Annotated in this window: 87 protein-coding genes, 1 tRNA gene and 5 pseudogenes (2 of these 93 only partly in view); 55 read left to right on the top strand and 38 right to left on the bottom strand. The window is 68.7% G+C overall.

From position 1 onward, the window contains the following. The 5 genes from W7U_RS10330 to lysX all read right to left on the bottom strand — a co-directional run. Positions 1-955: the 5' end (the start) of an Rv1355c family protein gene (locus W7U_RS10330; protein WP_008257641.1), read on the bottom strand. It extends 1,178 nt beyond the left edge of the window; the window shows 955 of its 2,133 coding nt (coding positions 1-955); the start codon lies at positions 953-955; its stop codon lies off the left edge, out of view. Between the two features lie 60 nt (positions 956-1,015). Beyond that, positions 1,016-1,681: a helix-turn-helix domain-containing protein gene (locus W7U_RS10325; RefSeq protein ID WP_036429259.1), complete on the bottom strand. Its 666-nt coding sequence runs from the start codon at positions 1,679-1,681 to the stop codon at positions 1,016-1,018. 135 nt (positions 1,682-1,816) lie between these two features. After that, a complete protein-coding gene (locus W7U_RS10320; protein ID WP_170320571.1) occupies positions 1,817-2,236 on the bottom strand; it encodes a DUF6653 family protein in 420 nt (139 codons plus the stop codon). Positions 2,237-2,240: 4 nt separating this feature from the next. Further along, the gene (locus W7U_RS10315; RefSeq protein WP_176476829.1) at positions 2,241-3,719 is read right to left on the bottom strand and encodes an alpha/beta hydrolase-fold protein; all 1,479 of its coding nucleotides are present in this window, start codon (positions 3,717-3,719) and stop codon (positions 2,241-2,243) included. A gap of 77 nt (positions 3,720-3,796) precedes the next feature. Beyond that, positions 3,797-7,105 carry a bifunctional lysylphosphatidylglycerol synthetase/lysine--tRNA ligase LysX gene (gene lysX / locus W7U_RS10310; RefSeq protein WP_081614493.1) on the bottom strand — a complete coding sequence of 1,103 codons (3,309 nt, stop codon included), beginning with the start codon at positions 7,103-7,105 and terminating at the stop codon, positions 3,797-3,799. A gap of 505 nt (positions 7,106-7,610) precedes the next feature. On the opposite strand from lysX, the gene infC reads away from it, so the two are divergent. From infC to W7U_RS10290, 4 genes are all read left to right on the top strand, one after another. After that, a complete protein-coding gene (gene infC, locus W7U_RS10305; RefSeq protein WP_072501342.1) occupies positions 7,611-8,216 on the top strand; it encodes a translation initiation factor IF-3 in 606 nt (201 codons plus the stop codon). A gap of 50 nt (positions 8,217-8,266) precedes the next feature. Next, complete coding sequence (rpmI, locus tag W7U_RS10300; RefSeq protein WP_008257635.1) at positions 8,267-8,461, top strand: 50S ribosomal protein L35; 195 nt, start codon at positions 8,267-8,269, stop codon at positions 8,459-8,461. An 88-nt stretch (positions 8,462-8,549) separates the two neighbouring features. After that, positions 8,550-8,945 (top strand): 50S ribosomal protein L20, encoded by a 396-nt coding sequence (gene rplT / locus W7U_RS10295; protein WP_008257634.1) that lies wholly within the window; start codon positions 8,550-8,552, stop codon positions 8,943-8,945. A gap of 30 nt (positions 8,946-8,975) precedes the next feature. Next, positions 8,976-9,767 (top strand): RNA methyltransferase, encoded by a 792-nt coding sequence (locus W7U_RS10290; protein ID WP_085976850.1) that lies wholly within the window; start codon positions 8,976-8,978, stop codon positions 9,765-9,767. Here the strand turns inward: W7U_RS10290 and W7U_RS10285 are convergent. Further along, on the bottom strand, positions 9,754-10,821 hold the full coding sequence (locus tag W7U_RS10285) for an oxygenase MpaB family protein (RefSeq protein WP_008257632.1): 1,068 nt from the start codon (positions 10,819-10,821) through the stop codon (positions 9,754-9,756). The two genes, W7U_RS10290 and W7U_RS10285, sit on opposite strands and share 14 nt — an antisense overlap. Positions 10,822-11,022: 201 nt before the next feature. On the opposite strand from W7U_RS10285, the gene W7U_RS10280 reads away from it, so the two are divergent. The 18 genes from W7U_RS10280 (at position 11,023) to W7U_RS10195 (ending at position 44,652) form a co-directional block, all read left to right on the top strand. Further along, positions 11,023-11,943, top strand: a complete 921-nt coding sequence (locus W7U_RS10280) for an adenylate/guanylate cyclase domain-containing protein (protein ID WP_008257631.1) — start codon at positions 11,023-11,025, stop codon at positions 11,941-11,943. Between the two features lie 9 nt (positions 11,944-11,952). Continuing rightward, positions 11,953-12,771, top strand: a complete 819-nt coding sequence (locus tag W7U_RS10275; protein WP_008257630.1) for a rhomboid-like protein — start codon at positions 11,953-11,955, stop codon at positions 12,769-12,771. A gap of 139 nt (positions 12,772-12,910) precedes the next feature. Continuing rightward, positions 12,911-13,954, top strand: a complete 1,044-nt coding sequence (pheS, locus tag W7U_RS10270; RefSeq protein WP_008257629.1) for a phenylalanine--tRNA ligase subunit alpha — start codon at positions 12,911-12,913, stop codon at positions 13,952-13,954. Then, entirely contained in the window at positions 13,954-16,440 is a 2,487-nt protein-coding gene (gene pheT, locus W7U_RS10265) for a phenylalanine--tRNA ligase subunit beta (protein ID WP_008257628.1), read from the top strand. The genes pheS and pheT overlap by 1 nt, the downstream gene beginning before the upstream one ends. A 46-nt stretch (positions 16,441-16,486) precedes the next feature. After that, positions 16,487-17,530: an N-acetyl-gamma-glutamyl-phosphate reductase gene (gene argC / locus W7U_RS10260; RefSeq protein ID WP_008257627.1), complete on the top strand. Its 1,044-nt coding sequence runs from the start codon at positions 16,487-16,489 to the stop codon at positions 17,528-17,530. Beyond that, complete coding sequence (argJ, locus tag W7U_RS10255) at positions 17,527-18,738, top strand: bifunctional glutamate N-acetyltransferase/amino-acid acetyltransferase ArgJ (protein WP_008257626.1); 1,212 nt, start codon at positions 17,527-17,529, stop codon at positions 18,736-18,738. Before argC ends, argJ begins: the two co-directional genes overlap by 4 nt. Then, positions 18,735-19,619: an acetylglutamate kinase gene (gene argB, locus W7U_RS10250; RefSeq protein WP_008257625.1), complete on the top strand. Its 885-nt coding sequence runs from the start codon at positions 18,735-18,737 to the stop codon at positions 19,617-19,619. The genes argJ and argB overlap by 4 nt, the downstream gene beginning before the upstream one ends. Continuing rightward, entirely contained in the window at positions 19,616-20,809 is a 1,194-nt protein-coding gene (locus W7U_RS10245; protein ID WP_008257624.1) for an acetylornithine transaminase, read from the top strand. The genes argB and W7U_RS10245 overlap by 4 nt, the downstream gene beginning before the upstream one ends. Next, positions 20,802-21,728, top strand: a complete 927-nt coding sequence (gene argF / locus W7U_RS10240) for an ornithine carbamoyltransferase (RefSeq protein WP_008257623.1) — start codon at positions 20,802-20,804, stop codon at positions 21,726-21,728. The genes W7U_RS10245 and argF overlap by 8 nt, the downstream gene beginning before the upstream one ends. 50 nt (positions 21,729-21,778) lie before the next feature. Continuing rightward, entirely contained in the window at positions 21,779-22,273 is a 495-nt protein-coding gene (locus tag W7U_RS10235) for an arginine repressor (protein WP_008257622.1), read from the top strand. 27 nt (positions 22,274-22,300) lie between these two features. Continuing rightward, on the top strand, positions 22,301-23,518 hold the full coding sequence (locus tag W7U_RS10230) for an argininosuccinate synthase (RefSeq protein WP_008257621.1): 1,218 nt from the start codon (positions 22,301-22,303) through the stop codon (positions 23,516-23,518). Beyond that, entirely contained in the window at positions 23,515-24,945 is a 1,431-nt protein-coding gene (gene argH, locus W7U_RS10225; protein ID WP_008257619.1) for an argininosuccinate lyase, read from the top strand. Before W7U_RS10230 ends, argH begins: the two co-directional genes overlap by 4 nt. A gap of 111 nt (positions 24,946-25,056) precedes the next feature. Next, positions 25,057-26,118: a 3-oxoacyl-[acyl-carrier-protein] synthase III C-terminal domain-containing protein gene (locus W7U_RS10220; RefSeq protein ID WP_008257616.1), complete on the top strand. Its 1,062-nt coding sequence runs from the start codon at positions 25,057-25,059 to the stop codon at positions 26,116-26,118. A gap of 129 nt (positions 26,119-26,247) precedes the next feature. Then, on the top strand, positions 26,248-32,637 hold the full coding sequence (locus W7U_RS10215; protein WP_008257613.1) for a type I polyketide synthase: 6,390 nt from the start codon (positions 26,248-26,250) through the stop codon (positions 32,635-32,637). Next, positions 32,618-39,013 (top strand): type I polyketide synthase, encoded by a 6,396-nt coding sequence (locus W7U_RS10210; protein WP_008257611.1) that lies wholly within the window; start codon positions 32,618-32,620, stop codon positions 39,011-39,013. Before W7U_RS10215 ends, W7U_RS10210 begins: the two co-directional genes overlap by 20 nt. 2 nt (positions 39,014-39,015) lie before the next feature. Further along, entirely contained in the window at positions 39,016-42,117 is a 3,102-nt protein-coding gene (locus W7U_RS10205) for a type I polyketide synthase (protein WP_008257609.1), read from the top strand. A gap of 160 nt (positions 42,118-42,277) precedes the next feature. Then, a complete protein-coding gene (locus W7U_RS10200; protein WP_008257608.1) occupies positions 42,278-43,339 on the top strand; it encodes a 3-oxoacyl-[acyl-carrier-protein] synthase III C-terminal domain-containing protein in 1,062 nt (353 codons plus the stop codon). A gap of 56 nt (positions 43,340-43,395) precedes the next feature. Next, entirely contained in the window at positions 43,396-44,652 is a 1,257-nt protein-coding gene (locus W7U_RS10195; protein WP_008257607.1) for an HNH endonuclease signature motif containing protein, read from the top strand. Between the two features lie 122 nt (positions 44,653-44,774). On the opposite strand, the pseudogene W7U_RS10190 reads toward W7U_RS10195, so the two are convergent. From W7U_RS10190 to W7U_RS10155, 8 genes and pseudogenes are all read right to left on the bottom strand, one after another. Further along, positions 44,775-46,588, bottom strand: a pseudogene (locus W7U_RS10190) (ABC-F family ATP-binding cassette domain-containing protein). Between the two features lie 23 nt (positions 46,589-46,611). Next, a complete protein-coding gene (locus W7U_RS10185) occupies positions 46,612-47,298 on the bottom strand; it encodes a PAS and ANTAR domain-containing protein (protein WP_008257606.1) in 687 nt (228 codons plus the stop codon). 91 nt (positions 47,299-47,389) lie between these two features. Continuing rightward, positions 47,390-48,508 (bottom strand): enolase C-terminal domain-like protein, encoded by a 1,119-nt coding sequence (locus W7U_RS10180; RefSeq protein WP_051070688.1) that lies wholly within the window; start codon positions 48,506-48,508, stop codon positions 47,390-47,392. Beyond that, positions 48,505-49,521: an SDR family oxidoreductase gene (locus W7U_RS10175; protein WP_036428958.1), complete on the bottom strand. Its 1,017-nt coding sequence runs from the start codon at positions 49,519-49,521 to the stop codon at positions 48,505-48,507. The genes W7U_RS10180 and W7U_RS10175 overlap by 4 nt, the downstream gene beginning before the upstream one ends. A 33-nt stretch (positions 49,522-49,554) precedes the next feature. Continuing rightward, positions 49,555-51,345 (bottom strand): glycoside hydrolase family 15 protein, encoded by a 1,791-nt coding sequence (locus W7U_RS10170; RefSeq protein ID WP_008257603.1) that lies wholly within the window; start codon positions 51,343-51,345, stop codon positions 49,555-49,557. Further along, positions 51,338-53,035 (bottom strand): GMC family oxidoreductase, encoded by a 1,698-nt coding sequence (locus tag W7U_RS10165; RefSeq protein ID WP_008257601.1) that lies wholly within the window; start codon positions 53,033-53,035, stop codon positions 51,338-51,340. The genes W7U_RS10170 and W7U_RS10165 overlap by 8 nt, the downstream gene beginning before the upstream one ends. After that, on the bottom strand, positions 53,035-53,778 hold the full coding sequence (locus tag W7U_RS10160) for a gluconate 2-dehydrogenase subunit 3 family protein (RefSeq protein WP_008257600.1): 744 nt from the start codon (positions 53,776-53,778) through the stop codon (positions 53,035-53,037). Before W7U_RS10160 ends, W7U_RS10165 begins: the two co-directional genes overlap by 1 nt. Before the next feature lie 17 nt (positions 53,779-53,795). After that, positions 53,796-54,302 carry a hypothetical protein gene (locus W7U_RS10155; RefSeq protein ID WP_008257599.1) on the bottom strand — a complete coding sequence of 169 codons (507 nt, stop codon included), beginning with the start codon at positions 54,300-54,302 and terminating at the stop codon, positions 53,796-53,798. A gap of 467 nt (positions 54,303-54,769) precedes the next feature. Between W7U_RS10155 and W7U_RS10150 the strand changes: the two genes are divergently transcribed. Then, positions 54,770-57,817, top strand: coding sequence for an acyl-CoA synthetase (locus W7U_RS10150; RefSeq protein WP_085976446.1), 3,048 nt, complete (start codon positions 54,770-54,772; stop codon positions 57,815-57,817). After that, positions 57,814-58,029, top strand: coding sequence for a Trm112 family protein (locus W7U_RS10145; protein ID WP_008257597.1), 216 nt, complete (start codon positions 57,814-57,816; stop codon positions 58,027-58,029). The genes W7U_RS10150 and W7U_RS10145 overlap by 4 nt, the downstream gene beginning before the upstream one ends. Here the strand turns inward: W7U_RS10145 and W7U_RS10140 are convergent. The 4 genes from W7U_RS10140 to W7U_RS10125 all read right to left on the bottom strand — a co-directional run bounded on the left by W7U_RS10140 (position 57,995) and on the right by W7U_RS10125 (position 61,490). Beyond that, entirely contained in the window at positions 57,995-58,618 is a 624-nt protein-coding gene (locus W7U_RS10140; protein ID WP_008257596.1) for a TetR family transcriptional regulator, read from the bottom strand. The genes W7U_RS10145 and W7U_RS10140 overlap by 35 nt on opposite strands. Next, on the bottom strand, positions 58,618-59,436 hold the full coding sequence (locus tag W7U_RS10135) for an ABC transporter permease (protein WP_081614492.1): 819 nt from the start codon (positions 59,434-59,436) through the stop codon (positions 58,618-58,620). Before W7U_RS10135 ends, W7U_RS10140 begins: the two co-directional genes overlap by 1 nt. Continuing rightward, the gene (locus W7U_RS10130) at positions 59,370-60,134 is read right to left on the bottom strand and encodes an ABC transporter ATP-binding protein (RefSeq protein WP_008257594.1); all 765 of its coding nucleotides are present in this window, start codon (positions 60,132-60,134) and stop codon (positions 59,370-59,372) included. Before W7U_RS10130 ends, W7U_RS10135 begins: the two co-directional genes overlap by 67 nt. Positions 60,135-60,209: 75 nt before the next feature. Then, complete coding sequence (locus W7U_RS10125; protein WP_008257593.1) at positions 60,210-61,490, bottom strand: ammonium transporter; 1,281 nt, start codon at positions 61,488-61,490, stop codon at positions 60,210-60,212. Between the two features lie 96 nt (positions 61,491-61,586). Here W7U_RS10125 and W7U_RS10120 point away from each other — a divergent pair, with 96 nt between their 5' ends. The 14 genes from W7U_RS10120 to xerD all read left to right on the top strand — a co-directional run bounded on the left by W7U_RS10120 (position 61,587) and on the right by xerD (position 75,443). After that, positions 61,587-62,231 carry a DNA-3-methyladenine glycosylase gene (locus W7U_RS10120; protein ID WP_008257592.1) on the top strand — a complete coding sequence of 215 codons (645 nt, stop codon included), beginning with the start codon at positions 61,587-61,589 and terminating at the stop codon, positions 62,229-62,231. Between the two features lie 93 nt (positions 62,232-62,324). Beyond that, complete coding sequence (gene tyrS / locus W7U_RS10115) at positions 62,325-63,596, top strand: tyrosine--tRNA ligase (RefSeq protein WP_008257591.1); 1,272 nt, start codon at positions 62,325-62,327, stop codon at positions 63,594-63,596. Positions 63,597-63,695: 99 nt separating this feature from the next. Continuing rightward, positions 63,696-64,058, top strand: a complete 363-nt coding sequence (locus W7U_RS10110) for a DUF732 domain-containing protein (protein ID WP_008257590.1) — start codon at positions 63,696-63,698, stop codon at positions 64,056-64,058. 28 nt (positions 64,059-64,086) lie between these two features. Beyond that, the gene (locus W7U_RS10105) at positions 64,087-64,887 is read left to right on the top strand and encodes a tetratricopeptide repeat protein (protein ID WP_008257589.1); all 801 of its coding nucleotides are present in this window, start codon (positions 64,087-64,089) and stop codon (positions 64,885-64,887) included. Positions 64,888-64,905: 18 nt separating this feature from the next. Then, positions 64,906-65,913: an HAD-IIA family hydrolase gene (locus W7U_RS10100; RefSeq protein ID WP_008257587.1), complete on the top strand. Its 1,008-nt coding sequence runs from the start codon at positions 64,906-64,908 to the stop codon at positions 65,911-65,913. A gap of 12 nt (positions 65,914-65,925) precedes the next feature. Next, the gene (locus W7U_RS10095) at positions 65,926-66,111 is read left to right on the top strand and encodes a hypothetical protein (protein ID WP_008257585.1); all 186 of its coding nucleotides are present in this window, start codon (positions 65,926-65,928) and stop codon (positions 66,109-66,111) included. Positions 66,112-66,119: 8 nt separating this feature from the next. Beyond that, entirely contained in the window at positions 66,120-66,929 is an 810-nt protein-coding gene (locus tag W7U_RS10090; protein WP_008257578.1) for a TlyA family RNA methyltransferase, read from the top strand. Next, on the top strand, positions 66,926-67,852 hold the full coding sequence (locus W7U_RS10085) for an NAD kinase (protein WP_008257576.1): 927 nt from the start codon (positions 66,926-66,928) through the stop codon (positions 67,850-67,852). The genes W7U_RS10090 and W7U_RS10085 overlap by 4 nt, the downstream gene beginning before the upstream one ends. 25 nt (positions 67,853-67,877) lie before the next feature. After that, positions 67,878-69,644, top strand: coding sequence for a DNA repair protein RecN (gene recN / locus W7U_RS10080; RefSeq protein WP_008257570.1), 1,767 nt, complete (start codon positions 67,878-67,880; stop codon positions 69,642-69,644). Between the two features lie 231 nt (positions 69,645-69,875). After that, the gene (steA, locus tag W7U_RS10075; protein WP_008257567.1) at positions 69,876-71,057 is read left to right on the top strand and encodes a putative cytokinetic ring protein SteA; all 1,182 of its coding nucleotides are present in this window, start codon (positions 69,876-69,878) and stop codon (positions 71,055-71,057) included. Beyond that, positions 71,058-72,002 carry a copper transporter gene (locus W7U_RS10070; RefSeq protein ID WP_008257565.1) on the top strand — a complete coding sequence of 315 codons (945 nt, stop codon included), beginning with the start codon at positions 71,058-71,060 and terminating at the stop codon, positions 72,000-72,002. Between the two features lie 135 nt (positions 72,003-72,137). Then, entirely contained in the window at positions 72,138-73,889 is a 1,752-nt protein-coding gene (locus W7U_RS10065) for a CTP synthase (RefSeq protein ID WP_008257563.1), read from the top strand. Next, positions 73,882-74,505 (top strand): NUDIX hydrolase, encoded by a 624-nt coding sequence (locus W7U_RS10060; RefSeq protein ID WP_008257560.1) that lies wholly within the window; start codon positions 73,882-73,884, stop codon positions 74,503-74,505. The genes W7U_RS10065 and W7U_RS10060 overlap by 8 nt, the downstream gene beginning before the upstream one ends. Beyond that, entirely contained in the window at positions 74,502-75,443 is a 942-nt protein-coding gene (gene xerD, locus W7U_RS10055) for a site-specific tyrosine recombinase XerD (protein ID WP_008257558.1), read from the top strand. The genes W7U_RS10060 and xerD overlap by 4 nt, the downstream gene beginning before the upstream one ends. A gap of 101 nt (positions 75,444-75,544) precedes the next feature. Here the strand turns inward: xerD and W7U_RS10050 are convergent, their stop codons facing one another. Further along, the gene (locus tag W7U_RS10050; RefSeq protein ID WP_036428952.1) at positions 75,545-76,294 is read right to left on the bottom strand and encodes an O-methyltransferase; all 750 of its coding nucleotides are present in this window, start codon (positions 76,292-76,294) and stop codon (positions 75,545-75,547) included. 234 nt (positions 76,295-76,528) lie between these two features. Here W7U_RS10050 and W7U_RS10045 point away from each other — a divergent pair, with 234 nt between their 5' ends. The 7 genes from W7U_RS10045 (at position 76,529) to W7U_RS10015 (ending at position 82,045) form a co-directional block, all read left to right on the top strand. Then, a complete protein-coding gene (locus W7U_RS10045; protein ID WP_008257550.1) occupies positions 76,529-77,392 on the top strand; it encodes a ParA family protein in 864 nt (287 codons plus the stop codon). Beyond that, entirely contained in the window at positions 77,389-78,207 is an 819-nt protein-coding gene (locus W7U_RS10040; protein WP_008257548.1) for a segregation/condensation protein A, read from the top strand. The genes W7U_RS10045 and W7U_RS10040 overlap by 4 nt, the downstream gene beginning before the upstream one ends. Further along, positions 78,204-78,980 (top strand): SMC-Scp complex subunit ScpB, encoded by a 777-nt coding sequence (gene scpB / locus W7U_RS10035; protein WP_225336783.1) that lies wholly within the window; start codon positions 78,204-78,206, stop codon positions 78,978-78,980. Before W7U_RS10040 ends, scpB begins: the two co-directional genes overlap by 4 nt. Next, positions 78,980-79,723 carry a pseudouridine synthase gene (locus W7U_RS10030; protein ID WP_008257544.1) on the top strand — a complete coding sequence of 248 codons (744 nt, stop codon included), beginning with the start codon at positions 78,980-78,982 and terminating at the stop codon, positions 79,721-79,723. Before scpB ends, W7U_RS10030 begins: the two co-directional genes overlap by 1 nt. Then, positions 79,720-80,391: a (d)CMP kinase gene (gene cmk / locus W7U_RS10025; protein WP_170320570.1), complete on the top strand. Its 672-nt coding sequence runs from the start codon at positions 79,720-79,722 to the stop codon at positions 80,389-80,391. The genes W7U_RS10030 and cmk overlap by 4 nt, the downstream gene beginning before the upstream one ends. After that, on the top strand, positions 80,388-81,788 hold the full coding sequence (gene der, locus W7U_RS10020) for a ribosome biogenesis GTPase Der (protein ID WP_008257539.1): 1,401 nt from the start codon (positions 80,388-80,390) through the stop codon (positions 81,786-81,788). The genes cmk and der overlap by 4 nt, the downstream gene beginning before the upstream one ends. Before the next feature lie 183 nt (positions 81,789-81,971). Further along, positions 81,972-82,045: transfer RNA gene (locus W7U_RS10015), tRNA-Pro, on the top strand. A 40-nt stretch (positions 82,046-82,085) separates the two neighbouring features. Here W7U_RS10015 and W7U_RS10010 read toward each other — a convergent pair. The 3 genes from W7U_RS10010 to W7U_RS10005 form a co-directional block, all read right to left on the bottom strand. Next, the gene (locus tag W7U_RS10010) at positions 82,086-83,291 is read right to left on the bottom strand and encodes a site-specific integrase (protein WP_033720053.1); all 1,206 of its coding nucleotides are present in this window, start codon (positions 83,289-83,291) and stop codon (positions 82,086-82,088) included. Then, complete coding sequence (locus W7U_RS25530; RefSeq protein ID WP_008257535.1) at positions 83,291-83,500, bottom strand: helix-turn-helix domain-containing protein; 210 nt, start codon at positions 83,498-83,500, stop codon at positions 83,291-83,293. The genes W7U_RS10010 and W7U_RS25530 overlap by 1 nt, the downstream gene beginning before the upstream one ends. A 204-nt stretch (positions 83,501-83,704) precedes the next feature. Then, entirely contained in the window at positions 83,705-84,139 is a 435-nt protein-coding gene (locus W7U_RS10005) for a hypothetical protein (RefSeq protein WP_008257533.1), read from the bottom strand. A 1,364-nt stretch (positions 84,140-85,503) separates the two neighbouring features. Between W7U_RS10005 and W7U_RS25520 the strand changes: the two genes are divergently transcribed. After that, positions 85,504-85,797 carry a hypothetical protein gene (locus tag W7U_RS25520; RefSeq protein ID WP_129560197.1) on the top strand — a complete coding sequence of 98 codons (294 nt, stop codon included), beginning with the start codon at positions 85,504-85,506 and terminating at the stop codon, positions 85,795-85,797. 562 nt (positions 85,798-86,359) lie between these two features. Then, positions 86,360-86,638 carry a helix-turn-helix transcriptional regulator gene (locus W7U_RS09995; RefSeq protein ID WP_036428947.1) on the top strand — a complete coding sequence of 93 codons (279 nt, stop codon included), beginning with the start codon at positions 86,360-86,362 and terminating at the stop codon, positions 86,636-86,638. 468 nt (positions 86,639-87,106) lie between these two features. Here W7U_RS09995 and W7U_RS09990 read toward each other — a convergent pair whose 3' ends face one another. The 3 genes and pseudogenes from W7U_RS09990 to W7U_RS09975 all read right to left on the bottom strand — a co-directional run. Further along, complete coding sequence (locus W7U_RS09990; RefSeq protein ID WP_008257524.1) at positions 87,107-88,273, bottom strand: ATP-binding protein; 1,167 nt, start codon at positions 88,271-88,273, stop codon at positions 87,107-87,109. Positions 88,274-88,539: 266 nt separating this feature from the next. Continuing rightward, a complete protein-coding gene (locus W7U_RS09985; protein WP_008257522.1) occupies positions 88,540-88,737 on the bottom strand; it encodes a hypothetical protein in 198 nt (65 codons plus the stop codon). Between the two features lie 185 nt (positions 88,738-88,922). Continuing rightward, positions 88,923-89,959: pseudogene (locus tag W7U_RS09975) on the bottom strand (IS3 family transposase); the annotation flags it as partial. A gap of 81 nt (positions 89,960-90,040) precedes the next feature. Here W7U_RS09975 and W7U_RS09970 point away from each other — a divergent pair. From W7U_RS09970 to W7U_RS09960, 3 genes and pseudogenes are all read left to right on the top strand, one after another. Next, positions 90,041-91,157, top strand: a pseudogene (locus tag W7U_RS09970) (tyrosine-type recombinase/integrase). Next, positions 91,154-93,406 (top strand): tyrosine-type recombinase/integrase, encoded by a 2,253-nt coding sequence (locus tag W7U_RS09965; protein WP_136244900.1) that lies wholly within the window; start codon positions 91,154-91,156, stop codon positions 93,404-93,406. Before W7U_RS09970 ends, W7U_RS09965 begins: the two are co-directional and overlap by 4 nt. Further along, positions 93,396-93,851 carry a DUF6262 family protein gene (locus W7U_RS09960; protein ID WP_008257513.1) on the top strand — a complete coding sequence of 152 codons (456 nt, stop codon included), beginning with the start codon at positions 93,396-93,398 and terminating at the stop codon, positions 93,849-93,851. The genes W7U_RS09965 and W7U_RS09960 overlap by 11 nt, the downstream gene beginning before the upstream one ends. Here W7U_RS09960 and W7U_RS09955 read toward each other — a convergent pair. Both W7U_RS09955 and W7U_RS09950 read right to left on the bottom strand, forming a co-directional pair. Next, positions 93,817-94,104: a transposase gene (locus W7U_RS09955; protein ID WP_008257511.1), complete on the bottom strand. Its 288-nt coding sequence runs from the start codon at positions 94,102-94,104 to the stop codon at positions 93,817-93,819. The genes W7U_RS09960 and W7U_RS09955 overlap by 35 nt on opposite strands. A gap of 761 nt (positions 94,105-94,865) precedes the next feature. Beyond that, positions 94,866-95,165 carry a hypothetical protein gene (locus W7U_RS09950; RefSeq protein ID WP_008257510.1) on the bottom strand — a complete coding sequence of 100 codons (300 nt, stop codon included), beginning with the start codon at positions 95,163-95,165 and terminating at the stop codon, positions 94,866-94,868. A gap of 124 nt (positions 95,166-95,289) precedes the next feature. On the opposite strand from W7U_RS09950, the gene W7U_RS09945 reads away from it, so the two are divergent. Further along, positions 95,290-96,651 (top strand): DDE-type integrase/transposase/recombinase, encoded by a 1,362-nt coding sequence (locus tag W7U_RS09945; protein WP_008257509.1) that lies wholly within the window; start codon positions 95,290-95,292, stop codon positions 96,649-96,651. Continuing rightward, positions 96,648-97,498: pseudogene (istB, locus tag W7U_RS09940) on the top strand (IS21-like element helper ATPase IstB). Before W7U_RS09945 ends, istB begins: the two are co-directional and overlap by 4 nt. Positions 97,499-97,993: 495 nt before the next feature. On the opposite strand, the pseudogene W7U_RS25515 reads toward istB, so the two are convergent. The 7 genes and pseudogenes from W7U_RS25515 to W7U_RS09910 all read right to left on the bottom strand — a co-directional run bounded on the left by W7U_RS25515 (position 97,994) and on the right by W7U_RS09910 (position 105,994). Further along, positions 97,994-98,255 (bottom strand): annotated as a pseudogene (locus tag W7U_RS25515) (type II toxin-antitoxin system RelE/ParE family toxin). Positions 98,256-99,100: 845 nt separating this feature from the next. Next, on the bottom strand, positions 99,101-100,351 hold the full coding sequence (locus W7U_RS09935; protein WP_008257507.1) for an MFS transporter: 1,251 nt from the start codon (positions 100,349-100,351) through the stop codon (positions 99,101-99,103). A gap of 48 nt (positions 100,352-100,399) precedes the next feature. Then, positions 100,400-101,794, bottom strand: coding sequence for an MATE family efflux transporter (locus W7U_RS09930; protein ID WP_014942261.1), 1,395 nt, complete (start codon positions 101,792-101,794; stop codon positions 100,400-100,402). Between the two features lie 11 nt (positions 101,795-101,805). Continuing rightward, positions 101,806-103,179: an alanine racemase gene (locus tag W7U_RS09925; RefSeq protein WP_014942260.1), complete on the bottom strand. Its 1,374-nt coding sequence runs from the start codon at positions 103,177-103,179 to the stop codon at positions 101,806-101,808. Continuing rightward, complete coding sequence (locus W7U_RS09920) at positions 103,170-104,192, bottom strand: ornithine cyclodeaminase (RefSeq protein WP_014942259.1); 1,023 nt, start codon at positions 104,190-104,192, stop codon at positions 103,170-103,172. Before W7U_RS09920 ends, W7U_RS09925 begins: the two co-directional genes overlap by 10 nt. 81 nt (positions 104,193-104,273) lie before the next feature. Next, positions 104,274-105,491, bottom strand: a complete 1,218-nt coding sequence (locus W7U_RS09915) for a PLP-dependent cysteine synthase family protein (protein WP_225325411.1) — start codon at positions 105,489-105,491, stop codon at positions 104,274-104,276. A 116-nt stretch (positions 105,492-105,607) separates the two neighbouring features. Then, complete coding sequence (locus tag W7U_RS09910; protein WP_008257502.1) at positions 105,608-105,994, bottom strand: hypothetical protein; 387 nt, start codon at positions 105,992-105,994, stop codon at positions 105,608-105,610. Between the two features lie 559 nt (positions 105,995-106,553). Between W7U_RS09910 and W7U_RS09905 the strand changes: the two genes are divergently transcribed. Continuing rightward, positions 106,554-106,844, top strand: a complete 291-nt coding sequence (locus W7U_RS09905; protein WP_008257501.1) for a metal-sensitive transcriptional regulator — start codon at positions 106,554-106,556, stop codon at positions 106,842-106,844. 169 nt (positions 106,845-107,013) lie between these two features. Here W7U_RS09905 and W7U_RS09900 read toward each other — a convergent pair whose 3' ends face one another. Continuing rightward, positions 107,014-108,387 (bottom strand): PPE domain-containing protein, encoded by a 1,374-nt coding sequence (locus W7U_RS09900; protein WP_033717542.1) that lies wholly within the window; start codon positions 108,385-108,387, stop codon positions 107,014-107,016. A 632-nt stretch (positions 108,388-109,019) separates the two neighbouring features. On the opposite strand from W7U_RS09900, the gene W7U_RS09895 reads away from it, so the two are divergent. Then, positions 109,020-109,616 (top strand): DUF305 domain-containing protein, encoded by a 597-nt coding sequence (locus tag W7U_RS09895; protein WP_033717556.1) that lies wholly within the window; start codon positions 109,020-109,022, stop codon positions 109,614-109,616. Between the two features lie 20 nt (positions 109,617-109,636). Here W7U_RS09895 and W7U_RS09890 read toward each other — a convergent pair whose 3' ends face one another. Next, positions 109,637-111,892, bottom strand: coding sequence for a heavy metal translocating P-type ATPase (locus W7U_RS09890; RefSeq protein ID WP_008257498.1), 2,256 nt, complete (start codon positions 111,890-111,892; stop codon positions 109,637-109,639). Between the two features lie 80 nt (positions 111,893-111,972). Then, positions 111,973-112,179, bottom strand: a complete 207-nt coding sequence (locus tag W7U_RS09885; protein ID WP_033717539.1) for a heavy metal-associated domain-containing protein — start codon at positions 112,177-112,179, stop codon at positions 111,973-111,975. A gap of 322 nt (positions 112,180-112,501) precedes the next feature. Between W7U_RS09885 and W7U_RS09875 the strand changes: the two genes are divergently transcribed. Beyond that, a protein-coding gene (locus W7U_RS09875; protein WP_085976834.1) for an IS3 family transposase occupies positions 112,502-113,619 on the top strand; the annotation gives its coding sequence in 2 pieces (ribosomal slippage) (positions 112,502-112,769 and positions 112,769-113,619; 1,119 coding nt in all). A 94-nt stretch (positions 113,620-113,713) separates the two neighbouring features. Here W7U_RS09875 and nbtC read toward each other — a convergent pair. Further along, positions 113,714-115,343, bottom strand: the 3' portion of a protein-coding gene (gene nbtC, locus W7U_RS09870; RefSeq protein ID WP_014942255.1) for a nocobactin polyketide synthase NbtC. The gene runs 1,472 nt beyond the window's last position; the window shows 1,630 of its 3,102 coding nt (coding positions 1,473-3,102); its start codon lies beyond the right edge, outside the window — the gene reads right to left on this strand; the stop codon is at positions 113,714-113,716.

The following is a 115,343-nucleotide window of genomic DNA, read 5'->3' as shown; positions in this document are numbered from 1 at the left end:
CGATTCTGCGGACGGCCTCGGCCAGGGCCGAGGCGCCCACAATGACATCGGATGCCTGCTGCGGCCACGTCGACAGCGACCGGTCGATCTCGATGAGCGATGCGGCGGTGCGCGGCGAGATGTGCTCGGCTTCGTCGTATCGCAGCATGTGCGGGAGCTTGTCCCGGGTACTCATGCCTGCCACCAGCTCGACGTCGAGCCCGTCCAGCAATCCGTGCATGATCGGGCGTTCGGGGTGTTGATCGAAGCGTTCAACATCGACCCGCCCGCGGTCGCTGGTCGCCATCAACACGGGGATACGCCTGTCACGGGCCGCCAGCCGCAAGGCGACCTTCATGTCGAGCGAATCGCATTCTTCGACGGCGATGTCCAGTCCATCCAAGAACGCATCGATGGTGTCTGCGGTGATTCCGGTGTCGAGCACATCCACCGCCAGGTAGGGATCGAGCTCGGCGATCCTGCGCGCCGCCACCTGAGCTTTGTTCAACCCGAGGTCGAACACAGTGGCCGGCACCCGATTCAGATTCGATAGTTCCAAATGATCGAAATCCGCCAGCCGAAGGCGGCCACACAATCCCTGGACCGCCAGGGTGTGCGCGATGACATGCCCGACGCTCAGGCCGGCGACGCCAATGGTCAGCGAGCTGAGCCTGGCCTGTTCCGCAATGGTGATGTTGTTCCTGTTGCGATCAAGTCGTAACGCCCGAAACCCCCGCGGCCCCAACACCGCAACGACGGCGCGCCGCCACGGGTAGTACGCCCACCGGGTTCCCTCGCCGAGGAGGGTTGAATCCGGTGGCGGGTGGAGGCCGCGCAGATTGGCCAGCTGCGCGTCGAGCCGGTCGACGACCTCGACGGTGGGATCGGTTTGAAGTCGGTCCAGTACCAGACGATCGCCGGGCTCTTCGGGGTCGAGAATTTGTGCGCTGTGCGCGGTTACCGTGCGCTCGTCCATGGTGTTTCGTGTATAGCACCTGACCGGCGTGCCGGCCGTCTTAACGCTGCGTTTGGCCGCTCACCGGGCGATGACGTCCTTGTCCTGCAGCTCGGTTTCCTCGACGAATTGCCCGCGCCGTATCAGGCTCGTGACCGCGGCATCCCACCGACGCAGCTGTGGCGCGCTGAAGAACGACTCACCCAGGTAAAGCTCGATGTAGGGATGCAGAATGATGGCGCCGATGCGCAAGATGAGCGGGTTGAGCACCCCCCAATCGGGATCGAGGTCGGGCCGGAGCTTGCCCTGTTGCCCGAACTGATCACCCTGCCCCGCGCTGATACCCACCAGACCGGTGAAGATGACCGAACCCAAGGCGCCACCCTCGGCGAGCGCACGCCCGAGGTAGGACATCACATCGGGACGCGCGACCATCAGCGTGGTCAGCCGCCGCCCTGCCTCGTTGAGATTGTCGGACGGCGGTTCGGGCAGCGTAGCGGGCTCCAAGGCCTCACTCACCGTTTGCAGGACGTATTGATCGACGGCGGCGCTCAGCGCGGCCTTGGTGCGAAAGTGGTGCTGTACCAGCCCAATCGAAACGTCCGCGGTCTCGGCGACCGCGCGCAACGTCGTGGCGGCGATGCCGCGAACGGCAAAGCAGCTCAGCGCGGCGTCGCGAATCCGCTCTTTGGGCGAAGGGTCTGCTGGAGGGGGCGGGTCGTACGGAAACAGCCGGGTGGGTCCCACGGCCGGACAATACACCCGCATCGCGTCACGATACGGAGGTATCGGATAACCATACCTGCGTATCGTCACCGCGCTTACGTGGCCGCGGGCGTCCTCGGCGACGAACGGTGTTCTCGCCCACAAGGTCCCGGGAGGCTACCGCGCCTGCCGCTCGAGATACCGGACCATCTGCTGCCAGTACACCAGAGTCAGCGCCATCTGCACGGCGACCGCGATCAGCGCCGGCCGCAGCCGGTGGCGGCGGGCGGCGAGCACCGCGCCCAACGCGGCGGCCGACGTCGCCGCGCTGACCAACGCCGCCGCATCACGGGGGCGGCGGCTGATCCAGCGCTCCTCGCCCAGCATCGCCCGCGTCGACCATGCGCGGTGATGGGCGGGCGTGCCGAAAACGAACGGGTTCGCGGCCAGCCACAGCGCGATCCACGCCGCGTGGCTCCACCGCCGCGTCCACGCCGGCACCAGGATCAACGGCGTGCTCGCCCACCGGCTCCACGCGCTCCACGGATGGCAGTGCCGCGCGAAGACCGCACGCCGAACGCGCGCAACGGATACCACCGAGCTACCGCATCGCGGTCTTGGAACGTTCGGCCGGAACGACGACCGGGGCGCCGGCGGCCGGGGCGGAGGGCAACGGCGTCCGCGAAATGCCCGGGGTGCCCAGCGCGCCGGCCAGCCAGGGCAGCGCGGCGGCGAACACGCGGTCCGCGAACGGCCAATCGTGCCGGCCGGGCTGCGGAACGACGGCGCAGTCGATTCCGTTCGCGCGGCCGAGCGCGCACAGCGAATAGGCGGCCGCGGTCTGATTGGCGGGGTTGGCGGCCGCCTCGCGTCCGGCCAGACGGATGGCGCCGCTGTCGGTCAGTGTGATGTCCCGGCGCGCCGTCGGCGGACCGTCCGACGAAATCGCGAACCAGCCGGCGACGTCGTGGTACGGCCCATGCCGGGTGATCACCGTGGACGGATCGAAAGCCGCCCAGGCATCGGCGTTTCCGCCGAACAGCCGGGCGATGGTCTGAGCCTTGTTGCCGGCATTGGGGAAGAAGTCGCCGGCGACGTCGACGAACGCGCTGAACATATCGGGATGCATGACGGTCAAGTCCACGGCGCAGGTCCCGCCCATGGACCAGCCCGCCACACCCCAGTTGGACCGGAGCGGGCTGACACCGAACGCCGAAACCATATAGGGCACGACGTCTTTGGTGAGGTGGTCGGCGGCGTTGCCCCGCACCCCGTTGACGCATTCGGTGTCGTTGTTGAAGGCGCCGCCGGAGTCCACGAACACGAACACCGGCGCCTTGCCGCCGTGCGCGGCCGCGAAGTCATCGATCGTCTTGACCGCGTTGCCCGCACGGGTCCAGTCCGCCGGCGTGTTGAACTGCCCGCCGATCATCATCACGGTCGGCAACGGTGGCGGCGGGGACGTGGCGAACCATTCGGGCGGCAGGTACACGAGCTCGCCACGGTGTTTGAAGTGCGACCCGTCCGAGGGGATCGCGACGGGCACCACGGTGCCGTGCGGTGGCCGGATTCGGCTGGCGGCCATCGCGGTAACGGTCGCCTGATCGGTCTGATCGGGCAGCGGGCCGGACGTCAGCTGGCTCCACGCGGACTGGACGGTGGGGAAGTAGCCCACCCACAGGTTGAGCACCAGCGCCGCGCTCAGCAAGCACAGCGGCACGGCCAGCACCCCCGCGCCGCGCCGCCAGCGGCGCGCGCTGCCCCAGCCCAGCACCAGCACCGCCGCCGCCACGCCCGTCAGCGCGATCCACACCCACAGCGCCGTCGGCGCCGGCTCCTCGGAGAGCCCATGGTCGACGACGTACCAGTGGGTCACGTAGGCGGCGGCTCCGCCGCTCAGCGCCGCCACCGGCATCCGCACCGTGCGCCAGCGACGCGACCGCCACCCGACCGCCAACGTCAGCACGACGGCGGCCAGCACCTGGATCGTCGTCGGCACCCAGCCATGCATCAGCGAGGTGTGACTAAGAGCCAGGAACTGCGCGGGCGCACCGTTCGTCGAGGCTGTCACGTGAGTCATTGTGATCTATTGTTTACCGGCCTGGAACATATTTACCTAATGTTCGCCCACTATGGACGCAGTGTTGCTGACCTCGATTAATGGGGTTTGGCCAGCGGGAACGGCAGCGTCTCCCGGATGCTGCGCCCCGTTATGAGCATGACGAGGCGATCGACGCCCATCCCGAGCCCGCCGGTGGGCGGCATCGCGTATTCCATCGCCTGCAGGAAGTCTTCGTCGAGCTCCATCGCCTCGGGATCCCCACCCGCGGCCAACAGCGACTGCTCCTGCAGGCGGCGACGCTGTTCCACCGGATCGGTGAGCTCGCTGTAGGCGGTGGCCAGCTCGACACCCCACGCCACCAGGTCCCACCGTTCGGCGACGCCGGGCTCGCTGCGATGCGGGCGGGTCAGTGGCGACACCGACGTCGGGAAGTCGATATAGAACGTCGGCTCCTCGGTCCGGTCCTCGACCAGATGCTCGTACAGCTCCAGCACCACCGCGCCGGCGTCCCAGTGCGCCCGATACGGAATGTGCGCGGCGTCCGACAGCTTGCGCAGCGCGGGCAGCGGCGTGGCGGGGTCGATGTGCTCGCCGAGCGCTTCGGAGACGGCGTCGTACACGGTCTTGACCGCCCACACGCCGGAGATGTCGACCGGCTCGAGGCCGCCACCGGTGCCCTGGTCGCGTGGGCGCATGACGGCCTGCTCGCCGTGGGCGGCATCGGCGGCGTTCTGGATCAGCTCGCGGCACCCGTCGATCCAGACCTTGTAGTCGGCGTGCGCCTGGTACGCCTCCAGCAGGGTGAACTCCGGGTTGTGGCTGAAGTCCACGCCCTCGTTGCGGAAGGCCCGGCCCAGCTCGAAGACCCGCTCGACGCCGCCGACGCATAACCGCTTGAGGTAGAGCTCCGGCGCGATCCGCAGGAACAGGTCCATGTCGTAGGTGTTGATGTGCGTGACGAACGGCCGGGCGGTGGCTCCGCCGTGGATCTGTTGCAGGATCGGGGTCTCGACTTCGATGAACCCCCTGTCGAACAGCGTCTGCCGGACCGAGCGCAACACCTCGCTGCGTGCCGTGATCAATTCGCGAGACTCGGGATTGACCGCCAGGTCGACGTAGCGGGTCCGCACCCGGGCCTCCGGATCGGTCAGCCCCTTCCACTTGTTGGGCAACGGCCGCAAGCACTTACCGATCATCCGCCAGTCGCCGACGATCAGCGAGCGGGTTCCCTTCTTGGAAAAGCCCATGTGGCCGGAGACCTCGACCAAGTCGCCGAGATCGATTGCCGCCGTGAAGTCGGCCGTTCGCCCGCGCTGCAACTGCGAATTGTCCAGCAGCACTTGCATTTCCCCCGACCAGTCACGCAGGTGGGCGAACAGCACCCCGCCGTAGTCGCGTATTCGCAGTATCCGGCCGGAGACGGTGATCGTCTCCCGGTCGTCCGTGTCGAGCGCCGCGGCGACGGTGTGACTGGGCGGATGGCCCACCGGATACGCGTCGATGCCCTTGCGCCGCAACACCTTCAACTTGGCCAGGCGCACCCGAACCTGCTCGGGCAGCCGGGATCTCGCCTCTTCCTCGTCGGCCGACTCCTGGCGCCTCTGCAGCCCGCTGACGTCCGGCGCGCTCCCGTCGTGGTGCAACAGCCCGGATGCGGCCAGCCGGGCGGGGACGGCCGGGTGGTGACCCGTGTGCGGCTTGCGCCGGCCGAACGGCAGGACGAGGAAGCCCTCGGCCAGCGCCGAGGCGACCCCGACCCGCGGGATCAGGCGGGCGTCCTCGTAGCAGGCATACCGCGGCACCCAGTCGGGCTGGTACTTCATGTTGGAGCGATACAGCGTCTCCAGCTGCCACCACCGCGAGAAGAACAGCAAAAACCCGCGCCACAGCCGCGCGACGGGGCCGGCGCCCAGTTGGGCACCCTGTTCGAAAGCCGAGCGGAACATCGCGAAGTTCAGTGAAATGCGGGTGATGCCAAGGTTTTCCGCGTTGAGTGCGAGGTCGCTGACCATCAGCTCGATGGTGCCGTTGGGGGACTGGGGCGATCGGCGCATCAGGTCCAGGGAGACGCCGGTGGTTCCCCACGGGACCAGCGACAGCATCGCGACGACGGCGCCGTCCCGGTCCAGGGCCTCGACCAGCAGGCAGTCCCCGTCGGCGGGGTCGCCGAGGCGGCCCAGCGCCATCGAAAACCCGCGCTCGGTTTGGGTGTCGCGCCAGGCGTCGGCGCGGGTGATGGTGTCGGCCATCTCGTCGGCGCCGATGTCGCGGTGCCGCCGGATCCGCACGGTCAGGCCGGCCCGGCGGGCGCGGGTCACGGCCTGTCGCACTCCACGCATGTCGGGGCCGGACAGCTTGAAGTCGGCGGTCCGCAGGATGGCCTCGTCGCCGAGCTCCAGCGCGTTCAGGCCGGCTTCGCGATAAGTCCGCGCCCCCTGGGTGCTGGCGCCCATGACCCCGGGCGCCCAGCCGTAGGTTTGGCACAGACCCAGCCAGGCGTCGGCGGCCTGGGACCACGCCCGGGGATCGCCGATCGGGTCGCCGCTGGCCAGGCAGACGCCGACCTCGACCCGGTAGGTGATGGCGGCGCGCCCGCTCTGGGCGAAAACCACCGACTTGTCGCGGCGGGTGGCGAAGTAGCCCAGGGAGTCGTTCTTGCCGTACAGCTCTAGCAGCCCGCGGATGGCCGATTCGTCCTCGCCGGTGAGCGCGTTCTCCGCGCGCTGCGATTGAAAGAGCACGATCGTCGCCATGATCAGCGCGAGCGCGCCGAACAGACCGAAGATCGCGTTGAGGAACACGTGCGGCCGGCCGGTGAACAGGTCCGGATCGGCGAGCGCGAATCCGACCACCCGGTTGGCCACGTAGGGCAGGCGATCCGGGCGGGCCAGCGTTCCGGGGAACAACTCGACCAGGCCCCAGGACACCAAGATCCCCACCACATCGCCGGCCACCAGCACGCCGGCCGCCTTGACCAGCGCGCCCCGGCGGACCTTGGCCCAGAACTCCCGATAGGCCAACACCAGCAGGACGATCGCGACGATGTGCAGGGCGAACCCGAGATTCTCGCCCAAGATCTCGGCGGCGGTGTTGTCCCCGGCGGCGATATCGGCGGCGTTCAGGCCGGCGGCGAGAATCATGTTGCCCAGCAACAGCAGCCAGGCGATCCGCTTGCGCGCGGTCAGGGCCGCGGCCAGCAAGGCCAACACGAACGACCACGCGATGCTGGTGTCGGGGAAGTTGAACAGATAGTCGTTGATGAACTCGCGCGGAACCTTGATCAGGTAACGGATCAGGGGGGACACACTGCCCAGCAGCGACACGGTGGCGATGACACCCACGGTCCATCCGGCCGCCGCGGGCACCCAGCGATACCGCGAGTTCGATCGGCTACGGGGCCCCAAGTGCGGCCCCGAACGGGGGCCTGAACGAGGAGAAGCGAGTGTCACAGACCGCGAGGATATGCCCTCAATCCGTGAAAAGCTTGCCGAAGCGCTAAGAGTGGCGGGCGCGAGTTTGCACGCGTTTTTCGGGGCCGGTCGGTGGCCGGCGCGGCGCCGCCGACCGGCCGAAGTGCTAAAAGGCACCTCAAGGCTGCTAAACTGACGCCTGCGACCATCCCGGCGAACGCCAGGAACAGTTAAGTGGAGTCCCACTCCCACCGCGAACCGACGAGATCCCTGTGCGGATCTGCGGAAGGTTCGACGGTCCGGTCACAGGCAGCGCGTATGCCTGTTCCGCGTCCAGCGCGGGCGGCTCGAGTAGCCCTCGGCCGCGATCGGTCGGCATTGGGCCCTGCTTGTGCAGGGCTTTTTTGCTCGTGGTGTGGTGTTTCCACCGCTGCTTCCCGACGAACCCAGGTAACGGTCGTCACCGCAGGACATAGAGAAGCCCAACAAGGGAGGCCCCATCAGCACTGAGACCCGCGTCAACGAGCGCATCCGCGTACCTGAAGTCCGATTGATTGGCCCAGGGGGAGAGCAGGTAGGCATAGTGCGCATCGAAGACGCACTGCGCGTCGCTGCGGACGCCGATCTCGACCTTGTCGAAGTTGCCCCGAACGCCAGGCCGCCGGTCTGCAAGATCATGGACTACGGCAAGTTCAAATACGAAGCGGCGCAAAAGGCGCGCGAATCCCGCCGCAACCAGCAGCAGACCGTCGTCAAGGAACAAAAGCTGCGACCCAAGATCGACGATCACGACTACGAGACCAAAAAGGGCCACGTCATCCGCTTCCTGGAGGCGGGATCGAAGGTGAAGGTCACGATCATGTTCCGCGGACGTGAGCAGTCGCGGCCCGAGCTGGGCTATCGGTTGCTGCAGCGCCTGGGCGCGGACGTCGCCGAATACGGTTTCGTGGAGACGTCGGCCAAGCAGGACGGCCGCAACATGACGATGGTGCTGGCGCCGCACCGCGGCGCGAAGACCCGCGCCAGGGCGCGGCACCCCGAAGAGGTGGGGGGCGGAGCGGCACCGGATTCCGACGCCGCCGACGCCGAACCGTCGTCGAACTGACCTAGTCGAACTGACCTAACAGCGAGAACCGAGCGAGAACCAGAGGAAACATGCCCAAAGCCAAGACCCATAGCGGGGCGTCAAAGCGCTTCCGGCGCACCGGAACCGGCAAGATCGTCCGGCAGAAGGCCAACCGCCGGCACCTGCTCGAGCACAAGCCGACGAAACGGACCCGGCGGCTCGACGGCCGCACAGTGGTGGCCGCCAACGACGCCCAGCGGATCAATCGGCTGCTGAACGGCTGATCACCGCGCCGGCCAGACCCGCATCGCGAGCTGGCACGGCGAACCCATTTATCGACCCACTACGCATGAACGAGAGTAGGAACATCCAATGGCACGCGTGAAGCGGGCGGTCAACGCCCACAAGAAGAGGCGCAGCATCCTTAAGGCCTCGAAGGGCTATCGCGGCCAGCGATCCCGGCTCTACCGCAAAGCCAAAGAGCAGCAGCTGCATTCGCTGCAGTACGCCTATCGCGACCGCCGCGCGCGCAAGGGCGAGTTCCGCAAGCTGTGGATCTCGCGGATCAACGCGGCGGCGCGCGCCAACGACATCACGTACAACCGGCTGATCCAGGGCCTCAAGGCCGCCGGCGTGGAGGTGGACCGCAAGAACCTGGCCGACATCGCGGTCGCGGACCCGGCCGCCTTCACCGCGCTGGTCGACATCGCCCGCGCGGCGCTGCCCGAGGACGTCAACGCCCCCTCGGATTCGGGAGAAGCCGCTTAACCGGCCCGACCGAAGATGCCCGACCGGCAGGTGCTGACCGAGCGTTCGGCCAGGGTCGCCGCGGCGGTCAAGCTGCATCGCCACGTCGGCCGCCGTCGGGCGGGGCGTTTCCTCGCCGAAGGCCCGAACCTGGTCGAGGCGGCCGCGCGTCGCGGTCTGGTCCGCGACGTCTTTGTCACCGAGGTCGCGCAGCAGCGCCATGCGTCGTCGCTGGCGGGCCTGGACTGCCCGGTTCACCCGGTCACCGAGCGCGCCGCGAAGGCGCTCTCCGACACGGTCACCCCGGCGGGGCTGGTCGCGGTGTGCGACATGCCGGCGACCCGCCTCGACGACGTGCTGGCGGGCGCGCCGCAGCTGGTCGCGGTGGCCGTCGAGATCGGCGAGCCCGGCAATGCCGGCACCCTGATCCGCCTCGCGGACGCGATGGGCGCGGCGGGCGTGATCCTCGGCGGCCGCAGCGTCGATCCGTACAACGGCAAATGCCTGCGCGCCTCGGCCGGCAGCATCTTCTGCGTCCCTGTCGTCGTCGCGCCGGACGCCCTCGCCGCCGTGGACGCGGTGCGCGCCGCGGGCCTGCAGGCGCTCGCCACCACCGTGGACGGTGAGCGACGGCTGGACGAGGCCGGCGAACTGCTGGGCAGGCCGACGGCGTGGCTGTTCGGGCCCGAATCCCACGGCCTGCCAAGCGAAATCGCGTCGGTGGCCGACCACCGGCTGCGCATCCCGATGTCCGGCGGCGCCGAGAGCCTGAATGTGGCGTCGGCCGCGGCCATCTGCCTGTACCAGAGCGCGCGGGCCCTGAAGCTGCCTACGCGGCCTTGACCGCGCGCTTCGGGCGGCCCCGCCCGGCGCGCAGGCCGGCCAGCGACAACGTCGTGTGCACCAGCGATCCGGCCCGCTCCAGCAGCGCCCGGGCGGGTTGCAGGGCTGGGTCGAACGGCAACTTGGGCGGCGGCGGGAAGTAGTGCATCGGCAGCCCGCGGCGATCGCGCGGCGGCGCCATGAACGGCGGGGCCTCGACCAGCGGCGCGTCGCTGGGCAGCCGTCCCTCGGCGCGGCGGTAGGCGGCCAGCGCGCGCGGGTGCAGCCGGATCTCGTCGGGCACCGCCAGGAACGCGAGTTCGACGATCTTGCCGAACAATCGCAGCAACACCTCGTCACCCGGAGTCCAACGCATACCGGCCTTTTCGCGGACCGCGGGCTCGAACAGCCCGGCCGCGATCCAGCGCTGCCCGGCCACCAGCGGTTTGAAGATCTGGTCCCAGATCGGGGTCGGCATCAACACGAACCTGGGTTTGGGAATGCGGATGTCGAAGATGTCGAGGACCGCCTGGTTGATCTCCAGCTCCTCGCGACCGACCCGCTCCCAGTACTCCTGGAATTCGTCCCACGACCCGGGCACCGGCCGCATGCTCATCCCATACATCCGGTACCACTGCACGTGCTCGTCGAACAGCTGCCGCTTCTCGGCCTCGGTCAGGCCGCCGCAGAAGTACTCGGCCACCTTGACGATCAGCATGAAGAACGTGGCGTGCGCCCAGTAGAAGGTGTCGGGGTCGAGCGCGTGATAGCGGCGGCCCTCGGCGTCGACGCCCTTGATCGTGCGGTGGTAGCCCTTGATCTGCTGCCCGGTCTGGGCCGCGCGGTCGCCGTCGTAGACCACGCCCATGATCGGGTAGACGGACCGGGCCACCCGCTGCAGCGGCTCGCGCAGCAGGATCGAATGCTCCTCGACGGCGGCGCCCAGTTCCGGGTACATGTTCTGGATCGCACCGATCCACACGCCCATCATTCCGGTGCGCAGATCGCCAAAATACTTCCAGGTCAAAGAATCTGGTCCGAGCGGATCAGCGGGGGTAGTCGATCTGGCAGTCATCGCGGCCTCCTGCACCGATTGGCCTCACGATAACTTTTGACAACGAGTGTTGTCTACGATTTCGGTGATGTGTCCCTGCAGCTGTTATCGAGGTTCCACACCGGTGTGCCGCCACCGTGACCAGGCGGTGAAGTGCGACTTGTGACACACCCGCCGGGGCCGTCGTTGCCTGCCTCTGACGAAACCAAATAACCTGGCCAGGTGGAACTCGCGCGTCGCGATCTGAAGCCGGGCGAGCCCGACGAACCCCGCGCGGCGCACTCCGCTTCGCGGCGCACGCCGCTGTCGGTGCACAACGCGACCCAATGGCTGCACGGCCGCAATCACAGCCCCGGGGCGGTCGCCCTGGTCCGGCGGGCACGCCGGCTGTTGCCGGGGGACCCCGAGTTCGGCGATCCGTTGTCCACGGCCGGCGACGGCGGTCCGCGTGCCGCGGCGCGCGCGGCCGACCGGCTGCTGGGGGACCGCGACGCGGTGTCGCGTGAGGTCAGCCTCGGGGTGCTGCAGGTGTGGCAGGCGCTGACCGAAGGCGTTTCCCGCCGGCCGGCCAATCCCGAGGTGACGTTGGTCTTCACCGACCTGGTCGGCTTTTCGACGTGGTCCCTGCGGGCCGGCGACGACGCGGCGCTGGCGCTGTTGCGTCAGGTGGCGCGGGCCCTCGAGCCGCCGCTGCTCGACGCCGGCGGGCACATCGTCAAACGCATGGGTGACGGCCTCATGGCCGTGTTCGGCGATCCGACCGTCGCCCTGCGGGCCGTGTTGGCCGCCAAGGAGGCGGTCGGATCGGTCGAGGTGGAGGGCTACACACCGCGGATGCGCGTGGGGATCCACACCGGACGACCGCAGCGGCTGGCCTCGGATTGGCTCGGCGTGGATGTGAATATCGCCGCACGAGTTATGGAACGGGCCACCAAAGGTGGAATCATGGTGTCGAGTTCAACGTTGGATCTCATACCGCAAAGCGAGTTGGACGCGTTGGGCGTCGAGGCCAAGCGGACCCGCAAACCGGTTTTCGGGCCCAAGCCCGCCGGCATGCCCGCCGATTTGGCGATATATCGCCTCAAGACTTTTAGGGAGTTGTCAGGCTCTGATGACACAGCCGAAACAAAACCGCAGCCATAATGAGTGCCAATGATTGGGGGCATCGTGTCCCGGCTCGCCCGGGTCCAATTCACCGTGGGGTATGCGGCGCTGCTGCTTGCGATCAGCTGCGCCATCCTGGTGCTCGGCCCGGACGCACATGACGTCATCGTCGCGCGCGCCAGCACCAACCTGCACAACCTGGCCCACGGGCACCTCGGCACGCTGCTGGGCAGCGCGCTGGTCGTCGACGCCGGGCCGCTCTACTTCTGGCTGCCCTTCCTGACCTGCCTGCTGGCGCTGGCGGAGCTGCATTTGCGCACCATCCGGCTGGTGGTGGCATTTCTCGTTGGCCACATCGGCGCGACGCTGCTGGTGGCCGCCGCCCTGGCCGGGGCGGTCGAATTCGGCTGGCTGCCCGTATCGATCACCCGGGCGAGTGACGTCGGGATGAGCTACGGCGCGCTGGCGGTGCTCGGCGCGATGACGGCGGTGATCCCGTCGCGCTGGCGGGCCGCCTGGGTCGGCTGGTGGGTGGCGGCGGGCATCGCTTCGGCGATCGTCGGCGGCGACTTCACCGACGCCGGCCACACCGTCGCGGTGATCCTGGGCGTGCTCGTGTCGGCGCGGTTCCGGCAGCCGATCCACTGGACACCGGCCCGGTACCTGATGCTGGCGGCTTCCTCGGGCTTCGGTTTCCTGATGCTGGCGCACCACTGGGGGACCATGGCGGCGACGCCGGTGTTCGGTCTCCTCGGCGCCGTGGTCGCCTATGCGGGGGCGAGGTACGTCACCGGCCGCGGCCTGCCGGTCGCGCCGCTGGACGGCGACGACACGCTGCCCGGTCCGGCGCCGGCCGTCGCCGGCTGAGTCCCGCCGCGCCACTGCCCAGCGCCCGCCGGGCGCCGCGGATCCGATCACTATGATCAGCAGTCGTCCCGTGCCGCGCGGAATGCACCATCGATGCGGGCAGCCCTAACAGCTTCGTCAGCAAGGAGAGTGTCGCCGCGTGGGTGAGCAACCCGTCGACCTGTCGCCCGAAGCGTTGACCGCGGCGGTCAACGCCGCGCGGCAGGCCTTCACCCGGGCCGACGACCTCGACGCGCTGGCGCGCGCCAAGACCGAGCACCTCGGCGACCGCTCACCGCTGGCGCTGGCGCGCCAGGCGCTGGGGAGCGTTGCCAAAGACCAACGCGCCGATGCCGGCAAGCGGGTCAACGCCGCGCGGGGCGAGGCCCAGCAGGGGTACGACGAACGCCTCGCGGCCCTGCGCGCCGAACGCGACGCCGCCGTGCTCGTCGCCGAGCGCATCGACGTCACGTTGCCGTCGACGCGACAGCCGGCCGGGGCGCGGCACCCGATCACGATCCTCGCCGAACACGTCGCCGACACCTTCATCGCCATGGGTTGGGAAGTGGTCGACGGCCCCGAGGTCGAAAGCGAACAGTTCAACTTCGACGCGCTCAACTTTCCCGCCGACCACCCCGCGCGCAGCGAGCAGGACACCTTCTACATCGCGCCCGAGGATTCTCGGCAGCTGCTGCGCACCCACACCTCGCCGGTGCAGGTGCGCACGCTGCTGGCCCGCGAGTTGCCCGTCTACATCGTCTCGATAGGCCGCACGTTCCGCACCGACGAGCTCGACGCCACCCACACCCCGGTCTTCCACCAGGTCGAGGGCCTGGCGGTGGACCGCGGCCTGTCCATGGCGCACCTGCGGGGCACGCTGGATGCGTTCGCGCGCGCCGAGTTCGGCCCGGAGGCGCGGACCCGCATCCGCCCGCACTTCTTTCCGTTCACCGAGCCGTCCGCCGAGGTCGACGTGTGGTTCGTCGGCAAGAAGGGCGGCCCGGGCTGGGTGGAGTGGGGCGGCTGCGGGATGGTGCATCCAAACGTGTTGCGGGCGGCCGGAATTGACCCCGAGGAATACTCCGGCTTCGCGTTCGGCATGGGCCTGGAACGAACGCTGCAGTTCCGCAACGGGATTCCGGACATGCGCGACATGGTCGAGGGCGACGTCCGGTTCTCGCTGCCGTTCGGGGTGGGTGCCTGATGCGCGTTCCGTACAGCTGGCTGCGCGAGGTCGTGAACGTCGGCGCGCCGGGCTGGGACGTGGCCCCCGCCGAGCTGGAGCAGGCGCTGGTGGACATCGGCCACGAGGTCGAAGAGGTTCTCGCCCTCGGCCCGGTCGAGGGCCCGCTGACGGTGGGCCGCGTCACCGACATCGAGGAACTCACCGGTTTCAAGAAGCCGATCCGGTTCTGCCGCGTCGACGTCGGCGAGGATCAAGACCGCGAGATCGTTTGCGGCGCAACCAACTTCGCGGCCGGTGACCTCGTGGTGGCGGCGCTGCCGGGCGCCACGCTGCCCGGCGGATTCGCCATCGCCGCGCGTAAGACCTACGGCCGCACCTCGGAGGGAATGATCTGCTCGGCGGCCGAACTCGGTTTGGGCGCCGACCATTCCGGGATTCTGGTGCTGCCGCCGGGCACCGCCGAACCCGGAGCCGACGGCCACGCCGTGCTGGGACTCGACGACGTGATCTTCCACCTGGCCATCACCCCCGACCGCGGTTACGGCATGTCGCTGCGGGGCCTGGCGCGCGAGGTCGCCTGCGCCTACGACCTGGACTTCGTCGACCCCGCGGACGTCAAGCCGTTGCCGGCCAACGGGGAGGCCTGGCCGCTGACGGTGCAGCCCGACACCGGCGTGCGGCGGTTCGCGCTGCGCCCGGTCACCGGCATCGAGCCGGCGGCCGTGTCACCGTGGTGGCTGCAGCGCCGCCTGCTGCTCTCGGGCATCCGCCCCACCTCGCCGGCCGTCGACGTCACGAACTACGTGATGCTCGAGCTGGGCCACCCCCTGCACGCCCACGACCGCAACCGCATCAACGGCGGCTTCGGCGTGCGCTGCGCCCGTCCCGGCGAGACCGTCGTCACCCTCGACGACATCGAACGCAAACTGGAACCGGCCGACGTCCTGATCGTCGACGACACGGCGACCACGGCGATCGGCGGCGTGATGGGCGCGGCGAGCACCGAGGTGCGCGCCGATTCCACCGACGTGCTGCTCGAGGCCGCGGTCTGGGATCCCGCCGCGGTGTCGCGCACCCAGCGCAGATTGCACCTGCCCAGTGAGGCCGCTCGCCGCTACGAGCGGGGCGTGGATCCGGCCATTTCCGTTGCCGCGCTGGACCGCTGCGCCACGCTGCTCGCCGAGATCGCCGGCGGCGCGGTGTCCGACACGCTGACCGATTGGCGGGGTGACCCGCCCCGCGACGACTGGGCCGGGTCGCCGATCGACATCGCCGCCGACCTGCCCGGCCGCATCGCCGGCGCGGCCTACGCCCCCGGCACGGCCGCCAAGCGGCTGTCCCAAATCGGTGCCGCGGTCGCCGAACACGGCGACACGCTGACGGTCACCCCACCCAGCTGGCGGCCCGACCTGCTGCAGCCCGCCGACCTCGTCGAGGAGGTGCTGCGGCTCGAGGGCCTGGAGGTCATCCCCTCGGTGCTGCCGTCGGCGCCGGCCGGCCGCGGGCTGTCCGCCGTGCAACAGCGCCGCCGCGCCATCGGCAGATCGCTGGCCCAGTCCGGGTACGTCGAGATCCTGCCGACGCCCTTTTTGCCCGCCGGGGTGTTCGACCTGTGGGGGCTGCCGCCCGACGATCCGCGGCGCGTCACGACCGACGTGCTCAACCCGCTGGAGGCCGACCGCCCGCACCTGGCCACCACCCTGCTGCCGGCGCTGCTGGAAGCCTTGGTGCGCAACGTATCCCGCGGTTTGGTCGACGTTTCACTCTATGCCCTTGCCCAGGTGGTGCAGCCGACAGCAGAGACCCGCGGCGTGACGCCGATCCCCGTCGACCGGCGGCCCACCGACGCCGAGATCGCCACGCTCGACGCGTCGTTGCCGCGCCAACCCCAGCACGTCGCCGCGGTGCTGACCGGCCTGCGGGAAGCGCGCGGCCCCTGGGGGCCGGGCCGGCGCGCCGAGGCCGCCGACGCGTTCGAGGCGGTGCGCATCATCGCCCGCGCCGCCGGCATCGACGTGCGGTTGCGGGCGGCGCAGCAGCTGCCGTGGCACCCGGGCCGGTGCGCCGAGGTGCTCGTGGGCGACACGACGGTCGGCTACGCGGGCCAGCTGCACCCGGCCGTGACCGAGCGCTCCGGGCTGCCCAAGGGCACCTGCGCCCTCGAGCTCGATCTCGACGCCGTGCCCCTCGTCGCGGCGCTGCCCGCGCCCCGGGTGTCTCCGTTCCCGGCGGTCTTCCAGGACGTCAGCCTGGTGGTGTCGGCGGACGTACCGGCTCAGGCGGTGGCCGACGCCGTGCGCGAAGGCGCGGGCGAGCTGCTGGAAGACCTGCAGCTGTTCGACGTTTTCACCGGCCCGCAGATCGGGGAGGACCGCAAGTCGCTGACCTTCGCGCTGCGGTTCCGGGCGCCGGATCGCACGCTGACCGAGGACGACGCGACCGCGGCCCGCGAGGCCGCCGTGCGCCGGGCCGCCGAGTCGGTCGGCGCCGAGCTCCGCGCCTGATGGAATGGATTTGCAAACTACTGCATAACCATGCAAAATCGTCGAAATGGCCGACGTGATCAAGGTGGCAGTTGCCGGTGCCAGCGGTTATGCGGGCGGTGAAATCCTGCGCCTGCTGCTCGGGCACCCGGCATTCGCCCAGGGGCGCCTGTCGATCGGTGCGCTGACCGCCGCGGCCAGCGCCGGCAGCACGCTCGCCGAGCACCATCCGCACCTGACGCCGCTGGCCCAGCGCGTTGTCGAGCCGACCGAGCCCGCCGTGCTCGCGGGCCACGACGTGGTGTTCCTGGGCTTGCCGCACGGCCATTCGGCCGCGCTGGCCTCTCAGCTCGGCCCCGACACCGTGATCATCGACTGCGGCGCGGACTTCCGGCTCACCGACGCCGCCGCCTGGGAGCGGTTCTACGGCACCCCCCACGCCGGCAGCTGGCCCTACGGGCTGCCGGAGCTCCCGGGCGCGCGCGAGCGGCTGCGCGGCGCGCGGCGCATCGCGGTTCCCGGGTGCTACCCGACCGCGGCGCTGCTGGCGTTGCTGCCCGCGGTGGCCTCAGACCTCGTCGAGCCCGCCGTCACGGTCGTCGCCGTCAGCGGCACCTCCGGGGCCGGGCGGGCCGCCAAGACCGACCTGTTGGGCGCCGAGGTCATCGGGTCGGCGCGCGCCTACAACATCGCCGGGGCGCACCGGCACACCCCGGAGATCGCCCAGGGCCTGGGGGCCGTCAGCGGCCGCGACGTGACGGTGTCGTTCACCCCGGTGCTGATCCCGACGTCGCGCGGGATCCTGGCCACGTGCACCGCCCGCACCCGTGCGTCGTTGCCGCAGCTGCGGGAGGCCTACGAAAAGGCTTACGACGCAGAGCCATTCATCTACCTGATGCCCGACGGTCAGCTGCCCCGCACGGGTGCGGTGATCGGCAGCAACGCGGCGCACATCGCCGTCGCGGTGGACGAGGCGGCCCAGACCTTCGTGGCGATCGCCGCGATCGACAACCTGGTCAAGGGCACGGCCGGGGCCGCCGTGCAGTCGATGAACCTGGCACTGGGTTGGCCGGAGACGGAAGGCCTTTCGGTGATCGGGGTGGCGCCGTGACGCGCACCGAGTTGCCGCGGTTGCTGCGCGAGCAGGGCGTCACCGCGCCGGCCGGATTCCGGGCGGCGGGCATCGCCGCCGGCATCAAGGCCTCGGGCAAGCGCGACCTGGCCCTGGTCTTCAACGAGGGCCCCGATTACGCGGCCGCCGGGGTGTTCACCCGCAACAGGGTCAAGGCCGCGCCGGTGCTGTGGAGCCAGCAGGTGCTGAGCACGGGCGCGCTGCGCGCGGTGATCCTCAACTCCGGCGGCGCCAACGCCTGCACCGGGCCGGGCGGGTTCGGAGACACCCACGCCACGGCCGAGGCCGTCGCGGCCGCCCTGTCGGACTGGGGAACCGAGACCGGGGCCATCGAGGTCGCGGTGTGCTCCACCGGGCTGATCGGTGACCGGTTGCCGATGGACAAGGTGCTGTCCGGCGTGCGCGCGATCGTGCAGGACATGGCCGGCGGCCTGTCCGGCGGCGACGACGCCGCCCAGGCGATCATGACCACCGACACCGTGCCCAAACAGGTTGCGCTGCACCACCCGGACAGCTGGACGATCGGCGGGATGGCCAAGGGCGCGGGCATGCTCGCGCCGTCGCTGGCGACCATGCTCTGCGTGCTGACCACCGACGCGGTCGTCGACGCCGCCGCGCTGGACTCCGCGCTGCGCCACGCCACCGCGCGCACCTTCGACCGGCTCGACATCGACGGCGCGTGCTCGACCAATGACACGGTGCTGCTGCTGGCCTCCGGGGCCAGCGGGATCGCGCCGGATCAGGGCGATCTCGACGACGCCGTGCTGCGTGTCTGCGACGACCTGTGCGCGCAGCTGCAGGCCGACGCCGAGGGCGTCACCAAGCGCGTCAACGTCACCGTCACCGGCGCCGCCTCCGAGGACGACGCCCTGGTCGCCGCCCGGACCATCGCCCGCGACAGCCTGGTCAAGACGGCGGCGTTCGGTTCGGACCCCAACTGGGGACGGGTGCTCGCCGCCGTCGGCATCGCGCCCATCGCCCTGGATCCCGATAGGATCACGGTGTCGTTCAACGGCTCCACGGTCTTCGCCGACGGGGTGGGGGCGCCGGGAGCGCGCGAGGTGGACCTCTCGGGAGCCGACATCGACATCGCCGTCGATCTGCGGCTCGGCGACGGCCGGGCCACCATCCGGACCACCGACCTGTCCCACGGCTACGTCGAAGAGAATTCGGCCTACAGCTCATGACCCGCGCCAGCGACTTATCCACCGCGGTCAAGGCGCAGGTGCTCGCCGAGGCGCTGCCCTGGCTCAAGCAGTTGCACGGCAAGATCGTCGTCATCAAGTACGGCGGCAACGCCATGACTGACGACACGCTGCGGCACGCGTTCGCCGCCGACATGGCGTTCCTGCGCAACTGCGGCGTGCACCCCGTCGTCGTGCACGGCGGCGGCCCGCAGATCAGCGCGATGCTGCGCCGGCTCGGCATCCAGGGTGACTTCAAGGGCGGATTCCGGGTCACCACACCGGAAGTGCTCGACGTGGCGCGGATGGTGTTGTTCGGCCAGGTCGGCCGCGAGCTCGTCAACTTGATCAACGCGCACGGGCCGTACGCGGTCGGCATCACCGGCGAGGACGCCCAGCTGTTCACCGCCGTGCGGCGCAGCGTCACCGTCGACGGCGTGGCCACCGACATCGGCCTGGTGGGCGACGTCGAGCGGGTCAATACCGCCGCGGTGCTGGATCTTATTGCCGCACGGCGCATTCCGGTGGTGTCGACGCTGGCGCCGGACGCCGAGGGTGTGGTGCACAACATCAACGCCGACACCGCCGCGGCGGCCCTGGCCGACGCGCTGCACGCCGAGAAGCTGTTGATGCTCACCGACGTCGAAGGCCTGTACACGAGTTGGCCCGACCGCGATTCGCTGGTCAGCGAAATCGACACGGCCACACTGTCGCAACTGCTACCCACGCTGGAGGCGGGCATGATTCCCAAGGTCGAGGCGTGTCTGCGGGCCGTGACCGCGGGCGTGCCGAGCGCGCACGTCATCGACGGCCGGGTCGAACATTGTGTGCTGGTGGAGCTTTTCACCGACGCGGGCACGGGCACCAAGGTGGTACCGGCATGAGTAATACCGACGCCCTGAAGCGGCGGTGGGAAGCCGTGATGATGAACAACTACGGCACCCCCGCGATGGCCCTGGCCAGTGGCGACGGGGCCGTGGTCACCGACGTCGACGGCAAGAACTACCTCGACCTGCTCGGCGGCATCGCGGTCAACATCCTGGGCCACCGCCACCCCGCGATCACCGAGGCCGTCACCCGGCAGATGGCGACGCTGGGCCACACGTCCAACCTGTACGCGACCGAACCCGGCATCGCTCTGGCCGAGGAACTGGTGGCCCTGCTGGGCGCGCCCGAGGAAACTCCGGCGCGGGTATTCTTCTGCAACTCCGGCACCGAGGCCAACGAGGTGGCCTTCAAAATGTCCCGGCTCACGGGCCGCACGAAACTGGTTGCCGCGCAAGAGGCTTTCCACGGCCGGACGATGGGATCGCTGGCGCTGACCGGCCAGCCGAGCAAGCGGGCGCCGTTCGCCCCGCTGCCCGGCGACGTCACCTACGTGCCGTACGGCGACGCCGCGGCGCTGGCCGCGGCGGTCGACGACGACACCGCGGCGGTGTTTCTGGAGCCGATCATGGGGGAGAGCGGCGTCGTCGTCCCGCCCGAGGGATACCTGGCCGCCGCGCGCGATGTCACCGCGCGGCACGGCGCCCTGCTGGTGCTCGACGAGGTGCAGACCGGGATGGGCCGCACCGGAACGTTTTTCGCCCACCAGCATGACGGCATCACCCCCGACGTGGTCACGCTCGCCAAGGGGCTCGGCGGCGGCCTGCCCATCGGGGCGTGCCTGGCCGTCGGGCGCGCCGCCGAGCTGATGACGCCCGGTCTGCACGGCAGCACCTTCGGCGGCAATCCGGTCTGCACCGCGGCGGCGCTGGCGGTGCTGCGGGTGCTGGCGTCCGACAACCTGGTCCGCCACGCCGAGGTGGTGGGCAAGTCGTTGCGGCACGGCATCGAGGGGCTCGGTCACCCGCTCGTCGACCACGTGCGCGGGCGCGGACTGCTGTGCGGGGTGGTGCTCACCGCGGCGCGGGCCAAGGACGCCGAGGCGGCCGCGCGCGAGGCCGGGTTCCTGGTGAACGCCGCCGCGCCCGACGTCATCCGGCTGGCGCCGCCGCTGATCATCACCGAAGGCCAGCTCGACGGGTTCATCGCCGCGCTGCCGGGCATTCTCGAAGGGGCCGCACGTGGTTAGGCATTTCCTGCGCGACGACGACCTGTCGCCCACCGAGCAGTCCGAAGTGCTGCAGCTGGCCGCCGAGTTGAAGAAGGACCCGTTCTGCGCGCGTCCCCTAGAGGGGCCGCGCGGGGTCGCGGTCCTGTTCGACAAGAACTCCACCCGCACCCGGTTCTCCTTCGAGGTGGGCATTGCCCAGCTCGGCGGGCACGCAGTCGTCGTCGACGCCCGCAGCACCCAGCTGGGCCGCGACGAGACCCTGGAGGACACCGCGCGGGTGCTGTCCCGCTACGTCGAGGCCATCGTCTGGCGCACGTTCGGGCAGGAGCGACTCGAGGCGATGGCCGGGGCCGCGACGGTGCCGGTGGTCAACGCGCTGTCCGACGAGTTCCACCCCTGCCAGGTGCTCGCCGACCTGCAGACCATCGCCGAACGCAAGGGAGCGCTGCGTGGCCTGCGGATGACCTACCTCGGCGACGGCGCCAACAACATGGCGCACTCGTTGATGCTCGGCGGGGTCACCGCCGGCATCCACGTCACGATCGCCGCCCCGGACGGCTTCGCCCCCGATCCGGCGTTCGTGGCCGCGGCCCGCCGGCGCGCCGAGGACACCGGCGCCTCGGTCACCGTCACCGCCGACGCCGGGGCGGCCGCTCGCGGCGCCGACGTCCTGGTCACCGACACGTGGACGTCGATGGGGCAGGAGGGCGACGGCCTGGACCGGGTCAAACCGTTCCGGCCGTATCAGATCAATGCCGACCTGCTGTCGCTGGCCGACCCGGAAGCCATTGTGCTGCATTGCCTTCCCGCTCATCGCGGCGACGAGATCACCGACGAGGTGATGGACGGCCCGGCCAGCGTGGTCTTCGACGAGGCCGAGAACCGGTTGCACGCCCAAAAAGCGCTGCTGACATGGCTTTTGGAGCGGCGGTCATGACCCGCGCGCCGGCGACGATGCAGGGCGCAGCGATGAGGAGGAGCGGCGCAATGACCCGTAGCAAGGCCACGCCCGAAACCACCCGGGCCGGGCGGCAGGACCGCATCGTGGCGATCCTGTCGTCGGCGTCGATCAGCAGCCAAAGCGAACTGGCGGCCCGGCTGGCCGGCGAGGGCATCGAGGTCACCCAGGCCACCCTGTCGCGCGACCTGGAGGAGCTGGGCGCGGTGAAGCTGCGCGGCGCCGACGGCGGGGTCGGCGTCTACATCGTTCCCGAGGACGGCAGCCCGGTGCGCGGCGTGTCGGGCGGCACCGCCCGGCTGTCCCGGTTGCTCGGCGAGCTGTTGGTGTCGGCCGACTCCAGCGCGAACCTCGCGGTGCTGCGCACCCCGCCCGGCGGTGCCAACTATTTGGCCAGCGCGATCGATCGCGCGGCGCTACCGTACGTCGTCGGCACCATCGCCGGCGATGACACCGTCTTCGTGGCCGCCCGAGAGCCGATGACCGGCGCCGAACTGGCCACCACATTGGAAAAACTCACGTAAGCGATTTCAACCTAAGGAGATTGGTTCATGTCAGAACGCGTCATCCTGGCGTATTCCGGCGGTCTGGACACCTCGGTGGCCATCAGCTGGATCGGCAAGGAGACCGGCCGTGAGGTCGTAGCGGTGGCGATCGACCTCGGCCAGGGCGGCGAAGACATGGAGGTCATCCGCCAGCGGGCCCTGGACTGCGGGGCGGTGGAGGCCGTCGTCGTCGACGCCCGCGACGAATTCGCCGAGGGTTACTGCCTTCCCACCATCCTGTCCAACGCCCTCTATATGGATCGCTACCCGCTGGTGTCGGCGATCAGCCGGCCGTTGATCGTCAAGCACCTGGTGGCGGCGGCGCGCGAGCACGGCGGCAGCATCGTCGCGCACGGCTGCACCGGCAAGGGCAACGACCAGGTCCGGTTCGAGGTCGGATTCGGTTCGCTGGCACCCGATCTCGAGGTGCTGGCGCCGGTCCGTGACTACGCCTGGACGCGCGAGAAGGCGATCGCGTTCGCCGAGGAGAACGCCATCCCGATCAACGTGACCAAACGCTCGCCGTTCTCGATCGACCAGAACGTGTGGGGCCGCGCGGTGGAAACCGGCTTCCTGGAACACCTTTGGAACGCGCCCACCAAGGACGTCTACGCCTACACCGAAGACCCCACGCTGAACTGGAGCACCCCCGACGAGGTGATCGTCGGGTTCGAGCGCGGCGTGCCGGTGACGATCGACGGCAAGCGGGTCTCGGTGCTGGGCGCCATCGAGGAGCTCAACACCCGCGCCGGCGCGCAGGGCGTCGGCCGCCTCGACGTCGTCGAGGACCGGCTGGTGGGCATCAAGAGCCGCGAGATCTACGAGGCGCCCGGCGCCATGGTGCTCATCACCGCGCACACCGAGCTCGAACACGTCACGCTCGAGCGCGAGCTGGGCCGGTTCAAGCGGCACACCGATCAGCGTTGGGCCGAGCTGGTGTACGACGGGCTGTGGTACTCCCCGCTCAAGGAGGCGCTGGAGAGCTTCGTCGCCAAGACCCAGGAGCACGTGACGGGCGAGGTGCGAATGGTGTTGCACGGCGGCCACATCGCGGTCAACGGGCGGCGCAGCGCCGAATCGCTGTACGACTTCAACCTGGCCACCTACGACGAGGGCGACAGCTTCGACCAGTCGGCCGCGAAGGGTTTCGTCTACGTGCACGGCCTGTCGTCGAAGATCGCGTCCCGCCGGGACCAGACGGTGACGGGGCCGGCCGAAGCGTGAGCACGCGCGAGGGGTCGCTGTGGGGCGGGCGGTTCGGCGACGGCCCGTCGGACGCGCTGGCCGCGCTGAGCAAGTCCACCCATTTCGACTGGGTGCTGGCTCCCTACGACATCGTCGCCTCGCGGGCGCACACGGTGATCCTGTTCCGGGCCGGGCTGCTGACCGAAGAGCAGCGCGACGGGCTGCTGGCCGGCCTGGACCAGCTCGCCTCCGACGTCGCCGACGGCAGCTTTGCGCCGTTGGTCACCGACGAGGACGTGCACGCGGCGCTGGAACGCGGGCTGATCGACCGCGTCGGACCGGAGCTGGGCGGGCGGTTGCGGGCCGGCCGGTCCCGCAACGACCAGGTGGCTACCCTGTTCCGGATGTGGCTGCGCGACGCGGTGCGCCGGGTCGCCGCCGGGGCGCTGGACGTCGTCGGCGCGCTGGCCGCCCAGGCCGCCGCCCACCCCGACGCCATCATGCCCGGCAAAACCCACCTGCAGTCCGCCCAGCCGGTGCTGCTGGCCCACCACCTGCTCGCGCACGCCCACCCGCTGCTGCGCGACGTCGACCGCCTCGCCGACTTCGACAAGCGGGCCGCGATCTCCCCGTACGGATCCGGGGCGCTGGCCGGGTCGTCGCTGGGCCTGGACCCCGGCGCGATCGCCGCTGAGCTCGGCTTCGCGGCCCCCGCCGACAACTCCATCGACGCCACCGCGTCCCGAGATTTCGCCGCGGAGGCGGCGTTCGTCCTCGCCATGATCGGCGTCGACCTGTCCCGGCTGGCCGAGGACGTCATCCTGTGGAGCTCGACCGAATTCGGCTACGTCACCCTGCACGACTCGTGGTCCACCGGCAGCTCGATCATGCCGCAGAAGAAGAACCCGGACATCGCCGAGCTGGCCCGCGGCAAGTCGGGTCGGCTGATCGGAAACCTGGCCGGCCTGCTGGCCACGCTGAAGGCCCAGCCGCTCGCCTACAACCGTGACCTGCAGGAAGACAAGGAACCGGTGTTCGATTCGGTGGCCCAGCTGGAGCTGGTGCTGCCCGCGATGGCGGGGCTGGTGGGAAGCCTGACGTTCGACGTCGACCGGATGGCCACCCTCGCGCCGGCCGGCTACACGCTGGCGACCGACATCGCCGAATGGCTGGTGCGCCAGGGGGTGCCGTTCCGCTCCGCGCACGAGGCCGCCGGTGCGGCCGTGCGCGCCGCCGAGCAGCGCGGCGTCGGGCTCGACGAGCTGACCGACGACGAGCTGGCCGCCATCAGCGGCGACCTGACACCGCAGGTTCGCGAGGTCTTGACGATCGAGGGCTCGGTGGCGTCGCGCGACGCGTGGGGCGGCACCGCGCCGGTCCGGGTCGCCGAGCAGATCGAAAACGTCCTGGCCAGCGCCGGAACGCTCAAAGAGCGGCTCGAGGACCGGGCGCGCGGGAGCCGTTGAGATGACGTCGGTTTCCGTGCCCCGCGCTGTCGCGCCGACTAGACTGCGGGCTCAAAGCGATCCGGATGAACGTTTCGGGCCGGATCCCCGTGACCAAGGGGTGGGAAACCAATGAGCGTCGTCGCCGGCGTCTTCGGTGCGCTACCGCCGCACCGTTATTCGCAGCGCGAGCTCACCGACTTCTTCGTCAGCATCCCCGAGTTCGCGGACTACGAAGACATCGTCCGGCAGCTGCACGCCAGCGCCAAAGTCGACAGCCGCCACCTGGTGCTGCCGCTCGAGCAATACCCCACGCTGACCGACTTCGGCATGGCCAACCGGATCTTCACCGAGCACGCCGTGAACCTCGGCTGCGAGGCGCTGTCCGGCGCGCTCGACGAGGCGGGACTGCGGGCGCAGGACGTCGACGTGCTGATCACGACGACCGTCACGGGGCTGACGGTGCCGTCGGTGGACGCCCGGATCGCCGCGCGGCTCGGCCTGCGCGACGACGTGCGCCGGGTGCCGCTGTTCGGCCTCGGCTGCGTGGCCGGAGCGGCCGGTGTCGCCCGAGCGAACGACTACCTGCGTGGCGCGCCCGACGCCGTCGCCGCCCTGGTCTCGGTCGAGCTGTGCTCGCTGACCTACCCCGGATACAAGCCGTCGCTGGCGGGGATGGTCGGCAGCGCCCTGTTCGCCGACGGCGCCGCGGCGGTGGTGGCCGTGGGCGACCGGCGCGCCGAACAGCTCGCCGCCGCCGGGCCCAGCGTGCTGGATTCGCGCAGCCACTTGTATCCCGATTCGCTGCGCACCATGGGCTTCGACGTGCGTTCGGGCGGATTCGAGCTCGTGCTGTCGAAGGACGTCGCGGCGGTCGTGGAGCAATACATCGAGGACGACGTCACCCAGTTTCTCGGCGCCCATGGCCTGACGCCGACCGACATCGGCGCGTTCGTCAGCCACCCCGGCGGACCCAAGGTCATCGAGGCGATCAACGCGGCGCTCAGCCTGCCGCCGGAGGCCCTCGAACTCACCTGGCGTTCGCTCGGCGAGATCGGCAATCTTTCGTCGGCGTCGGTGTTGCACGTGCTGCGCGACACCCTCGCCAAGCCGCCGCCGAGCGGAAGTCCCGGCCTGATGCTCGCGATGGGGCCGGGATTCTGTTCCGAATTGGTGTTGTTGCGTTGGCACTGATGGTCGCTCGTGTACCTCCGTTCCTGCCCTGAGGCGCCCTCTTGGGGCGGCGGGGAGGTTGTGACGGTGGGTCGACCGACGGCCCTTTGGAGGAGTCGGCGCTGTGAGTGACACGAAAGGCCGCGTTCGATGAACGGCAACACCGAAGAGCTCGTCCGGGCCCTTCGCCAATCGCTGAAGGAAAACGAGCGGCTCAAGCGCGAGAACCGCCAATACCTCGCCGCCACCACCGAACCGGTGGCGGTGGTGGGCATGGGATGCCGCTATCCCGGTGGGGTGGACTCGCCAGAGGCGTTGTGGGAGATGGTGGTTGAGGGCCGCGACGTCATCTCGGAGTTCCCGTCGGACCGCGGCTGGAGCCTGGCCGGGCTCTTCGATGCGGATCCGGACGCGGTCGGAAAGTCCTACGCGCGCTGCGGCGGGTTCCTCTCGGACGTCGGGGATTTCGACGCCGCCTTCTTCGGGATCGCGCCCAGCGAGGCGCTGGCGATGGACCCGCAGCAACGCCTGTTGCTCGAGGTGTCGTGGGAGGCGTTGGAGCGGGCCGGAATCGATCCCGTCACCCTGCGCGGTTCCTCGACCGGCGTGTTCGCCGGGATCTTTCACGGCTCCTACGGGGGACAGGGCCGGGTGCCGGGACACTTGGAGCGATACGGCCTGCGCGGCTCGACGCTCAGTGTGGCATCCGGGCGGGTGGCGTACTCGTTGGGGCTCGAGGGCCCGGCGGTCTCCGTCGACACGGCGTGTTCGTCGTCGCTGGTGGCCCTCCATTTGGCGGCGCAGTCGTTGCGTTCCGGTGAATGCGATCTGGCGCTGGCCGGCGGCGTGACGGTGATGGCCACGCCGGCGATGTTCATCGAATTCAGTCGCCAGCGGGCGCTGGCCGCCGACGGCCGCTGCAAGGCCTACGCGGGCGCGGCCGACGGCACCGGGTTTTCCGAGGGCGTCGGCGTGCTCGTGCTGGAGCGGCTGGCCGACGCGCGCCGGCTCGGGCATCCGGTGCTGGCCGTGATACGCGGGTCTGCGGTGAACCAGGACGGCGCGTCCAACGGGCTTGCGACGCCCAACGGGCCCTCGCAGCAACGGGTGATCCGGGCGGCGCTGGCCAACGCGCGGCTGGGCGCCGCGGACGTGGACCTGGTGGAGGGCCATGGGACCGGCACCACGCTCGGGGATCCGATTGAGGCGCAGGCGCTTCTGGCCACCTACGGGCAGGACCGGCCCGCGGACCGGCCGCTGTGGCTGGGGTCGATCAAATCCAACATGGGTCACACGTCGGCCGCGGCCGGCGCCGGCGGAGTGATCAAGATGGTGCAGGCGATCCGCCACGGCGTGATGCCCAAGACGCTGCACGTGGATGAGCCGACGCCGCACGTGGATTGGTCGGCCGGCGCGGTGTCGCTGCTGACCGAATCGCGGCCGTGGTCCACGCCCGACCGGCCGCGCCGCGCGGGCGTCTCGTCGTTCGGCATCAGCGGCACCAACGCGCACGTCATCGTCGAGCAGTATGCGCCGGAGCCCGAAAGCGACTCGCCCCCAGGCGATGACGTGGTGGTGCCGTGGGTCCTCTCGGCCCGGTCGGCCGAGGCGCTTGCGAACCAGGCGGCGCGGCTGCTGGCGCACGTGAAGGCCCACCCCGCGCTGCGGGTGGTCGACGTGGACTGGTCGCTGGTCGCGACGCGGTCGCGCTTCGAGCACCGCGCGGTGGTCGTGGGTGCCACCGGCGCGCAGCTGCTGCGGGGGCTGGCCGAGTTGGCGGCCGGCGAGCAGGGGGCAGGCGTCGCGGTGGGCCGGGCGCAGTCGCCCGGCAAGACGGTGTTCGTGTTCCCCGGCCAGGGCTCGCAATGGGCCGGCATGGGCGCCCAATTGCTGGACGGCTCAACGGTGTTCGCCGAGCAGCTGCACCGGTGCGCGGGGGCGCTCGCCGATCATGTCGACTGGTCGCTGATCGACGTCATCCGCGGCGCGCCGGGCGCGCCCGGACTGGACCGGGTGGACGTGGTGCAGCCGGCGCTGTGGGCGGTCATGGTGTCGCTCGCGGAGTTGTGGCGTTCGGTGGGCGTGGTGCCCGATGCGGTGATCGGTCATTCCCAGGGCGAAATCGCTGCGGCCTGCGTGGCGGGGGCGCTGTCGCTGGAAGACGCCGCCCGGGTGGTGGCGCTGCGCAGCAGGCTGCTGGTGGGGCTGTCGGGCCGGGGCGGCATGGTCTCGCTGGCCTGCGCCCTGCCGCGCGCCGAGCAGCTGATCGCGCCGTGGGATGAGCGATTGAATATCGCCACGGTCAACGGTGTTTCGGCGGTGGTGGTCTCCGGCGAGGTGGACGCGCTGACCGAATTGATGCGGCGGTGCGAAGCCGACAACATCCGCGCCCGCCGCATCGATGTCGACTACGCCTCGCATTCCGCCGCGGTGGACGCGATCCGCGAGCCGCTCGCCGCGGCGCTGGACGGCATTGCACCGCGGTCGTCCTCGGTCGCGTTCTTCTCCACCGTGACCGGTGAGCTCATGGACACCGCGGGACTGGACGCCGACTACTGGTTCCGCAGCATCCGGCAGACGGTGCAGTTCGAGCGGGCCGTCCGCGGCGCCTGCGAGGCGGGCTATCGGGCGTTCATCGAATCCAGCCCGCACCCCGTGCTGATGGCCGCCATCGAAGAGACCATGCCCGACGACGAACAGGGCTGCGTCATCCCGTCGTTGGGCCGCGACGACGGCGGCCCGGACCGCTTCTGGCTCTCGGCCGGGCAGGCGTTCGTGGCGGGCGTGGGTGTGGACTGGCGCGCCGCGTTCGACGGCCTGGGCGGCCGGCGTGTCGACCTGCCCACGTACGGGTTTGTGCGGCAACACTTTTGGCTTCCAGGCGGATCGACGGGCTCGTCTGACGCCGCCACCCTGGGGGTTAGCGGTGCCGAGCACGGGCTGCTCGGCGCGGTGGTGCCCCGGCCCGACTCCGGCGGTGTGGCGCTCACGGGCCGGGTGTCGACGGCCGCCCACCCCTGGTTGGCCGATCACGCGGTGGGCCAGACCGTCTTGTTCCCCGGCGCGGGATTCGTCGAGCTGGCCATCCGCGCGGGTGACGAGGTCGGCTGCGGCGTGCTCGACGAGCTGACCCTGTCGGCGCCCTTGGTGCTGCCCGCCGGCGACGGAGTGCAGGTGCAACTCGTGGTCGGGGCGGCCGACGAGTCGGGCCGGCGTCGGCTGTCGGTGTATTCGGATGCCGCGCAGCCGGGTTCGGAGTGGGTGTTGCACGCCGAGGGACTGTTGCGGCCGGGGGCGGTGACTCCGGCCGCGGACCTCTCGGTGTGGCCGCCCGTCGGGGCGACCGCGGTGGAGGTCTCGGGCGCCTACGCCGCGCTCGCCCGGCGCGGCTACGAATACGGCCGCGCATTCCAGGGATTGCGGGCGATGTGGCAGCGCGGGGACGAGCTCTTCGCCGAGGTCGCCGTGCCCGACGCCGCCGCGGCCGACGGCGGCTTCGGAATCCATCCCGTGCTGTTGGACGCCGCGCTGCAAGCGATCGGGGCCGCCGGCGAGCAGGACATGACCGTGTTGCCGTTCTCCTGGCAGGGCGTGTCGTTGCACGCGTCGGGCGCGGCGCGGGCGCGGGTACGGATCGCGCCCGCCGGCGCCGGGGCGGTCTCGGTGGAATTGGCGGACGGAGCGGGGCTGCCGGTGCTGTCGGTGGGCGCGTTGGCCATGCGCCCGGTCTCCGCCGAGCAATTGGCCACCGCGGCGGCACCCACGCAGCGCCCGCTCGCCCAGGGAGTGCTCGACCTGACCTGGTCACCGATCACGCTGGGCGGCGAGGACGACGGCGCAAAGGCCACGGTGTGGGAGTTGGCAGATCACGGCGGCGACGTGGTGAAGTCGGTGCACGCGGCGGCCGCCGAGGCCTTGGAGGTGCTGCAATCGTGGTTGCGCGCCGACGGCGACGGGGTGCTGGCCGTGCGGACCCGCGGCGCGGTCGCGCTTGCCGGCGAAGACGTTTCGGACCTTTCCGGCGCCGCGGTGTGGGGCCTGGTGCGCTCGGCGCAGGCCGAGCACCCCGGCCGCATGGTGCTGATCGACTCCGACGGGTCGCTGGATCCCCACGCGGTAATCGGTTGCGGTGAGCCGCAAGTGGTGGTCCGCGGGGGCGTCGCCTATGCGGCCCGGCTGCGGCTGGTGCGGGCGGACTCCGCGATCGGCCTGCCGGCCGGTGGCTGGCGGTTGGACGCCGGCGGCGAGGGCACCCTGGAGGACCTCGTCGTAAGCCCTTGCCCGCGAACCGAATTGATCGCGGGGCAGGTGCGGGTGGCGGTGGCCGCGGTCGGGGTCAACTTCCGCGATGTGCTGGTGGCGCTGGGGATGTATCCCGGCGGCGGCCAGCTGGGGGCCGAGGGCGCCGGTGTGGTCGTCGAGGTCGCCCCCGACGTGACCGGGTTGGCCGTCGGTGATCCGGTCATGGGGTTGTTGGGGGTCGTCGGCTCCGAGGCGGTGGTCGACCAGCGATTGGTGACACCGGTGCCCGACGGGCTGTCGCTGGTCGCGGCCGCCGGCGTGCCGGTGGTATTCCTCACCGCGCTGTACGGGTTGTCGGTGCTGGCGGGGCTGCGCTGCGGGGAGCGCGTGTTGGTGCACACCGCCACCGGGGGAGTGGGCATGGCCGCGGTGCAACTGGCGCGGCACTGGGGTGCGGAGGTGTTCGTCACCGCAAGCCGCGGCAAGTGGGATACCTTGCGCGCGATGGGATTCGACGACGACCACATCGGGGATTCCCGCACGCTCGAGTTCGAGGAGAAGTTCCGCGCGGTGGCGGGTGACCGCGCCTTCGATGTCGTGCTCAATTCCCTGGCCGGCGATTTCACCGACGCCTCGCTGCGGCTGTTGGCGCCCGGTGGGCGATTCATCGAGATGGGCAAGACCGACGTCCGCGACCCGCGCGTCGTCGCCGAACAATATGGGGGCGCCCAGTACCGGGCCTTCGACCTGTTGGAGGCCGGCCCGGACCGGACGGCGGCCATGCTGGCCGAGATCGTCGGATTGTTGACCCGCGGGGTCTTGACACCGTTGCCGCAGAAGACATTCGACGTCCGCTGCGCCGCGGCGGCCTACCGGTACGTCAGCCAGGCCCGCCACGTCGGCAAGGTCGCGCTCACCGTGCCGTCGGGGCCCGGCGAGGTGCTCAGCGGCTGCGGCGGCGGGCTGGCCGGGGGCAGTGTGGTGATCACCGGCGGCACTGGGATGGCCGGTTCGGCGCTGGCCCGCCACCTCGTCGACCGCTACGGGGTGGCCCACGTGGTGCTGGTCAGCCGGGCCGGCGCGGAGGCCCCCGGTGTCGCGGAACTGGTGGACGGGCTGAAGCGGGCCGGCGCCGACGTGTCGGTGGAGGCCTGCGACGTCGCCGATCCCGACGCGGTGGGGGCGATGCTTTCCCGGATACCGGCGCACTATCCGCTGCGCGGCGTCGTTCACGCCGCCGGGATCCTCGACGACGGGTTGATCTCGTCGCTGACCCCGGACCGGGTGGACGCGGTGCTGCGGGCCAAGGTCGACGGTGCCTGGAACCTGCACCAGCTCACCCGCGATCTGGATTTGTCGGCGTTCGTGGTGTTTTCGTCGATGGCCGGGATCGTGGGGACCCCGGGACAGGCCAACTACGCGGCGGCCAACAGCTTCCTCGACGGGCTGGCCGCCTACCGGCGCGCCCACGGCCTCGCGGGCCTGTCGCTGGCCTGGGGCCTGTGGGAACAGGCCTCGGCGATGACGGCGCACCTCGGCGACCGGGACAAGGCCCGGATGAGCAGGATCGGCCTGGCGCCGCTGCCCACCGGGCAGGCCTTGGCGGCCTTCGACGCCGCCATGCTGGTCGACCGTCCGGTGCTGGTGGCCGCCGCCGTGGACCGGGCCGACCTGTCGGACAACGTCGCCGCGCTGCCGCCGCTGCTGCGCGAACTCGCCGCCGGCCCGGCCCGGCGCGTGGTCGACGACACCGGCGCCGCCGCGTCCAGCACGGGTCTGAGCGCACGCCTGAACGGCCTGAGCCCCGAGGCCCGGCAGCGCGAATTGATCGACCTGGTTCGCGGCAACGCCGCGATGGTCCTGGGCGTGCCGAACCCGGCCGACATCAACGTCGGCCGCGCGTTCCAGGAGCTCGGCTTCGACTCGCTCACCGCGGTCGAGCTGCGTAACCGGCTCAAAAACGCGACGGGCCTTACCCTTTCGCCAACACTCATCTTCGACTACCCCACGCCGACCGTGCTGGCTGGGCACCTGGACACACAACTGGCGGGGGCCGGCACCGACGTGCAGCCGAACCTGATGGCCCGGGTCAACGACATCACCCGCGAACTGCAGGCGCTGCTGGGCGCGCCCGACTGGAATGCCGACGACCGCTCGGTGCTGCGGGCGCGCATCCACACCCTGCTCGGCGCCATTGCGCCCGCCGATCCGGCCGACTCCGAACACCTCGACGATGACCTCGATGCCGCCACCGAAAGCCAACTCTTTGCGATCCTCGATGAAGAACTCGGCCGCTGACACCCCGCCAGGAGCGGCAACGCCCGGCACCGCGCAGCACGTCGACTACCTGAAGCGCCTCACGGCGGATCTCAGGCGGACCCGGCGGCGCGTCGCCGAGCTGGAAGGCCAACTGTCCGAACCGGTCGCGGTGGTGGGCATGGCCTGCCGCTACGCCGGCGGCGTGGACACCCCGGAAGCCCTCTGGGAGCTGGTCGCCGAGGGGCGGGACACGGTGTCGGACTTCCCGCTCGATCGCGGCTGGGACGTCGAGGGCCTCTACGACCCGGACCCGGACGCGAAAGGCAAGATGTACACCCGCCACGGCAGCTTCCTGCAGCACGCGGGGGACTTCGACGCCGGGTTCTTCGGCATCGGGCCCAGCGAGGCGCTGGCCATGGACCCCCAGCAGCGGATGATGCTGGAGATCTGCTGGGAGGCGTTGGAGCGCGCGGGAATTGACCCCTTCGCGCTGCGCGGCACGGCGACCGGAGTCTTCGCGGGGGTCATTCACGCCGGGTATGGCGGCGAGGTGAAAGGCGAGCTGGAGGGCTACGGGCTCACGGGCTCGACCTTGAGCGTCACCTCGGGCCGGGTGTCGTACGTGTTGGGGCTGGAAGGCCCGGCGGTCTCGGTGGACACCGCGTGCTCGTCCTCGTTGGTCTCCATGCACCTGGCCGCGCAGTCGTTGCGGTCCGGGGAATGCGACCTGGCGCTGGCCGGGGGAGTGACCGTCATGGCGACCCCGGCGGCGTTCGTCGAATTCAGCCGGCAGCGGGCGCTGGCGCCCGACGGTCGCTGCAAGGTGTACGCCGGGGCGGCGGACGGGACTTCGTGGTCGGAGGGCGCCGGTGTGCTGGTGCTGGAGCGGCTGGCCGACGCGCGGCGCCTGGGACACCCGGTCCTGGCGCTGCTGCGGGGCACCGCGGTGAACCAGGACGGCGCGTCCAACGGCTTGACCGCACCCAACGGGCCGTCGCAGCAGCGGGTCATCCGGGCCGCGTTGGCCAACGCCGGACTGACGGCGGCGGACGTGGATGCCGTGGAGGGCCACGGGACCGGGACCGTGCTCGGGGACCCCATCGAGGCGCAGGCGCTGCTCGCGACGTACGGACAGGACCGCCCGGCGGACCGCCCGCTGTGGCTGGGATCGATCAAATCCAACATCGGCCACACCTCGGCCGCGGCGGGCGTGGCCGGGGTGATCAAGATGGTGCAGGCGATGCGGCACGGGGTGTTGCCCAGGACGCTGCACGTGGATGTCCCGTCGCCCCACGTGGATTGGTCGGCCGGGGCGGTGTCGCTGCTGACCGACCCGCGGCCCTGGCCGGATCACGACGGGCCGCGGCGGGCAGGCGTCTCCTCCTTCGGGATCAGCGGCACCAACGCCCACGTGATCGTCGAGCAGGCACCCGCCGAACCCAACGACGTGCCCGCGGCGCACGACGGCTCGAATCCCATTGTCCCGTGGGTGGTTTCGGCACGCTCGACCGACGCGCTGGCCGGTCAGGCCCAACGCCTGCTGGACCACCTGGGCGCCACACCGGATGTGCCCGCGGTGGACGTGGGCTGGTCGTTGGCGACCACCCGGGCGGCGTTCGAGCACCGCGCGGTGCTGATCGGCGCCGACCGTGCGGGCCTGTCAGCCGGCCTGGCGGGGTTGGCCGCGGGGGCGCCGGTCCCGGGCGCGATCACCGGGCGCACCCGCGCGGCGGGCAAGCGCGTGTTCGTGTTTCCCGGTCAGGGTTCGCAGTGGCTGGGCATGGGCGCGGCCTTGTACGAACGCTTTCCCGCGTTCGCCCAGGCTTTTGACGAGACGGTGACCGCGGTGGACGCCCACTGCCGGCTGCCGTTGCGCGAGGTGATGTGGGGCTCCGACGCGGAGTTGTTGCAGAGCACCGAATTCGCCCAGCCGGCGCTGTTCGCGCTGGAGATCGCGATGGCCGCGCTGTGGGAAGCCCTGGGCGTCACACCGGATGTGGTGATCGGCCACTCCGTGGGGGAGATCGCCGCGGCCTGCGTCGCGGGCGCGCTCTCGCTGTCCGACGCGGCGCGATTGGTCGCGAGCCGGGGCCGGTTGATGGCGCAGTTGCCGCCCGGTGGGGTGATGATGGCCGTGACCGCGACCGAGGCCGACGTGGCGCCGCTGCTGAACGGCGACGTCGGCATCGCGGCGGTCAACGGCCCGCAATCGCTCGTGCTTTCGGGCTCGGAGTCGGCGGTGAAGGTGGTCGCGGACCGGCTGGCGGCCGGGGGCGCCCGGGTGCGGCAGCTGGCGGTCTCGCACGCGTTCCACTCGCCGCTGATGGAACCCATGATGGGGGACTTCGCCGCGGTGGTGGCCGGCGTGTCGGCACGCGAGCCGCGGATCGCGTTGGTGTCCAACCTGACCGGGCAGCTGGCCGGGCCCGACTATGGGACGGTCGCGTACTGGGTTGACCATGTGCGCAAGCCGGTTCGGTTCGTCGACGGCGTGCAACTGGCCGAATCGCTAGGCGCCGGTGTGTTTTTAGAGGTCGGCCCCGGGGCGGCGATGACGGCCGCGGTCGACCAGTGCCTGACCACCGACCGCGCGATGTCGGTGGTGTCGATGGCCAAGGGCCGCCCCGAGGTCGACTCGCTGCTGTCGGCGGCCGGACAGCTGTTCGCGACAGGTTCGGACCTGGACTGGTCGGCGGCGTTCACCGGGCTGAGCGCGCGGCGCATCCCGTTGCCGACGTATGCCTTTGTGCGGCGCCGGTTTTGGCTGTCGAGCGATTCGGTGGGATCGGCGAACATCGCCAGCCTGGGTCTGACCGAGGCCGAGCACGCGTTGCTGGGGGCGGTAGTGGACCGGCCGGATTCCGGCGGTGTGGTGTTGACGGGCCGGCTGTCGACGGCCGCCCAACCGTGGCTGGGCGACCACGCCGTGGCCGGCACGGTGCTGTTCCCCGGGGCGGGCTTCGTGGAGCTGGCGTTGCGGGCGGGTGACGAGGTCGGCTGCTCGGTGATCGAGGAACTGACGCTGTCGGCACCGCTAGCGGTCCCGGTGGGCGGGGTCGTGCAGCTGCAGGTGGTGGTGGAGGCGGCCGACGGCACCGGAGCGCGGGCCGTCTCCGTGTATTCGCGTGCGGCGCAAACGGATTGGATTTTGCACGCCGAGGGCTTGTTGCGCGACGGCGCGACCACCCCGGTGACGGATCTGTCGGTGTGGCCCCCCGTCGGCGCCGAGGCGGTGGACGTGGCCGGCGCGTACGACGGCCTGGCGGACCGCGGCTACGGGTACGGCCCGGCCTTTCAGGGGTTGCGGGCCGTGTGGCGGCGGGGGGCCGAAACGTTCGCCGAGGTCGAGCTCCCGCAGCACGCCGGTGTCGCGACCGGCGGCTTCGGCATCCACCCGGTGCTGCTGGACGCGGCGTTGCACGCGCTCGGGGTGGCCGACGAGCGGATCGAGACCGTGTTGCCGTTCTCCTGGCAGGGCGTGAGCCTCTACGCCGCCGGTGCGTCGCGGGTCCGGGTGCGGCTGGCACCGGCGGGCACCGGCGCCGTGTCGGTCGACCTGGCCGACGCGTCGGGCCTGCCGGTGCTCTCGGTGCGGGAGTTGGTGACGCGCGCCGTGTCGGCCGACCAATTGAGGGCGGCGCTGGCGGCCCGCGCCGGGAGCGGCGAGCTCCTCGACGTGGTATGGTCGCCGATCTCGCTCCCGGGCAACGGGGTTGGCCAGGGCGTGACCGTATGGGAGCCGCCCCCCGGCGCTTCGATCACCGCGGTCTACACCGCGGCGCACGAGGCCCTCGGCGTCCTGCAGTCCTGGCTGTCCGGCGACGCGGCCGGGACGTTGGTGGTGCAGACCCGTGGTGCGGTGACCCTGTCCGCTGACGACGTCTCCGACCTGGCCGGCGCGGCCGTCTGGGGGCTGGTGCGCTCGGCGCAGGCCGAGCATCCGGGCCGCATCGTGTTGGTCGACACCGACGGCTCGTTGGACGTCGCGACGGTGATCGGTTGCGGCGAACCGCAATTGGTGGTGCGCGACGGCATCGCCCACAGTGCCCGGCTGAAGCCGGCCGGCCAGCGGGCGCTGTTGTCGCTGCCCGCGCCGCCGTCGGTGTGGCGGCTGGCCGCCGGCGACGCCGGGACGCTGGAGGATCTGGCGGTCCAGGAGTACCCGCCGGCGGAGCTGGAAGCCGGACAGGTGCGGGTGGCGGTGGCCGCGGCCGGGGTGAATTTCCGGGACGTGCTGGTGGCGCTGGGCATGTATCCCGGTGCCGCGCAGTTGGGTGCCGAGGGCGCCGGCATCGTGACCGAAGTCGGTTCCGGCGTCACCGATGTGGCCGTCGGCGACGCGGTGATGGGGATCTTCGGGCTGGCGGGCTCGGAGGCGACCGTCGATCGGCGGCTGGTCACGCGGGTGCCGCGGGGCTGGTCGATGGCTCAGGCCGCCGGCGTGCCGGTGGTGTTCCTGACCGCGTACTACGGGCTCTCGGTGTTGGCCGGATTGCGGGCGGGCCAACGGGTGCTGGTGCACGCGGCCACCGGCGGGGTCGGCATGGCCGCGGTGCAGCTGGCCCGGCATTGGGGCGCGGAGGTATTCGCGACGGCCAGTCGCGGCAAATGGGACACGCTGCGCGCCATCGGTTTCGACGATGCCCACATCGCGGATTCGCGGACGCTGGAGTTCGAGCACAAGTTCCGCGCGGCGGTGGGCGCCGGGGGCTTCGGCGTGGTGCTCAACTCCCTGGCCGGTGAATTCAACGATGCGTCCCTGCGGCTCTTGGGCCGGGGTGGTCGTTTCATCGAGATGGGCAAGACCGACCTGCGTGATCCGGATGTCGTCGCGCACGCCCACCCCGGGGTGGGGTACCGCGCCTTCGACCTGATGGAGGCCGGCCCGGATCGAATCGCGGAGATGCTGGCCGAATTGATGACGTTGTTCGCCGGTGGGGCCCTGGCGCCGTTGCCGGTCAAGGCTTTCGACGCGCGTAGCGCCGCCGACGCCTACCGCTTTGTCAGCCAGGCCCGTCACATCGGCAAGGTCGTGCTCACCATGCCGGACGGCCCCGCGGGGCTGGCGGGCGGGACCGCGCTCATCACCGGCGGCACCGGCATGGCGGGGTCGGCGGTGGCTCGCCACCTCGTCGAGCGGCATCGGGTGCCCCACGTGATGCTGGTCAGTCGCGGCGGGGAGCAGGCGGCCGGAATCGCCGAGCTGGCAGGCGAATTGCGCGACCTGGGCGCCTCGGTGTCGGTGGTGGCCTGCGATGTCGGCGACCGGGACGCGGTCGCGGCCCTGCTGGCGCGGGTGCCCTCGCACTACCCGCTGCGGTCGGTGTTCCACGCCGCGGGGGTGATCGACGACGCGATGGTCGCGTCATTGACTCCCGCGCGTATCGACGCGGTGTTGCGCGCCAAGGTTGACGGCGCGTGGCACCTGCACGAGCTGACCAAAGAACTGGACCTGGCCGCGTTCGTGGCCTTTTCGTCCATGGCCGGCATCGTGGGTGCGCCGGGTCAGGGCAACTATGCGGCGGCCAACAGCTTCCTCGACGCGCTGGCGGCCCATCGCCACGCCCGGGGACTGCCGGGATTGTCGGTGGCGTGGGGGATGTGGGAAGAGCCGTCGGCGATGACGCACCACCTCGGCGAGGCCGATCGGGCCAGGATGAGCCGGGCCGGGCTGAGCGCGTTGTCCACCCGGCAAGCGCTGGACCTGTTGGACGCCGCGCTGCTCGGCGACCGGCCCATGGTGGTGGGCACCCGCCTCGACCGGGGCGCGCTGGCGCACCACAGCGCCACGCTGCCGCCGCTGCTGAGCCAGCTGGCCACCCGCCCCGCCCGGCGGGTCCTCGAGCACACCGACATGGTGTCCCTGACGGGCCTGCGGGCGCGCCTGGACGGCCTGAGTCCCGAACAGCGACAAGCCGAATTGGTGGAACTGGTCTGCGGCAACGCGGCCACGGTACTGGGGCACACCACCGCCGACGTCAACGCCGACGACGCGTTCGGTGACCTCGGTTTCGACTCGCTGACCGCCGTCGAACTGCGAAACCGGCTCAAAATCGCTACCGGGCTAACCCTGTCACCCACGCTGATCTTCGATCACCCCACGCCGGCCGCCTTGGCCGAACACCTCGGAACCGAACTGGCCACCGGCTCCGTCGCCGCCCCGGCCACCGAGCCCGATCGCATCGCCCGGTTCGACGACATCGCGCGGGAACTGCAGGCACTGCTGGGCCGGCCCGGGCTGAGCCCCGCCGACCGGGCACAGCTCGTCGCCCGGCTCGAGGGTCTGCTGGCGACGGCGACCGGCCCGACGCCGTCCGCGCTGCCCGATCAGCCTGAGGACGCGTTCGACGACGACCTCGCCACCGCCACCGAGAGTCAGCTCTTTGCCATCCTCGACGACGAAGTCGGCCCCTGACCTTGGCCTCGACAGACGTAGCGATCATCGGGCTGGCGTGCAAGTTCCCCGGAGCGGCCGGCCCCGAGGCCTTGTGGCGGCTCATCCGCGACGGGCGGGAGAACACCCAATTCGCCGGGGAGGCACAGCAATTCGACGCCGACTTCTTCAACCTGTCGCCGCGCGAGGCGTGCGCGATGGACCCGAGGCAACGGCTGGCCCTCGAACTGACCTGGGAGCTGTTCGAGAACGCATTCATCGTTCCCGACACACTGCGGACAGAACCGGTTTCGGTGTACCTCGGGGTGATGACGGATGACTACGCCGCGCTGACCCTGCGCGACCTCGCCGACAACCTCGACCACCACACGTTCACCGGCATCAGCCGGGCGATGATCGCCAACCGGATCTCGTATGCCTTCGGGCTGCAGGGGCCCAGCATGACCGTCGACTCCGGCCAGTCCTCGTCCCTGGTGGCGGTGCACCTCGGATGCGAAAGCGTGCGGACCGGGCAGTCGTCGCTGGCCATCGCGGGCGGGGTTCACCTCAACCTGGCCGACGAAATCGCCATGCTGGAACGGGAATTCGGCGCCGTGTCGGTGTCCGGCCACACCTACGCTTTCGATCGGCGCGCCGACGGTTACGTGCGCGGTGAGGGCGCGGGGCTGGTGCTGCTGAAGCCCCTGCCGGCCGCGCTCGACGACGGCGATCGCATCCACGCCGTCATTCGCGGCAGCGCCGTCGCCAACGCCGGGCACAGCCCGGCCGGCCAGACCGTGCCGTCGGCGCGTGGCGAGGCCGACGTGATCCGCCGCGCGCTCGCCGACGCCGGCCTCGAGGCGGCGGACATCGACTACGTCGAGGCCCACGGCACGGGAACCAAAGTGGGTGACGCGATCGAAGCCCAAGCGCTGGGTGAGGTTTTCGGCGTGCGCGCACACGATCCGGTTCGGGTGGGATCGGTGAAGACCAACATCGGCCACGCCGGCGGCGCCGCCGGGGTGGCGGGTCTGCTCAAGGCCGTCCTGTCGATCCACCATTCGACGATTCCGCCGAGCCTCAACCATGCCGGCCCAGATCCCGAGGTGGATCTGAATCGCCTTGGACTGCAAGTCAATACCGTGGCGGTGCCCTGGCCGTCCACGCGCCACCCGCGGCGGGCCGGGGTGTCCTCGTTCGGCATGGGCGGGACGAACGCGCACCTCGTCGTGGAACAGCCTCCCGCCCAACCCGATGCGGCGCAATCGAACTCAGGCTTCACGGTGCCGTGGGTGCTCTCGGCCCGATCCGAACGCGCGCTCACCAACCAGGTGCGGCGGCTGTCGGACCACCTGGCCGAGCGGGAGGATCTCACCCCCCTCGACGTGGCCTGGTCATTGGTCAGCACCCGGGCGTCTTTCGAGAATCGCGCGGTCGTGGTGGGTGGCGATCGTGGGGAGTTGGCAACGGGATTGGCGGCGCTGGCGGCGGGGCAGCCACATTCGGGTGTGTCGGTGGGCCGGGGCATGCCGCCGGGCAAAACGGTGTTCGTCTTTCCCGGCCAAGGTTCGCAGTGGCTCGGGATGGGGCGCCAACTCTACGACCGCTTCGAGGTGTTCGCCCGCGCCTTCGACGAGGCCGTCGAAGTGGTGGACGGGCATGTGCGGCTGCCCTTGCGCGAGGTGATGTGGGGCGCGGGCCCGGAGTTGTTGCAGAGCACGGAGTTTGCCCAGCCGGCATTGTTCGCGTTGGGGATCGCGCTGGCGGCGTTGTGGCGATCCTTCGGTGTCGCACCGGATGTGGTGATGGGACATTCGGTGGGGGAGATCACCGCGGCGTGCGTGGCCGGGGCGCTGTCGCTGCCCGATGCGGCCCGGCTGGTGGCGGCCCGCGGCCGGCTGATGGGACGGCTGCCGGCCGGTGGGGTGATGGTGGCGGTCGGCGCCGGCGAGGCCGAGGTGGCCGCGTTGATGGACGGTGGGGTGAGCATCGCGGCGGTCAACGGCCCGCAGTCGGTGGTGCTCTCCGGCGAACAGACACCGGTCGCGGCGCTGGCCGATCGGCTGGCGCAAACCGGTCGGCGCGTACACCGGTTGGCGGTCTCCCACGCGTTTCATTCGCCAATGATGGAGCCCATGCTGGGCGAGTTTTCCGCGGTGGCGGCCGGCATCGAACCGCGGCGCCCCCGAGTCGAGTTGGTCTCGAACCTGACCGGGCGGCCGGCCGATGCCGAGTACGGATCGGCGCAGTACTGGGTGGAACACGTGCGCCGGCCGGTGCGCTTCTTCGAGGGGGTGCGCGCCGCCGAGGCGGGCGGCGCCGCGATTTTCCTCGAGCTGGGACCGGGCGCGGCGCTGACGGCCGCCGTGGACCAATCGCTGAGCGCCGAGCGGGCGGCGTCGCTGGCCACCATGCCCAAGGACCGCCCCGAGACGGAATCGACGCTGGCCGCCGCCGGGCAGCTGTTCACCCGCGGACTCGACCTCGACTGGGCGGGCGTCTTCGCCGGCCTGAACGCGCGGCGGGTCGAATTGCCGACGTATGGCTTTGCGCGAGAGAGGTTTTGGCTCGGCGACGGGCGCGGGCCGGGGGGATCGGGGGCCGCGCCCGCCGCCGTGACGCGCTCGCCCGACTTGGCCCAGCGGTTGCACGGCCTGCCGCGCGACGAACAGCAGCGTGTGCTGCTCGGGTTGGTGTGCGAGCACGCGGCGGCCGTGCTGGGATATCCGGGCGGACAGGCCATCGACCACGACCGCGCCTTCGGCGACCTCGGGTTCGACTCACTGACCGGGGTCGAATTGCGCAATCGCCTCACCACACATGCCGGGACGGCGTTGTCACGCACGGTGATCTTCGACTACCCGACCCCGGCCGCGCTGGCCGATCATCTTCGCCGGCAACTACTCCATGACGATCGCGAGGAATCCGACGACGAAAAACTATGGTCCGCGCTGAGGAGGATTCCTGTGCGTGAACTTCGCAGAACGGGATTGCTCGACAAACTCCTATTACTCGCCGGTGTGCCGGAAACACCCGAAGGCGACGCAAATGAACCCGGTCCCAGCGGTGACGATATCGATTCTTTGAGCCCCGACGATTTAATCGCCATGGCGCTCAATGCGGCGGAAGACGACGAAATCGAATGACGAATTCCCCGCTGGCGGACATGATTACGCGTACACCACGCGCAGTCAATCTGACATGTGTTGAATACCAGAAACTTTTGCAAGACCACAGCCAACCGAATAAACTTCCGGCATTACGCGGAATCGTGTTCACGTTGGTTGGCAATCAAGAGAGTAGAGCATGAGCGTCATCGCGGGTGTGTTCGGCGCTTTGCCGCCGCATCGGTACAGCCAACGCGAAATCACCGACCACATCGTCGAGTTCCCCGCGTTGAAGGAACACGAAGAGATCGTCCGGCGTCTGCACGCCGCCGCCAAGGTCAACAGCCGCCACTTCGTCCTGCCGCTCGAGCGGTACCACGCGCTGACCGACTTCGGTGATGCCAATGAGGTCTTCATCGACAAGGCCGTGGAACTTGGCTGCGACGCGCTGCTCGGCGCCCTCGACGAGGCGGGGCTCGTCCCGCAAGACATCGACACGATCGTCACCACGACCGTCACCGGCGTCGCGGTGCCGTCGCTCGACGCCCGGATCGTGGGGCGCCTCGGCCTGCGCCCGGACGTGCGCCGCGTGCCGCTGTTCGGGCTGGGCTGCGCCGGCGGGGCGGCGGGGGTCGGCAGGCTGCACGACTACCTGCGTGGCGCCCCCGACGGCGTCGCCGCCCTGGTGTCGGTCGAGCTGTGCTCGCTGACCTTCCCCGCGGTCGGCCCGACGGTGTCGGGGCTGGTCGGGACCGCGATGTTCGGCGATGGTGCCGCCGCGGTGGTCGCCGTCGGCGACCGTCGCGCCGAGCAGCTGAGCGCGGCCGGGCCCGACATCCTCGATTCGCGCAGCCGCCTGTACCCCGAATCGCTGCACATCATGGGCTGGAACGTCGGCTCGGCCGGCATTCAGCTGGTGATGTCGCCGGAACTGCCCGCCGTCATCGACCGGTACCTGGCCGACGACGTGAGCCGGTTCCTCGCCGCGCACCAGCTGACCAAGGACGACGTCGGCGCCTGGGTGACGCACCCCGGCGGCCCCAAAGTCATCAATACCATCGCCAAGTGCCTCGAGCTGCCGCCGGAGGCGCACGAGCTGACCTGGCGCTCGCTCGGCGAAATCGCGAACCTGTCGTCCGCGTCGGTGCTGCACATCCTGCGGGACACCATCGCCAAGCCACCGCCCGGCGGAAGCCCCGGGCTGATGATCGCGACGGGACCCGGCTTCGGGTCCGAACTGGTGCTGCTGCGCTGGCACTGAGCGGGTCGCTTCCGTAGGCGGCCGGTGTTGTCGGTGGTGGCTGTGATGATGACAGCATGTCGTCGATCGCGTCCGCTGAGGCCGTGGTGGTCACTGCGAGTGACCGTCTTGAGGTGCTGTTCGAGGAGCTCGCGGAGTTGGCCGGTCAGCGCAATGCGATCGATGGGCGCATCGTGGAGATCGTGGCCGAGATCGATGGCGACGGGCTGTGGGGTGTGACCGGGGCGCGCTCGGTGCCGGCGTTGGTGGCCTGGAAGCTGGGCTGCTCGTCGGCCAACGCGCACACGCTCGCTGCGATCGCGGGCCGGTTGGAGGAGTTTCCCCGTTGTGCGGCGGGCATGCGGGAGGGTCGGCTCTCGGCCGATCAGGTCGGGGTGATCGCCGCCCGCGCGGGCCAGGGATCCGATGCGCATTACGCGCAGCTGGCCGCGGTCGCCACGGTCAACCAGCTGCGCACCGCGGTCAACCTCGAACCGCGACCTGCACCCGAACCCCGGCCGTGGTCGGGGCCCGAGCGCTCGCTGACCAAGGCCTCCGACGACGACGGCAGCTGCTATCGGATCACACTTCCCCACCATGATGCCGCCAAGTTCGATGCGGCGGTGGCCGCGCATCGCGAGGCGCTGATCGCCGAGTGGAAACACGACCACGACGAGGGCCAGGGCGTTTCAGACCAGCGGCCCCCATTGCCGAGTACGGTCGATGCGTTCATGCGCCTGGTCGAGGCGGGTTGGGACGCCGAGGCCACCCGCCGCCCGCATGGGCAGCACACCACCGTGGTGGCCCACCTCGACATCGAACGGCGCGCTGCGGCGTTGCATCTGGGTCCGCTGCTCTCAGATGCCGAGCGCCGCTTGTTGACCTGTGATGCCACCTGTGAGGTGTGGTTCGAACGCGACGGCGAGGTCATCGGTGCCGGCCGGGCGACGCGGGTGATCAACCGACGGCTGCGCCGCGCCCTGGAGCACCGCGACCGCGCGTGCGTGGTGCCCGGTTGTGGGGCCACCCGTGGTCTGCATGCCCATCACCTGTGGCATTGGGAAGACGGTGGCCCCACCGAGTTAGCCAACCTGGTGCTGGTCTGCCCCTATCACCACCGGGCACACCACCGCGGCGACATCACCATCACCGGGCCCGCTGATGCTCTGGTCGTCACCGACGACGACGGCCGACCACTGGACCCGGGATCGTTGGCGCGTCCACCCACTGGGCCCCCGCCCGCGGTGCCGCCGTGTCCGGGGCCTACCGGCGAGCGCGCCGATTGGTGGTGGTATGACCCCTTCCAACCCCAACCACCACCGACAAACAACTAGCCCGGCCACCGGGCACGACCGGCACAGTGTTGGCAATCAAACACGATGGCGCATAAGGGAATTCATTCCTACCACCCGGACGCCTACCGACGCCGCGTCAGGAAAACCGTTGCCGCTCACCGCTATTCGAGCAGCTCCGAGAGCTCCAGCCAGCGGCTCTCGGTCGCGGCGACCTCGTCTTCGAGCGCGCGCAGCTCGTGCGTGAGCCGGGTGATGCCGACATGGTCGGACTGGTCGTGCGCAGCGAGTTCGTGGTGTTTGTCCTTGATCCGGTCCGCCAGCCGCACCAGCTGGCGGTCGAGGGAGGCCACCTCTTTCTCCGCGGCGCGGCGCTGGGCGCCCGACATCGCGGGCTGCGACGGCCGCGACGCCTGCGCCTGCGACGCCTGCGCCGGCCGCGACGGCCGCGCCTCTTCGGTGGTCGCCCCGTCCTTCCGCCGCTCGGCCAGCCGCAGGTACTCGTCGATGCCGCCGGGCAGGTGCCGCAACCGGCCGTCGAGCACCGCGTACTGCTGATCGGTGATCCGCTCCAGCAGATAGCGGTCGTGCGAGACGACGATCAGCGTTCCCGCCCAGGAGTCGAGCAGATCCTCCATGGCGGCCAGCGTGTCGGTGTCCACGTCGTTGGTCGGCTCGTCGAGCAGCAACACGTTGGGCTCGGACAGCAACGTGAGCATCAGCTGCAGCCGCCGACGCTCGCCGCCGGAGAGATCCGCCACGCGGGCGGACAGCTGGCCGCGTCCGAAGCCGAGCCGCTCGAGCAGCTGGGCCGGGGTCACCTCGCGGCCGTCGACCTGGTAGGCGCCGGGCAGCCGGCCCAGCACGTCGGCGATCCGGTCGTCGTCGACCGCGCCCAGCGCGTCGCCCTGTTGGTCGAGGACTGCCAGCCGCACCGTCTTGCCGCGTTTGACGCGGCTGGCATCGGGCGCGATCGTGCCGTCGATCAACCCCAGCAGCGTGGACTTCCCGGCGCCGTTGCCCCGACGATGCCGGTGCGCTCGCCCGGGGCGATCCGCCACTCGACGTCGCGCAGCACCGGGCGGCCGCCAAAAGAGACCGACACGTCGAGCAGATCGATCACGTCCTTGCCGAGGCGGGCGCTCGCCAGCTTGGCCAACTCGACGGTGTCACGCAGCGGCGGCACGTCGGCGATCAGCTGGTTGGCGGCCTCGATCCGGAACTTGGGCTTGGAGGTCCGCGCCGGGGCGCCGCGACGCAGCCACGCCAGCTCCTTGCGCATCAGGTTCTGCCGCTTGCCTTCGGCGACGGCGGCCATCCGGTCCCGCTCGACGCGCTGCAGCACGTAGGCCGCGTACCCGCCGTCGAACGGCTCGACGATCCCGTCGTGCACCTCCCACGTCGTGGTGGCGACCTCGTCGAGGAACCAGCGGTCGTGGGTGACCAGCAGCAGCCCGCCGGTGTTGCGCGCCCAGCGCCCCTTCAGGTGGCCGGCCAGCCAGGTGATCCCCTCGATGTCCAGATGGTTGGTGGGCTCGTCGAGCGCGATGACGTCCCATTCGCCCACCAGCAACCTGGCCAGCTGCACCCGCCGGCGCTGCCCGCCGGAGAGCGTGGCAACCGTTGCGTCCCAAGCGATGTCGGAGACCAGCCCGGCGACCACGTCGCGGACCCGCGGGTCGCCGGCCCACTGGTGTTCGGCGGCATCGCCGACCAGGGTCCACCCCACGCTGTGGTCGGGGTCCAGGGTGTCGGCCTGGCTCAGCGCGCCGACCCGCAGCCCGCTGCGCTGGGTGACCCGGCCGGAGTCGGGCTGTTGCTGGCCGGTGAGCAGCCGCAGCAGGCTGGACTTGCCGTCGCCGTTACGGCCGACGATGCCGATTCGCGCGCCGTCGTTGACCCCGAGCGTGATCGACCCGAACACCACCTGGGTCGGGTATTCGAGGTGTACGGCCTCGGCTCCGAGTAGGTGCGCCACCGGCCCGACCCTACTGGCGCGTGCTATTCCAGCGTCAGCAGCGCCTGGTCCACATGGCTTTGCGTTTCCGCTGACGCCTTGCTGGCCACGGCGTCCAGGAAGCGGCCGGCGACGTCGCGCACCTTGAGGTTTTCCTCCTGGGAACGCCACACCAGGATGTCGAACGCCCGCTCGGCGGAAATGCCGTAGGTGACCATCAGCACGCCCTTGGCCTGCTCGATGCGGGCCCGGGCGTCGGCGACCGCCGACAGCACATTGGTGATGTCGGTGTGCAGCGAGTCGGTGACGTCGACGTAGAAGCCGGACGTGCCGGCCAGCGCACCGGCGTCGTCGACCATCCGATCCCCGGCGACGACGACGCAGTGGGTGCGCCCGGCGGTGTCGATGATGCGGTGCCGGCTGCTGAACGGCTTCCCCTTCATCACCCGCTCCAGCACGGCCGCCACCCGTTCGCGGTCCTCGGGATGCTTGTGTTGCAGCAACAGTTCCGTGGTGGGCTGCACCTGTCCGGGCTTGTAGCCGTGCATGCGCGCCACCGCGTCCGACCATTCCCAGCGATGGCCGTCCAGAAAGAACCGGAACCGGCCGACGCGCTGCGGATCGCCGAGACCGAGCACCGAGTCGACCGCGGTGAGGTCGCTCTCCTCGACGACGTCACGCATGAGCGCCTCGCGGCGCTCCACGGTTTCGTCGTCCGAGTTCACTGTCATCGCGCCTTGCTCCATTCCCGTTTGTGAAAACCCTGGCGTATCGGTTCCCGTTTTTTGCCCCGTCCATGCCTGCCGGCAGCGGATGGGTCGCTCAGGCCACCCGGTACCGCTCGGCGTCGCTGTGCTTGAACTCCAGGCCGAACCCCGGCCGGTGCTGATCCGGCCGCAGGGCGCCGTCCTCGGGGGCGAGCGCGCCCTCGAAGAGCATGTGCTCGATGCGGTGGTGATCGTGGAAGTACTCCAGGTGCCGCAGATTCGGGATGGCGGTGGCGACGTGGGCGTGCAGGTTGGGGGCGCAGTGCCCGGAGACGTCCACGTTGCGGGCGGCGGCCACCGCGGCGGCGCGCACCCAGTCGGTGATGCCCCCGCAGCGGGTGACGTCGATCTGCAGGCAGTCGACCGCGCCGGCGGCCAGCATTCGGTGGAAATAGGCCAAGTCATAGCCGTATTCGCCGGCGGTGACGTCCGGGGTCACCTGGTCGCGCACCTCGCGGAGCCCGGCCAGGTCGTCCGAGGAGACGGGTTCTTCGAACCACGTGACGTCGTGATCGGCCATGGCGTGGGCCACCCGAATCGCCTGCTTGCGTTGGTAGGCCCCGTTGGCGTCGACGTACAGTTCGGTGTCGGGCCCGATCACCTTGCGCGCCAAGGCGATTCGATCAAGATCGCGACGCTCGTCGGAGCCCCATGACTCGCCGATCTTGATCTTGACGCGCGGGATCTGCCACTCGTCGACCCAGCGTTCGAGCTGGGCGCGGGTGGTGCGTTCGTCATACGTGGTGAAGCCGCCGCTGCCGTAGATCGGCACCTTGGGATGCGCCATGCCGAGCAGTCGGCACACCGGCAGCCCCAGCAGCTTGCCCTTGAGGTCCCACAGCGCGGTGTCGATCGCCGAGATCGCGCACGACACCAAACCCGGCCGCCCGTTGTTGCGCATCGCCTTGACCATCGACTCCCACCGGGCGGGGATGTCGACGGCGTTGTGCCCGGTGAGCGTGCCGGCCAGCGGCCCGGTGATCAGCTTGCCGGCCGCGCCGTCGCCGTAGGTGTAGCCGATTCCGCGCTCGCCGCCGGCCGACACCTCGGCCAGCACCAGCGTGGTCGACGACCAGGCCAGGGTCCCGTCGGCTTCCGGTGCGTCGGTGGGGATCTTGTAGACCTGCGCGGTGACCTCGTCGATGGGCGTGTCGAGCCGCGCGGCGGTCGTCATCGCGCCCACCGGCGGCCCGCGCGCGCCGTGAGCCACGCGCCCACACCCGCGGCGCCCAGCGCGCCGGTGCCGCTGACGACCGGGTGCTGCGACGCCCACAGCTGCGGGCTGTGGGTGTGCGACTCGTCGTCGAATTCGCCGCGGGCGCCGTGATCGCTGCCGGGTTGCTGGTCGAGCGGTTCCCAGAGGTTGTGGGGCCGGCCGGCGCTGACGTGCTCCTCGGTCTGCTGCGAGTCGTATCCGGTGCGACCGAGGTAGCGGTCCAGCAGCGGCGCGACGAACTTCTGCGCCAGCAGCGTCACCATGGTGGAATCGCCGACCCAATACTGTTTGCGCCCTGGGTGATCCGCGGCGTACAGCACGCCGCGGGCGGCGACCTCGGGCTGATAGATCGGCGGCACCGGTTGGGGGTGGCGGGGCAGCCGGGACAGCACCCAGGAGAACTGCGGGGTGTTGACCGCGGGCATCTGGACCACGGTGATCCGCACCTTCGAGCCCTCGTGGAACAGCTCGCAGCGCACCGACTCGGTGAACCCGTTGATGGCGTGTTTGGCCCCGCAGTAGGCCGATTGCAGCGGGATGGATCGTTGCCCGAGCGCGGAGCCGACCTGCACGATGGTGCCGCGGTCGCGGGGGCGCATCTTGGCCAGCGCGGCCATGGTGCCGTGCACGTAGCCGAGGTAGGACACTTCGGTCACGCGTTTGAACTCCTCGGGGCTGATCTCGGTGAACGGCGCGAACACCGAGGTGAACGCCACGTTGACCCAGACGTCGATGGGTCCGAACGTGGCTTCGGCCTCGTCGGCGGCGGCGACGACGGCCGCGTGGTCGGCGACGTCGGTGGGGATGGCAAGCGCTTTTCCGCCGCCGGCCTCGACGTCACGGGCCGCGCCTTCCAGCCCCGCGGCGCCGCGGGCGAGGAGGGCGACGTTCGCGCCGCGCTGCCCGAACTGCTGGGCGGTGGCGCGCCCGATGCCGGCGCTGGCTCCGGTGATCACCACTGTTTGAGTCATCGCAATCCCTTTCGCTCGCTGTCGGGCACCCGATCAGTCATGGTGGGCGGCGTCGTCGGTGAGGGTGGCGGTGCATTCCAGCATCAGCGCGTGCGCGAATGCCTGTGGGAGGTTGCCGCGGAGCTGGCGCTGCTGCACGTCGTATTCCTCGCAGAACAGGCCCGGCGGCCCGCAGGCGGTGCGGTTGCGCTCGAACCACCGCATCGCGCAATGGGCATGGCCCTGTTGGTGTTCGGCCAGCGCCATCATGAACCCGCAGAGCAGGAACGCTCCCTCGGCGTCGCCGAGGTCGCGTTCGTCGTGCCGGAAGCGGTAGACGAACCCGTCGTCGGCGAGTTCCCGGCGAACGGCGTCCAGCGTGGCGATGGTCCGCGGGTCGTCGGCGGGCACCGCCCCGCGCACCGGCGGCAGCAGCAGCGATGCGTCGACCCCCTTCTGCCCGGGGCTGCGTTGCCAATACCCGTGCGGGTGCAGGCTTTCCGATGCGGTCTCGGCGAGGATCGCGTCGGCCAGCGGAGCGCACGCAGCCACCTCGGGTCCGGCGCCGGCCAGTTTCGCGACGGCGCGTAACCCCCCCACGCAGGCCAGACGTGACTGCGTCCAGCGCTCGTTGTCGATCTCCCAGACGCCCGCATCCGGTTCGCGCCAACGCTTTTCGATGGCCTTGATCGCGGTCTGCGCCGCGCGCCAGCCGTCGGCATCGAGTCGGTCGGCGGCGCCCGCCTTGGCCAGCAGCTGGAGTGCCTCGCCGAAGGCATCCAGCTGGAATTGCTGATTGACCCAGTTGCCGATCTTGTCGGCGCCGCCGGGATAGCCGGGCAGGTCGAGCGTTTCCTCCCCGGGCACGGCGCCGCCGGTGATGGTGTAGGCGGGCTTGAGGTTCGGGCCGTCCTCGAGCAGCCGGGCGCTGATGAACTCCACCGCCCGGTCGAGCAGCTCGGTCGTGCCGACGGCGGCGGCGGCCATGCCCGCGTACACCTGGTCGCGGATCCAGGAATAGCGGTAGTCGTAATTCTGGTTGGAGTGCGCGCGTTCGGGCAGGCTCATGGTGGCGGCGGCGACCATGCCGCCGCCGCTGCTGGTCAGTCCCCGCAGCACGGCGTAGGAGCTGCGCCCGTCGCGGGGAGCGATGGTGCAGCTCAGCTCGGGCACACTGCGCTGCCAGGCCGCGGGGGTGGCCTCCCAGGCCAGGTCGGGGTCCGGGGGCTGGTCGGGCAGTGCGTGTTCCGACAGTTCGAGCACCAGGTCGTGGTGCTGGCCCTCCTCGAGTGTGATCTCACAGGTGAGCAACTCGCCCTTCTCCTGGGCGGCCCGGACGGGGCGCGCGTCGCAACCGGCCTGCCAGCGCCAGCGCAGCGGCCCCGAGCGGGCGCTCCACACCCGGTCATGAACGGTCGCCTTGCCGGGGCCGTGCCGGCCGAATCCCGCACTCGGCGCCAGCAGCACCCGCACCCGCGCCGTCCCGCGGCAGCCGGTGAGCCGCCGCAGCAGCACCGCCCGGTCCGGGTCGCCCGGAAAGGCCAGCGCGTCACGGCATTCCACGATGCCGTCGCGGGTGGTCCACCGGTTGCGCCAGATCAGGCTGCCCGGTTCGTAGTAGCCGCCCCAGACGTGCCGCACGTCGGTCGGGGTGACGGCGTAAACCCCGCCGCCGCCAATGAGATTGGAGAAGACGGCGTCGGAATCCCAGTGCGGCGCGCACATCCACGCCACGTCGCCCTGCGGTCCGATCAGCGCGCCCCGCTCGCCGTCTGCGAGCAGCGCGTACTCGCGCAGCACGCGGGGGGCGAAGGTGGTCGCGGTGTCGATCTTCAGGTCAGCCACGGGCTCCAGCCTTCGACCCCCGCCCCACGCCGGTATCGATCTTTCCGGTGGCCATTCGTTCGGCGAGCCGCGAGGCCAACGCCATGATCGTCAGCGCGGGATTGGCGGAACCCTGGGTGGGGCACACCGAGCCGTCGGCGAGAAACAGGTTCGGCATGCCCCAGACCCGGTGATCGGAGTCGACCACCGAATTCTGTGGCCCGGTGCCCATGCGGGCGCCGCCGATCAGGTGGGCGAAGCGCTCGATGGTCAGCACGTCCTGGGCGTCGGCGGCGTGCAGGATGTCGCCGATCACCTTGGTGGAGTAGGCCATGTTGGCCTTGTCGTTGTCGCAGAGCGTGTAGTCGAACCGGGCGACCGGGATGCCGTACGGGTCCTTCTCTTCGGCCAGCGTCACCCGATTGTCCGGCAGCGGTAACAACTCGTTGAGCACGCCGACGGTCGCCCAGTGGTTGTAGTCGCGCATGTACTCGCGCAGGGCGCGGCCCCAGTGCCCGTCCGCCATCACGTGTTCGGCCCAGCCGATGGGCATGGGCGACACCGTCTGGATGGAGAACCCGCGGGCGAACCCGCGAGAGAGGTCGGTCTCGTAGAACTGTTCGGAGGTCACCTCCGGGGGAGGCGCCTTGTACATCCGGACCTCCTCGGACCAGCGGCCCGCGGACTGGGTGGCGCCCTGCACCATCACGTAGCGCCCGACCTGATCGTCGTTGTTGCCCAACCCGTTCGGAAAGCGCTCGCTCACCGAGTTCAACAACAGGCGCGGTGTTTCGATCGAATACCCAGCTACGGCAACAACTTTGGCGCGCTGCAACCGTTCTTTGCCGCCCACCTCGTCGTAGTAGACCACACCCCGCGCCGCGCCCGTCTCGTCGAGTTCGACGCGCGAGGCCATGCAGTTGGCGCGGATCTCCACGTCGTGGGCCAGCGCGTCGGGAAGGTGCGTGACGTACGGGCTGGCCTTGGCGTTGACCTTGCAGCCCTGCAGGCAGTAGCCGCGGTAGATGCAGTGCGGGCGGTTGCCGAACGTGCCGTTGACGATGCCCACAGGCCCCACCCGCATCTCGATACCGAGCTTGAGCGCGCCCCGCCAGATTTTGGCTGCCGCCCCCGAAATGGGATGCGGGGCAAAGGGATAGCGATGCGGGTCGCCCCACGGCCAATTCTGGCCGGCCACCGGCAACTCGAGCTCGACCTGCTCGTAGTGGGGTCGGATGTCCTCGTAGCGCAGGGGCCAGTCGGCGCCCACCCCGTCGAGGGTGCGGGTCGCGAAATCGCTGGGGTGGAACCGCGGGGTGTAGCCGGCGTAGTGCACCATGGAGCCGCCCACCCCGCGCCCGGAGTTGTTCTTGCCCAGCTCAATTGGGTCGTCACCGCCGATGATGCGCTTCTGGGTCCAGTACAGCGCGTGGGAGCCGGCCTCGTCGGACACCCAGTCCTCGTCGGGGTGCCAGAAAGGGCCGGCCTCGAGGATCACGACCCGCCAGCCGGCGCGCGCCAGCCGCTGCGCCAGCACCGAGCCGCCGGCGCCGGCCCCGACGACCACCAGGTCGACCTCGTCGTCGTCGCGGTAGCGGCGCATGGTCTTTTCGCCGGGCAGGTCGCGCGAGTGCACGTCGAGCAGGAACCGCGACTCGTTGTCCTTCGGGCCGACGGCCCCCTTGAGCAGGCCCCGCCAGAAGTCGCCCATCACAACTCACCGTTCTGCACGACCTGCACGGGGTCTTCGTCGGTGGCGCCGGGCATCTCGTACGGTTCGCGCGCGGCGTCGGGCCCGGTGGCGCCGCCCAGGCGCATGAATCCGCGCGGGTAGGCGGGGCCGCCGAACCCGATCTCGTTCCAGGCCCACGGGTGGGAGTAGAAGCCGGACAGCGTCATTCGCATGCACACCGACCAGGCGCGCTTGACGTTCAGGTTCTCCCAGGCGCCGCCCTCCAGCTCGCCCTGCGAGAACTGCCCGACGATCTGTTCGCGGGTTTCGGTCCCGGCGGCGGCGAAGGAGGATGCGCCGTATCTGGCGGCGGTCTCGTCGAGCCCGCGCAGCACCAACCGCCACGTGTCGCGGTCGTCGGGCATGTCCGCGTACTGGTAGCCGTCGAGGCGCCCGTCGGCGAGCTTGGAGTCGACCGATTCGGCCGCCGGGACGCGCGGCTCGGCGTCCTGCGCGAGCACCGTGTCGCAGAACGCGCGCAGGCACGGCTCCTCCTCTGCGGTGAAAAACCGCAGGGGGCCGGGAGGTTCGAGCCGGGCCAGCACGACTTTCCTGGTGGCCTCGTCCCAGGTGCCGGCGGTTTCCAGCACGTCGAAATCGGGGTAGCGCCCGATCATCTGGGGTGTGGTGCCGCGGCGCTGCTTGGGCAGCCAGGACGGGTGCGGCGGCTTGCCGTGGGGGCGCAGGTTGGGCAGGTGGTCGGGGCGTGAGGTGTCAGCCATCTCAGTGATCCCGATGCCTAACCCCGGAACCGTTCGCGGCGCAGGATCGACGCCAGCAGCCCCATTCCGCCGACCATGCACATCAATCCCGGCGCCGCGATCGGCGGGCCCATGGGCACGTTGTAGGACGCGTGCTTCCATCCGCCCGGCTTGCGGGCGACGCCGCGCGCGTGCAGGTATTCGCCCATCAGACCGTTGGCCGTGTAGATGCCGGCGGTGATCGGGAGCCACAGCTTGGCCCAGCGCCGCGAGAACACGCCCCCGACGCCGGCGACGACCACCGGCGGCGTCACCACGATCGGGCTCCACATCCACTTGTTGCCGAAGCTCGCCTTGTAGTGCTCGAAGTAGATTTCGGCCGTCGTGACGAGCGCCGCAACGGCGGTCAGCCCGGACAGCGAGCGTTCGAAACGACCGTGTGCGACGTCGTACAGCGCCCGCTCGGCCAGGTGCGAGACCTCGCCCAGTCCGTCACTTCCGGCGGTGCGGCCTTTGCGCCGTCCGCCGCTGCCGAGCAACAACATGTGAAGTCCCTTCTGCGCTTGCGTCGTGCCGGATCACCGGCCCGGGCTGGTTTCCTGGGTGAGTCGTGGGGGGCGCAGCGGCACTGCGCTGGGGTGTGCCGTGACCGTGCCGGCCGAGTACGTCCGTCGCGTCATGCAGTGACCTCTCCTTCGGGCTGGAAGGAACGCGGTCCGGCGGTCTCATAGCGCCCAGCTGTGGATTTCAACCGAAACGGTCGCGACGACGCGTCGTGACCGAAGCGCATCGACTGCGTACCCCGTGCCCTGCCGCACAAACTGGCGCGCAGGTGATTCACAGCGAGCCACCAGGCGGGGCGCCGGTGGCTAACGACCTACCGCCGCGGCACACGCCGAGTCGTCGGCCGAAGCCGACGGCGAGCCACCGCCTTCCCAGCGGAGCCCGGGTCTGTTCGCACGGCGCCCGCCGCCGCCGGATCGGTGCAACCACCGCCCTTCTAGCTGCCCAGATGTGCCATGATGTCCAAGCTGTCAAGACTCAGGGAGCAGCAGTGGATGTCAATCTTTCGATGGTCACACGACCGGTCGCGCGGCTGATCGCTACCGCGCAGAACGGGCTGGAAGTCTTGCGACTGGGGGGCTTGGAAACCGGCACGGTGCCGTCGCCGTCCCAGATCGTCGAGAGCGTGCCGATGTACAAGCTCCGGCGGTACTTCCCGCCGGACAGTCGGCCCGGCCAATCGCCCGTCGGGCCGCCGGTGCTGATGGTGCATCCGATGATGATGTCCGCCGACATGTGGGACGTCACCCGCGACGAAGGCGCGGTGGGGATCCTGCACAGCCGGGGGCTCGATCCCTGGGTCATCGACTTCGGCGAACCCGACAAGGTCGAAGGCGGCATGCGCCGCACGCTGGCCGATCACATCGTCGCGCTCAGTCAGGCCATCGACACGGTCCGGGACACCACGGGCAGCGACATCCATCTGGTCGGCTATTCGCAGGGCGGCATGTGGTGTTACCAGGTCGCCGCCTACCGGCGTTCGAAGAGCCTGGCCAGCATCGTCACCTTCGGCTCCCCGGTCGACACCCTGGCCGCCTTGCCGATGGGCATCCCGGCAAACTTCGCCGCGCCCGCCGCCAACTTCATGGCCGACCACGTCTTCAGCCGGCTGGCCATCCCCAGCTGGATGGCGCGCACCGGCTTCCAGATGCTCGACCCCCTCAAGACCGCCAAGGCGCGGGTCGACTTCGTCCGCCAGCTGCACGACCGCGAGGCGCTGCTGCCGCGCGAGCAGCAGCGGCGCTTCCTCGAACGCGAAGGCTGGATCGCGTGGTCCGGTCCCGCGATCTCCGAGCTGCTCAAGCAGTTCATCGCCCACAACCGGATGATGACCGGGGGTTTCGCCGTCAACGGACAGATGGTCACCCTGACCGACATCACCTGCCCGGTGCTGGCCTTCGTCGGCGAGGTCGACGACATCGGCCAGCCGGCCTCGGTGCGCGGCATCCGGCGCGCGGCACCGGACGCCGACGTCTACGAATCCACCATCCGCACGGGCCATTTCGGCCTGGTCGTCGGGTCCAAGGCGGCCCAACAAAGCTGGCCGACCGTCGCGGAATGGGTGCGATGGCTGTCCGCCGGCGGCGATAAGCCCACCAGCATCGCGCCGATGGCCGACCAGCCCGCCGAGCACACCGACAGCGGCGTGGCGCTGAGCTCCCGGCTCGCGCACGGCATCGGGGAGGCCTCCGAGGCGGCGCTGGGCATGGTCCGCGGCGCGGCCAACACCGTCGTCGCGGCCAACAAATCCGTGCGCACCCTGGCCGTCGAAACGGCCCGCACGCTGCCACGACTGGTCCGGCTGGGGCAGATCAACGACCACACCAGGATCTCGCTGGGCCGCATCATCGAGGAGCAGGCGCACGACGCCCCGCAGGGCGAATTCCTGTTGTTCGACGGGCGGGTGCATACCTACGAGGCGGTGAACCGGCGCATCAACAACGTCGTCCGCGGCCTCATCGAGGTCGGGGTGCGCCAGGGCGACCGGGTCGGCGTGCTGATGGAGACCCGGCCCAGCGCGCTGGTGGCCATCGCCGCGCTGTCCCGCCTGGGCGCCATCGCGGTGGTGATGCGGCCCGACGCCGACCTGGCCGCCTCGGTGCGGCTCGGGGGAGTGACCGAGATCCTCACCGACCCCACCAACCTCGACGCGGTGCTGGAGTCGGACGGGCAACTGCTGCGGCAGGTGCTGGTGCTCGGCGGCGGCGAGACGCGGGACCTGCACCTGCCCGAGGACTCCGACGAGCAACCCCAGGTCATCGACATGGAACAGATCGACCCGGACGCCGTCGAGCTGCCCGGCTGGTATCGGCCCAACCCGGGACTGGCCCGGGACCTGGCGTTCATCGCGTTCAGCTCGGCCGGCGGCGAGCTGGTGGCCAAGCAAATCACCAACTACCGCTGGGCGGTCTCGGCGTTCGGTACGGCCTCGACGGCCGCCCTCGACCGCCGCGACACCGTGTACTGCCTGACACCGCTGCACCACGAGTCCGCGCTGCTGGTCAGCCTGGGCGGCGCGGTGGTCGGCGGCACCCGCATCGCGCTGTCGCGCGGACTGGACCGGACCCGATTCATCCAGGAGGTGCGCCAGTACGGCGTCACCGTGGTGTCCTACACCTGGGCCATGCTCGGCGAGATCCTCGACAACCCGGCCGATCCGCCCTTCGTCCTGCACGGCAACCACCCGGTGCGCCTGTTCATCGGCTCCGGCATGCCGACCGGGCTGTGGGAGCGTGTCGTCGAGGCGTTCGCGCCCGCTCACGTCGTCGAGTTCTTCGCCACCACCGACGGGCAGGCGGTGCTGGCCAACGTGTCCGGCGCCAAGGTCGGCAGCAAGGGCCGCCCGCTGCCGGGCGCCGGGCGCATCGAGTTGGGCGCCTACGACACCGAACACGACCTGATCCTGGAAAACGAGCGGGGCTTCGTGCAGATCGCCGAACCCAAACAGGTCGGGGTTCTGCTCGCCGCGTCCAACGGCCCGATCGATCCGAGCGCCTCCGTCAAGCGCGGGGTGTTCGCCGCCGGCGACACCTGGATCTCGACCGAGTACCTCTTCTACCGCGACGACGACGGCGACTACTGGCTGGCGGGCCGGCGCGGCTCGGTGGTGCGGACCCCGCGCGGGCTGGTCTACGCCGAGCCGGTCACCGACGCCCTGGGTTGCATCAACGGCGTCGACCTCGCGGTGACCTACAACGTGCCCGTGCGCGACCACGAGGTGGCGGTGTCGGCGGTGACGCTGTTGCCGGGCGCCTCCATCACGGCGGCCGACCTGACCGAGGCCTTCGCCAAGATCCCGATCGGGCTGGGGCCCGACATCGTCTGCGTGGTCCCGGAGATGACGCTGAGCGCGACCTACCGCCCGACCGTCAGCGCGCTGCGGGCCGCCGGGATTCCCAAGGCGGGACGGCACGTCTGGTACTTCGATGCGGAGACCGAGCACTACCGGCGGCTGACTCCCGGAGTGCGTGCCGAACTGAGCGGCGCGCGGTCATGATCGACGACGCGCTGCTGAACATCCTGGTGTGCCCGGCCGACCGCGGCCCGCTGGTGCTGATTGGCGACGAGTTGCTCTACAACCCCCGGCTGCGCCGCGCCTACCGGATCGAGGACGGCATCCCGGTGCTGCTCATCGACGAGGCCCGCGACGTCGACGACGACGAGCACGCCCGGCTCATGGCGCAATGCCCTCCGGCAGATCCCCAGTGAGGTAGCGCTGCAGGTTGGGGGCGATGGTTCGCGCGACCTGCTCGGCCGGCAGCGACGCGAACGGCTCCAGTTGCAGGATGTAGCGCGCCATCACCACACCCACCAGTTGCGACGCCACGAATTGGATGCGAATCATTCCGCTTCCCGGCGGATCGTCCACGCGGGCACCGACTTCGACGGCGATCACGTCCTGAATGAACGCGCGAAACAGGTTGATCTCCGACCCCGCCAGGATCGAGCGCAGCGTCGCGATGAACGCCGCGCCGATCTCGGAATCCCACAGCGGCAACAACATCGACGGAATCTGGTAGCCGAGCTCCTCGACGGGCACCTCGCGCAGCGGGCCGATGACGTCCATCGGATCGACCGGGACGTGGACGGCCGCGGCGAACAGCTGCTCCTTGGTGCCGAAGTAATGGTGCACCAACGCCGAATCCACCCCCGCCGACGCGGCCACCGCACGTATCGACGTGTTACGAATACCGTTGCGCGCGAACAATTCCCGGGCGCTGGTCAGAATCCGGTCGCGGGTATCGGAGTTCCCGGCCGGCCGGCCCCGCCGCCGGCGGCCGGTGTTGGTAGTCGTCACTAGGCCGTCCGTCGCCGCAGCGTCGCCGCCGCCAGGCACAGCGCCGCCAGGGCGAAGCCCAACACCACGATGATGTCGCGCACCGCGATGAAGGTCAGCTCCGGGTGCGCACCCACCTGTTGCAGGGCCTCGAGCGCGTAGCTGGCCGGCAGCACATTGCTGATCCATTGCAGCCAGTGTGGCATCACCGCCCGCGGCACGATGATGCCGGCCAGCAGCAGCTGCGGCACCATCACCAGCGGGATGAACTGCACGGCCTGAAACTCGGTGCGCGCGAACGCACTACACAACAGGCCCAGGCCGACTCCCAGCACGGCGTTGACGATCGCGATCACGAACACCCACAACGGGCTGCCCGCCGTGTCGAAGCCGAGCAGCCAGAACGACACGACGCACGCCAGAACGGCTTGCGCCGCAGCGGCCGTCGAGAAGGCGGTGCCGTAGGCGATCAGCAGGTCGAGCCGGCGCAGCGGAGTGGTAAGGATGCGCTCCAGCGTTCCCGAGGCCCGTTCGCGTTGCATGGTGATCGCCGTGATGATGAACATCACGAACAGCGGGAACAGGCCGAGCAGGATCAGGCAGGCGTTGTTGAACGGGGTCGGGCCGCCCGGGCGGTGCGGGGCGTTTTCGAACATGAAGTACATCAGGGTGATCACCAGGACCGGCACCAACAGGATCATCGCGACGCTGCGGTGATCGGCGGCAAGCTGGCGCAGGATCCGCGTCGTGGTCGCCGTATACCCGTTGAGCCCTAACCGGCTTCGCGCATGGTGCTGCGCTTGATGATGGACAGAAACGCGTCCTCCAGTGACGTGCATCCGGTGTCCTCTCGCAGTTGGGACGGGGTGGTGTGGGCGACCAGCCGGCCTTCGCGCATCAGCAGCAGGTCCCCGCAGTGGTCGGCCTCGTCCATGACGTGGCTGGAAACCAGCAATGTGGTCCCCGCGCGGGCCAATTCGGCGAATTGATCCCACAGGTCCGCGCGCAGCACCGGATCGAGTCCCACGGTGGGCTCGTCGAGCACCAGCAGATCGGGCTGGCAGACCAGCGCGCAGGCCAGCGACACCCGGGTGCGTTGCCCACCGGACAGGTTGCCGCACAAGGCCGTTCGGTGATCGGTGAGCCCGACCCGTTCGATGGCGGCGTCGGCGGCCCGGCCGTCGAACCCGTACAGCGTGGCGAAGTAGCGAACGTTGTCGACGATGCGCAGGTCGTTGTAGACGGTCGGGTCCTGCGGCAGGTAGCCGACGCGACGGCGCAGTTCGGCGCTGCCGGCAGGCTTGCCGAGCACGACGACGCGGCCCGAGGTCACGATCTGGGTGCCGACGATGCATCGGATCAGCGTGGTCTTGCCGCAGCCGGACGGGCCGAGCAGGCCGGTGATGCTGCCCGCCGCGATCCGCACGGAGAAGTCGTGCAGGGCCGGGCGTTTACCGCGGATCACGCGCAGGTGATCGATCTCTACCGCCGGCTCGGCCTGATCCGAGATTAATTCATCACGAGATGAACTCATCATGTGATGAATATTCGTCGCGCGCGGCCGCGCTGTCAAGGGGTCGCGGCATCCGGGCGTTCGCGGCCCCGGGCGGGCCTAGTTGAAGCGCTCGCCGATCGCCGGGCGTCGCTGCGGCAGGTGCCCGTGCACGCCTTCGGCGTAGGCGGTTTCGGCGTGCTGGGTGAGGTCGGCGCCGGTGGTTTCGTCTTCGGTACTGAGCCGGAAACCCACCACCCGGTCGATCACCTTGGCCAGTACGAACGACACGGTGAACGCGTAGAACGCGACGACCGCGATCGCCAGCGTCTGCTTGCCCAGCTGGCCGACGCCGCCGCCGTAGAACAGGCCGCGCGGGCCCGCCGTCATGACCGCCGTGGCGAGCAGCCCGATCAGGAACACACCGACCACGCCGCCGACGAAGTGCACGCCCACCACGTCGAGCGAATCGTCATAGTTGAAGCGCAACTTCGCGCCCACCGCGAACGAACACACGACACCCGCCGCCAGGCCGACGACCGTCGCGCCGAGGGTGTTGACGGTTCCGCACGACGGGGTGATGGCCACCAGGCCGGCGACCACACCCGACGCCGCACCGAACGTGGTGGGCCTGCCGTCGCGAATCTGTTCGACCGCAAGCCAACCCAGCATGCCCAGGCATCCCGCGACCAGGGTGTTGAGGAAGATGGCCGCGGCGGTTCCGTTGGCGGCCAGGGCGGAGCCGGCGTTGAACCCGAACCAGCCGAACCACAGCAGCCCGACACCGACGAACAGCAGCGGCAGGTTGTGCGGCCGCATGGCGTCCTTCTTGAAACCGATGCGCGGCCCGAGCACCAGCGCCAGCGCCAGCGCGGAGGAACCCGAGACGATCTCGACGACCAGCCCGCCCGCATAGTCGAGGACGCCCAGCCTGGCCAGCCAGCCGCCCGGCCCCCAGACCCAGTGGGCGACAATCGAATACACGGCGATCGTCCACACCGGGACGAACACCATCCAGGCGGCGAACTTCGCGCGGTCGGCGATCGCGCCGCTGACCAGCGCGGCGGTGATGATCGCGAACGTCAACTGGAACGTGGCATACAGCAATTCGGGCACCGCCGTGCCGTGCACCGTGTCGGGGGTGATGCCGAGCATCCCGAAATGCCTGAGGTTGCCGACGAGCCCGCCGGCCCCGTCCTCGGAGAACGCGACGGTGTAGCCGATCAGCAGCCACGCCACGGTCACCAGCGGGATGGAGATGAAGCTCATCATCATCATGTTGAGCACCCCGGTGGTGCGGACCATGCCGCCGTAGAAGATCGCCAGGCCGGGGGTCATCAGCAAGGCCAGCGCGGTGCTGGCCAGCAGCCACGCCGTGGCGGCCGGGTCTATCGCGTGCATGTCGGCCTCCTTCGGCTCCCGGACACCGGGATACTGCCATGTTCGGGCCGCCGGTAGGTTCGTTGGGTTACTGAAAAGAGGATTCAGGATCTTCAATTGGTCGAGGCTGGACGACGATCTCGCGCAAGCACGGCCGCGGCGCGGCTGTTGGTCGACCCGGTCGAGGCCGCGCGCCGGTTACTGGGCGCCACCCTCACCGCGCGGGGCGTCAGCGGGATAGTCGTCGAGGTCGAGGCCTACGGGGGAGTGCCCGACGGTCCGTGGCCGGACGCCGCGGCGCACTCCTACAAGGGCCTGCGCGCCCGCAATTTCGTGATGTTCGGGCCGCCGGGGCGGCTCTACACCTACCGCAGCCACGGCATCCATGTCTGCGCGAACGTCTCGTGCGGTCCCGACGGCACCGCGGCCGCGGTGTTGCTGCGGGCGGCCGCGATCGAGGACGGGACCGACGCCGCCCGGGCCCGCCGCGGCGAGCTGGTACACACCGCGGCGCTGGCGCGCGGGCCGGGGAACCTGTGCGCGGCCATGGGAATCACCATGGACGACAACGGAATTGACCTGTTCGACGGCAACAGCCCGGTGACGGTCGAGCTGCACGAACCGCTGAGCTCGATGTCCGGCCCGCGGGTCGGTGTCAGCCAGGCCGCCGACCGGCCCTGGCGGTTGTGGCTTCCCAGGCGCCCGGAGGTCTCGGCGTACCGCCGCAGCCCGCGCGCGCCGGCCCCGGGTGCCAGCGACTGACCCGCGGCGGACGTCGGGTCGCTGGGGGGTAACGCCCCGGATCCGCGCCACAAGTCGACGCCCGCCGTCGGCGCTCTGGAAGACTCGTACACCATGATCCTCGACGAGCTGGGCTGGCGCGGCCTGATCGCGCAGTCCACCGACCTCGACGCGCTGGCGGCCGACGCCCGGCGCGGGCCGATGACGGTGTACGCCGGCTTCGACCCCACCGCGCCGAGCCTGCACGCCGGCCATCTGGTGCCCCTGCTGGCACTGCGCCGCTTCCAGCGCGCCGGCCACCGCCCCATCGTGCTCGCCGGCGGCGCCACCGGGATGATCGGCGACCCCCGCGACGTCGGTGAGCGCACCCTCAACGAGGCCGACACCGTCGCCGAGTGGACCGAACGGATCGGCGGACAGCTGCGACGCTTCGTCGACTTCTCGGATTCTGGGGACTCACCGACCGGCGCCGTCGTCGTCAACAACCTGGACTGGACGCGCCCGCTGTCGGCGATCGAGTTCCTGCGCGACATCGGCAAGCACTTCTCGGTCAACGTCATGCTGGACCGCGACACCGTGCGGCGCCGCCTGGACGGCGACGGCATCTCCTACACCGAATTCAGCTACATGCTCCTTCAGGCCAACGACTACGTCGAACTGCACCGCCGCTACGGCTGTCGCCTGCAGATCGGCGGCTCCGACCAGTGGGGCAACATCATCGCCGGGGTCCGGCTGGTCCGCCAGCAGCTCGGCGCCTCGGTCCACGCGCTGACCGTGCCGCTGGTGACCGCCGCCGACGGCGCCAAGTTCGGCAAGTCCACCGGCGGCGGCAGCCTGTGGCTGGACCCCGCGCTGACCACCCCGTACGCCTGGTACCAGTACTTCTTCAACACCGCCGACGCCGACGTGATCCGCTACCTGCGCTGGTTCACCTTCCTGTCGGCCGACGAGCTGGGCGAGCTGGAGCAGGCCACGGCCGAGCGCCCCCAACAACGCGCCGCGCAGCGGCGGCTGGCACGCGAACTGACCGTGCTGGTGCACGGCGAGGCGGCCACCGAGGCCGTCGAGCACGCCAGCCGGGCGCTGTTCGGGCAGGGCGAGCTGGGCCGGCTGGACGAGGCCACGCTGTCCGCGGCGCTGCGCGAGACGTCGGTCGCCGAGCTCAAACCCGGTGGCCCCGACGGGATCGTCGACCTGCTGGTGGCCAGCGGGCTGTCCGAGAGCCGCAAGGCCGCGCGGCGCACCATCGGCGAGGGCGGTGTCTCGGTCAACAACGTCCGCATCGAAAGCGAGGAGTGGGCGCCGCAGCCGTCGGACTTCCTGCACGGCCGGTGGCTGGTGCTGCGCCGCGGCAAGCGCACCGTCGCCGGGGTCGAAAAGGTCTAGACCGCCCCGGCGCCGTAGCGCCTCCGCGAAACACGCGCGTGCACAGATCTTTACCCCACCGTGTCGTCGGCGTGACCCGAGGCGACCACTGTTGTCACGGTGATTTTCGCGACGCGTGTGCGATCGACCGTCCTGCGGAGCCTGGGGGTGATCACGGGCCTGGTGGCTCTGTCGGGGGCGATGTCGGCGCCGATCCGCGCGGACATGCTCGGCAATGCGTTCCTGTCGGCGCTGACGAACGCCGGGATCTCCTATAGCCAGCCGACCGGCACCACGGCGATGGGACAGTCGGTGTGCCCGATGCTGTTCGAGCCCGGCGGGTCCTTCGACGCGGTGACGTCCAAGATGGCCGAGGGCAACGGCATGTCGTACGAGACGGCCGGCAGGTTCACCATCGTGGCGATCGCGACCTACTGCCCGGCGCTGATCGCGCCGCTCCTGGGCAACCGGCTGCCGAGTTAGGTGTGGCGCTGCCCGTATTCTCGGCAGCGTGGTCGACGACAGGCAGAGGCACCGCGGCGAGCGGAGGGCGCGGCCGGCATCCGGCAACTGGTCCGGTCCGGGCCGTGCGCGGCCGGCTCAGCCGCAGAGCGGCGCGCGCCGCGACGCCCAGGCCGATCGCGCCCCGCAGGACGGGCCGCCGATCCCGCCCGGCGTGGAAGCCAAGCAGCTGGCACCCGACGTCCGCCGCGAACTGAGCACCCTGGACCGCGCCACCGCCGACGCCGTGGCCCGCCACCTCGTCGCCGCGGGCGAGCTGCTCGAGGAGGACCCGGAGGCGGCGCTGCGCCACGCCCGCGCGGCGCGGGCCCGATCCAGCCGGATCGCCACCATCCGGGAGGCGGTCGGCATCGCCGCCTACCACTGCGGCGACTGGTCGCAGGCGCTGGCGGAGTTTCGCGCCGCACGCCGCATGGGCAGCAAGTCCGCGTTGCTTGCGTTGATCGCCGATTGCGAACGCGGACTTGGCCGTCCGGAGCGCGCCATCGAGCTCGCGCGCGGACCGGAGGCCGCCGAGCTGTCGGGTGACGACGCCGACGAGCTGCGCATCGTCGCCGCCGGGGCGCGCGCGGACCTCGGCCAGCTGGAGCAGGCGCTGACCGTGTTGTCCACGCCGCAACTGGATCCCAGCCGCACTGGCTCCACGGCGGCGCGGCTGTTCTACGCCTACGCGGACACGCTGCTCGCGCTCGGCCGGACCGACGAGGCGCTGCAATGGTTCCTGCGTTCGGCGGCGGCCGACGTCGACGGTGTCACCGACGCCGAAGACCGGGTCAGTGAACTCGGCTGACGCGACGGAATTGACGACGTGAAAACCCTTGCGCAGGAATACGATTGCCTGCTGATCGACCTCGACGGCACGATGTTTCGCGGCCGCCGGCCCACCGAGGGCGCGGTGCAGGCGCTGGCCGAGGTGCGCAGCCGCGCGTACTTCGTCACCAACAACGCCTCCCGCAGCGCCGACGAGGTCGCCGCGCACCTGAGCGAGCTCGGCTTCACCGCCGTCGCCGACGACGTCGCCACCAGCGCGCAAAGCGCCGCCCGGTTGCTGGCCGACCAACTGCCACAAGGCTCGCCGGTGTTGATCGTGGGCACCGAGGCCCTGGCCGGCGAGATCACCGCCGTCGGGCTGCGCCCGGTGCGCAGCTACGACGACGACCCGGCCGCCGTCGTGCAGGGCCTGTCCCAGACCATCGGGTGGCCGGAGCTGGCCGAGGCGGCGCTGGCCATCCGGGCCGGCGCGCGGTGGGTGGCCTCCAACGTCGACCTCACCCTGCCCACCGAGCGCGGGCTGCTGCCCGGCAATGGATCGTTCGTGGCCGCGCTGCGGGCGGCCACCGGCGCCGAACCCCAGGTCGCGGGCAAGCCGGCGCCCGCCCTGCTGCGCGACGCGGCGGCCCGGGGCGACTTCCGCGCGCCCCTGGTGATCGGCGACCGCCTCGACACCGACATCGAGGGCGCCAACGCCGCCGAACTGCCCAGCCTGATGGTGCTCACCGGGGTCAACTCCGCGCGGGACGCGGTGTACGCCAAGCCCGCCCAGCGCCCCACCTACATCGGCCACGATCTGCGCTCGCTGCACACCGACGGCGAGCGGCTCGCGGTCGGCCCGCAGTCGGGCTGGCGGGTCGACGTCGCGGACGGGGCGGTCACGGTCCGCGGGGACGGGCCGGACGACGGGGACGGCCTGTCGATCGTGCGCGCGGTCGCCAGCGCGGTGTGGGGCGAGTCGGGGTCCGGCGCCGTGCGCATCGAGGCCGGCGACGACGAGGCGCGCGCCGCGCTGCAGCGCTGGTCTTTGGTGCGCACCGACTAACGTAGGAACGCGATGAGTATCGACCCCGATCAGATTCGCGCCGAGATCGACGCCCTGCTGGCCCGGCTGCCCCAACCCGGCGACCAGGAAGACCCCGAGAAGGCGCCCTCGCTCGACGAGCTCGAAGAGATCGCGCGCCGGCTCTCCGAGGCCCACGACGTCCTGCTGGCCGCGCTGGAGTCGGCGGAGAAGGGCTGAGTGCGCGCATGTCTCGACGCGCCCGCGTTGACGCCGAGCTGGTGCGGCGCGGCCTGGCCCGGTCGCGTCAGCAGGCCGCGGAGTTGATCGGCGCCGGCAAGGTGAGCATCGACGGGATGCCCGCCCGCAAGCCCGGCACCGCCGTCGCCGTCACCGCCGCCCTGACCGTGGCCACCGACGGCGAACGCGGCTGGGTCTCGCGCGGCGCGCACAAACTCATCGGCGCGCTGGACGCCTTCGGGATCTCCGTCGTGGGCCGCCGCTGCCTGGACGCCGGCGCGTCGACGGGCGGCTTCACCGAAGTCCTGCTCGATCGCGGGGCCGCCGAAGTGGTGGCCGTGGACGTGGGATACGGCCAGCTGGCGTGGTCGCTGCGTAGCGATTCGCGGGTCGTCGTCGTCGAGCGGACCAACGTTCGTGACCTGACGCCCGAGTCGATCGGCGGGCCGGCCGACCTCGTCGTGGCCGACCTGTCGTTCATCTCGCTGGCCACCGTGTTGCCCGCGCTGGCTGGCTGCGCCGCACCGAACGCGGATATCGTTCCCATGGTGAAGCCACAGTTTGAGGTGGGGAAGGGCCAGGTCGGCGCGGGCGGTGTGGTGCACGACCCCGGCCTGCGCGCCGACGCCGTGACGTCGGTCGCGCGCCGCGCCGCCGAGCTGGGTTGGCACACCGTCGGCGTCACCGCGAGCCCGCTGCCGGGGCCGTCGGGCAACGTCGAATATTTCCTTCGGCTGCGCGCCCAGGCCGATCGTCCGCTCGCCGGCGACGCCCTGGTGGCGGCGGTGCGGCACGCGGTGGAAAGCGGGCCGCAGTGACTCCAGCCGAACGCACCGTCCTGATGGTCGTCCACACCGGCCGCGAAGAAGCCACCGAGACGGCCCGCCGTGTACAGAAAACGCTGGGCGACAACGGAATCGGGCTACGGGTGCTGTCCGCCGAGGCCGTCGACCGGGGACCGTTGCACCTGGCCCCCGACGACATGCGGGCGATGGGCGTCGAGATCGAGGTCGTCAACGCCGACCCCCGGGCCGCCGAAGGCTGCGAACTGGTGCTGGTGCTCGGCGGCGACGGGACGTTCCTGCGGGCCGCCGAGCTGGCGCGCAACGCCGGCATCCCGGTGCTGGGCGTGAACCTCGGGCGGATCGGTTTTTTGGCCGAGGCCGAGGCCGAGGCCATCGACCGCGTGCTGGACCACGTTGTCGCACAGGACTACCGGGTGGAGAACCGCCTGACGCTCGACGTGGTCGTGCGCCAGGGCGGCCGGGTCTCCGCGCACGGCTGGGCCCTCAACGAGGTCAGCCTGGAAAAGGGCCCCCGGCTCGGCGTGCTGGGGGTGGTGGTCGAGATCGACGGGCGGCCGGTGTCCGCCTTCGGCTGCGACGGCGTCCTGGTGTCGACCCCGACGGGTTCCACCGCCTACGCGTTCTCCGCGGGCGGCCCGGTGCTCTGGCCCGACCTGGAGGCAATCCTGGTGGTACCCAACAACGCTCACGCGCTGTTCGGTCGCCCCATGGTCACCAGCCCGAACGCCACCATCGCGATCGAGGTGGAGGCGGACGGCCACGACGCCCTGGTGTTCTGCGACGGCCGCCGCGAGATGCTGATCCCGGCCGGCAGCCGCATCGAGGTGAAACGTTGTGACACGGCGGTGAAATGGGCCCGGCTGGACAGCGCCCCGTTCACGGACCGGTTGGTGCGCAAGTTCCGGCTTCCGGTGACCGGGTGGCGCGGAAACTGACGGCACAGCACGGGATCCTGACTGAATGCTGACTGAAATCCGGATCGAGTCGCTCGGGGCGATCAGCTCGGCGGTCGGCGAGTTCGACCGCGGCCTGACCGTGCTGACGGGGGAGACCGGCACCGGAAAGACCATGGTGGTCACCGGATTGCATCTGCTCGGCGGCGCCCGCGCCGACGCCACCCGGGTCCGGTCGGGGGCCGAGCGGGCGGTCGTCGAAGGGCGGTTCAGCACAACCGATCTCGACGAGGCCATGGTCGTGCGGCTCGACGAGATGCTCGACGCGTTGGGCGCCGAACGCGACGAGGACGGCAGCGTGATCGCGCTGCGCTCGGTCAGCCGTGACGGGCCGTCGCGGGCCTACCTCGGCGGCCGCAGCGTGCCCGCCAAATCGCTGGGCGACTTCACCGCCGGGCTGCTGACCCTGCACGGGCAGAACGACCAGCTGCGCCTCATCCGGCCCGAGGAGCAGTGCGCGGCGCTGGACCGCTTCGCCAAGGCCGGACCCGCGCTCGAGCGGTACTGCAAACTGCGCGACGCCTGGCTGTCGGCGCGGCGCGACCTGCTCGACCGCCGCAACCGCATGCGCGAGCTCGCACTGGAGGCCGACCGGCTGACGTTCGCCCTCAACGAGATCGACGCCGTCGACCCGCAACCCGGCGAGGACGACGCCCTGGTCGCCGAGATCGTGCGGCTCTCCGAACTGGACACCCTGCGCGAGGCCGCCGCCACCGCCCGCGCGGCGCTGTCCTCCGAGGAGACCGACGGCCTTAGTGCCACCGACAGCCTGGGAAAGGCAAGGGCCGCACTGGAATCCACCGGCGACGCCAAGCTGACGGCGCTGGCCGGCCAGATCGGCGAGGTGCTGACCGTGCTCGTCGACGCGGCCGGCGAACTGGGCGGCTTCCTCGAGGAGCTGCCGGTCGACGCCAGCGCGCTGGAATCCAAGCTGGCCCGGCAGGCCGAACTGCGCACCCTGACCCGCAAGTACGCCGCGGACATCGACGGCGTGATCGGGTGGGCCCAGGAGTCGCGGCAACGGCTGGCCCAGCTCGACGTCTCCGAGGAGGGCTTGGCGGCGCTGGCCGCCCGGGTCGACGAGCTCGGCCGCGAATTGGCCCAGGCCGCGGTCGATCTCAGCGCCACCCGGCGCAAGGCCGCCAAGCGGCTCGCCAAGGAGGTCACCGCCGAGCTGTCCGGGCTGGCGATGGCAGACGCCCAATTCACCATCGACGTGACCCTGGATGCCGCGCCGGACACCGCGCCGGACCCCGACGACTCGGCCGCGCTGCGGCTGCCGTCGGGCGAGCGCGTCCACGCCGGCGCCGACGGCGTCGACCAGGTCGAGTTCGGTTTCGCCGCGCACCGGGGCATGGACCAGCTGCCACTGGCCAAGAGCGCCTCCGGCGGCGAGCTGTCCCGGGTGATGCTCGCCCTGGAGGTGGTGCTGGCCACCTCCCGCAAAGAGGCCGCGGGCACCACCATGGTGTTCGACGAGGTCGACGCCGGGGTGGGCGGCCGCGCGGCGGTGCAGATCGGGCGCCGGCTGGCGCGATTGGCGCGCACCCACCAGGTCATCGTGGTCACGCACCTGCCGCAGGTCGCGGCGTACGCCGACGTGCACCTGGTGGTGCACGCCGCGGGGCCGAAGGGGACCAGCGTGGTGCGGCGCCTCGGCGGCGACGAGCGGGTCGCCGAGCTGGCGCGGATGCTCGCCGGGCTGGGCGAATCCGACAGCGGCCGCGCGCACGCCCGCGAGCTGCTCGAGGCGGCGCAAAAGGACGAGATCTAGCCCCGTGTTGCGGCCGCCGTCTCGGCCCCTGTCTCCGGGCCCCTGTCTCGGGCCCCTGTCTCCGCGAGCGTCGACTTGTGGCGGCCAACCCCGGCGTGTCGCCGCATCAAGTCGACGTTCGAGACCAGTTCGGCACAGACCTGTTACTAATGGGACTCTAGATAACTTCTGGGGCTAATGTTACGGCGCGCCTCCCCGCGTCGTCCGCGCATCACCGACAGAATCGCCCCCATGAAGATGTCAGGCCTGCTTTCCCGTAATCCCGCCCGGCCGGGCCTCGTCGGCACCGCCCGCGTTGACCGCAACATCGACCGATTGCTGCGCAGGGTCTGCCCCGGCGACATCGTCGTGCTCGACATCCTCGATCTGGATCGCATCACGGCGGACGCCCTGGTGGAGGCCGACATCGCCGCCGTCGTCAACGCCTCGCCGTCGGTGTCGGGCCGCTACCCCAACCTGGGGCCCGAGGTCCTGGTCAACAACGGGGTCACCCTGATCGACGAGGCCGGACCCGACGTCTTCAAGAAGGTCAAAGACGGCGCCAAGATCCGCCTGCACGAGGGCGGGGTGTACGCCGGCGACCGGCGGCTGGTCCGCGGCACCGAGCGCACCGACCACGACATCGCCGATCTGATGCGGGAGGCCAAGAGCGGCCTGTCCGCCCATCTGGAGGCGTTCGCCGGCAACACCATCGAGTTCATCAAGAGCGAGAGCCCGCTGCTGATTGACGGCATCGGCATCCCCGACGTCGACGTCGACCTGCGCCGCCGGCACGTGGTGATCGTCGCCGACGAGCCCAGCGCCGAGGACGACCTCAAGTCGCTCAAGCCGTTCATCAAGGAGTACCAGCCGGCGTTGATCGGCGTCGGCACCGGCGCGGACGTGTTGCGCAAGGCGGGGTATCGCCCGCAGGTGATCGTCGGCGACCCCGACCAGATCAGCACCGACGCCCTGAAGTGCGGGGCCCAGGTCGTGCTGCCCGCCGACGCCGACGGGCACGCGCCGGGGCTGGAACGCATCCAGGACCTGGGCGTCGGCGCGATGACGTTCCCGGCCGCGGGGTCGGCGATCGATTTGGCCCTGCTGCTGGCCGACCACCACGGCGCCGCGCTGCTGGTGACCGCCGGCCACACCGCCAACATCGAGACGTTCTTCGACCGCACCCGCGCGCACAGCAACCCGTCCACCTTCCTGACCCGGCTGCGGGTGGGGGAGAAGGTGGTGGACGCCAAGGCCGTGGCCACCCTGTACCGCAACCACATCTCGGCGGGGGCCATCGCGCTGCTGGCGCTGACGATGCTGATCGCCGTCATCGTCGCGCTGTGGGTGTCTCGCACCGACGGCGTGGTGCTGCACTGGGTCACCGACTACTGGAACCACTTCTGCCTGATGGTGCAGAAGTGGGTCACCTAGATGATCTCGCTGCGCCAACACGCCCTGTCGCTGGCCGCCGTGTTCCTGGCGTTGGCCGTGGGCGTCGTGCTGGGTTCCGGCTTCCTGTCGGACACGTTGCTGTCCAGCTTGCGTGACGAGAAGAAGGACCTCAACACCCAGATCAGTGGGCTCAACGACCAGAAGAACGTGCTGAACGAAAAGCTCAGCGCGGCAAACAATTTCGACACCCAGCTGGCCGGCCGGATCGTGCACGACGCGCTGGCCGGCAAGTCGGTGGTGGTGTTCCGCACCCCGGACGCCAAGGACGACGACGTGGCCGCGGTGTCGAAGTTCATCGGTCAGGCCGGCGGGACGGTGACCGGGACGGTGTCGCTGACGCAGGAGTTCGTCGAGGCCAACTCGGCGGAGAAGCTGCAGACGGTGGTGAACTCGTCGGTGCTGCCCGCCGGACAGCAGCTGAGCACCAAGCTCGTCGACCAGGGTTCGCAGGCGGGTGACCTGATGGGCATCGCCCTGCTGGCCAACCCCAACCCCGCGGTGCCCCCGGTGGACGACACCCAGCGCAACACCGTGCTCGCGGCGCTGCGCGACACCGGCTTCATCACCTATCAGGCGAGCGATCACATGGGCGCGGCCAACGCCGCGCTCGTCGTCACCGGCGGCGCGCTGCCGCAGGACGCCGGGAACCAGGGGGCGAGCGTGGCCCGGTTCTCGGCGGCGCTGGCCCCGCACGGCTCGGGCACGCTGCTCGCCGGGCGCGACGGTTCGGCGACCGGCGGCGCCGCCGTCGCGGTGGCCCGCGCCGACGCCGGCCTGAACTCCGCGATCAGCACGGTCGACGACGTGGACGCCGCGCCGGGACGCATCACCGCGGTGCTCGGCCTGCACGACCTGCTGGGCGGCGGTCACGCGGGCCAGTACGGCACCGGTCACGGGGCGACGTCGATCACGGTGCCCCAATAACCGTGGAGTAGCGGGCGTGTTCACCGCGGCTCGGCGTCGTGGATGTTAGGGTGGGTTTCCGTGGGTCGGCAGGCCCATCTAGTTGTTCGCTAGAAACATTTTTCAAGCCCTGCCCGTCTTCACGGAGGTCGCCTGTTGCGAAAGCACCCGCAAACCGCCACCAAGCACCTCTTCGTCAGCGGGGGCGTCGCATCCTCGTTGGGTAAGGGATTGACCGCCAGCAGCCTCGGTCAGCTCCTGACGGCGCGCGGGCTGTACGTGACGATGCAAAAGCTCGATCCGTACCTCAACGTCGACCCGGGCACCATGAATCCGTTCCAGCACGGCGAGGTCTTCGTCACCGAGGACGGCGCCGAGACCGACCTCGACGTCGGCCACTACGAGCGGTTCCTGGATCGCGATCTGTCCGGCTCGGCGAATGTCACTACGGGGCAGGTGTATTCGAGCGTCATCGCCAAGGAACGCCGCGGTGAGTACCTCGGCGACACCGTCCAGGTGATCCCGCACATCACCGACGAGATCAAGGGCCGCATCCTGGCGATGGCCCAGCCCGACGCGCAGGGCAACCGCCCCGATGTGGTCATCACCGAAATCGGTGGCACCGTCGGCGACATCGAGTCGCAGCCCTTTCTGGAGGCGGCCCGCCAGGTGCGCCACGACCTGGGCCGCGAGAACGTCTTCTTCCTACACGTCTCGCTGGTGCCCTACCTGGCCCCGTCGGGTGAACTCAAGACCAAGCCCACGCAGCACTCGGTGGCCGCGCTGCGCAGCATCGGTATCACCCCGGACGCACTGATCCTGCGCTGCGACCGCGACGTTCCCGAGGCGCTGAAGAACAAGATCGCGCTGATGTGCGACGTCGACATCGACGGCGTCATCTCCACCCCGGACGCGCCGTCGATCTATGACATTCCGAAAGTGCTGCACCGCGAAGAACTCGACGCCTATGTGGTGCGCCGGCTCAACCTGCCGTTCCGCGATGTCGACTGGACCGAATGGGACGACCTGCTGCGCCGGGTGCATGAGCCGCATGAAACGGTGCGAATCGCCTTGGTGGGCAAGTACGTTGAACTCTCCGACGCCTACCTGTCGGTCACCGAGGCGCTGCGCGCCGGCGGTTTCAAGCACCACGCCAAGGTCGAGTTGCTCTGGGTGGCGTCCGACGATTGCGAGACCGGGCCCGGTGCCGCGGCGGCGCTGGCCGACGTGCAGGGTGTGCTGATTCCGGGCGGGTTCGGCATCCGCGGCATCGAGGGCAAGCTCGGCGCCATCCACTACGCGCGCGCCCGGGGCCTGCCGGTGCTGGGCCTGTGCCTCGGGCTGCAATGCATCGTGATCGAGGCCGCCCGCTCGGCCGGCCTGACCGAGGCCAACTCGGCCGAATTCGACCCGGACACACCGGATCCCGTCATCTCCACGATGGCCGACCAGGTCGACATCGTCGCCGGCGAGGCGGACCTCGGCGGCACCATGCGGCTGGGCGCCTATCCCGCCGTGCTGGAACCGGATTCGATTGTGGCCCAGGCGTATGGCGCGACGCAGGTGTCCGAACGCCACCGGCACCGCTACGAGGTCAACAACGCCTACCGCGACAAGATCGCGGAAAGCGGACTCAGGTTTTCCGGCACCTCGCCCGACGGCCACCTGGTCGAGTTCGTCGAGTACCCGCCGGACGTGCACCCCTTCATCGTCGGCACGCAGGCTCATCCGGAGCTCAAGAGCCGGCCCACCCGGCCGCACCCGTTGTTCGTCGCGTTCGTCGGGGCGGCCCTCGAATACAAGGCCGGCGAACGGTTGCCGGTGGAAATCCCCGAGCAGTCGTCCAACGGCATCCAGCATCGGGACAGCGCCGCGCGGCCCATACCTGAGCCCGCGTCCCGTGGCTGAACACGTCTTCTCCACGGCGTCCTCCGAAACGCTGTACACCGGAAAGATTTTCGCGCTGCGCAGCGACCGGGTGCGGATGCCGAGCGACACCACCGCGGTGCGCGAGGTCGTCGAGCACTACGGCGCCGTTGCCGTCGCGGCGCTGGACGCCGACAACAACATCCCGCTGGTCTACCAGTACCGGCACGCGTTCGGGCGGCGGCTCTGGGAGTTGCCCGCCGGGCTGCTCGACGTCGCGGGGGAGCCGCCGCAGCAGACGGCCGCCCGCGAACTCCACGAGGAGGTCGGCCTGCGGGCGGACACCTGGCGGGTGCTGGTCGACCTCAACTCCGCGCCGGGCTTCAGCGACGAATCCGTACGGATTTATCTGGCCACCGGGCTGACCGAGGTGGGCAGGCCCGAGGCGCACCACGAGGAAGCCGACATGACGATGACCTGGGTTCCCATCGCGGAGGCCGCCCGTCGGGTGCTGCGCGGCGACATCGTGAATTCGATTGCCATCGCGGGGATCTTGGCGGCCCACGCCGTCACCGAGGGGTTCGCGCAGCCGCGGCCGGTGGACAGTCCCTGGATCGACCGGCCGACGGCGTTCGCGGCCCGAAAGGCCGGGCCATGACGACGGTGGCGCTGGATTCCCAACTCCAGGGTTACCTCGACCACCTCACTATCGAGCGCGGCGTCGCGGCGAACACCCTGAGCTCGTATCGCCGCGATTTGCGCCGCTACACAAAACACTTGTCGGACCGTGGAATTCACGATCTGGCCAAGGTGGGCGAGGACGACGTCAGCGAGTTCCTGGTGGCGCTGCGCCGCGGCGACCCCGAGACCGGGGCGGCGGCGCTGTCGGCGGTGTCGGCGGCGCGGGCCCTGATTGCGGTGCGCGGCCTGCACCGCTTCGCCGCCGCCGAGGGGCTGGCCGAACTCGACGTAGCCCGCGCGGTCCGCCCGCCCACGCCCGGCCGCCGGCTGCCCAAGAGCCTGACCGTCGACCAGGTCTTGGCGCTGCTGGAGGGCGCGGGGGGCGACAGCCCGGCCGACGGCCCGCTGACCCTGCGCAACCGCGCGCTGCTGGAGCTGCTGTATTCGACCGGCGCGCGGATCTCCGAGGCCGTCGGCCTCGATGTGGACGACGTCGACACGCAGGCCCGCTCAGTGTTGTTGCGCGGCAAGGGCGCTAAGCAGCGGCTGGTGCCGATCGGGCGCCCCGCCGTGGCCGCGCTGGACGCCTATCTGGTGCGCGGACGTTCGGATCTGGCGCGCCGGGGGCGCGGGACGCCGGCCATCTTCCTCAACGTCCGCGGCGGGCGACTGTCGCGTCAGAGCGCGTGGCAGGTCCTGCAGGACGCGGCCGAGCGCTCCGGCATCACCTCGGGGGTGTCGCCGCACATGCTGCGGCACTCGTTCGCCACGCATCTGCTCGAGGGCGGCGCCGACGTGCGGGTCGTGCAGGAGTTGCTCGGGCACGCCTCGGTGACGACGACGCAGATCTACACCATGGTGACCGTGCACGCGTTGCGCGAAGTGTGGGCCGAGGCCCACCCGCGGGCGCGATAATCCGCGCTCGGGCGCGCTCCCTTTGCGTCCCCCGCCGAACGTGGAGTTGTTGCGCGAAAACGGCGAAATCGTCGACAACAAGTCGACGCTCGAGCGTCAGTTCAGCCCAGGAATTCGGACTCCAGCACCAGGTCGGACACCAACGATTGGTACTCGAGGTGGGTCTTGTGCTCGACGGTGTTCCACCGCGTGCCCTGATGCCGGTGCATGTACCCGCGGTACTTCGGTGCGCCCGGCACCCGCACATTGTCGGCGACCACGATCGAGCCCGGATGCAGCCAGCCCCGATCCAGGATGCTCTTCAGGTCGTCGAGGTAGGCGTCCTTGTCGTGATCGATGAACACGAAATCGAGTGCGCCAGCGGCAAACCCGTGTTCGGCCAGCGCATCCAGGGTGCGGCCGCCGTCGCCGATGGTGCCGACCACACAGGTCACACGGTCGGCCACGCCGGCATGCGCCCAGATCTGGCGGGCGTTGGCGGCGTTGGCCTCGGCGAGTTCGACCGAGAACACCTTGGCCTTCGGCGCGGCCCGGGCGATGCGCAGCGCGCCGTAGCCGCAGTAGGTGCCCAATTCGAGCGCCAGCGCCGGATCGGCGCGCCGCACCGCGGCGTCGAGCAGCAGTCCCTTCTCGTCGCCGACGTTGATCAACATCGACTTCTCGTAGGCGAACTTGTCGATGGTCGTCAGCACGTCGTCGACGTCGCCGGCCCGGGCGTTGCGCAGCACGTATTCGACGGCGGCGGCTTCGCGCCCGTCGCCGATCTGGCCCGTGGTGGTGATGTTGCGATTCCCGACGGCCATCCGCCAGACCGACCACCGCAGCAGGGGTATCCGTCGCTTGAGATCCATAGGGGCCACGATAGGCCGACCGCCGGCGGTGCCCTCGCTGGCGACAGCTTTTCGCGGCCGGCATATCGCCCCCAAACTGGTGCTGCTGTGACTGGAGTGAATAGGCTGTCGGGATGTGCGTTTCACCACCGATTTCCGCTCATATTGGCTGGTTAATTGCCTGCGGGTCGCCGGGTTTCGGCGCGCGGACCCGTTAGACTTTCGGTCGATGTTCACCTCCCGAACACCCCCGCCATGACCGAGCAGCCGGACAACGGCGTCGAGCTCGGCCTGACCGGGCGGCCGCCACGGGCGATCCCGGAGCCACAGCCGCGCACCTCGCACGGCCCGGCCAAAGTCGTCGCCATGTGCAACCAGAAGGGGGGCGTCGGGAAAACCACGTCGACCATCAATCTGGGTGCCGCGCTCGCCGAGTACGGCCGCCGGGTGCTGCTGGTGGACATGGACCCGCAGGGCGCGCTGTCCGCCGGCCTGGGCGTCCCGCACTACGAGCTGGAAAAGACCATCCACAACGTGCTGGTGGAGCCGCGCGTGTCGATCGACGACGTGCTGCTGCAGACCCGGGTCAAGCACATGGATCTGGTGCCGTCCAACATCGACCTGTCGGCCGCCGAGATCCAGTTGGTCAACGAGGTGGGACGCGAGCAGACGCTGGGCCGGGCGCTGCACCCGGTGCTGGATCGCTACGACTACGTGCTGATCGACTGCCAGCCGTCGCTGGGTCTGCTCACCGTCAACGGCCTGGCCTGTTCGGACGGGGTGGTGATTCCCACCGAGTGCGAGTACTTCTCGCTGCGCGGTCTGGCGCTGCTCACCGACACCGTCGACAAGGTGCGCGACCGGCTGAACCCGAAGCTGGAGATCAGCGGGATCCTGTTGACCCGGTACGACCCGCGCACGGTCAACTCGCGCGAGGTGATGGCCCGGGTGGTGGAGCGGTTCGGCGACCTGGTGTTCGACACCGTCATCACCCGCACCGTCCGGTTCCCGGAGACCAGCGTGGCCGGCGAACCCATCACCACGTGGGCCCCGCGATCGACCGGGGCCATCGCCTATCGCGCGCTGGCCCGCGAATTCATCGACCGATTCGGCGCGTGAACGCGACCGCAAATGGTGAGGCGCCCCAGCAGAACGGCTTTCAGGTCCGCCTGACCAATTTCGAGGGGCCGTTCGATCTGCTGCTGCAGCTGATCTTCGCCCATCGCCTGGACGTGACCGAGGTGGCACTGCACCAGGTCACCGACGACTTCATCGCCTACACCCGCGAAATCGGTCCCCAGCTGGAGCTCGAGGAGACCACCGCGTTCCTGGTGGTGGCCGCGACCCTGCTCGACCTGAAGGCCGCCCGGCTGCTGCCGGCCGGGCAGGTCGACGACGACGAAGACCTGGCGCTGCTGGAGGTGCGCGACCTGTTGTTCGCCCGGCTGCTGCAGTACCGCGCGTTCAAGCACGTCGCCGAGATGTTCGCCGAGCTGGAGGCCACCGCGCTGCGCAGCTACCCGCGCGCCGTGTCGCTGGAGGACCGGTTCACCGAGCTGTTGCCCGAGGTGATGATCGGCGTCGACGCCGACCGCTTCGCCCAGATCGCAGCGATCGCGTTCAGCCCGCGGCCCGTCCCGACAGTGTCGGTGGCGCACCTGCACGAGGTGCAGGTCTCCGTCCCCGAGCAGGCCAAGAAGTTGCTGGCGATCCTTCAGGCGCGGGGCAGCGGGGCGTGGGCGACGTTCTCCGAGCTGGTCGCCGATTGTGAGGCGTCGATGGAGGTGGTCGGGCGGTTCCTGGCGCTGCTCGAACTGTATCGGTCGCGGGCGGTAGCATTCGACCAGTCAGAGCCGCTTGGCGTGCTCCAAATTTCGTGGACCGGGGAACGTCCGGTCAGTGAAGCCTTGGTAGAAGTGCGGGACGAATCATGATGGGCGCCGGTGACGACGCAGAGCGCAGCGATGCGGAGGAACGGCATCTGAACGGTGCGGAGCCCAGCGACGCCGCGCAACCCGAAGTCGACCTGGATTCCGACCTCGACGTGGGCATCCCGGACATCGCCGAGGCCGCGCCGATGGAGTCCGAGGAACTCGGCTCGGTGCTCGAGGCGCTGCTGCTGGTGGTGGACACCCCGGTCACCGCGGAGGCGCTGGCGTCCGCCACGCAACAGCCGGTGTATCGGATCGCCACCAAGCTGCAGGAGATGGCCGAGGAACTGACCGCGCGCGACAGCGGCATCGACCTGCGGAAGAACAGCGAGGGCTGGCGCATGTATACCCGCGCCCGGTTCGCGCCGTACGTGGAAAAGCTGCTGCTGGACGGCGCGCGGTCCAAGCTCACCCGGGCCGCGCTGGAGACGCTGGCCGTGGTCGCCTACCGCCAGCCCGTGACGCGTGCGCGGGTGAGCGCGGTGCGCGGCGTCAACGTCGACGCGGTGATGCGCACGCTGCTGGCGCGCGGCCTGATCACCGAAGCCGGGGTGGACGACGACAGCGGCGCGACGACGTTCGCGACCACCGAGCTTTTCTTGGAGCGCCTGGGGCTGACGTCGCTGGCCGACCTGCCGGACATCGCGCCGCTGCTGCCCGACGTGGACACGATCGAGGATCTCAGCGAATCCCTGGACAGCGAGCCACGTTTCATCAAACTTTCCGGCGGCCAGGCGGCCGACCCGGCGCTGACCTTCGACGTGGACCAGGATTGATGGTCGAAGCTGAGGGGATCCGGCTGCAAAAGGTGTTGTCCCAGGCCGGAATTGCGTCGCGGCGGGCCGCCGAGAAGTTGATCATCGAGGGCCGCGTCGAGGTGGACGGGCAGGTGGTGACCGAATTGGGCACCCGCGTCGACCCGGACGTCTCGGTGATCCGTGTGGACGGGGCCCGGATCGTCCTCGACGATTCGCAGGTGTATCTGGCGCTGAACAAGCCGCGCGGCGTGCACTCGACCATGTCGGACGACCGCGGGCGGCCGTGTATCGGTGATTTGATCGAACGGCGAGTTCGCGGGAACAAGAACCTGTTTCACGTCGGGCGCTTGGACGCGGACACCGAAGGGCTGATCCTGCTGACCAACGACGGTGAACTCGCGCACCGGTTGATGCATCCCTCCCACGAGGTGCCCAAGACGTACCTGGCGACGGTGACCGGGTCGGTGCCCCGCGGTGTCGGCAAGGCGCTGCGTGCCGGGATCGAGTTGGAGGACGGTCCCGCGCGGGTCGACGAGTTCGCGGTGGTGGACGCGATCCCGGGTAAGACGCTGGTGCGGGTCACGTTGCACGAGGGCCGCAATCGCATCGTGCGCCGGCTGCTGGCGGCGGCCGGGTTCCCGGTGGAAGCGTTGGTGCGCACCGACATTGGGCCGGTGTCGCTCGGCAAGCAGCGCCCGGGCAGCTTCCGGGCGCTGGGCCGCGACGAGATCGGGCAGCTCTACAAGGCGGTGGGCCTGTGAGTGGGGTAGTGGTGGCCATCGACGGCCCGGCGGGTACCGGAAAGTCTTCGGTGTCAAAGGGATTGGCGTGCGCTTTAGGGGCCCGCTACCTCGATACGGGGGCGATGTACCGGATGGTGACGCTGGCCGTGTTGCGTGCGGGCGTCGATCCGGGCGACGTCGACGCGGTCGGCCGGGTCGGGTCGACGGCGCAGCTGTCGGTGGACGGCGATCGGTGTTTGCTTGCCGGAGAGGACGTTTCCACCGAGATTCGGGGGGATGCCGTCACCGGCGCCGTCTCGGCGGTGTCGGCGGTGCCCGCGGTGCGCGCCCGGCTGGTCGAGTTGCAGCGCGAGATGGCCGCTGGGCCGGGCGATGTCGTCGTCGAGGGCCGCGACATCGGCACCGTCGTCCTGCCCGACGCGCCGGTGAAGATCTTTTTGACCGCGTCGGCAGAAACGCGGGCGCGTCGGCGCAACGACCAGAACGTGGCGGCCGGGCTGGCCGACGACTACGACGCCGCGCTCGCCGACGTCCGCCGTCGCGACCATCTGGATTCCACGCGGGCGGTGTCGCCGCTGCGGGCCGCCCCCGACGCGGTGGTCGTCGACACCAGCGAGATGACCGAGGCGCAGGTGATCACCCATCTGCGGGACTTGGTCGACCAGCGAAGCGGGGCGGTGCGGTGACCCAGGACGGCACATGGAGTGACGAAAGCGACTGGGAATCCGTCGAATTCGGCATCGACGAACAGGAGGAGGCCGGCCCGGCGCCCGTGGTGGCGGTGGTGGGCCGGCCCAACGTCGGCAAGTCCACGCTGGTGAACCGGATCCTGGGCCGTCGCGAAGCGGTGGTTCAGGACATCCCGGGCGTCACCCGCGACCGGGTGTCCTACGACGCGCTGTGGACCGGCCGCCGGTTCGTCGTGCAGGACACCGGCGGATGGGAGCCCGACGCCAAGGGGCTGCAGCAGCTGGTGGCCGAGCAGGCCTCGGTGGCCATGCGCACCGCGGACGCGGTGATCCTGGTGGTCGACGCCGTCGTCGGCGCCACCTCGGCCGACGAAGCCGCCGCCCGGATCCTCCTGCGGTCGGGAAAGCCAGTGTTCCTGGCCGCCAACAAGGTTGACAGCGACAAGGCCGAAGCGGACGCGGCGATGTTGTGGTCGCTGGGGCTCGGTGAGCCGCACGCGATCAGCGCCATGCACGGCCGCGGGGTGGCCGATCTGCTTGACGAGGTGCTGGCCGCGCTGCCCGCGGTGTCGGAGGTGGGCCCCAAACCCGGTGGCCCGCGGCGCGTGGCGCTGGTCGGTAAACCCAACGTGGGCAAGAGCTCGCTGCTGAACAAGCTAGCCGGCGATCAGCGCTCGGTGGTGCACGATGTCGCGGGGACGACGGTGGACCCGGTGGACTCCCTCATCGAGCTGGGCGACAGGGTGTGGCGGTTCGTCGACACGGCGGGTTTGCGGCGCAAGGTCGGTCAGGCCAGCGGCCACGAGTTCTACGCATCGGTGCGCACGCACTCGGCCATCGACGCGGCCGAGGTGGTGATCGTGCTGATCGATGCGTCGGACCCGCTGACCGAACAGGACCAGCGGGTGCTGTCGATGGTCATCGAAGCCGGCCGGGCCCTGGTGCTGGCGTTCAACAAGTGGGACCTGGTCGACGAGGACCGGCGCGAGCTGCTGGAGCGCGAGATCGACCGCGAACTCGTGCAGCTGCGGTGGGCGCCGCGCGTCAACATCTCCGCCAAGACCGGCCGCGCCGTGCAAAAGCTGGTGCCGGCCATGGAGACCTCGCTGGCGTCGTGGGATGCGCGGATCGCCACCGGCCCGCTGAATTCCTGGCTGAAAGAGGTGGTGGCGGCCACCCCGCCACCGGTGCGCGGCGGCAAGCAGCCGCGGATCCTGTTCGCCACCCAGGCCACCGCCCGGCCCCCGACGTTCGTGCTGTTCACCACCGGCTTCCTCGAGGCGGGCTATCGGCGTTTCCTGGAGCGCCGGCTGCGCGAGACCTTCGGCTTCGAGGGGTCGCCGATGCGGATCAACGTGCGCGTGCGCGAAAAGCGGGGCGCCCGGCGGCGCTGAGCGCCGGGGCTCTCGCGACGGTGTCGGTCACTTCCGGACCAGGTGGTGATTCTCGAACCCGATAGCGCATGCGCTAGCACGTTGGATGACGAGGCGCTGGTCGCCCAGACGCTGGGCGCCTGGCGAATTGGTGGAGCGCTTACGGTAGGCTTTCGACCTGCTGCCGGTGGAACCACTGGCGCGCGGGCTGTGGCGCAGTTTGGTAGCGCACTTGACTGGGGGTCAAGTGGTCGCAGGTTCAAATCCTGTCAGCCCGACTAGACAGAATATGCCCTGGCCTGCGGTGACGCGATTAGGTCAGGATGAGATGACGCGGAGTTGGGGACCATTTGGGGACCACAAGTGCCGCTCAAGCAGGTCGCCCGCCTTGATGACGGATTGCCGGTCGGGGTGCAGATAGCGCTGGGTCGTTGTCAGCGCTCCGTGACCGGCGATCTTGCGGAGGATGTGTACCGGGACACCTGCATCGGCCATCCACGTCAGTCCCGTATGCCGTAAGCCATGGCGCGTGAGCTTTTCGTAGCCGAGCTGGGTGACCACGGCGTCCCAAGAGGTTGCGTCGCGCAGCGTGGCTGTGGTGATCCTTCCGCCCCTGGGGCCGACGAAGAGCCGCGCATCGGGGTTGCTTGCGACGACGTCCATCCGTCGCTGGACGAGTTCGCGGACAGCCGGGATCAACGGGACTTCGCGCGCACGTTTGCCCTTAGTGTTCTTGTCCACCAAGCCACCCGGCGATGGGGTGGTCTGACGGCGTACCGTCCATATCCACTCGTGGGTGTTGATGTCGCGCACCAGGCATCCGGCCACTTCGCCGATGCGGGCGGCCGTGCACGCCTCGAAGATGACTGCGTCACCCCAACCCCGATAACGGCCCGCCGACCGGGCGACGAGTGCATCGGCGAGGGTGGTGAGGGCAGTCCAGTTCGGGAGCGCAAGTGCCCGTGGATCGTCGAGTTCGTCCTCGGCGAGCTTGTATTGGCGTTGCCAACCGGAGACTCGAGCCGGATTGCGGTCAATGATGCCGTCTCGCAGCGCTTGTTCCATGATGCGGACGAGCACGGCGAGGCTGTTCTTGACAGTTGATCGACTGCATTCGTCCGCGATCCACGCGTGCACAGCTCGATCCACTGCACCGTTGGTGACCATGGCAATGGGCAGGTGCCCAAGCGTCGGGACAACGCGTTTGCGCCAGCCGGCCAGGTAGGGATCGGTGGTCTTGGACTCAAGCCCCCGCAGCGCCAATGCCATGTTCGTGGTGCCGTATTCCGCCAGCGTCGTCGTGGCCGTCTTCGGGTCGACCCCGTGCGCCGCGGCGCGTTCCATCCGGGCGGCCCAGTCGATTGCCGCTTCACGCGTTGCAAAGGACGCGGATTTCGAGGTCCGGCCCTTGGTGGCCGGATCGATCCACCGGACCCGAGCGCGGAAGGGAGCAGCCCGGCTGGGGCGCTCCTCGATGTCAACTGATAACGAAACGCCAAGTGGAAGTGTCAGTTCTTCGGCCATCACGCGACCTCGCCGGGGTCAACATGCCGACTAGACAACCAGGCCTCGACATCGTTGGAGTTATACATGTACACCCGGTCCGAAACGCGTACGAAGGCCGGGCCTTTGGGCGGATGCGACGTACGCCAGCGTCGAATGGTGGATGCGTCGACGTGGAGCAGCTCGGCAAGTTCGGCTGAGCTGTACCAGTGCCCGTCTAGCAAGGCCATCGTGCTGCGTTCCCTTCCCGCATCGGCCGGCGCGAGCTTTCGGGCGCCAGTGTCGTGCGGTACCTCGTTTCTAAAGGCTAGAGCCGGCGGTGGCGTTACGCGACGGTCGGCCGTAACGAGAATTGGCGCATGTTCCCGCGCTCACCGGTTCGGTCGGCCGTCGTGCGCCGCCGCTCCACTCCGGCTCGGTGTGTGGCCGCCGGCTTAGTAGCGACCTTTGCGGGCCGCGCGTTCTACTGCGCGGCGCTGCTGGCGGCTGAGCATGACGTCGTGCTGGCCAGCTTGGTGCAGTGGGTAAGCGGCGCTCGCCACGACAGACTCCAATTCCGCCACGCGGATTCGCAATCGCCGCAACTCCTCAGACTCACGGCGCAGGCGGGCCAGTTCCTGGTCGCGCTGATCGGCAGCGTCGACGTCAAGGCGGAGACGCTTGCGGAGCGTCTCGATCTCGTCGCGGGCCTGCCGGTACGACGGATCCTCCGACAGGACCCGGTGGAGATCTACCGAGGCCGCGAACTGCTCCATCGCGGACCGCAACTCGTCGCCGATGTCGCCCGACGCGTGCCGGTGCACAAGGGATTGCAGGAGGGTTTTGCATTGGTAGTCCGAGCTAAGAAACAGGCGCGCCAAGGTCTCCATGGAGGGCAGCGGTAGGCGCGCATCAGGGTCGGGGCGGTGCGCGCGAGGCACCTCGACGACACGCACCGCCGCGCCGGAATCAAGGGCTGCGATGCGCTCCGCGGATGCTCGCCGCCGGCAACGCGCGGAGCACCACAAAGGCCGTCGACCTGGCCCCTTATCGGGTACTTCGAAAGACGTACCGCAGCGCGGGCACACCCGTTCCGAAACCGTTCTTGCCTCCAAGACCACTGCGTCAACGCCCCTTACCACGCTGCTCCTCGAAAACGTCTGGACGAAATGTTATCAATACGAGACCTTAGTGCAAGAGGTGTGATGTTCGGCGCATAGTGAAAATTAGCAGCGCTAAATTCCAAGTAAGTGCGCCCGAGCGCACGGGTCATTTGCAGGGCAAAGAGCGTTTAGCCGGTTGACCGCCAGGAGCGGTTGAATGTGAACCGAAATAATTGGGGCGCGGATGGCTGCGCGAAGGCGCGGTGATGGTTCTTACCGGCGCGCGGCGCTTCCGCGAACCGATGGTCCTCCGTCGTGCGACCTCGAAAAACCGCGCGTCGGGTTATCCCACCACGCTCGAGGCGGCGGAGCGGCTCTGGCACGGACACGACACAGGGCACGCGGAGACGAACGGCCTTCTCGCCCTTCGTTTCGGCCGTCGACGAGGTCTACACCGAGAACGTCAATTGCGGGAAGCACACGTCGAAATGAGGCTGGTCCGCAGCGAGCCAGTCGTCGCTGACGATTCCGTGCACCACTGACAGCGGCACAGGGTCCATCGCAACTAAGGCTCGCGCTAACGCTTGCTCCATCAGCGGCAGACTACCGAGGGCCTCGGGCCCGAACGCGGGTACCGCGTGTGCCAACACGCGGTCCGCGACACGTGGAAGCCTCAACTCGCACCCGCCCGGTTTCTTGGCCGGTGAAACGCGAGGTCGGGTGTCACGATGTACGAGTGGCAGGGGAGCGGCGCGCAGTGGCGGCTTTTCCGAGCTAACGCGCCACCCTGGCGGTGGTCCCGAACAATGATGGCGGCATGTTGGCGCGAGATGGCGACGGCTGGCGGGACTGTGGTCGTGATTGGCTCGCGGAGCGGCGCAGAGTGCGGAGCGGGCAGCGGAACACCTAGCGGCTCCAGCCCCGGACCGAACGAAGGCTTGAATATCGCCCGGCATGCTGACCCACTGGGGGAGTCGTCGGCCGGCGCAGCGGGGTCCGAGCGCCTTGCCGACCGTGGGCGATGCGTCGTTTCCGGTTCTGGAAACGCTGCCGGAGAAGGCCGCCAATCGAAGCGCGCCCTACTAGTAGTACATTCGGCTCCGGAAAGGGTTGCTCCCGTGCTTGTACGGATCGCTTCAGGAAGGCGCGTTATGAGTGGTTCCAAACGGGGGCGACGTAGCGGCTCCGAGCGCCGACGTCTGACTGAGACGGTTGTCGTTCGCCTTGCACCGGCTGAAAAGAAGATCTTGGAAGAAGCGGCGGCGCGGATGGGCATTAGCATCGTCCGCCTCGTGCGCGAGTCCATCAACGGTCATATCCGCGAGCCGGTGCTGGCGACTGGCGAACGGAATGGACCACCGAACATCAAGAAGAGTGAGCGGGGTTCAGCAACCGCTGACAGTGCCTACGCCGAAGAGGTGGTTGTGCCGCTGGGACAGGACTGACGTACTCGCTGCCTCAGTGAGGCTCTTACATGCACTGGGCAGGCGAATGCCCAATTTCGGCGCCAGCATGATTTCCAGCGGCCAGCACCTCGGTCGGGCAGTATCGTGATGCGCACGAATACATCCCGGCCTGGCGGCACTTTGGCTGCATACGTGCCATGACCGACCGGCGTCTCCCTCCTCCTGAAATTGATCAAGCGTCATCGCATCAATCGCAGTGGGATCGGCACCCATTGGTTGCGCAAATGTTCGGATGCCCCCAACGCCGATTCCAGCTACCAGTTTCGTCGAGGTAGCAGATCGACTCCGTGAGCCGGTCAAGGGCATCAACGCTCAACGCCGGCAACCGAGTTGGCCCGATGCGGTAATGCAACGAGTAGCCCGTGCCTCCAGCCATGAGCTGAGCGCCTCACCCTCGGGTGGCCATGAGTTTGAAGTCGGATGGAAAAAGTACGGATAGACCCGATTGATGTCGGTCGGGGCTAAAAGACGCAAAGGCTGGCGGCGGAATGCACTACTAGTAGGGCAGACAGTTGAGCGCTGACGCCGATTACTTGAGAGCGTGCCCACGCGCCCGAGCCAAAACAGTCCGGAGCGGGTCGCCCAGTGGGAACGCTGGCGATCCGTCGTGGGCCACAACATCCGCGAGTTACGGATCCAGCAAGGGATGACTCAAGAGGCGCTTGCATTGCGGTCGGGCGTTACACGCAATGTCCTCATCGATGTTGAGCACGGCCGCCGCGGATTGCTCTATGAGCGCCTTTTCGACATCGCCGAGGCCCTGCAAGTTCCGGTAAACGAGCTATTGGTTGCGCGTGCGCGGCGCCGAAACAAGCGCTAAGCAGGTGTTTTGACGCAACCAGCGGTCTGTTTGGCGCAGGGCCGATGTAACGTCCGGTTCTCCTCGAAAGGCGCCGGTACGTTCGTCAGGCCCTGGGAGGGCAGGCGGGTGCGTCGATTACTTTGGTCGTCCTGCGCGGTCGGTTCCAACCCGAACGCCGACTCTTCGGAACAGCCACACCCAGGGCACTCTCGATCGTACTACTAGTAGTGCTACATCACATCCGTTGCTCGAACGAAAGCGCTTGCGATCACGTTATTCGGATCGCCTTGGCCGCCAATCTGCGACGCCAATCCGATTTACGATTTACGGCGCGTCGCGTCGGTTGACAAGAACATGACCGCGCAGGAGTTCAGCCATCGTTTCCCAATCGACCAAGTCTTCCAGCCCTAGCTGCGCTGATCCGTGCGCTTCTGCGAGTCCGCGGCGCCGATCAGTGACTGGTTGAGCCTAGGACTGCGCTGTTGGTCACAGGTAGTTGCCCTGGGGTAGTTCGGGTTTGAAGCGGCCGGACCGGATGGTGGCCAGGAGCGCGGTGTCGCTGACCGTCCCGGTGGCTAGGACGGTACGCCGAACGATTTCGCGGATGTCGGCGCCGTTGGTTTCGGCGTTGAAGTGGGCGGCGACTTGGCTGGCATCAATGGATTCGGCTCCGGGAATGCCCCGCAGGTAGGTGGTCAGGATCTGTGCGGCCGCCTCGCTTGTGGGATAACCGATCTCGATGATCGAGTCGAATCGTGCGGTCCGGATCGCCGCCGCGTCCAACGCCGCGACGTCGTTTGTGGAAGCCAGCGTCAAGATCGGCGCTGAGGGGTCTGTGTCCATGACAGCCAAGAACTCCGAGAGAGGACGAACCTCGCCGTGGTGGCGGCGATTGCCGACGATGAGGTCGATGTCCTCGAGCACGATCACGGTGGGCCCTAGTGCACGGGCCTCTTTGTACACGGCGGACAGCACTGATTTGCCGGCGCGGGCGTCGACATTGATCACGGTGAACGGCCCGACGAGTTCGGCGGCGATGGTTTGCGAGATCGCGGTCTTGCCGACGCCCGGCGGCCCGGCGAGCAGGATTCCGCGGCGTACTCCCAGCCCCAACTGGGTCATCAACTGCCGGTGGGTGGTCAACGCGGCGATATTGAGGTCGATCTCTTCCCATACCGACTCGGGCACAACCACGTTCGTGCGGCTAAGGGTTGGGATGTCCGTGACCTCAAGAACCAGGCCGTTGTTCTCGGATGCGGTCAACGCTCGGCCACGGTAGAGGTTTTTGGCGCCATCGGCGTCGGTCATGATCGCCTCGATCACGGCGACGGCATGACCGCGATCAGCAGGGGTGGTGTAGACCTGCAGCCGTGGCGTATCGGAATACAGCGTCGATGAACTTAGCCGGACCACGACGGGCGCGGGGGCGAGCTGGCCGGCGGTGAAGAACGCCGACAGCCGCGCAGGCGGCGCAAGGTGTTTGTCGCCAATCTCGATGTGCGCCCAGGTCGGTGGCTCATCGTCGTCGCTGGGCCCGATCGGGGGATCGAAGCGGTCGATCAACGCGGCCAGCGCCAACCCGGCCGCGACGTGTCCGATCGAGGACAGCCGCCGTGACTCACATACCAGATCCGACCCCGATCGGCCCAACATCGCATGCAGAAACCCCGCGAGGGTGACTTGCGTGGTTACCGACCCCGTCAAAATTTGGCCGACTAACTGCACTGCCCGCCGAACCGACGAATCCTCACCGGCCAACACCGCGGCTAGGGCTGATGGCTCAACGTCGGACATGCTCAGCAGTATGCCCGCACCTACCGACAGCACCGCAGGACCGGCCATCGCTGACACCTTTGGCCCGCGTGAAATAGCGGGCGCAATAGGGTCGCCGACCGTTTTCCGGCGGCGACCGGTAACAACTAGCTGCCCGGCGAGCCTTGCTGGATCACCTTGGGAACCGGTAGGCCATCTCGACGTAGGTCGCCGGGGAAGCACGGCGATGTTGCGACGATGGTCGGTGGATAGTCGGGAGGATATGCCGCCTTGATTTGTATGTGGTATCCGTCCGGGAAGTAACCGAATTGGTTGGGTTTTTCGAAGCCGTCGCGCTCGATCACCGTGATGCCCCAGCTTCGCCAAAGCTCTCCGGCGTGTGCGATGAGATCTGCCCCTTCACGCCGGCGGGCCCGATCACTTTGGCGAACAACGAAAATTCGGTGGGGCCGGGGCCGGTGTAGTTGGCATCGCAGCCGAAGTTGCTGCCGCCGATGGTTGAACCGCCCCGAGTTCGATGCACACGCGGTTATGGGTGTGCAGCCTCTGATTGGGCTGTGTTCGTAGCGTAGTAGATCGTCTCGTACTCGGTCGGTGGGATGCGGCCCAGGCGGTGCATGAGCCGGCTGGTGTTGTACCAGTGCACCCAGTCGGCGGTGAGCAGTTCCACGTCGGTCAGGCGCTGCAGGGGGCCGCGCCGGAAGGGCGAATCCGCCCGGACGGCTTCGGTCTTGTACAGCCCTATCGTTGTTTCGGCCAGAGCGTTGTCGAAGGCGTCCCCGACAGTGCCGATTGAGGCCACCAGCCCGGACAGGGTCAAGGTTTCCCCGAACCGCACCGACGTATATTGCGACCCTGCGTCCGAATGGTGAATAGTGTTGCCCATCAATGGATTGCCTTCATTGAACCGCAGTTGCGCCGCATGCCTGATCGCCTGACGCACGAACCGGTCTTCCTTGCTTGCCGAGCAGGTCCAGCCCACGATCCGCCCGGCGTAGGCATCAATGGCGAACGCGGTGTAGACGAACACCCCGGTGGCCAGGCGCACGTAGGTGAAATCCGCGACGAGCAGCACGTTGGGGGCGCGCACCCGGAACTGGCGTTTGACCAGATCCGCCGCCCGGGTCGCGGCCGGGTCGGCCACGGTGGTGCGGACCTTTTTGCGCCGGGTGACCCCGCGCCAGCCGTTGACGCGCATCAGTCGTTCCACGGTGCAGCGGGCCACGGTGATGCCCTGGCGTTGCAAGTGAGCCCACATTTTCGTGGCCCCGTACAAGGACTCCGGTTTGCGCCGGCCGTGCTCGTCGGGTTCGTAGTAGCCGGCCAGCACCTCGGTAATGACGGTGTCCCACAGGGCCCGCGCCGACGGTGGGCGGGCCAGCCAGGCATAGAAGGTTCTCGGGGCGATCACGCAGCCGTGCTCAGTGAGCACGCGGCAGATCGGAGNGACCCCGAACCGAGCACGATGCTCGGCGATGAACGCACAGATCAACGGTGTCGCGGGTCGCTCTCCCGCACGAAGAAACTTGTTGCCGCCTTGAGGATTTCGATGGTTATCTGAGGTTCTCAGCGTCCTGTCGATGATGTAAACGACACGCGGTCCGGGGTGCGCCGAGATCCGTTGTGGGCTGGTTATCTTCGGTGTCTATGACGGGGCTGGGTATCCGGGTGCAGCGAGTCGAGATGCCGTTCGGCGATCCGCGGTCGTGGACGGTGACTGACGACGGCTCGGTGGTGGAGCCGGCGGAGTCGTTCCTGGCGCATCTGCATGCGGTGGAGCGCTCGCCGAACACGGTCAAGGCTTATGCGCACGATCTGCGGGACTGGTTCGAGTTTCTCGACCAGCACGGCCTGGTGTGGTCGGCGGTGCGGCTCGAGGATGTGGGGCGCTTCGTGGCCTGGCTGCGGCTGCCGGCGGGGTCGCGGGCCGGGAATGTGACCGGGCTGCCGACGGCGGCGAGCATGTGTTCGGAGTCGACGGTGAACCGGAAGCTGTCGGCGGTGTCGGCGTTCTACGAATTCCAGCAGCGTCACGGCGGGGACCTGGGCGATCTGCTGGTGACCTGGCAGCGACGTGGGACAGGCGGCGGGTCCTGGCGGCCGTTGTTGGCGCACTTGGGCTCTCGACCGGAACGAATCCGCCGGATCGCTCTGCGCGCCGATCGGCGCATCCCCGGCACGCTCGACGGCGAGCAGGTAGCGGCCATCATGGCGGCGTGCGATCGGCTGCGGGATCGGTTTCTGTTCACGTTGCTTGCCGAGAGCGGGTTTCGGGTCGGCGAGGCGCTGGGGGTTGCGGCACAGCGACATCGACGCCGCATCCCGGCTGGTCGCGGTGACGCCACGAATTAACGGCAACGACGCTCGAGCTAAGGGTGGCGGTCGGCAGGTGCCGGTGCCAGCGCGGGTGATCCGCCTCTACTCCGACTATCTGCACACCGAGTACGGCGACCTAGACAGCGACTACGTGTTCGTCAACCTGTGGTCCAGCCCGGTTGGAAGTCCGTTGACGTATCCGAGTGTCTACGACCTGACCTGCCGGATCCGCAAGCGGACCGGGACGATGTTCGGACCGCACATGTTTCGGCACACCTACGCCACCGAACTGTTACGCCGCGGCGTCGCGGTGGAGGTGGTCGCCAAACTGCTGGGGCATACCTCGATCACGACCACCAGCGACACGTACGCGCACCTGAAGATCGAGGATGCTCGGCGGGCGCTGGTGGCGGTGGGCTGGTTGACGGACGAGGACGTGCAGCGGTGAGTGTAGAGGCGCTGGCCACCCAGCCGGGTACAAGCCTGCATGGTCGCCTGGATACGTTGTTGCGCAACGAGTTCCGAGTCGATGTGCTGGTGCCCGCGGCGGACGACCCGATCCTCGGCACGCCCGCCTGCGAGGTCAGCGACTGCGTGCATTCCAGCCGCTATGGCGGACTCTGTTCGGCTCATCTGCGGCGATGGAACCTCGAGGACCGTCCCGGCCGGCGGGCTTGGGTGGCCTCTGCGGATCCGACCGTGATGGGACACCGTCCGCTTCAGCCGTGCCAGGTCATCGGCTGCGGATACGGGCAGCATCGATACCGATTGTGTTACAGGCATTCCCGCGATTGGGACAAAGCCGGACGCCCGACCGTGGATCAGTGGACGCCGACCCTGGCCTCCATGACGAGCGTGTGCGCGCTGCCGGGGTGCTCGTTGTGGGCTGAGTTGGATGGCGGCTGGTGCCGGTCACACCACGCTCGGTGGCGGCAGCGAGGCCGGCCACCGGCGGCGGAGTTCATCGCCTACTGCACCAGCTACGGTGAAGACCAATTCGACTTCGGGCCGCTGCCACCGCAATTGCGGCTTGAGATCCAGTACGCGATCCAGTGCCGCGTCGATGCCAACCGCACCCGCACCACACCGCGATCGATCAAACCACTGTTGGACCATCTCGCGGGCAGCGCCTCCGTCTCGCTGCTGGACCACTCGGTGCAGGACTGGCTGGCCCGACTGCCCGCCGCCGCCTCGACCACCTCACCGCGGGCTTTCCTCGGCTTCGCGATCGACTGCCTGCTCGACGTCCGCGACGGAACCGGATGGGACAGCGAATACCCGCGTGATGTGTGGTTACTGCGACGGCTCGGCGTCGCGGCCGGCCACGGCGCCAGGTTGGACTTCACACCGGTGCAGCCACGCTGGCTGCGGGAGCTTGCCAAACGCTGGTGCCGATGGCGCATCTCCTGCGGCATCGGGCTTGGCCAGCTGCGCAAGGATCTCATCGCCATCGTGCGGCTGTCGCGGCTGACACCCGGACTGGCAGCCTCGATGGGTCCCGCCGCGCTGGACCGGGCGGCGCTGGAAAGCTACCTGGCTCAGCTGGCGGTCGCCGTCCCGCACGCGAAGACCCGCAGCAGCGACATCAGTTCCGTCACAGGGCTTCTCCGCGCCGTCCGCCAGCACCGCTGGGCGCGGCTACCCGCCGAGGCGGAACTGTATCCCAGTGACCATCCTCGCCGCGCCGAAGCGTCAGCGCCGCGCGCGATCCCCGAGTTCGTCATGAACCAGCTCGAAAGCGCCGACAACCTCGCCCGCCTCACCGATCCGCGGATCCGGCTGCTGGTCGAGATCCTCATCCGCACCGGGCTGCGCATCGGCGACGCCACCCGACTGGGGCTGGACTGCCTGATCCGCGACCACCAGGGAGCGGTCTACCTGCACTACCGCAACCACAAGATGCGCCGCGACGCCATGGTCCCCATCGACGACGAACTCACCGCCAAGATCGAGGCCCAACAGATCCACGCCCGAAAACGGTTCCCCGACACCAGCGTCCTGCTGCCGCGTGGGCATGCCAACCCCGACGGTCGATTCCCCATCCACACGGGAACTTTCGACATGCGGCTCAAGCGATGGATGGCCGATATCGCGGTCATCGACGAATTCGGCTGCCCCGTCAAAGTCACACCCCACCAGTTCCGGCACACCTACGCCACCCGGCTGATCAACAACGACGTGCCGCAGGAAGTGGTGCGTCGCCTGCTCGACCACACCAGCCACACCATGACCGCCCGCTACGCGCGCCTCGCCGACACCACCATCCGCGAACAGTGGGAACGCGCTCAGAAGATCAACATTCGCGGCGAGCCCGTCGACACCAGCACCGACGGTCCGCTCGCCGACGCCGCTTGGATGAAACAGAACCTGTCTCGCGCGAAAATGGCTCTACCGAACGGCTATTGCGGTCTGCCGATGCAGAAATCGTGCCCACACGCCAACGCCTGTCTCACTTGTCCGCTGTTCGTCACCACCGCCGAGTTCCTGCCTCAACACCACCAGCAGCTCGCCGCCACCCGCGCTCTGGTTACCCGCGCCGAAACCGACGGCCACGTCCGCCTTGCGGAGATGAACCGCGCCGTCGAGACCAACCTGCTCACCATCATCAGCACCCTCGAACACGACCCCAGCTGCCGGTGCGGCCACACACCATCTGGCGGAACATGCTGCGGAGGAGGAACATCCGATGCGTTCTGACAACACCCACCACCTGCTCGCCGCCGCTCAACGGCGCCGTGACAGCACTCTCGAACGCGCACAGCGCGCCCTGCGGGAGCTCAGCGAGACCGGTCAGCGCTACACGGTCACCGACGTCGCCGCCCGCGCTGGTGTCTCCCGCGCCTGGCTCTACGCCCAAGCCGGGCTACGCGACCAGATCCGCCAACTCACCGACCAACGCACGCCAAGGCCGGGAATCGACCAAACCCAGCGCAGCACCGACGCGTCCCTGCGGCAACGGCTCAAACTCGCCCACGCCCGCATCACTGAACTCGACGACGACAACCGTCGCCTGCGCCACCAAGTAGCCCAGCTGCACGGCCAACTCCGCACCACCCGCCTGCACGGGCCACCTGTCGCAGACACCGTCCACAACGAGAACACCCTGCTCACGCTGCCGAACGACCGAACCGACGCAAGATAACGTTGGTTTCCTCAAGTTCGCGGTTCTTGCGTTTGAGCTCACGCAACTCGCGCACGGTATCGGTGGGCGCCCCGTCGCGGACCCCGGTGTCGACCTCGGCCTGGTTGATCCAGCGTCGTAACGATTCATACGACACCCCCAAACGCTTGGCGACCGCGGTCAGGCAGGCCGTACGGGTGGCGTACTCCTCGGCATGGTCGCTGACCAACCGAACCGCCCGGGCCTTGAACTCCTCGTCGTACTTCTTCGGCATGATGCGAACAACCTTCCCTCGAAAGAAGGTGTGCATCGAACTCGGGGCGGTTCAGGTGTCGCTCGTGTCTAGGACGGCGCCCGGTGGCAACCCGTCGACTGTTTTCCTGCAGGTACCGAAGCACTGAGTCCTCGGCCTCTTGTTAGCTTTTCGGGATCTTCGGTGACGGCGCAATGGGTGTGGGTTCCATGGGCCCTCCTGGAATCATTGTCGCGCCGGATGGGGCTGATGGCCCCGACCCGGTGTGCTTGGTTGGATTGGTCGATGAGCATGTTGCAAGAACACCGGCGGTCAACAGAACAGCGAATACCTCGAGCAATTCGCCAGGTTTTGTCTTTACTTTCATTCTCGTGTCACTTCGGTGGTGTCGCATCGGTGCGTCCGGCGATGATGTGCCCTGTGTTATCGAGCGCGAGGTTCCCACTGTCCGAGCCACAAATACGAAACCGGAGTCGGCAGAACAGCTTGGGCTTCACCCCAACACCAACGTAACTGGTTTGCACCACCGTCAGGACCGATGAAGGCTACGTAGAAGCCATTCCGAAATTGCTGGCGAGGTCAAACCCGCGAAGGGGAGCCCGTCAGTCTTTCGCTGGACGGGCCCGCTGATTAAGAGTCAGCGGGCCCGGACGGCTGTCGGCGGATAGTGGATGGGCGGGGTAATCAGAGCGCGGGTTATGTCGACAGTAGTGGCATTGATGTCTGAGGCTCGGTCGCCTTGACGCTAAAGTCGGGGGGAGACCTCGCTGGCATGGCTGCTTTCAGGTGTGATCCAGTTCGTCGAGGTTCCCGTCAGCCCACTCTTCGGCGGACGCCATGGCTTCCGGATGATCGGACATCCATTTGCCGTGTGCCATGCATCGCCGGCGCAACTCCTCCTGGTCTGTGTCTCGCTGAGGCAACCCGACGTAAGCATAAATCTCTTCCTCGCTGAATGTGCGGCCTGCGCCGTGATCGGCTTCTGCTGCGATCAGCGAATCACGAAAGCCTGGTAGTGCCAACCAGAAGTCGGTGTCGTCGCCATCGTCGTCGGCCGACCGATCAGCCTTGACCGCGCTCACTGAAATTCCCCACTGACGCTCATCGAAAATCCCCACTCGTGTGGCTCCGCCGAGAAGGGCGGGCCCCCTTCGAAGCTTCTGGTGTCTGACGCCAGTTGCTCCATCGAAGGAGGCCCGCTTTCTCATGCTCACATGGGAGGACGATGTGGAAGTACATGCCCTACGCAAACGTGGTTGGACGATCTCGGCGATCGCCCGACACACCGGCTTCGACCGCAAGACGGTCCGCAAGTACCTGGCCGGCGACGGCAAGCCGGGGGTGCGTGCCCGGCCTGACCCTGATCCGTTCGATCCTTACGTCGACTACGTCACCGCGAGGCTGACCGAGGACCCGCACCTGTGGGCCCGCACCCTCTACGACGAACTCGAGGATCTCGGGTTCGTCCTGTCGTATCAGAGCCTGACGCGCAACATCCGCATCCGGGGTCTGCGACCTGTCTGTGAGGCGTGCCGGACCGCCACGCAACGCCCCAACGCGGTAATCCCACATGCGCCGGGTGATGAAACCCAATGGGACTGGCTGGACTTGCCCGATCCACCGGCATCGTGGGGTTGGGGCAAGGCCGCGCACCTGCTGGTCGGCTCGCTGTCGCACTCGGGCAAGTGGCGCGGCTATCTGGCCCCGAGCGAGGACCAGCCGCACCTGGTCGCCGGTCTGGACCGCGTGACCCGTGGCCTGGGAGGGTGCACGCGGGTGTGGCGCTTTGACCGGATGGCCACGGTCTGCGATCCGGGCAGCGGGCGGGTGACCGCCTCGTTCGCCGGGGTGGCCAAGCACTACGGCGTCTCGGTGGCGATCTGCCCGGCCCGGCGCGGTAACCGCAAGGGGGTGGTGGAGAAGGTCAACCACACCGCCGCGCAACGCTGGTGGCGCACCCTGGCCGACGACCTCACCGTCGAGCAGGCGCAAGCGAGCCTGGATCGCTTCGCCCGGGTGCGAGGCGACACACGCCTGCGCTCCACCGCCGACGGCCGCTCCTCGGTCGCCGTGGTGGCCAAAACCGAACCACTGCAACCGGTACCGGCGCAGGCGTATCCGGTGATCGTGGCCGAGATCCGCACCGCCTCGCGCCAAGCGATGGTGTCCTACCGCGGTAACCGCTACTCGGTGCCGCCGGAACTGGCCGCCGCCAATGTGGTGGTGTCACATCCGGTCGGCGGGCAGTTCTGCGACATCGCCACCATGAGCGGGATCGTGATCGCCCGACACCGACTGGCCGCCGACGGGCTCGGCGTCATGGTGCGTGACAGCGGCCATGTCATCGCCCTGGACGCCGTGGCAATGGCCACCGCGGCGACCGGACGCCCGCACCGCCGCAAGGAACGCATCCCACCCGGTCCGGCAGCCAAAGCCGCTGCCGCACAACTGCTTGCACTCAAGCAGCCATCCAACACCTCAAGTGAAACGTCCACTCCGTCAACCGATTCCACCGTCATCGATCTGTCCGCCTACGAGCGGGCCGCGCAGAACAGGACCATCCAATGACCCCTACTCCACGCACCAACAAGGCCCCCACCAGGACCGAGGAATCGCCATCGGCTGCGGCGAGCCGCTATCAGCAGCTGCGCTCGCACCTGGCCGAGCTCAAACTGGCCGCGGCCGCTGAAGCCCTACCGGCGGTGCTGGATCAGGCCACCGCCGAGGGGCTGTCACTGACCGTGGCGTTGGAGCGACTGCTGGCCGTGGAGGTCGAGGCCAGCACTGCCCGACGGTTGGCCGGCCGGTTGCGGTTCGCCTGCCTGCCCACCCCGGCCACCCTGGCCGATTTCGATGTCGATGCTGCCGCCGGGATCGACCGCAAGCTGATCGACGAACTGGGCACCTGCCGTTACCTGGAAACCGCGACCAACATTCTGCTCATCGGCCCACCCGGGCCGGAAAAACGCACCTGTCCGTCGGGTTGGCCCGCGCTGCCGCCCATACCGGCTACCGGACCTACTTCACCACCGCCGCCGATCTGGCCGCACGGTGTCACCGTGCCGCGATCGAGGGACGCTGGGCCACCACCATGCGGTTCTACGCCGGACCGACCCTGCTCGTAATCGATGAACTCGGATACCTGCCGCTGCCCGCCGAAGCCGCTTCGGCGCTGTTTCAGGTTGTCTCCCAACGCTATTTGAAGACCAGCATCGTCATCACCACCAACCGCGGGGTGGGTGCTTGGGGAGAAATCCTCGGCGACACCACCGTGGCCGCCGCCATGCTCGACCGCCTGCTGCACCGCTCCGTGGTCATCAACCTCGACGGCGAGTCCTACCGGCTACGCGACCACCACGACGCCGCGGAAACCCTGCGCCGGACCACCACCGGCACCCGCCAACCACTACACTGACCGCTGCTCACAGGTGAGGAATTTCGGCGAGCACACCTGGGGACTTTCGATGAGCGCCGTCAGCCTTACCACTCACGCCATCAGGGTAGTGGCCTAGCCTGACGCGGAGCAGGGGTTGGCGACTTTGACCTGTATGCCGCCGATATCGACAAGATCTACGTCGAGGGCAAGCCTAAGCAGCTGCTATCGACAATCGATCTCGCTAAGAAGCACGGCGGCTGCGCAGCGAGGTAGTCAGCGTGGACATGGAACTAACCCAGACACAGAGGTCACGAACCATTTCTGGTTTGTGACTTCATGCGTCACAGTTCGTCGAACCGCTCCATGTGGGCGAAAAGTGACTTGCAGTCCGGAGTCCCAAATGTCCGGTCTCGATCTAGTTGGCGGTCACTTACAGGGAGCGCCAGCAAGGATTCGACTCGGAAAGCTGTTGCGTATCTATGAAGTTGGCGGTTCCCAATGAAAATCCGACTGCCAGGTCTTGGCAGTCGCATGTCAGTCTAGGTGCCGCTCGACGTCCGTGTGCCTGTGCAGGATGCGCACTACGTCGATCAGAACTCCGCTGGCGGCAACGCGGTAATAGAGCGTGTGTGAACCCGCAGCATGTCGGCGGTAGCCGACACGAACCTCGTCGCAAGGCCTCCCGATGAGTGGGGTTGTCCGCCACAAGCTCAATAACTCGCTGAATCTCGCGCACGTACGTTTCGGCTTGGTTGGCACTCCACCGGTTACGGGTGTAGTCCCAGATCTGCTCCAGGTTGGACTGGTAGCAGGGGACACCAGGCGCTTATTTCATTGGCTTGACGCGATGTCCTGAGCTTATTTCACTGGCTCGGTGCGATGTCCTGGCAACCAGGCAGACATACCGTCTTGCACTCCGCGGTCTGTCTCTTCCCCTAGGGTGGGGCTGCCCGGAGTAGCTGTGTCTCGACAGCTACAGCTGAGTGTGCCGAACGGATTCGGGTCAGCACTTGTCGCTGGGGCTTGTCCGAGGGAGCCGACAGCGATTGCAGTGCTAACCAGTATCCTGATGATCACCTGGGTTACCCCTCATCTACCGGTGATTTGTCATCGCATCTGCGACTTGATGCGCCCGCAGGCCGCAGAGCTATACGCAGGCCATCATCTGTAGCCAGCGGATACAGTGGCATCGGGTAAACGTCTCTCGGTGTGATCTACACTACCCCCGTACGGTACCTCCGGTCAATGCTCGGTTTCACGCGCCAGGTGTAAAGGCACGCCGTCATCAGGTCTGCGCGCGAGGCCGTGTGACCCGCCACCGGCCGCCCCTGTTGTTCCCGATAGGCCCCAGTCAGTTCCGATCTCGTGCCGGATTGGCACTGTGAGGTGGTGAGCCATGATCAGTCGTTCGCCTTCGCCGCCCCGCCAATGCACATCGTCTAAGCCGGAAAGCTTCCGCTATGGGCGCCCCCGGGAGGTCGCGTAGCCATCACCGCCGCTTTCGTCGGGGTGCCAACGCACCGACTTGAGCTGGCGTGGCCTCGCTGGAGGTAAGGATCGCGTGGGGATTTGATCGCTTACGCATCGCCCTGACTGTATGTAGGCGCCGAACCGTGCTGCGGCCCACCAACAGCCGGCCGCTCAGGTGGGCAAAATGTCAGAGTGGGCGGGCTGCAGGCGGTGGGTCCGGTCTAGGCGGTGTAAGGCCACAGCGGCGACGATTCCGACGAGAACCAGTCCTGCCCATGCCAGTTCGCCCAGGCCCATTTGTCGTGCGGCGCCCATAACCGCGCCCGTGGCCAAATTACCGACGAGGATTCCGGCCCCGATGATGGTGTTGTACAAGCCGTAATGGGTGGCGACCAGTCGGCCGCCCAGCGAGACCACAATGTCCATCTCGAATGGGAAGACTGCGGCCGAGCCGATGGCCAGCAGGCCCGCAGACATCAGAAGCGCCGCGATCGCCGGCAGAGCGCCGAAGCGTTCGCGGTCTGGGACGACGATCAACGGCAGGAACGACGCTGCCATTATGGTCAGGCCCACGGCCAAACTGCGTCTGGTTCCCCACCTCTCGGCGAACCAACGGGTGATGCGCAATTGTCCACCAACCGCGGTGAGCCCTGAAACGGCGAAAAGCGCCGCGACTAGTAATGAATGAGATCCTGGCGCCAGCACCGACGCCTGCAACGGCAGTGCGAGATTGATCTGAAACGAGAGCACATAGGAACCGATCATCGCCGCGGCGAACAACAGGAAAGAGCGGTTAGCGACGACGACCCGCCAATCTTGCAATATCGAGGTCTTCTCCGGCGCTGGGTCGGCGCGGCGGCGAGGCAACGCCAGTAGTTGCACGACTGTGAGCACGGCGAAGACGACCGCCGCGCCGGCCGCGGCGACCCGAAAGTTTATGGCCATCAGGACAAGTCCAACAATTGGGCCAAGCAAGATGCCGGCGTGATTGAAAATATTGAACATCGCGAACGCCTCGACACGGCGGACGCCGACGTCGGCGGCCAGATACGCGCGAATCGCTGGGTTGAACAATGCACCGGCGAAACCGGTAGCCGCGGCGGCGATCAACACGGCGGGCAAGGACTGGCCCGCCACCAGTAACGCGAACCCACCGATGCGCAGTAGACATCCGGCCACGATCAGCCACTTGTAGCCCAGCCGATCGGCCAACGTGCCCCCCACGATGAACATGCCCAGCTCAGAGAAATCCCTGGTACCCAGGACCAGCCCGACAGCCCACGCCGCCAGCGCGAGCGGGCCGGCCAGGTAGCCGGCCAGATAGGGCATCAGCATGTAGAAACCGACGTTGATGCCGAACTGATTGATCAGCAGAATCCGGCTGGGCGTGTCGAACCCGCGAAACCGCGCCACAAAACCCACTGACCGCACCCTATACGTCAATTCCCGCTATCAAAACGCAGGCGCCGGTCAGACTGCTTGAGGCAGATCCTTGCGGAACCGTCGCAGCAGCAGCGCCGCCGTCGCGGCGAAGCCGGTGCTGAGCCCGGTCCACACTCCGGCCCCATGCAATTGCGCCGGGAACGCTAGGAGCAACATGGCGGGCAGGCCAACCAACCAATACCCGATCGTGGTTGCTCGCAAGCCGGCTTTGGTGTTGCCGATGCCCCGCAGCAGTCCCACGGCGATGTTTTGGGTGAAGTCCACGATTTGCTGAATTATCGCGAAGAAGAGGAAGAATTTGGCGATCACAATAGTGGCCGAATCGGCGGGGTCTAAAAATGGCCGTAAAACCCAGTAGGGGGCTACCACGTAGAGCAGTCCGAGTGTCACCGTGCTGATTACCCCTAGGAGAAGCGCGACGACCGCTATCTGCTCGGCCTGCCCTTTATCACCTTTGCCGGTCGCACGGCTGATGAGGATGGATGATCCGTGGGATAAGCCGATGCTGATTTGGAAGGCGATGCGGGTCAGCTGAGTCACCACATTGTGCGCGGCCAGCACGATGGGGCCGAAGGTTCCCATCACCACGGCGGCCAGCGAGGTGATCCCGGCTTCCGAGCCGTACGTCAATGAAATAGGGACTCCCAACCGCAGGATGTGGCGGGCCATTTCAGCGTCGGCATTCCAGCCGTCGATCGACAGCAGCGGGGCGAGGTGATTGTCACGGCGCAGGATGAAATAGAACGCCGCAACAGTGAGTACCTGCACCAGCGTCGTTGCCAGTCCGATGCCCGCCAAGCCCAGCCGGGGGAGGCCCAGCAGTCCGTAGATGAACACCAAATCCAGCGCCGCGTTCAGTGCGATGGAGGCGATGCTGACCGCCAACAGGGGACCGGGGCGGCGCATACCAACGGAGAACTGCCGCAACACATTCAGCCACACCATCGGAACCAGCCCTGGAGCTAAGGCAATCATCATGGGTCGCGCGAGGGCCAGCACGTCTTTGTCCACCCCGAAGACGGGCAATACATAGCCCAAAGCGATCAGCGCGGCGCCGAGAAGGACAGCCGTCAAGGTGGCCACCAAGAAGGCGGATCGGTTGATCTGGCGGATCTCCGTGTGCGCCTTGGTGTCTGGGCGGTCGCTTCCGGAACGTGCCTCCCCTTGAGCGGCCGCAGTGGCGACCAGGTTTCCCACCGCCGTGACTACACCGACGCACATGGTGCGCATCAGGTTGTATAGGATCGCGGCAAGCCCACCAGCGGCGATGGCTTGCACCCCGATGAGGCCCATCATGGCCAAATCGGTGGTGGTCAACGCAACTTGGGCGAATTGCACACCCGCGATGGGCGCGGCCAAAGCGGTGAGCTGCCGGCCGGTGCGCATCAGGGGAGCAAGCCGCACCCAGCGGTTTTCACCCACGGGCGCCCGGCTCACAAGCGATCGCCATTCTGGTCGGGGCGCCAGCGAAACCGGCCCTCGTCGTCACAAGTCACCTCGAGTTTCGGCGGCAAGGGGAGCCCATGGAACTCGGATTCGTTCTTGTCCATCTGGTAGCCAGCGGTATTGGGGTAGATCAGCAGGTCACCATAACGCGGCTGCCGCGGTAGCTCCACTTTTCGCCAGGTCAGCATGTCATAGTCCAGGCAGCTAGCCCCGCCGACGCAGCATCGGACCGGGCCTGTCGACTGCAGCTCGTCCGAGCTTTCTTGCGGCCACAGCGTCGGATCCGGGAGGAACTCGCTGGATTTCCACTGCTCCGACAAGCTCATGCTCAGCCCGAGAACGGTGATGATCCCGTAGTCGCCGCGCCGCTTGAATCCCTGCACGGGAAAAACGGTGAACCCTGCCCCGTTGAGCAACGCGCGGCCGGGCTCGAGCAGGAGCTTGGTTCCCGTCGTGGCGAATCGGTCGCCGACGGTGCCTTGGCCGCCGGCGTCCTCGCTGGAGAGGATTGCGGCCAACATGTCGGCCCCGGTCGGCTTCTGATGATAGGGGTAGAAGTGGGTGAACGTCTTGCCGGCGTGAAAGTCGCTTTCGGTGCTGTCGCGCAAGAACCGGTCCCACGTCTCGCCGTCGAGGTAGCTCACTGCGAATCCGCCGCCGATAGAAATGGACGTTGCCGCCAGGCCCTGCGCTCGTGCCTCAACAACACGGTCAACCAGCTGGGCCGCCAGCTGCGCACGTGGCGCGACCTCGTACCCGTTGAGGTGAAACGAGAATCCTTCCATGGACACACGCGACCGCTGCTGGGCGCATTGTTGTAGCGCGGCGTCCAATTCAGTGGGGTCCAGACCAAATCTGCTGTGCGGGTTCACTTCTGGAAGCACCCGCAACATGATCCGGACGCTCTCGCCGCGATGGGCCAGCGCGATAACCCTGTCGAGCTCGTCGAGGGCGTCCACTGCGATCAAGCAACCGTGGCGGGCGGCTAGCCAGAGCAGATGTTCGCTTTTGGCGGGCCCGGTGACCACGATGTCTGAACCGCGCACACCGCAACTAAGCGCATGAACCAATTCCGGGGCGCTGGCTGCATCGACACCTGCGCCGAGCTGCGCGCAGACGCGCAACCAGCACCCCGCCTTGTTGGCTTTCTTGGCGAAGAATACTTGCCCTTCCACGCCCGCCGAGTCGAGCACATCGGTAAACGCCTTCAGGTTTCGGGCGAACTGCGGCGCGAACAGCACGTGAAACGGGCCTCCGACCGCATGAGCCATATCGGCTACTAACGAACGATCAGATATGACTTCCCGGAACCATTCCGGCTCTACCGCCGGCAGCGACAACGGCGTCTGTGCTAGCTCCACAGTTTGATTTCCTGTCCGCGTCCACGAGCGATCGCTTGGGCGGCCAGTTCGTGCGCCACCGGGATGTCGGTGATGGCCATGCCGCTATTGAAAACGAAGACCCGGTCATCCTTGTCTCGCCTGCCCGGTGCTTGTCCGGCGAGGATGTCGGGAAGCTCGGCGTCCAAGCGTAACGAGCCGTTCTCGTCGGCGAAGCGGGTGCCTGTCACCGCCAGTTGGCCCGCGCTCGTCGCGGCGGCGTAGTCGGCGTCGCGCAGCGAGGACGAGTGCACGCCGGTCCCGTTGACCGAGACGAACAGCGCCCCTGGCTTGAGCCAGCTGGTGCGGAACTTGACCTCGGTGGCCGGGCCAGCCGACGTCGCGACTAGAACATCGGCTTCGTTGGCGGCTTTCTCGGGGTCGGTGACGACTTCGATGTCTCGGTCGGGGTGCTGCTCGCGGACATACGCGCGCACGGCGGCGATGCCATCCGGATGGGTGCCGAACAACAGCAGCCGATCCAAGTCCGGCAGAGCAGTCAACAGGAACGGAAAGGTGTATCGGCCTTGAGCGCCCGAACCGGTCACCAGCGCGGTGCGGGCCCCCGGCATTGCGCATGCGCTCGCGATCAGCGCGGTGTTGGCGGCCGTTCGTAGCGCGGTCACTCGGAAGCAGTCCATAAACGCTATCGGCAAACCCGCCTTATCGTCGTAGAGCGTAATGGTGATGTATTCTTTTTTCCCGTCGTCGTTTTGCATGTAATAATCTTTAAACGCCGTGATTTGTGAACCGCCGTCATAGCCGGGCATCGCATAGGCAGCCGAATCCCGGTACGGCGAGCGCATCATGATTTTCGCCGGCGCCCGAGATGAACCATCGGCCACTCGCAGATAAGCGCCCCTGACCAGCTCCATTACCTCACTGGGACTGATCGCAATGTCGGCGATATCGCTGCGTGTCAGCACGCGCAGCGCAACGTCCTCGCGGTCCAGAATCTGCTGTACCGGTTGGCTGCCTGTTGCTGCAGAAACCATTACTGTATTACGTCCTCTCGTGTTTTTGATTCAGTGCAGTGACCCAATGGGGATCCTGCTCGTGCAATTCGTGCAGCGGGGCTATGCAGGAATCTTCACCTCGACCGAGCCATTCCCCGCCTGAATCCCAGCAGCTGCTTTGCGGATCGGTACCGCCCCGCGCAGCAGTGTGGGGTTGGTGATGGTGGTGGTGCGTGTCCAGGAGGTGATGACGTGTTGGTTGGGGTCGATGAGGGTGGTGGGTTGGGGAGTGGGTTGCCAGCCCAGGAGCTCGTGTTGGCGGCAGTAGTCGTCGTTGTAGATGGTGTCGAAGTAGCGTTGGGGTCCGTCGGGGAAGACGGCGGCGATCCGGGTGTTTTTGGGGTAGGTGCGTGCGGCCCAGCCGGCGACCAGCGCGACGGCGCCGACGCTCCAGCCGCCGCTGGCGAACTGGCTGGCCGCCAAGGTGCGTGCCGCCCAGACGGCTTCGTGTGGGGCCACCCAGTGCACCTCGTTGAAGGCGGGGTAGTCGATGTTGGCCGGGTGGATGCTGGAGCCCAGCCCGCGCATCAACCGGGTGGTGGCCGGTTGGCCGAAAATGGTCGAGCCGATGGTGTCGACCCCGATCAGTTTCATGTCGGGGTTGAATCGGCGCAGCACCCGGGCCACGCCGGCGGAGTGTCCGCCGGTGCCTACCGAGCAGACCAGGACGTCGACGTTGCCGAGCTGGTCCATGAGCTCTAAGCCCAGTGATTGGTAGCCGGTGATGTTGTCGGGGTTGCTGTATTGGTCGGGGCACCAGGCTCCCGGCTCGGCGGCCAGGACTTGGGCGACGCGGTCTTTGCGGGCCTGTTGCCAGCCCCCGATCGGGTGGGGTTCGGTGACCAGGTCGACTTGGGCGCCGTAGGCGGCCAGCATGTGGCGCACGATGGGTTCCATGCCGGTGTCGGTGACCACGGTGACCGGGTGCCCGTAGGCTTGGCCGGCCAGCGCTAGGCCCAATCCGAGGCTGCCGCTGGTGGAATCCACGATGCGGGCCCCGGGCGCGAGCTCGCCGCGGGCGCGGGCTGCTTCGACCATGTGCAGGGCGGGGCGGTCTTTCATGCTGCCGCCGGGGTTGAACCCTTCTAGCTTGGCCCAAAACCCGCGATCGGGTGGGCTCAGCGGGGCCGAGATCCGCAGCACCGGCGTGTTGCCCACCAGGGCGGCGGGTCGCCGGGAGGTGGCGGGGGCGGGTGGTGCGCAGTCCCGCGGCTTGATGACCTTCAGTGCCGGAACGGGGTGAACGCATGTGTTGTCGAGAGGAAGAATTTCAGCCATGGGATTCGTCGCTTTCACGCGGGAGCCGCGAATATCGGTGCGCGGCACATGGTGACAGGGGGTCAGCGATCGCCGGCCGCCGCCACAAAGGGCAGAAACGACCTGGCGCTGACCAGTCAGCGACGAGACAGGCAGAACCGCGTCAAGACGTCTTGACCGGTAAGCGCAAAAGCCGGGGTACGGGGCGGGCCCCGCCCGGCGCGCACCGCAAACCGGGCCGGCCCAGCGGTCAGGGCCACGGCCAGCACCGCACCCAACACCGCCAGCGTCGCCAACGCGGCACCCGAGCGGGGCAGCACCGCTGTGGTGAACTGCTCATGATGGCCGCCCGAGGACCCCTTAGTCGCATGCGGATGATCGACGTTAACGGTGAACTCGCCACCCAGCGAAGCCACCAACGCGTGGGCTGGATGGCCTAGCGAAGACTGGGGATGCCCCAGGATGCTGTGGGCGCCGATCAGCACCCCCCACATCGCCAACCACGCCGCAGCCCCAACCGCCACCGCGTACCGCAGCCGTGGCGTTCCGCTAGCGCTGGCCAATCTCATAACACCCCGACCGTAGCACCGCCGGTCGTGGCCATTCGCGCTCCAAATCGAGTCGATGCCCGGCCGAGACCTGTCCGTGATCGATACCCCATCAGCCGCCCGTGGGGGTCGGCCGAAGGCCCGAACGAAGGCAGGGGAAAGTCCACACCAACGACGATACGGTCTGTACCCCATACCCGCAAAGGGTAGTGCGGCTCCAACTTCGCGTGCCGATACACGCGGCGTCGAGAGGGTCTGCCTTGCGCCGTCATAGCCATACGGGTGACGGCACGTTGCCCTGACGTGCGAGGCTACGCGAGCCCGGAATCGGGCACGGGCCCAGGTGCGCCCTCTAGCGGGCGATCACCCGTTGGGCGCGATACGGCACGGTACGTGCCATAATGAGGCCCATTAGCACTCGCATTTCCGCGATCCTGGCACCGCTTCCACGACACCGACGCCATTGCGATGGCTGACCCTCGTCACTACGCAGTAGGCGCAGGTCTCCCCGATGACCAAGACGCTGGGAGGATAGATGACAACCCCACTCGGATATTCGGCGCAAAAGGACAATTACGCCAAGCGACTGCGCCGCATCGAGGGCCAAGTCCGCGGCATCGCGAAGATGATCGAAGACGACAAGTATTGCATCGACGTCCTCACCCAGATCAGCGCCGCCAGCAGCGCCTTGAGGTCAGTCGCGCTGAATCTGCTCGACGAGCACCTTGACCACTGTCTGACCCGCGCCGCCGCGGAGGGCGGCGACCAGGCCCACGCGAAATTGGCCGAAGCCTCCGCCGCAATCGCACGACTTGTTCGCTCTTGATCGCTGCACGCGTGCATCCATCCGCTGCCGGTGGGGCTCACACGACGCAGTGAGGCGAACGGGCCGCGACAATCCGCGAGCGCGGTCGCACCGCATGACGCAAGCACACGTCGCTCACCCTTCGCGAGGGATTAAGCGCCGGGTAACGAACACACGGCATGGGCCTAAATCATCTTGGCAGCAGGCGCATTCTCTGTTCGTCGAATTCTTGCTGCGTCAGGATTCCGGCGGCACGCAGCGACGCCAGCTCGCGCAGCTCGGCAGCGATGTTGATCGCTCCGACCGGCGAAACCTGCGGGGCGATTGCTGGGGCGTTTGTCTTGTCCTTCTTGTTCGGGTCGCGGGGGGCCTTCGCCGTCTCGGCCCGGCTTCGCTCCCGACCCAACGCGCTCGTGCCGGCCATCGCGCGCCCGGCCATGCTCGCCACCGCCATCTCGCCGAACAGACTCCCGGTGCCGCTGGGGGCGGCCGCGGCGGCGGCTTCCGCGGCGGCGCCGGCGCTGGTCGCCGGCAACGCCAAAGCGGCCGGCCGTATCGCCGGGGCGGCGGCCGTCCACCCGGGCGGTACCGACAGGCCGCCGACGGTGTTGGCCTCACCGAGCCCCGCTGACGCCAGAGTTCCGAATCCACCCGCCGGGTTCGTGATGACCGGGAATGGCGATGGCGGCACCGCGCCCGCCCCCGGCCAGGACTGCACACCGGCCCACCCGCTGACGATGTCATCGGTGTGGAAACCGGTCAGCGCGCCGGCAATGTTGAAGGGAAGAGTCGTCGCACCGAAGGGGGTTACCACGCCGAGTCCAGCGACGCTGGCGGGCCCGTTCAGAAAGACCGTGATCAGATCGCTCTCCACGCCCAGCACGTCCGTCACCGACGGGTCGACGGCAGTTGGCCCCACTGCGGTTCTGGTCAACATGTTGGGTACCGCCGAGAACGGTTGCTGGGCAACCGCGTTGCGTGTGCTCCCGGCGGCGGTGCCGGTGGCCTGCGCTACGGCTCCGGATTGGTCCGCCCCGGGGTTGGTGGTCTGATCCGGCTGGACGAACGGTGTCAGCGTGGTCGCCGACGCCGTGGAACCCGCGTAGCCGAACATCGCCGCGGTGTCACGCGCCCACATCTCCGCATACTCGGTCTCGGTGGTGGCGATCGCCGGCGTGTTCTGCCCGAGGAAGTTCGTCGCGACGAGGGACGCCAGCAGGGTGCGGTTCGCCGTGATCACCGGCGGCGGCACCGTCTGGGCGAAGGCCGTCTCGTAGGCGAACGCCGCGGCCCGGGCCTTGGTGGCGGTTTCTTCGGCCTGGGCGCCGGTGGTCCGCATCCACTCCAGATAGGGGGCGATCGCCGCGGTCATGGCCGCAGCCGACGGGCCGACCCACGGGCCGGAGGTCAGGGCGGTGATCTCGGCCTGGTAGGAGTCCGCCGTCGACTGCAGCGCGGCGGCCAATTCGTCCCAGGCCATGGCGGCGGCCAGCATTGGTCCCGACCCCGGACCGGCGTACATCCGCGCGGAGTTAACCTCCGGCGGTAGTACTGCGAAGTCCACGTTCTCCTCCGATCGCTCTCATGGCCGCGAGGGCATCGACGGCTCCGGTGCGCGTCGTATGGGGGTAGCCAGCCGAACAGCAAACAAATCGCAATCCTTCGGGCAGTGCCGGTACCGCGAAGAAAGGCGACCTAATGAGACCGTCCCGACTGCTGAGGGATCGGCCTCACACCGTCGCAAGCGCTCCCACCTCAACAAACAGGACGAAATTCTCGCTACAGGTTACTTGCACATGACACAAGGACTCACGAAGGGTTTGGCGCCTGGTCCGAGAAATCACGTCCAGCCGCCTTCAGGCGCCGCACAGCCATGATGGGTTGGGGGTTGTCGATGCCCCTGACTGCCATTGGCGGCACAGCCGGATTCATTCGCTGAACGAGAATGCCGTCCGCCGCCGCGATTCGGTATGCCGGTCCACTGGTTCCATCGGGATGTAGCAATACGACCGTTCCTCAGGAGCGTCGTCGGGATCGTGACCGGGTACGGTCTCTATCGAATTCCGTGGAAGCGTCTGGTTGAGCCGAAGCGGCTGCGGGCAGACTTGTAGCTGTCGTGCAGCGGTCGAGAAGTCAGAGCACCGCCAAGGGCCGCCAGGGGAACCGGCCCTCGAACCGAGGAAAGGGCTTGTTGTGATGAGAATCAGGACTCTGACGGCGGCTGTCGCGGCGTTGGCTGCGCTGGTCGGCGCCGGCGCATGTAGTAACTCCCACACTGACCAGGCAGGCGCCACAAAGGGCGCACCGACTTCAGCGTCGGCCCCCGACGGCCATAAGCAGGCTGATGTCGTGTTCGCGCAGCACATGATTCCGCATCATCAGCAGGCCATTGAGATGAGCGACATTGTGTTGGGCAAGCAAGGCATTGACGCCCGTGTCGTAGATCTAGCGAATCAGATCAAGGCAGCTCAAGGGCCAGAGATTGAACAAATGCAGACTTGGTTGGGTCAGTGGGGGACGCCGAGCCAGACCATGATGCCCACGCGGAGCGCGATGCCGGGTATGAGCGGGATGTCCGACGAGGACATGGCCGCGCTAAAGAACGCCCAGGGCGTGGAGGCCAGCAGGCTGTTCTTGACGCAGATGATCCAACATCATCGGGGCGCGATCGCCATGGCCCAGGACGAGGTCAATTCCGGCGGATATCCTGCGGCGACGGCGATGGCCCGCTCGATCATCGCCAGCCAGCAGCAGGAGATCGACACCATGCAGAAGCTGCTGGCCTCGCTGTAACTGTCAAGACGCCCGCGGGATCACCGGATGCCCGGCTGAAACCGGCGAAGCCGCAAGCTATTACTGACGACGAACCCCGAAGAGAGCGCCATCGCGGCGCCGGCCAGCATCGGATTGAGCAGCCCGGCGGCGGCAAGCGGCAGCGCGGCGACGTTATAGGCGAAGGCCCAGAACAGGTTTCCCTTGATCGTGGCCAACGTCTTGCGCGATAGCCGGATCGCATCCGGCACCGCGCGCAAGTCGCCGCGGACCAGAGTCAGGTCACTGGCCTCGATGGCGACATCGGTGCCGGTACCCATCGCCAGTCCGAGGTCGGCCTGGGCCAGCGCGGCAGCGTCGTTGACGCCGTCGCCGACCATGGCCACCACCTTGCCGTCGGCCTGCAGACGCTTGATGGTATCGACCTTGTCCTGGGGCAGCACCTCCGCGATCACGTGGTCGAGGCCGACCTGACGGGCGACCGTGTCAGCGGCGGCCTGGTTGTCGCCGGTGAGCATGATCGGTGTCAATCCAAGCGCGCGTAGTTGGCTGATGGCCTCGGCCGACGTCGGTTTGACCGCGTCGGCGACCACGAGCACGCCGCGTGGCCTGCCATCCCAGCCGACTGCGACGGCGGTTTTACCTTGCGACTCGGCCGCCCGCATGGACTCAGCGAGCTTCTCCGGCAGGTGCTGCGACCAGTCCGCCAGTAGCCGTTCGCGGCCTACCATCACCGCGTGGCCGTCGACCATACCTTGGACACCGAGCCCCTCGAGGTTGGTGAATTCTTCGACGGCCGGAAGGTCACCGAGCTTCTCGCGTGCGGCTTTGGCGATCGCGGTGGCGATGGGATGCTCGGAGGCAGCTTCCAGCGCGCCGGCCACCCGGAGCACCTGATCGGGTTGTCCGCCGTCGTCGGTGATCACATCGATCAGGGTCATCGCGCCAGCGGTTACCGTGCCGGTCTTGTCGAGGACGATGGTGTCGATGCGTCGCGTCGATTCCAGCACCTCGGGACCCTTGATAAGGATGCCGAGTTGGGCGCCGCGGCCGGTGCCGACCATCAGAGCGGTCGGCGTGGCCAGGCCCAGTGCGCAAGGGCAGGCGATGATCAACACCGCGACGGCGGCCGTGAACGCCGCGCCGATCGACCCGCCGACGACCATCCACAATCCCAGCGTCGCCACCGACAACACGATGACAATCGGCACGAAGATGGCCGAGATCTTGTCGGCGAGCCGCTGCGCGTTCGCCTTTCCGGTTTGCGCCTCCTCGACCAGCCTGGCCATCTGCGCTAGCTGGGTGTCGGAGCCGATCCGGTTGGCCCGCACCACGAGTCGGCCGCCGACATTGACGGTGGCCCCGACCACGTGGTCGTCGGGCCGAACCTCCACCGGCACCGATTCGCCGGTCAGCATCGATGCGTCCACCGCCGAAGCGCCCTCGACGACGACGCCGTCGGTGGCGATTTTCTCCCCTGGCCGCACCACAAACTCGTCGCCGACCGCGAGTTGTTCGATCGGAATGCGTTGCTCCACAACGCCTTTGCGCACCACGACATCCTTGGCGCCGAGGTCGAGCAGCGCGCGTAGCGCGGCGCCGGCCCTCCGCTTGGCTCGGGCCTCGAAGAACCGGCCTGCCAGGATAAAAGTTGTGACACCGGCGGCGGCCTCGAGATAGATGTTCCCGGTACCGTCGGTACGCGTGACGGTCAACTCGAACGCGTGCCTCATGCCAGGCATACCGGCGGTGCCCCAGAACAGCGCATAGACGGACCAGCCCAACGCGGCGAGCGTCCCCATCGAGATCAGCGTGTCCATGGTCGCGGTGCGGTGGCGCAGGTTGGCCCACGCGGCCCGATGGAACGGCCACGCCCCCCACACCACCACCGGAGCGGCAAGCGTCAGCGACAGCCATTGCCAGTTGGCGAACTGGAGCGGCGGGATCATGGCCATCACGATCACCGGCACCGTCAGCACCAGCGAAACCAGGAGCCGCTGCCGTAGCGATGCTGTGGGGTCGCCGTCGGGCTGCCCGTTCAGGTCACCATCGGCCGGCTTCGGCTGGGGAAGCGCCGCCGAGTAGCCGGCGTCCGCGACCGCGGCCACCAGCTGATCGGGCGAGACATCTCCGACGTAGGCCACGCTGGCCCTTTCCGTTGCGTAGTTGACCGTCGCGGTGACGCCGTCAAGCTTGTTGAGCTTCTTCTCAATGCGGGCCGCGCACGACGCGCAGGTCATGCCGTCGATCAGCAGCTCGACGTGGCCGTTGGGTGTTGTCTCGATGACGGGACGCACGATGCTCTCCTTTAGGGGCCCGGCCTGCTAGCGGGCCGGCGGACCGTTCGACGGGGGTCGCACACAGTTGAGGGTTTGCTTCAGCCGGCGAGCTGGTATCCGGCCTCTTCGACGGCGGCCTTGAGCGCGTCGTTGTCGACTGGGTTGTCGCTCTCCACGGTGACCATGCCAGTTGACAAATCGACGTCGACTGCGGTGACGCCGGCGATGCTGCCGACCTCATCGTGTACTGAGGATGCGCAATGGGCGCAGGTCATTCCCGCAACCCTGACTGTGACGGTGCTCATGTCGGCTCCTTTCACGTCGACAGGCGTTTCAATCCACACTATACCCCCATAGGGTATCTGTCCAGGTGTCAACACCCCGAACGAACGCGCTGCCGAGCTCACGGGGACGAAGGTTCATTTGGCATAACCACATTTCGCCGAAAATATTGCCCCGATCGAAAGATGGCACGGACCAACAACGGCTGGTTGACGGCCTCACTGCGAAGCGAAGTGCCCATTTCTCGAGTCGCATCGGGCCGGCATGGCCTGACCCCGGTCGGTTGATCCATGGCTTATGAGAGTCTTGCGGCCCACGTTTTGGGCAGGAAGGCTCGACAAGATCATGGCGACGAGGAAGCGGCACAGTCCCGAGCAGATTGTGCGCAAGTTGATGGCGGCCGATCGGCTGCTGGCTGAGGGCAAGGACACCGCGGCGGTGTGCCGCGAGCTGGGTGTGTCCGAAGCGACGTATCACCGTTGGCGTAACCAGTTCGGTGGGCTGAAGGCCGAGGACGCCAAACGGCTCAAGGACCTCGAACGCGAGAACGCCGCGCTCAAGCGGTTATTGGCTGATGCCGAGTTGGAGAAGGTCGCGCTTAAGGAGATCGCGAAGGGAAACTTCTAAGCCCGGAACGTCGGCGGGCAGCCGTTCATCACCTCCAGCGCGTGCTGGGGGTCAGTGAGCGGTTCGCCTGCCGCGTGACCGGGCAGCACCGCGCCACCCAACGACACGAGTCACTGGCAGCCACGCCAGCCGATCCTGATGCGGCGTTGCGGGCCTGGCTTCGCGCGTACGCCAAGGATCACCCACGGCGGGGGTTTCGGCCCGCCTATCACGATGCCCGCGGCGAAGGATGGATTGTGAATCACAAGAAGGTTCAACGGCTCTGGCGTGAAGAAGGTCTGCGGGTGCCGCAGCGGCGCCGGCGTAAACGCCATGGCACCGCCACTACCGCTGGCGTTCCGACCGCCGATGCGCCCAATCGGGTGTGGGCGGCCGACTTCCAGTTCGACGTCACCACTGACGGGCGGCCGGTTAAGATCGTCTCGATCGTCGACGAGCACACCCGCGAATGCCTCGGTGGGATGGTCGAGCGCAGTATCACCGGCGAGGACTTGATCGCCGAGCTCGACCGCCTGGCCGCCCAGCGCGGCGCCTATCCTGCGGTGTTGCGCTGTGACAACGGACCCGAATTAGCTTGCAGCGCAATGGCCGACTGGGCCGCCGGACAGGTCGACCTGCACTTCATCCCGCCCGGAGAGCCATGGCGCAATGGCTACATCGAGTCGTTTAACTCCCGCATCCGCGACGAATGCCTCAACATCAACAGCTTCTGGTCACTGGCCCAGGCCCGGGTGGTCATCAGCGACTGGAAACACGACTACAACCACCACCGACGGCACTCGGCCCTGGGCTACCAACCGCCGGCCCGCTACGCTGCCACCTGTACCCACCAATGAACGACTCTCGTTCGCCGTGGACCAGTTCATGGGGTCCGGCCAGGCATGCAGTCCGGCGGCCGAAGCGACGCGACGCACAGGATTTAGTTCCTGGTCAGGGTGCAGCTCGCGGTCCGCCCAACTGCGTCAGAACGTCTGCAAGGGATGCCCCTCCGAGAAGGTCCGAGACCTCTAGATCGTGATTGAATTCGGCCTTCACACGGCGGCGTAACTCCAGTGCCTGCAGGGAATCCAGGCCGATCGCGACCATGGGGGCGGTGGTGTCAATCGTCTCGGCGCGGTCGACACCGATGGCTTCGGCCAGCAGGTTTACTAACCGTCGGGGTAGACCTGTCTCCTCGACGGGCGCTGGAGCTTCGACGATAGAAGTTGCCGCGGCGGGCGAGGTCAGCTGGGACAACAGCGGGCCGTAGCCGTAGACCTCCAGGACTGATCGTGCGCGAGCGAAATCGAATGCCGCGACGATGGCATTTCCAGGAAGTCGGCGCATTCCCAAAGCGATTGCGCCGGCAGGAGACATCGGGACGACGCCGATGGCAGCCAGCTGCGCCATGCTGGCGTCATCGAGATCAAAATGGACGGTCCACTGTCCCCACTGCACGGACACGCAGTCCAAACCCTCGGCTCGGAGTCGGTGCGCCGTAGCGTCGAGCATCCGATTGGCCGCCGCGTAGACGACCTGTCCCCGGCCGCCGATCGTCGCCCTGGCCGAGGAGCATAGGACTACCCGACAGTTGTCCGTCCTGGGGAACGTCCCTAATATGCGGCAGATGCCAACAACTTTGGCGCGTAACGCCTGGTCGACTTTCTCGGCGGTGATGTCCTGGAATTCGACAGCCGAATACTCTACGGCGGCGTGGATGATCAGATCTGCAGGCACGCTTTGGTTTTCGGCAGCCAGTCGTGAGACCGCTGCTTGGTCGCCCACGTCGCACCTAGTGACATGGATCGGCGTCGCTGCGGCCGAACGAATGCGCTGCAGTCGGTCTGCGACGGCAGCCGTCTCGCCCGATCTGCTTACCAACGTGATTCGCTGCGCGCCGCAGTGCGCGAAGTGCTCGCAGAATTCGAGCCCGAGATTTCCTGTTCCCCCGATGATGAGCACATGCTCAGGGGGTGCTGTGTCGCAGTCGCCGGCGGACGTGTCGCTCTCGGCGATGCGCTTGGCGTAGAGGCCGCCGTTGCGGAATGCCACCTCGGATTCTTCAGCCGTGTGCAGCGCCATGAGGATTGCGTGTGCTGAGTCTGACGCCGTCAGTCCGCGCGGCAGATCGAGGTGCCGGAATCCGATGCCTGGATAGTCGGCGCCTATGCTGCGAAACCCTGCGCTGGCTGCTGCGTGAACCGGATCCGGTGGCGCGTCGTCTGCAACAACCGCCTCACCGCCGACTGTTACGAGCCAGCAGTCGGTGACCGCGTCGTGTATCCCCGGCCACCAGCTGCGGTCGGCAAAGAATGTCGCGACCTCGGCTGCGGCGGCGGCGTCGTCCAGTTCGGGCGATTGCGGAACCAGGATGACGAGCGTATTGAGATCGCCACTGGCGGCGCTGTTTTCGGTGTTGATCATGCGACCCGTGGCGCCGATCTCTTCGGCCACGACGCATAAGGTGGTGGCCAGGTCCCCGCAGGCTCCGGTGTGATCCACGAGTCCGAGGGCGCGCGGCGGCATCAGTGAGCGCTGCGACAGCCGGACCCATTCCTCGACGAGGAGGCGCGCGGGTGTG

Origin of the sequence: Mycobacterium sp. H4Y (assembly GCF_000364405.1) — a bacterium.
GTDB lineage: Bacteria > Actinomycetota > Actinomycetes > Mycobacteriales > Mycobacteriaceae > Mycobacterium > Mycobacterium intracellulare.
The sequence above is the reverse complement of the archived record's forward strand: the minus strand, read 5'-3'. Positions and strand labels throughout refer to the sequence as shown.

What these genes read in the sequence shown, in the direction of transcription:
- W7U_RS10315 (WP_176476829.1), bottom strand. Translation starts at nt 3,719, where the DNA reads ATGACTCACGTGACAGCCTCGACGAACGGTGCGCCCGCGCAGTTCCTG.
- rpmI (WP_008257635.1), top strand. Translation starts at nt 8,267, where the DNA reads ATGCCCAAAGCCAAGACCCATAGCGGGGCGTCAAAGCGCTTCCGGCGC.
- rplT (WP_008257634.1), top strand. Translation starts at nt 8,550, where the DNA reads ATGGCACGCGTGAAGCGGGCGGTCAACGCCCACAAGAAGAGGCGCAGC.
- W7U_RS10285 (WP_008257632.1), bottom strand. Translation starts at nt 10,821, where the DNA reads ATGACTGCCAGATCGACTACCCCCGCTGATCCGCTCGGACCAGATTCT.
- W7U_RS10275 (WP_008257630.1), top strand. Translation starts at nt 11,953, where the DNA reads ATGATTGGGGGCATCGTGTCCCGGCTCGCCCGGGTCCAATTCACCGTG.
- pheT (WP_008257628.1), top strand. Translation starts at nt 13,954, where the DNA reads ATGCGCGTTCCGTACAGCTGGCTGCGCGAGGTCGTGAACGTCGGCGCG.
- argC (WP_008257627.1), top strand. Translation starts at nt 16,487, where the DNA reads ATGGCCGACGTGATCAAGGTGGCAGTTGCCGGTGCCAGCGGTTATGCG.
- argB (WP_008257625.1), top strand. Translation starts at nt 18,735, where the DNA reads ATGACCCGCGCCAGCGACTTATCCACCGCGGTCAAGGCGCAGGTGCTC.
- W7U_RS10245 (WP_008257624.1), top strand. Translation starts at nt 19,616, where the DNA reads ATGAGTAATACCGACGCCCTGAAGCGGCGGTGGGAAGCCGTGATGATG.
- W7U_RS10235 (WP_008257622.1), top strand. Translation starts at nt 21,779, where the DNA reads ATGACCCGTAGCAAGGCCACGCCCGAAACCACCCGGGCCGGGCGGCAG.
- W7U_RS10230 (WP_008257621.1), top strand. Translation starts at nt 22,301, where the DNA reads ATGTCAGAACGCGTCATCCTGGCGTATTCCGGCGGTCTGGACACCTCG.
- W7U_RS10220 (WP_008257616.1), top strand. Translation starts at nt 25,057, where the DNA reads ATGAGCGTCGTCGCCGGCGTCTTCGGTGCGCTACCGCCGCACCGTTAT.
- W7U_RS10215 (WP_008257613.1), top strand. Translation starts at nt 26,248, where the DNA reads ATGAACGGCAACACCGAAGAGCTCGTCCGGGCCCTTCGCCAATCGCTG.
- W7U_RS10210 (WP_008257611.1), top strand. Translation starts at nt 32,618, where the DNA reads ATGAAGAACTCGGCCGCTGACACCCCGCCAGGAGCGGCAACGCCCGGC.
- W7U_RS10200 (WP_008257608.1), top strand. Translation starts at nt 42,278, where the DNA reads ATGAGCGTCATCGCGGGTGTGTTCGGCGCTTTGCCGCCGCATCGGTAC.
- W7U_RS10195 (WP_008257607.1), top strand. Translation starts at nt 43,396, where the DNA reads ATGTCGTCGATCGCGTCCGCTGAGGCCGTGGTGGTCACTGCGAGTGAC.
- W7U_RS10185 (WP_008257606.1), bottom strand. Translation starts at nt 47,298, where the DNA reads ATGACAGTGAACTCGGACGACGAAACCGTGGAGCGCCGCGAGGCGCTC.
- W7U_RS10180 (WP_051070688.1), bottom strand. Translation starts at nt 48,508, where the DNA reads ATGACGACCGCCGCGCGGCTCGACACGCCCATCGACGAGGTCACCGCG.
- W7U_RS10175 (WP_036428958.1), bottom strand. Translation starts at nt 49,521, where the DNA reads ATGACTCAAACAGTGGTGATCACCGGAGCCAGCGCCGGCATCGGGCGC.
- W7U_RS10165 (WP_008257601.1), bottom strand. Translation starts at nt 53,035, where the DNA reads ATGGGCGACTTCTGGCGGGGCCTGCTCAAGGGGGCCGTCGGCCCGAAG.
- W7U_RS10160 (WP_008257600.1), bottom strand. Translation starts at nt 53,778, where the DNA reads ATGGCTGACACCTCACGCCCCGACCACCTGCCCAACCTGCGCCCCCAC.
- W7U_RS10155 (WP_008257599.1), bottom strand. Translation starts at nt 54,302, where the DNA reads ATGTTGTTGCTCGGCAGCGGCGGACGGCGCAAAGGCCGCACCGCCGGA.
- W7U_RS10150 (WP_085976446.1), top strand. Translation starts at nt 54,770, where the DNA reads ATGTGCCATGATGTCCAAGCTGTCAAGACTCAGGGAGCAGCAGTGGAT.
- W7U_RS10145 (WP_008257597.1), top strand. Translation starts at nt 57,814, where the DNA reads ATGATCGACGACGCGCTGCTGAACATCCTGGTGTGCCCGGCCGACCGC.
- W7U_RS10135 (WP_081614492.1), bottom strand. Translation starts at nt 59,436, where the DNA reads ATGCACGTCACTGGAGGACGCGTTTCTGTCCATCATCAAGCGCAGCAC.
- W7U_RS10130 (WP_008257594.1), bottom strand. Translation starts at nt 60,134, where the DNA reads ATGATGAGTTCATCTCGTGATGAATTAATCTCGGATCAGGCCGAGCCG.
- W7U_RS10125 (WP_008257593.1), bottom strand. Translation starts at nt 61,490, where the DNA reads ATGCACGCGATAGACCCGGCCGCCACGGCGTGGCTGCTGGCCAGCACC.
- tyrS (WP_008257591.1), top strand. Translation starts at nt 62,325, where the DNA reads ATGATCCTCGACGAGCTGGGCTGGCGCGGCCTGATCGCGCAGTCCACC.
- W7U_RS10095 (WP_008257585.1), top strand. Translation starts at nt 65,926, where the DNA reads ATGAGTATCGACCCCGATCAGATTCGCGCCGAGATCGACGCCCTGCTG.
- W7U_RS10090 (WP_008257578.1), top strand. Translation starts at nt 66,120, where the DNA reads ATGTCTCGACGCGCCCGCGTTGACGCCGAGCTGGTGCGGCGCGGCCTG.
- recN (WP_008257570.1), top strand. Translation starts at nt 67,878, where the DNA reads ATGCTGACTGAAATCCGGATCGAGTCGCTCGGGGCGATCAGCTCGGCG.
- steA (WP_008257567.1), top strand. Translation starts at nt 69,876, where the DNA reads ATGAAGATGTCAGGCCTGCTTTCCCGTAATCCCGCCCGGCCGGGCCTC.
- W7U_RS10070 (WP_008257565.1), top strand. Translation starts at nt 71,058, where the DNA reads ATGATCTCGCTGCGCCAACACGCCCTGTCGCTGGCCGCCGTGTTCCTG.
- xerD (WP_008257558.1), top strand. Translation starts at nt 74,502, where the DNA reads ATGACGACGGTGGCGCTGGATTCCCAACTCCAGGGTTACCTCGACCAC.
- W7U_RS10050 (WP_036428952.1), bottom strand. Translation starts at nt 76,294, where the DNA reads ATGGATCTCAAGCGACGGATACCCCTGCTGCGGTGGTCGGTCTGGCGG.
- W7U_RS10045 (WP_008257550.1), top strand. Translation starts at nt 76,529, where the DNA reads ATGACCGAGCAGCCGGACAACGGCGTCGAGCTCGGCCTGACCGGGCGG.
- scpB (WP_225336783.1), top strand. Translation starts at nt 78,204, where the DNA reads ATGATGGGCGCCGGTGACGACGCAGAGCGCAGCGATGCGGAGGAACGG.
- W7U_RS10030 (WP_008257544.1), top strand. Translation starts at nt 78,980, where the DNA reads ATGGTCGAAGCTGAGGGGATCCGGCTGCAAAAGGTGTTGTCCCAGGCC.
- W7U_RS10010 (WP_033720053.1), bottom strand. Translation starts at nt 83,291, where the DNA reads ATGGCCGAAGAACTGACACTTCCACTTGGCGTTTCGTTATCAGTTGAC.
- W7U_RS25530 (WP_008257535.1), bottom strand. Translation starts at nt 83,500, where the DNA reads ATGGCCTTGCTAGACGGGCACTGGTACAGCTCAGCCGAACTTGCCGAG.
- W7U_RS10005 (WP_008257533.1), bottom strand. Translation starts at nt 84,139, where the DNA reads ATGGAGACCTTGGCGCGCCTGTTTCTTAGCTCGGACTACCAATGCAAA.
- W7U_RS25520 (WP_129560197.1), top strand. Translation starts at nt 85,504, where the DNA reads ATGAGTGGTTCCAAACGGGGGCGACGTAGCGGCTCCGAGCGCCGACGT.
- W7U_RS09990 (WP_008257524.1), bottom strand. Translation starts at nt 88,273, where the DNA reads ATGTTGGGCCGATCGGGGTCGGATCTGGTATGTGAGTCACGGCGGCTG.
- W7U_RS09960 (WP_008257513.1), top strand. Translation starts at nt 93,396, where the DNA reads ATGCGTTCTGACAACACCCACCACCTGCTCGCCGCCGCTCAACGGCGC.
- W7U_RS09955 (WP_008257511.1), bottom strand. Translation starts at nt 94,104, where the DNA reads ATGCCGAAGAAGTACGACGAGGAGTTCAAGGCCCGGGCGGTTCGGTTG.
- W7U_RS09945 (WP_008257509.1), top strand. Translation starts at nt 95,290, where the DNA reads ATGCTCACATGGGAGGACGATGTGGAAGTACATGCCCTACGCAAACGT.
- W7U_RS09920 (WP_014942259.1), bottom strand. Translation starts at nt 104,192, where the DNA reads ATGGTTTCTGCAGCAACAGGCAGCCAACCGGTACAGCAGATTCTGGAC.
- W7U_RS09915 (WP_225325411.1), bottom strand. Translation starts at nt 105,491, where the DNA reads ATGGCTGAAATTCTTCCTCTCGACAACACATGCGTTCACCCCGTTCCG.
- W7U_RS09905 (WP_008257501.1), top strand. Translation starts at nt 106,554, where the DNA reads ATGACAACCCCACTCGGATATTCGGCGCAAAAGGACAATTACGCCAAG.
- W7U_RS09895 (WP_033717556.1), top strand. Translation starts at nt 109,020, where the DNA reads ATGAGAATCAGGACTCTGACGGCGGCTGTCGCGGCGTTGGCTGCGCTG.
- W7U_RS09885 (WP_033717539.1), bottom strand. Translation starts at nt 112,179, where the DNA reads ATGAGCACCGTCACAGTCAGGGTTGCGGGAATGACCTGCGCCCATTGC.